The 115,343-nt window shown below is 68.5% G+C and carries 92 protein-coding genes; 49 read left to right on the top strand and 43 right to left on the bottom strand.

What is annotated here, in order from left to right; all coding sequences use genetic code 11:
• Positions 1-115 precede the first annotated feature (115 nt).
• The gene (locus DIE21_RS12045) at positions 116-1,687 is read right to left on the bottom strand and encodes a sigma-70 family RNA polymerase sigma factor (RefSeq protein ID WP_124497922.1); all 1,572 of its coding nucleotides are present in this window, start codon (positions 1,685-1,687) and stop codon (positions 116-118) included.
• Between the two features lie 308 nt (positions 1,688-1,995).
• Between DIE21_RS12045 and DIE21_RS12050 the strand changes: the two genes are divergently transcribed.
• Entirely contained in the window at positions 1,996-2,415 is a 420-nt protein-coding gene (locus DIE21_RS12050) for a hypothetical protein (protein ID WP_124497923.1), read from the top strand.
• A gap of 33 nt (positions 2,416-2,448) precedes the next feature.
• Positions 2,449-3,267 carry an SH3 domain-containing protein gene (locus DIE21_RS12055; protein WP_124497924.1) on the top strand — a complete coding sequence of 273 codons (819 nt, stop codon included), beginning with the start codon at positions 2,449-2,451 and terminating at the stop codon, positions 3,265-3,267.
• A 98-nt stretch (positions 3,268-3,365) separates the two neighbouring features.
• Here the strand turns inward: DIE21_RS12055 and ilvD are convergent, their stop codons facing one another.
• From ilvD to DIE21_RS12075, 4 genes are all read right to left on the bottom strand, one after another.
• On the bottom strand, positions 3,366-5,225 hold the full coding sequence (gene ilvD, locus DIE21_RS12060; RefSeq protein ID WP_124497925.1) for a dihydroxy-acid dehydratase: 1,860 nt from the start codon (positions 5,223-5,225) through the stop codon (positions 3,366-3,368).
• Positions 5,226-5,506: 281 nt separating this feature from the next.
• Positions 5,507-6,529, bottom strand: coding sequence for an Ldh family oxidoreductase (locus DIE21_RS12065; RefSeq protein ID WP_124497926.1), 1,023 nt, complete (start codon positions 6,527-6,529; stop codon positions 5,507-5,509).
• On the bottom strand, positions 6,522-8,114 hold the full coding sequence (locus DIE21_RS12070; protein WP_124497927.1) for an aldehyde dehydrogenase (NADP(+)): 1,593 nt from the start codon (positions 8,112-8,114) through the stop codon (positions 6,522-6,524). Before DIE21_RS12070 ends, DIE21_RS12065 begins: the two co-directional genes overlap by 8 nt.
• A gap of 70 nt (positions 8,115-8,184) precedes the next feature.
• Positions 8,185-9,810: an APC family permease gene (locus DIE21_RS12075; protein WP_124497928.1), complete on the bottom strand. Its 1,626-nt coding sequence runs from the start codon at positions 9,808-9,810 to the stop codon at positions 8,185-8,187.
• A gap of 604 nt (positions 9,811-10,414) precedes the next feature.
• Between DIE21_RS12075 and DIE21_RS12080 the strand changes: the two genes are divergently transcribed.
• The 4 genes from DIE21_RS12080 (at position 10,415) to DIE21_RS12095 (ending at position 14,098) form a co-directional block, all read left to right on the top strand.
• On the top strand, positions 10,415-11,347 hold the full coding sequence (locus DIE21_RS12080; RefSeq protein ID WP_124498050.1) for a 4-hydroxyproline epimerase: 933 nt from the start codon (positions 10,415-10,417) through the stop codon (positions 11,345-11,347).
• On the top strand, positions 11,344-12,471 hold the full coding sequence (locus DIE21_RS12085) for an FAD-binding oxidoreductase (protein ID WP_124497929.1): 1,128 nt from the start codon (positions 11,344-11,346) through the stop codon (positions 12,469-12,471). Before DIE21_RS12080 ends, DIE21_RS12085 begins: the two co-directional genes overlap by 4 nt.
• Positions 12,472-12,599: 128 nt before the next feature.
• Positions 12,600-12,833, top strand: a complete 234-nt coding sequence (locus DIE21_RS12090) for a 2Fe-2S iron-sulfur cluster-binding protein (protein WP_011658575.1) — start codon at positions 12,600-12,602, stop codon at positions 12,831-12,833.
• Positions 12,830-14,098, top strand: a complete 1,269-nt coding sequence (locus tag DIE21_RS12095; RefSeq protein ID WP_124497930.1) for an FAD/NAD(P)-binding oxidoreductase — start codon at positions 12,830-12,832, stop codon at positions 14,096-14,098. The genes DIE21_RS12090 and DIE21_RS12095 overlap by 4 nt, the downstream gene beginning before the upstream one ends.
• A gap of 46 nt (positions 14,099-14,144) precedes the next feature.
• On the opposite strand, the gene DIE21_RS12100 is transcribed toward DIE21_RS12095, so the two are convergent.
• Complete coding sequence (locus DIE21_RS12100) at positions 14,145-15,089, bottom strand: LysR family transcriptional regulator (RefSeq protein WP_124497931.1); 945 nt, start codon at positions 15,087-15,089, stop codon at positions 14,145-14,147.
• Between the two features lie 164 nt (positions 15,090-15,253).
• Between DIE21_RS12100 and gtdA the strand changes: the two genes are divergently transcribed.
• From gtdA to DIE21_RS12140, 8 genes are all read left to right on the top strand, one after another.
• Positions 15,254-16,300: a gentisate 1,2-dioxygenase gene (gene gtdA, locus DIE21_RS12105; RefSeq protein WP_124497932.1), complete on the top strand. Its 1,047-nt coding sequence runs from the start codon at positions 15,254-15,256 to the stop codon at positions 16,298-16,300.
• 99 nt (positions 16,301-16,399) lie between these two features.
• Complete coding sequence (locus DIE21_RS12110; protein WP_124497933.1) at positions 16,400-17,098, top strand: fumarylacetoacetate hydrolase family protein; 699 nt, start codon at positions 16,400-16,402, stop codon at positions 17,096-17,098.
• Between the two features lie 25 nt (positions 17,099-17,123).
• Positions 17,124-17,765 carry a maleylacetoacetate isomerase gene (gene maiA, locus DIE21_RS12115; protein ID WP_124497934.1) on the top strand — a complete coding sequence of 214 codons (642 nt, stop codon included), beginning with the start codon at positions 17,124-17,126 and terminating at the stop codon, positions 17,763-17,765.
• A gap of 19 nt (positions 17,766-17,784) precedes the next feature.
• Positions 17,785-18,993, top strand: coding sequence for a 3-hydroxybenzoate 6-monooxygenase (locus DIE21_RS12120; RefSeq protein WP_124497935.1), 1,209 nt, complete (start codon positions 17,785-17,787; stop codon positions 18,991-18,993).
• A gap of 76 nt (positions 18,994-19,069) precedes the next feature.
• On the top strand, positions 19,070-20,431 hold the full coding sequence (locus DIE21_RS12125) for an aromatic acid/H+ symport family MFS transporter (protein ID WP_124497936.1): 1,362 nt from the start codon (positions 19,070-19,072) through the stop codon (positions 20,429-20,431).
• Between the two features lie 119 nt (positions 20,432-20,550).
• Entirely contained in the window at positions 20,551-20,901 is a 351-nt protein-coding gene (locus DIE21_RS12130) for a helix-turn-helix transcriptional regulator (RefSeq protein ID WP_124497937.1), read from the top strand.
• Positions 20,891-21,325, top strand: a complete 435-nt coding sequence (locus tag DIE21_RS12135) for a YeeE/YedE family protein (protein ID WP_124497938.1) — start codon at positions 20,891-20,893, stop codon at positions 21,323-21,325. The genes DIE21_RS12130 and DIE21_RS12135 overlap by 11 nt, the downstream gene beginning before the upstream one ends.
• Before the next feature lies 1 nt (position 21,326).
• Positions 21,327-21,749 (top strand): DUF6691 family protein, encoded by a 423-nt coding sequence (locus DIE21_RS12140; RefSeq protein ID WP_124497939.1) that lies wholly within the window; start codon positions 21,327-21,329, stop codon positions 21,747-21,749.
• 143 nt (positions 21,750-21,892) lie between these two features.
• On the opposite strand, the gene DIE21_RS12145 is transcribed toward DIE21_RS12140, so the two are convergent.
• Positions 21,893-22,243, bottom strand: a complete 351-nt coding sequence (locus tag DIE21_RS12145; protein WP_124497940.1) for a hypothetical protein — start codon at positions 22,241-22,243, stop codon at positions 21,893-21,895.
• Between the two features lie 203 nt (positions 22,244-22,446).
• On the opposite strand from DIE21_RS12145, the gene DIE21_RS12150 reads away from it, so the two are divergent.
• Complete coding sequence (locus DIE21_RS12150; protein ID WP_185642762.1) at positions 22,447-23,931, top strand: PLP-dependent aminotransferase family protein; 1,485 nt, start codon at positions 22,447-22,449, stop codon at positions 23,929-23,931.
• Between the two features lie 144 nt (positions 23,932-24,075).
• Here the strand turns inward: DIE21_RS12150 and DIE21_RS12155 are convergent, their stop codons facing one another.
• From DIE21_RS12155 to DIE21_RS12165, 3 genes are all read right to left on the bottom strand, one after another.
• Positions 24,076-24,351 carry a hypothetical protein gene (locus DIE21_RS12155; protein ID WP_124497941.1) on the bottom strand — a complete coding sequence of 92 codons (276 nt, stop codon included), beginning with the start codon at positions 24,349-24,351 and terminating at the stop codon, positions 24,076-24,078.
• Between the two features lie 97 nt (positions 24,352-24,448).
• A complete protein-coding gene (locus tag DIE21_RS12160) occupies positions 24,449-25,795 on the bottom strand; it encodes a cytochrome-c peroxidase (protein ID WP_260432449.1) in 1,347 nt (448 codons plus the stop codon).
• A 170-nt stretch (positions 25,796-25,965) separates the two neighbouring features.
• Positions 25,966-27,429 (bottom strand): metallophosphoesterase, encoded by a 1,464-nt coding sequence (locus DIE21_RS12165; RefSeq protein ID WP_124497943.1) that lies wholly within the window; start codon positions 27,427-27,429, stop codon positions 25,966-25,968.
• A gap of 179 nt (positions 27,430-27,608) precedes the next feature.
• Here DIE21_RS12165 and DIE21_RS12170 point away from each other — a divergent pair, with 179 nt between their 5' ends.
• Positions 27,609-28,457 (top strand): class I SAM-dependent methyltransferase, encoded by an 849-nt coding sequence (locus DIE21_RS12170; RefSeq protein ID WP_124497944.1) that lies wholly within the window; start codon positions 27,609-27,611, stop codon positions 28,455-28,457.
• An 87-nt stretch (positions 28,458-28,544) separates the two neighbouring features.
• Here the strand turns inward: DIE21_RS12170 and DIE21_RS12175 are convergent, their stop codons facing one another.
• From DIE21_RS12175 to DIE21_RS12195, 5 genes are all read right to left on the bottom strand, one after another.
• Positions 28,545-28,862, bottom strand: coding sequence for a hypothetical protein (locus DIE21_RS12175; RefSeq protein ID WP_124497945.1), 318 nt, complete (start codon positions 28,860-28,862; stop codon positions 28,545-28,547).
• A 58-nt stretch (positions 28,863-28,920) separates the two neighbouring features.
• On the bottom strand, positions 28,921-30,942 hold the full coding sequence (locus DIE21_RS12180; protein ID WP_124497946.1) for a BCCT family transporter: 2,022 nt from the start codon (positions 30,940-30,942) through the stop codon (positions 28,921-28,923).
• A 282-nt stretch (positions 30,943-31,224) separates the two neighbouring features.
• Positions 31,225-32,412: a porin gene (locus tag DIE21_RS12185; RefSeq protein ID WP_124497947.1), complete on the bottom strand. Its 1,188-nt coding sequence runs from the start codon at positions 32,410-32,412 to the stop codon at positions 31,225-31,227.
• Positions 32,413-32,532: 120 nt separating this feature from the next.
• Positions 32,533-34,953 (bottom strand): glycoside hydrolase family 31 protein, encoded by a 2,421-nt coding sequence (locus tag DIE21_RS12190; RefSeq protein WP_124497948.1) that lies wholly within the window; start codon positions 34,951-34,953, stop codon positions 32,533-32,535.
• Between the two features lie 27 nt (positions 34,954-34,980).
• Complete coding sequence (locus DIE21_RS12195; protein ID WP_124497949.1) at positions 34,981-36,252, bottom strand: MFS transporter; 1,272 nt, start codon at positions 36,250-36,252, stop codon at positions 34,981-34,983.
• Between the two features lie 445 nt (positions 36,253-36,697).
• On the opposite strand from DIE21_RS12195, the gene DIE21_RS12200 reads away from it, so the two are divergent.
• From DIE21_RS12200 to DIE21_RS12240, 9 genes are all read left to right on the top strand, one after another.
• A complete protein-coding gene (locus DIE21_RS12200) occupies positions 36,698-37,648 on the top strand; it encodes a MurR/RpiR family transcriptional regulator (protein ID WP_124497950.1) in 951 nt (316 codons plus the stop codon).
• Positions 37,645-38,634 (top strand): isoaspartyl peptidase/L-asparaginase family protein, encoded by a 990-nt coding sequence (locus DIE21_RS12205; RefSeq protein WP_124497951.1) that lies wholly within the window; start codon positions 37,645-37,647, stop codon positions 38,632-38,634. The genes DIE21_RS12200 and DIE21_RS12205 overlap by 4 nt, the downstream gene beginning before the upstream one ends.
• Before the next feature lie 27 nt (positions 38,635-38,661).
• Positions 38,662-40,593: a dipeptide ABC transporter ATP-binding protein gene (locus tag DIE21_RS12210; protein ID WP_124497952.1), complete on the top strand. Its 1,932-nt coding sequence runs from the start codon at positions 38,662-38,664 to the stop codon at positions 40,591-40,593.
• Between the two features lie 129 nt (positions 40,594-40,722).
• Entirely contained in the window at positions 40,723-42,285 is a 1,563-nt protein-coding gene (gene gsiB / locus DIE21_RS12215; protein ID WP_124497953.1) for a glutathione ABC transporter substrate-binding protein GsiB, read from the top strand.
• Positions 42,286-42,352: 67 nt separating this feature from the next.
• A complete protein-coding gene (gsiC, locus tag DIE21_RS12220; protein ID WP_124497954.1) occupies positions 42,353-43,273 on the top strand; it encodes a glutathione ABC transporter permease GsiC in 921 nt (306 codons plus the stop codon).
• A gap of 7 nt (positions 43,274-43,280) precedes the next feature.
• Positions 43,281-44,174 (top strand): glutathione ABC transporter permease GsiD, encoded by an 894-nt coding sequence (gsiD, locus tag DIE21_RS12225; protein ID WP_124497955.1) that lies wholly within the window; start codon positions 43,281-43,283, stop codon positions 44,172-44,174.
• Positions 44,174-45,256: a P1 family peptidase gene (locus DIE21_RS12230; protein WP_124497956.1), complete on the top strand. Its 1,083-nt coding sequence runs from the start codon at positions 44,174-44,176 to the stop codon at positions 45,254-45,256. The genes gsiD and DIE21_RS12230 overlap by 1 nt, the downstream gene beginning before the upstream one ends.
• Complete coding sequence (locus DIE21_RS12235) at positions 45,253-46,080, top strand: M55 family metallopeptidase (RefSeq protein ID WP_124497957.1); 828 nt, start codon at positions 45,253-45,255, stop codon at positions 46,078-46,080. Before DIE21_RS12230 ends, DIE21_RS12235 begins: the two co-directional genes overlap by 4 nt.
• Positions 46,081-46,100: 20 nt before the next feature.
• Positions 46,101-46,880, top strand: a complete 780-nt coding sequence (locus DIE21_RS12240; RefSeq protein ID WP_124497958.1) for a helix-turn-helix domain-containing protein — start codon at positions 46,101-46,103, stop codon at positions 46,878-46,880.
• A gap of 472 nt (positions 46,881-47,352) precedes the next feature.
• Here DIE21_RS12240 and pcaG read toward each other — a convergent pair whose 3' ends face one another.
• The 3 genes from pcaG to DIE21_RS12255 form a co-directional block, all read right to left on the bottom strand.
• A complete protein-coding gene (gene pcaG, locus DIE21_RS12245; RefSeq protein ID WP_124497959.1) occupies positions 47,353-47,946 on the bottom strand; it encodes a protocatechuate 3,4-dioxygenase subunit alpha in 594 nt (197 codons plus the stop codon).
• A 3-nt stretch (positions 47,947-47,949) separates the two neighbouring features.
• Positions 47,950-48,657, bottom strand: a complete 708-nt coding sequence (gene pcaH, locus DIE21_RS12250) for a protocatechuate 3,4-dioxygenase subunit beta (protein ID WP_006489685.1) — start codon at positions 48,655-48,657, stop codon at positions 47,950-47,952.
• Between the two features lie 292 nt (positions 48,658-48,949).
• A complete protein-coding gene (locus DIE21_RS12255; protein WP_124497960.1) occupies positions 48,950-49,513 on the bottom strand; it encodes a YiiX/YebB-like N1pC/P60 family cysteine hydrolase in 564 nt (187 codons plus the stop codon).
• Positions 49,514-49,633: 120 nt separating this feature from the next.
• On the opposite strand from DIE21_RS12255, the gene DIE21_RS12260 reads away from it, so the two are divergent.
• From DIE21_RS12260 to DIE21_RS12275, 4 genes are all read left to right on the top strand, one after another.
• Positions 49,634-50,371, top strand: coding sequence for a helix-turn-helix domain-containing protein (locus DIE21_RS12260; RefSeq protein ID WP_124497961.1), 738 nt, complete (start codon positions 49,634-49,636; stop codon positions 50,369-50,371).
• A gap of 77 nt (positions 50,372-50,448) precedes the next feature.
• Positions 50,449-51,435 carry a pca operon transcription factor PcaQ gene (pcaQ, locus tag DIE21_RS12265; protein WP_124497962.1) on the top strand — a complete coding sequence of 329 codons (987 nt, stop codon included), beginning with the start codon at positions 50,449-50,451 and terminating at the stop codon, positions 51,433-51,435.
• Positions 51,436-51,569: 134 nt separating this feature from the next.
• Positions 51,570-51,929 (top strand): type II toxin-antitoxin system RelE/ParE family toxin, encoded by a 360-nt coding sequence (locus DIE21_RS12270; RefSeq protein WP_124497963.1) that lies wholly within the window; start codon positions 51,570-51,572, stop codon positions 51,927-51,929.
• 70 nt (positions 51,930-51,999) lie between these two features.
• The gene (locus tag DIE21_RS12275) at positions 52,000-52,296 is read left to right on the top strand and encodes an XRE family transcriptional regulator (RefSeq protein ID WP_124497964.1); all 297 of its coding nucleotides are present in this window, start codon (positions 52,000-52,002) and stop codon (positions 52,294-52,296) included.
• A 96-nt stretch (positions 52,297-52,392) separates the two neighbouring features.
• Here the strand turns inward: DIE21_RS12275 and DIE21_RS12280 are convergent, their stop codons facing one another.
• The 3 genes from DIE21_RS12280 to DIE21_RS12290 form a co-directional block, all read right to left on the bottom strand.
• Positions 52,393-53,667, bottom strand: a complete 1,275-nt coding sequence (locus tag DIE21_RS12280; protein ID WP_124497965.1) for an APC family permease — start codon at positions 53,665-53,667, stop codon at positions 52,393-52,395.
• A gap of 131 nt (positions 53,668-53,798) precedes the next feature.
• On the bottom strand, positions 53,799-58,301 hold the full coding sequence (locus DIE21_RS12285) for a DEAD/DEAH box helicase (RefSeq protein WP_124497966.1): 4,503 nt from the start codon (positions 58,299-58,301) through the stop codon (positions 53,799-53,801).
• A 271-nt stretch (positions 58,302-58,572) separates the two neighbouring features.
• Complete coding sequence (locus tag DIE21_RS12290; RefSeq protein ID WP_124497967.1) at positions 58,573-59,097, bottom strand: metal-dependent hydrolase; 525 nt, start codon at positions 59,095-59,097, stop codon at positions 58,573-58,575.
• 401 nt (positions 59,098-59,498) lie between these two features.
• Here DIE21_RS12290 and ggt point away from each other — a divergent pair, with 401 nt between their 5' ends.
• Complete coding sequence (gene ggt / locus DIE21_RS12295) at positions 59,499-61,220, top strand: gamma-glutamyltransferase (protein WP_124497968.1); 1,722 nt, start codon at positions 59,499-59,501, stop codon at positions 61,218-61,220.
• 117 nt (positions 61,221-61,337) lie between these two features.
• On the opposite strand, the gene DIE21_RS12300 is transcribed toward ggt, so the two are convergent.
• On the bottom strand, positions 61,338-62,261 hold the full coding sequence (locus DIE21_RS12300; protein ID WP_124498052.1) for an alpha/beta fold hydrolase: 924 nt from the start codon (positions 62,259-62,261) through the stop codon (positions 61,338-61,340).
• Positions 62,262-62,588: 327 nt separating this feature from the next.
• Here DIE21_RS12300 and DIE21_RS12305 point away from each other — a divergent pair, with 327 nt between their 5' ends.
• Together DIE21_RS12305 and ppk2 are read left to right on the top strand one after the other, a co-directional pair.
• Positions 62,589-63,038 (top strand): helix-turn-helix domain-containing protein, encoded by a 450-nt coding sequence (locus tag DIE21_RS12305; protein ID WP_124497969.1) that lies wholly within the window; start codon positions 62,589-62,591, stop codon positions 63,036-63,038.
• A 131-nt stretch (positions 63,039-63,169) separates the two neighbouring features.
• Complete coding sequence (ppk2, locus tag DIE21_RS12310) at positions 63,170-64,120, top strand: polyphosphate kinase 2 (protein ID WP_124497970.1); 951 nt, start codon at positions 63,170-63,172, stop codon at positions 64,118-64,120.
• 61 nt (positions 64,121-64,181) lie between these two features.
• On the opposite strand, the gene DIE21_RS12315 is transcribed toward ppk2, so the two are convergent.
• The 3 genes from DIE21_RS12315 to DIE21_RS12325 form a co-directional block, all read right to left on the bottom strand.
• A complete protein-coding gene (locus DIE21_RS12315) occupies positions 64,182-64,469 on the bottom strand; it encodes an H-NS family nucleoid-associated regulatory protein (RefSeq protein WP_124497971.1) in 288 nt (95 codons plus the stop codon).
• A gap of 206 nt (positions 64,470-64,675) precedes the next feature.
• Positions 64,676-65,263: a YigZ family protein gene (locus tag DIE21_RS12320; protein ID WP_124497972.1), complete on the bottom strand. Its 588-nt coding sequence runs from the start codon at positions 65,261-65,263 to the stop codon at positions 64,676-64,678.
• Between the two features lie 281 nt (positions 65,264-65,544).
• Complete coding sequence (locus DIE21_RS12325; protein WP_124497973.1) at positions 65,545-66,402, bottom strand: LysR family transcriptional regulator; 858 nt, start codon at positions 66,400-66,402, stop codon at positions 65,545-65,547.
• 139 nt (positions 66,403-66,541) lie between these two features.
• Here DIE21_RS12325 and DIE21_RS12330 point away from each other — a divergent pair, with 139 nt between their 5' ends.
• Positions 66,542-67,117, top strand: a complete 576-nt coding sequence (locus DIE21_RS12330; RefSeq protein WP_260426662.1) for a DUF4865 family protein — start codon at positions 66,542-66,544, stop codon at positions 67,115-67,117.
• A gap of 193 nt (positions 67,118-67,310) precedes the next feature.
• Here DIE21_RS12330 and DIE21_RS12335 read toward each other — a convergent pair whose 3' ends face one another.
• Positions 67,311-69,512, bottom strand: a complete 2,202-nt coding sequence (locus tag DIE21_RS12335) for a glycoside hydrolase family 3 C-terminal domain-containing protein (protein WP_124497975.1) — start codon at positions 69,510-69,512, stop codon at positions 67,311-67,313.
• A gap of 502 nt (positions 69,513-70,014) precedes the next feature.
• Positions 70,015-71,274 (bottom strand): oligosaccharide flippase family protein, encoded by a 1,260-nt coding sequence (locus DIE21_RS12340; protein WP_124497976.1) that lies wholly within the window; start codon positions 71,272-71,274, stop codon positions 70,015-70,017.
• Between the two features lie 536 nt (positions 71,275-71,810).
• On the opposite strand from DIE21_RS12340, the gene DIE21_RS12345 reads away from it, so the two are divergent.
• On the top strand, positions 71,811-73,667 hold the full coding sequence (locus DIE21_RS12345) for a serine aminopeptidase domain-containing protein (protein WP_124497977.1): 1,857 nt from the start codon (positions 71,811-71,813) through the stop codon (positions 73,665-73,667).
• 160 nt (positions 73,668-73,827) lie between these two features.
• On the opposite strand, the gene DIE21_RS12350 is transcribed toward DIE21_RS12345, so the two are convergent.
• Positions 73,828-74,247 carry a hypothetical protein gene (locus tag DIE21_RS12350; protein WP_185640635.1) on the bottom strand — a complete coding sequence of 140 codons (420 nt, stop codon included), beginning with the start codon at positions 74,245-74,247 and terminating at the stop codon, positions 73,828-73,830.
• Between the two features lie 127 nt (positions 74,248-74,374).
• Here DIE21_RS12350 and DIE21_RS12355 point away from each other — a divergent pair, with 127 nt between their 5' ends.
• The 4 genes from DIE21_RS12355 (at position 74,375) to DIE21_RS12370 (ending at position 80,596) form a co-directional block, all read left to right on the top strand.
• A complete protein-coding gene (locus DIE21_RS12355) occupies positions 74,375-75,601 on the top strand; it encodes a polysaccharide biosynthesis/export family protein (protein WP_124497978.1) in 1,227 nt (408 codons plus the stop codon).
• A gap of 58 nt (positions 75,602-75,659) precedes the next feature.
• Entirely contained in the window at positions 75,660-77,933 is a 2,274-nt protein-coding gene (locus tag DIE21_RS12360; RefSeq protein WP_124497979.1) for a polysaccharide biosynthesis tyrosine autokinase, read from the top strand.
• A complete protein-coding gene (locus DIE21_RS12365; RefSeq protein ID WP_124497980.1) occupies positions 77,930-79,339 on the top strand; it encodes an oligosaccharide repeat unit polymerase in 1,410 nt (469 codons plus the stop codon). The genes DIE21_RS12360 and DIE21_RS12365 overlap by 4 nt, the downstream gene beginning before the upstream one ends.
• Before the next feature lie 87 nt (positions 79,340-79,426).
• Positions 79,427-80,596: an acyltransferase gene (locus DIE21_RS12370; RefSeq protein WP_124497981.1), complete on the top strand. Its 1,170-nt coding sequence runs from the start codon at positions 79,427-79,429 to the stop codon at positions 80,594-80,596.
• Between the two features lie 145 nt (positions 80,597-80,741).
• On the opposite strand, the gene DIE21_RS12375 is transcribed toward DIE21_RS12370, so the two are convergent.
• The 3 genes from DIE21_RS12375 to DIE21_RS12385 all read right to left on the bottom strand — a co-directional run bounded on the left by DIE21_RS12375 (position 80,742) and on the right by DIE21_RS12385 (position 84,507).
• Positions 80,742-81,821 carry a glycosyltransferase family 1 protein gene (locus tag DIE21_RS12375; protein ID WP_124497982.1) on the bottom strand — a complete coding sequence of 360 codons (1,080 nt, stop codon included), beginning with the start codon at positions 81,819-81,821 and terminating at the stop codon, positions 80,742-80,744.
• 27 nt (positions 81,822-81,848) lie between these two features.
• Positions 81,849-82,997, bottom strand: coding sequence for a glycosyltransferase (locus tag DIE21_RS12380; protein ID WP_124498053.1), 1,149 nt, complete (start codon positions 82,995-82,997; stop codon positions 81,849-81,851).
• A gap of 460 nt (positions 82,998-83,457) precedes the next feature.
• Positions 83,458-84,507, bottom strand: coding sequence for a glycosyltransferase family 2 protein (locus DIE21_RS12385; RefSeq protein ID WP_124497983.1), 1,050 nt, complete (start codon positions 84,505-84,507; stop codon positions 83,458-83,460).
• 429 nt (positions 84,508-84,936) lie between these two features.
• On the opposite strand from DIE21_RS12385, the gene DIE21_RS12390 reads away from it, so the two are divergent.
• Positions 84,937-86,226 (top strand): nitrous oxide reductase family maturation protein NosD, encoded by a 1,290-nt coding sequence (locus DIE21_RS12390; protein ID WP_124498054.1) that lies wholly within the window; start codon positions 84,937-84,939, stop codon positions 86,224-86,226.
• 68 nt (positions 86,227-86,294) lie between these two features.
• Here DIE21_RS12390 and DIE21_RS12395 read toward each other — a convergent pair whose 3' ends face one another.
• A complete protein-coding gene (locus tag DIE21_RS12395) occupies positions 86,295-87,911 on the bottom strand; it encodes a mannose-1-phosphate guanylyltransferase/mannose-6-phosphate isomerase (protein ID WP_124497984.1) in 1,617 nt (538 codons plus the stop codon).
• The gene (locus tag DIE21_RS12400) at positions 87,908-88,492 is read right to left on the bottom strand and encodes a drug:proton antiporter (RefSeq protein ID WP_124498055.1); all 585 of its coding nucleotides are present in this window, start codon (positions 88,490-88,492) and stop codon (positions 87,908-87,910) included. The genes DIE21_RS12395 and DIE21_RS12400 overlap by 4 nt, the downstream gene beginning before the upstream one ends.
• A 1,273-nt stretch (positions 88,493-89,765) precedes the next feature.
• On the opposite strand from DIE21_RS12400, the gene DIE21_RS12405 reads away from it, so the two are divergent.
• Complete coding sequence (locus DIE21_RS12405; protein ID WP_185642763.1) at positions 89,766-91,157, top strand: sigma-54 dependent transcriptional regulator; 1,392 nt, start codon at positions 89,766-89,768, stop codon at positions 91,155-91,157.
• Between the two features lie 45 nt (positions 91,158-91,202).
• Here the strand turns inward: DIE21_RS12405 and DIE21_RS12410 are convergent, their stop codons facing one another.
• From DIE21_RS12410 to DIE21_RS12435, 6 genes are all read right to left on the bottom strand, one after another.
• Positions 91,203-93,677: a glycosyl hydrolase 2 galactose-binding domain-containing protein gene (locus tag DIE21_RS12410; protein ID WP_124497985.1), complete on the bottom strand. Its 2,475-nt coding sequence runs from the start codon at positions 93,675-93,677 to the stop codon at positions 91,203-91,205.
• Positions 93,674-94,729 (bottom strand): DUF1839 family protein, encoded by a 1,056-nt coding sequence (locus DIE21_RS12415; protein ID WP_124497986.1) that lies wholly within the window; start codon positions 94,727-94,729, stop codon positions 93,674-93,676. The genes DIE21_RS12410 and DIE21_RS12415 overlap by 4 nt, the downstream gene beginning before the upstream one ends.
• The gene (locus DIE21_RS12420) at positions 94,726-95,706 is read right to left on the bottom strand and encodes an amino acid--[acyl-carrier-protein] ligase (protein WP_124497987.1); all 981 of its coding nucleotides are present in this window, start codon (positions 95,704-95,706) and stop codon (positions 94,726-94,728) included. The genes DIE21_RS12415 and DIE21_RS12420 overlap by 4 nt, the downstream gene beginning before the upstream one ends.
• The gene (locus tag DIE21_RS12425; RefSeq protein WP_124497988.1) at positions 95,703-96,899 is read right to left on the bottom strand and encodes an acyl-CoA dehydrogenase family protein; all 1,197 of its coding nucleotides are present in this window, start codon (positions 96,897-96,899) and stop codon (positions 95,703-95,705) included. The genes DIE21_RS12420 and DIE21_RS12425 overlap by 4 nt, the downstream gene beginning before the upstream one ends.
• Positions 96,896-97,147 (bottom strand): acyl carrier protein, encoded by a 252-nt coding sequence (locus tag DIE21_RS12430; protein WP_057928325.1) that lies wholly within the window; start codon positions 97,145-97,147, stop codon positions 96,896-96,898. Before DIE21_RS12430 ends, DIE21_RS12425 begins: the two co-directional genes overlap by 4 nt.
• Before the next feature lie 170 nt (positions 97,148-97,317).
• On the bottom strand, positions 97,318-98,100 hold the full coding sequence (locus tag DIE21_RS12435) for a Crp/Fnr family transcriptional regulator (RefSeq protein WP_185642764.1): 783 nt from the start codon (positions 98,098-98,100) through the stop codon (positions 97,318-97,320).
• A gap of 918 nt (positions 98,101-99,018) precedes the next feature.
• On the opposite strand from DIE21_RS12435, the gene DIE21_RS12440 reads away from it, so the two are divergent.
• Positions 99,019-99,801 carry a Crp/Fnr family transcriptional regulator gene (locus DIE21_RS12440; RefSeq protein WP_124497990.1) on the top strand — a complete coding sequence of 261 codons (783 nt, stop codon included), beginning with the start codon at positions 99,019-99,021 and terminating at the stop codon, positions 99,799-99,801.
• Positions 99,802-99,833: 32 nt separating this feature from the next.
• Entirely contained in the window at positions 99,834-101,219 is a 1,386-nt protein-coding gene (locus tag DIE21_RS12445) for an undecaprenyl-phosphate glucose phosphotransferase (protein ID WP_124498057.1), read from the top strand.
• 82 nt (positions 101,220-101,301) lie between these two features.
• On the opposite strand, the gene DIE21_RS37190 is transcribed toward DIE21_RS12445, so the two are convergent.
• Positions 101,302-101,475, bottom strand: a complete 174-nt coding sequence (locus tag DIE21_RS37190; RefSeq protein ID WP_185640638.1) for a hypothetical protein — start codon at positions 101,473-101,475, stop codon at positions 101,302-101,304.
• Between the two features lie 340 nt (positions 101,476-101,815).
• Between DIE21_RS37190 and DIE21_RS38150 the strand changes: the two genes are divergently transcribed.
• Entirely contained in the window at positions 101,816-102,208 is a 393-nt protein-coding gene (locus tag DIE21_RS38150) for a TraR/DksA family transcriptional regulator (RefSeq protein ID WP_124497991.1), read from the top strand.
• Between the two features lie 167 nt (positions 102,209-102,375).
• Positions 102,376-104,133, top strand: coding sequence for a DNA polymerase/3'-5' exonuclease PolX (polX, locus tag DIE21_RS12455; protein ID WP_124497992.1), 1,758 nt, complete (start codon positions 102,376-102,378; stop codon positions 104,131-104,133).
• A gap of 28 nt (positions 104,134-104,161) precedes the next feature.
• Here the strand turns inward: polX and ald are convergent, their stop codons facing one another.
• A complete protein-coding gene (ald, locus tag DIE21_RS12460) occupies positions 104,162-105,277 on the bottom strand; it encodes an alanine dehydrogenase (protein ID WP_124497993.1) in 1,116 nt (371 codons plus the stop codon).
• Between the two features lie 358 nt (positions 105,278-105,635).
• On the opposite strand from ald, the gene DIE21_RS12465 reads away from it, so the two are divergent.
• The 5 genes from DIE21_RS12465 to DIE21_RS12490 all read left to right on the top strand — a co-directional run bounded on the left by DIE21_RS12465 (position 105,636) and on the right by DIE21_RS12490 (position 112,559).
• Positions 105,636-106,052 (top strand): DUF3995 domain-containing protein, encoded by a 417-nt coding sequence (locus tag DIE21_RS12465; protein ID WP_124497994.1) that lies wholly within the window; start codon positions 105,636-105,638, stop codon positions 106,050-106,052.
• Positions 106,053-106,699: 647 nt separating this feature from the next.
• Positions 106,700-107,440: a gluconate 2-dehydrogenase subunit 3 family protein gene (locus tag DIE21_RS12475; protein WP_124497995.1), complete on the top strand. Its 741-nt coding sequence runs from the start codon at positions 106,700-106,702 to the stop codon at positions 107,438-107,440.
• A complete protein-coding gene (locus DIE21_RS12480) occupies positions 107,440-109,218 on the top strand; it encodes a GMC family oxidoreductase (RefSeq protein ID WP_124497996.1) in 1,779 nt (592 codons plus the stop codon). The genes DIE21_RS12475 and DIE21_RS12480 overlap by 1 nt, the downstream gene beginning before the upstream one ends.
• The gene (locus DIE21_RS12485) at positions 109,215-110,633 is read left to right on the top strand and encodes a cytochrome c (RefSeq protein ID WP_124497997.1); all 1,419 of its coding nucleotides are present in this window, start codon (positions 109,215-109,217) and stop codon (positions 110,631-110,633) included. The genes DIE21_RS12480 and DIE21_RS12485 overlap by 4 nt, the downstream gene beginning before the upstream one ends.
• Positions 110,634-110,843: 210 nt before the next feature.
• Positions 110,844-112,559, top strand: a complete 1,716-nt coding sequence (locus tag DIE21_RS12490; protein ID WP_124497998.1) for a cation:proton antiporter — start codon at positions 110,844-110,846, stop codon at positions 112,557-112,559.
• 147 nt (positions 112,560-112,706) lie between these two features.
• Here the strand turns inward: DIE21_RS12490 and DIE21_RS12495 are convergent, their stop codons facing one another.
• A complete protein-coding gene (locus tag DIE21_RS12495; protein WP_124497999.1) occupies positions 112,707-114,602 on the bottom strand; it encodes a penicillin-binding protein 2 in 1,896 nt (631 codons plus the stop codon).
• Positions 114,603-114,977: 375 nt separating this feature from the next.
• Positions 114,978-115,325: a DUF3564 family protein gene (locus DIE21_RS12500; protein ID WP_124498000.1), complete on the bottom strand. Its 348-nt coding sequence runs from the start codon at positions 115,323-115,325 to the stop codon at positions 114,978-114,980.
• Positions 115,326-115,343 lie beyond the last annotated feature (18 nt).

Below are 115,343 nucleotides of genomic sequence, written 5' to 3' on the forward strand. Positions count from 1 at the left end.
AAAATTTACACGCATAGCCACTAAAAAAATTTTATTGTCTTAATTACAAATCTTTCCACTGGCGGACCCGGGCCGCGCGCGTTCGTGCGGGGCTGCAGCACGAACGCGCGACCGGTTACGCGTCGAGGAATGATTGCGCGCCCTCGGCCTCCGCGGCCGTGCGCAGCGTGGCGAGCGCGCGCTTCTCGATCTGCCGCACGCGTTCGCGCGACATGCCGGCGTCCTGCGCGATCGCGTCATAGGTATCGGGCTCGGCGCCGCCGAGGCCGAACCGCCGGCGCAGCACGTCGGCCTCGGCCGGCGTGACCGACTGCAGCAGCGATGTCACGCATTCGCGCATGCGCGTGTCCGCCAGTTGCTCGAACGGGCTCGCGGATGCCTGGTCCTCGATCAGGTCGACGAGGCTGGTGTCCGCGTCGGGCAGCGGCGTGTCGAGCGACAGCGGCTCGGCCGGCAGCGCGCGCACCGCGCGCAGCTTGTCCTCGGCGAGCCCGGTCTCGGCCGCGAGTTCGGCTGGCGTCGCGCGGCGGCCCGTGCGCTGGCGGAAGCGCAGCGCATGCCGCTGCACGCGCTGGTGCTGGTCGCCGACGTGCACGGGCACGCGGATCGTGCGCGAGCGGTCAGCCACCGCGCGCGCGACCGCCTGCCGGATCCACCAGGTCGCGTAAGTCGAGAACTTGAAGCCGCGCCGGTATTCGAACTTCTCGATCGCGCGCATCAGGCCGAGGCAGCCATCCTGTACGAGGTCGGGCAGGTCGACGCCGCGGTTCATGTACTTGCGCGCGATCGACAGTACGAGCCGCAGGTTCGCCTCCAGCATCGCGCGCGTACCGTCGCGCACCTTCTGCTGGCCGTCGCTCAGCGCGGCGCCGAGCGCTCGCCGCGCGACCGTGTCGAAGCAAGCGGCATCGGTGCAGGTGGTGACGTCCGTCGCGGCGTCGACCGTCGCGGCGGCGAGCGTGCGCACGACGCGGCTCGCGTCGTCGACGGCCGGTGCAACCCAGGCGAGCGAGCCCAGCAGCGCGGCCAGGCGGTTGCGCGCGTCGCGGTATTCGGCCGAGCGGCAGCCGTGCGCGTGCAATGCGTCGCGCACGGCCGCAACCGCGTCCTGCAGCGTGTCGTAGCGCGCGGGTGGCGGCGTGTCGCCTTCGCCGCCGCCGATGTCGTCGCCTTTGTGGTCGGCCTCGTCGGCCTCGCCGGTTGCACCGATTGCGCCATGCCGCGCGAGCAGGGCATCGACGGCCGCCGGACAGCCGGCGAGCGCGTGCAGGATCTGATGGCGGCCCGTTTCGATTTCGCGGGCGAGCACGATTTCGTCCTCGCGCTTGAGCAGCGGCACCGCATGGATGCGGCGCATGTAGAGCGCGAGCGGATCCGTCGATGCGCTGGTGCCGCGAGCGAGATCGCCGAGCAGCGCGCGGCCTTCGTCGAGCGCGTCGCGATCGACGTCGACCGGTGCGGCACCCGCGAACGGCGCCGGGGCGGCCGGCTCGTCGAGCACGGCGATGCCGATGTCCGCGAGTGCGGCGCGCACGACGTCCAGCGCGTCGGGGCTGTCGCTTTCCGGCGGCAGCGCGTCGACGAGGTCGGCGTGCGTCAGATAACCCTGTTCGCCGGCAAGCGCCAGCAACTGGATGATCGGATCGAGGGGCGTGTCCGCCCGAAGCGTGGGGCGTGGCGTAGTCATGTCGATGGCGGCGTGAGCCGCGTTCCTGTCTGGGCGGGCCGAGGCCCGCGGGTTTCAGGCCGCCGGGGGCCGCGAACACCCGTCCGCGCCGGCCAGCCTGACTCGATATTCAAGTTGAGGGCATTTGCGTCAACTTCAACGCCGGCGCGGCTGATGCACGCGCATGCGGCATGCCCGCGCAGTGCTGCCCCGCATTCGATGCCCGGAAACAAAAAGTAACCGATCAAACCCGCAGAAATATGCAGGGGACGTAAGCTAGAGTCAGGCGCGCGCCACGCGGCGACGCGCGGATTCCCGCGGAGCATGAAATGAACCCGATTCCCGCCGCGAGGCCTGCCGTCATGGCGCTGGCCATGCTCGCGCTGAGCGGCTGCTATTACACGGGCCCCTACGGCTATGCGCCATATTACGCACCCGTGCCCGCCATGGTGTCGCAGCGCGAGATCCCGGTGGCGCCGGCAAACGCCGGACCGGTCGTCCCGTCGACACCCGCGGCGCCGGCCGTGCCGCCGCCGGCGGACGATTACGCCGACGCATCGGCCCCGGTGTATGTCGCGCCGGCCTACGTCCCTTATCCGGCCTACTATCCCGCGTACTACCCGGGCTGGTACGGGCCGCCCGTCACGATCGGCCTCGGCTTCCGGGGGTATTGGGGCGGCGGATATCGGGGCGGGTACTGGCACCGTCCATGGGGCGGCGGACATTGGGGCGGCGGCCATCGACACTGACCGACGCGCGGCGGCACCGCGCGGGAGAGCAACATGAGCAACACGATCATCCGAAGTCTGTGCGTCGTCCTGTTCGGCATCGCCGCGGTGCCGGGCCTCGCCGGCGCGCAAAGCAGCGCTTACACGAACTCGGCGGCCGAACTCTACGCGGGGCCGGCGCCCGACTATCCGGTCGTCGCGCAGCTCCCGCCCGGCACCGCGGTCGATGTGTTCGGCTGCCTGAGCGACTACGCGTGGTGCGACGTCGCGCTGCCGGGCGTGCGCGGCTGGATCGACGCGGAGCAGCTCGACTATCCGTACCAGGGCAGTTACGTGCCGTTGCTCGAATACGGCGCGATCATCGGCGTGCCGATCACCGGCTTCGCGATTGGCGCGTACTGGGATCGCTATTACCGCCACCGGCCGTGGTATCACGATCGCGATCGCTGGGAGCGTCGAGTGGAGCCGCGCGTCGGCCCCGGCGGGATGCCGCCCGCCTACGGGCGCCCGCAGCCGGGCGGCCCGATCCAGCGCGCACCGGGCGGGGCGCCGCCGCCCGCGCAACATGACGCGCGGCCGTCGGCCACGCGCGGCGGCTGGAACGGCCCGAACCGCATGCCGGCGCCGCAGGCCGCACCGGCACCCGCGCCGATGCCTGGCGCGGGCGGCAATGTCCGGCCGCCGGCTGCCGTGGAGCGTCCGGCGCCCGCGCAGGGCGGCGCGGTGACCCGAATGATGCCGCCGCAGGCGAATCCGGGCGGCGGCGGTTACGGGAGCCGTCCGCAAGGCGGCGGAAATAACGGGGGAGGCCACGGCGGCGGTGGCGGCGGCGGTGGCGGTGACGATCGTCGGCACGACGAGTTTCGTCGCTGAGCGCGCGACGGTCCGGCCTGCCATCGACAAAAAAGCCGCTCCGAAGAGCGGCTTCCGGATCAGGCGGGCGGGCCGTTCGCGCGGCCCGCCGCCCGGCGTCAGTCGTCGAGCAGCGACAGGTCGCGCACGGCGCCCTTGTCGGCCGACATCACCAGCTTCGCATAGGCCTTCAGCGCCGCGGACACCTTGCGCGGACGCGGTTGCGCCGGCTTCCAGCCCTTCGCGTTCTGCTCTTCGCGGCGACGCGCGAGTTCCTCGTCCGACACCAGCACGTCGATCGTGCGGTTCGGGATGTCGATGCGGATCCTGTCGCCGTCGCGCACGAGGCCGATCGCGCCGCCCGCTGCCGCTTCCGGCGAGCAGTGACCGATCGACAGGCCCGACGTGCCGCCCGAGAAGCGGCCGTCGGTCAGCAGCGCGCATGCCTTGCCGAGGCCCTTCGACTTGATGTAGCTCGTCGGGTACAGCATTTCCTGCATGCCCGGGCCGCCCTTCGGGCCTTCGTAGCGCACGATCACCACGTCGCCGGCCTTGACCTTGTCGTTCAGGATGTTCTCGACCGCTTCGTCCTGCGACTCGGTCACGTGGGCCGAGCCCTCGAACACGAGGATGCTTTCATCGACGCCGGCCGTCTTCACCACGCAGCCGTCGAGCGCGATGTTGCCGGTCAGCACGGCGAGGCCGCCTTCCTTCGAGAACGCATGTTCGTACGAGCGGATGCAGCCTTCGGCGCGATCGAGGTCGAGGCTCGGCCAGCGTGTGTCCTGACTGAACGCGACCTGTGTCGGGATTCCGGCCGGGCCGGCCAGGTAGAACGTGCGGACTGCCGCGTCCTCGGTGCGGACGATGTCCCACTGGTCGAGCGCATCCTTCAGCGTCGGCGCGTGCACGGTCGGCACGTCGGTGTGCAGCTTGCCGGCGCGGTCGAGCTCGCCGAGGATCGCCATGATGCCGCCCGCGCGGTGCACGTCCTCGATGTGGTACTTGTTCGTGTTCGGCGCGACCTTGCACAGCTGCGGCACGATGCGCGACAGGCGATCGATGTCCTTCATCGTGAAGTCGATGCCGGCTTCCTGCGCGATCGCCAGCAGGTGCAGGATCGTGTTGGTCGAACCGCCCATCGCGATGTCGAGCGTCATGGCGTTCTCGAACGCCTTGAAGCCCACCGAGCGCGGCAGCGCGCGCATGTCGTCCTGCTCGTAGTGCTCGCGGGTCAGCTCGACGATGCGGCGGCCGGCGCGCTTGAACAACTGCTCGCGATCGGCGTGCGTCGCGACGACCGTGCCGTTGCCGGGCAGCGACAGGCCGAGCGCTTCGGTCAGGCAGTTCATCGAGTTCGCGGTGAACATGCCCGAGCACGAACCGCAGGTCGGGCAGGCCGAGCGTTCGACTTCGGCGACGTCGGCATCCGAATACGACTGGTCGGCCGCGATCACCATCGCGTCGACGAGGTCGAGCTTCTTCAGTTCGACGGTCTTGGTGACCGGGTTCGCGAGACGCGTCTTGCCGGCTTCCATCGGGCCGCCCGACACGAAGATCACCGGAATGTTGAGGCGCATCGCGGCCATCAGCATCCCCGGCGTGATCTTGTCGCAGTTCGAGATGCACACCATCGCGTCCGCGCAATGCGCGTTCACCATGTATTCGACCGAGTCGGCGATGATGTCGCGGCTCGGCAGTGAATACAGCATGCCGTCATGGCCCATCGCGATGCCGTCGTCGACTGCGATCGTGTTGAATTCCTTCGCGACGCCGCCGGCGGCCTCGATCTCGCGCGCGACGAGCTGGCCGAGATCCTTCAGGTGCACGTGCCCGGGCACGAATTGCGTGAACGAGTTGACGACCGCGATGATCGGCTTCGAGAAATCGTCGTCTTTCATGCCGGTGGCGCGCCACAGCGAGCGCGCACCTGCCATGTTGCGGCCGGCGGTGGAGGTTTTGGAACGGTATGTGGGCATTGTGATGGCTGAAGAAATATCGCGGAAAAGGGTGGAGGCACGGGAATAAAGGCCTCTCGCGCGCCCGTGCGAACAACCTCTTGAGCTGCGCCCTGGGCAAACTGGGCGATTATCCCACAGCCGTCGGGCCCGCGGCGCCCGCGGGAGCGGGCGAGGGGGGGCGGGCGGTGCGCCGGGCAGCGCACGTGGAAGGCGGGCGCAGGACCTCGCCGGGCGAACCGGGCGGCGGTGCATCGCCCGACCTGCCGGCGATGACGCCGCGCCCGTTCCGCAATGGCACGTCAGTCGAGCAGCGTCAGGATTTCGTCGTACAGCGCCTTCGGAATCCGCACGCCGTGCGCGAGGCTGCGCGCGCGGGCGTCGAAGCGCCGCTGCGACGGCAGCCGCGCGCCTTGCCCGGTGATCGACGCGAACATCCGCTCGCCGCGCGCGAGGCCCGCGTCGAGTGCGTCGCCGAGGAACACCTTCGGGTCGAACGCGATCACGAGCTCGCCATGGCACGGCGTCGCGCCGACGCCTTCGTCGAAGTCCATCGACTCCTGGCTCGTCATGTCGCCGATCAGCGCGCCGCCGAGCAGCTCGACCATCGCCGCGAGCGCCGAGCCCTTGTGGCCGCCGAAGGTGCGCATCGCCCCCTGCAGCGCGGCCTTCGGATCGGTGGTCGGCCGGCCGTCGGCATCGATCGCCCAGTGCGGCGGGATCGCCTTGCCCTGTTTCGCGTGCAGCTCGATGTCGCCGCGCGCGATCGCGCTGGTCGCGAAGTCGAACACGAACGGCACGCCGTCCGGGCGCGGCCACGCGAACGCGATCGGGTTGGTGCCGAACACCGGTTCGCGGCCGCCTTCCGGCGCGACCCAGCTGTGGCTCGGGTTCATCGCGATGCCGGCCAGCCCCGCGGCGGCGATCGCCTCGACCTCGGGCCACAGCGCCGAGAAGTGATAGCAGTGGTTGATCGCCATCGCGGCGATCCCGTGCTGCTTCGCCATCTCGACGAGCACCGGCAGGCCGGTCTCGAAGCTCAGCAGCGAGAAGCCGCGATGCGCGTCGACCGCGACGATCGACGACGACAGCCGGCGCAGCGTCGGCACGGCCTGCGGATCGACCTTGCCCTTCTTCAGCGAGCGCACGCACACGAGCAGCCGGTACACGCCGTGCGAGTGGCACTCGTCGCGCTGGCCCTGCGTGATCACGCGGGCGATCGCCTGCGCGTGCGCAGCGGACATCCCGTGGTGCGTCAGCACGCGCAACGCGAGCGCGTGCACCTCATCGAGCGACAGGACGACTTCGGCAAGCGGCTCAGTCATCGCGCGCTTCCCGCGGCGCGGGCACGCCGTCGATGCGTTGCGGCACGTTCAGCGGGTTGCCGTCGCGGATGGCGTCGGGCAGCAGCGCGTCCGGCACGTCCTGGTACGACACGGGGCGCAGGAAGCGCTCGATCGCGCGTGCGCCGACCGACGTCGTGCGCGTGTCGGACGTGGCCGGGAACGGGCCGCCGTGCACCATCGCATGACCGACCTCGACGCCGGTGCCGAAGCCGTTGACGAGAATGCGGCCGGCCTTGCGCTCCAGTGTCGGGCGCAGCGCGGCGAACAGCGCGGCGTCACCGTCGGCGAGATGCGCGGCGATCGTCAGCTGGCCTTCGAGGGACTTCAGCACGCGATGCAGCGTGTCGGCGTCCGGGCAGCGCACGATCAGCGACGCGGGGCCGAACACTTCGTCACGCAGTTCGGCGTGCGCGATGAACGCGTCCGCCGACGTCGCGAACAGCGCCGCGCGCGCCTGGTAGCGGCTGCCTTCCACGCCTTGCGCCAGCAGCTCGACCGCGTCGTGTGCGCGCAGGGTGGCCACGCCTTGCGCATAGCTCGCGTGGATGTGCGGCGTGAGCATCGTCTGCGCGGGAGTCGCTTGCACGACGGTGGCCGCCGCGGCTTCGAACGCGCGCAGCGCGGGGCCGTCTACCGCGAGCACGAGGCCCGGGTTCGTGCAGAACTGGCCGGCGCCGAGCGCGAGCGAGGCGACGAACTGCGGCGCGATCGTGTCGCGGCGCGCGTCGAGCGCGGCGGGGAACAGCAGCACCGGGTTGATCGAGCTCATTTCCGCATAGACCGGAATCGGCTCGTGGCGCGCGGCCGCGATGTGCATCAGCGCGACGCCGCCGCGGCGCGAGCCGGTGAAGCCGACGGCCTTGATGCGCGGATCGGCGACGAGCGCCTGGCCGATGTCGCGCGACGCGTCGAACAGCAGCGAGAACACGCCGGCCGGCAGCCCGCATTCGCGCACGGCCTGCTGGATCGCGCGGCCGACGAGCTCGGACGTGCCCGGGTGCGCGGAGTGCGCCTTGACGATCACCGGGCAGCCGGCCGCGAGTGCCGATGCGGTATCGCCGCCCGCGACCGAGAACGCGAGCGGGAAGTTGGATGCGCCGAACACGGCGACCGGCCCGATCGCGACGTTGCGCAGGCGCAGGTCGACGCGCGGCACCGGCTTGCGCTCCGGGCGGGCCGGATCGATGCGCGCATCGACGTAACCACCGTCGCGCACGAGCGACGCGAACAGCGCGAGCTGGCCGACCGTGCGGCCGCGTTCGCCTTCGATGCGTGCGCGCGGCAGGCCCGTTTCGGTGACGCAGCGCTCGATGAGGTCGTCGCCGAGCGCCATGATGTGGCGGCCGATCGCGTCGAGAAACGCGGCGCGTTGCTCGGGACGCGTTTCGCGGTACGTATCGAATGCTTCGTCGGCGAGCGCGCAGGCCGTTTCCAGGTCGCGCAGGCTCGCGCCGCCGAACGCGGGTTCGAGCGGTTCGCCGGTCGCGGCGGCGATCGCGTGGAGGGTGCCGTTCTGTCCGGCGACGGCCGACTGGCCGATCAGGAGCTGACCTGTGAGTTGCATGGTTTTCCTCGGAAAATGCGGGGCCGGGCGGGGTGCGCCCGGCCGGAGTGGGAAGGGGAAAGCGGGCGCGTCAGCCTTCGTCGTCCTCGAGCTGCAGCTTGTCGGAACGGATGCCGGTGTGGGCGCCCCAGTAGTAGATGACGAGCGCGACGGCCGCGACGACGACCGTGTCGTACGGATGCGCGAGCTGGCCCGTGCCGCCGAAGCCGCCGAAGTACGACAGCACGATCATGGCCGCGTAGAACGCGATCAGCCACGCGGACGAACGCACCTGCTCGGCGATGCTCAGATGCGCGGTCGGCACCCAGCGGCGGCAGGCGAGATAGATCACGAACATCACGATCTGCAGGCCGAGCAGCCAGGACACCGTGTCCCAGCCCGACCAGTAGACGATCAGCGCGGCGATCACGAACGACGCGGGGCCGGTGATGCCGAACGCCACCGCGCGGAACGGCCGCGGCAGGTCGGGGGCGGTGCGGCGCAGCGCGGCGACCGACACGGGCGCGACCGCATAGCTCAGCACGAGCGCGGCCGACACGATGTTGATCAGCGCTTCCCACGACGGAAACGGCATCGTCCAGAAGATCGCGAGGCCGAACGTGAGCCACAGGCCCGCGCGCGGGATGCCCGACGCTTCGTCGACGCGCGTGAACACCTTGAAGAACGTGCCCGTCTTCGCCCAGCCGTAGACGACGCGCGGCGTCGCGTTCATGTAGATGTTGCCGCAGCCGCTCGGCGAGATCATCGCGTCGGCGACGACCATCACCGCGAGCCAGCCCACGCCGAGCGCGAGCGCGATGTCGCGGTACGGCAGCGAGAACGCCTTGCTGACGTCATGCCAGCCGGCGGCGAGCATGTCGGTCGGGATGCTGCCGATGAACGCGAGCTGCAGCAGCACGTAGATCAGCGTCGACAGCAGGATCGACAGGATCAGTGCGATCGGGATCGTGCGCTGCGGATTGCGCACCTCGCTCGCGACCGACACGATCGGCGTGAGGCCGAGGTACGCGAAGATGATGCCGCCGGCCGACACGGCCATCTCGATGCCCGGCATGCCGAACGGCGCGAAGCCGTGCACGGTCAGGTTGGCCGGCTTGAAGAACGTGAACAGCACCGCGATCACCGACAGCGGCACGATGAACTTGAAGATGCTGATGACGTTGTTCGCCTTCGCGAACGTCTTCACGCTCGAGTAGTTCAGGCAAAAAAAGAAGCACAGCAGCGCGGCCTGCACGAGCCAGCCGAGCGTCGTCGGGTCGCTCGAGCCGGCCTTGGTGAGGCCGGGGAACCACGCGGCCGCGTACTGGCGCGCGGCGACCACCTCGATCGCGATCAGGCTCGAGAACGCGATCAGCGTGATGAAGCCCATCAGGTAGCCGAGCAGCGGGCCGTGCGAGAACACCGGGTAGCGGACCACGCCGCCCGCGCGCGGCAGCGCGGCGCCGAGCTCGCAGTAGACGATGCCGAGCAGCAGCACCGCGAAGCCGCCGAGCAGCCACGAGAAGATGCCGGCCGGGCCGGCGATCGTCGACACGTGACTCGCGGCGAACAGCCACCCCGAACCGAAGATCGCACCGAGGCCGATGAATGTCAGGTCGGTCAGCGACAGCTGTTTCTTGAACTTGCCGTGACCGCCGTCGGCGGGCACGGAACGGGAAAGCGGGACGGACGGGTGTGTGTTGCCTTGGCCTGGCATGGGTTTGTCTCCTGGGAAATATCGGGGCAGGGGCGGCTTGCGCCGCGCTCCGACGGAGCAGCGGCGCAGCACCTGCGGGCCGGCGTGCGACCGGTTCGAACGACCGGGGCGGGCCGAGGGCCGTTCATGCGCAGCGCGGGCTGACGTTGCAGCGAACGGGCCCGTGCGGGCCATGCCGGACCGGAACTGGCGATGCGACGGGGGGAGCCGTTGCACCGCCGGGGGAAAATCGGTCAGCGGTTCGCCCGGTTCCGTGCGGCGCGGCGCGCGGCGTCGAAAGCGATGGAAGCGCCCGGTACGAACCGGTTGCTGAGGGCGGGGAAAACTCCGGTCCGCTGGATGGCGTTTCGGCTCACTGCAATCTCCTGCTTCGTATCGGCCGACGACAGGGGCATCGACGTGCAACCAGTATCGCCGTGCAAACACCCATCACGCTTGAGTCGTATCGCGGAGCAGAATGACGAAATCGGCACAGTGGCCGGAAGGGCCGCGCGAGGGGTTCCGCACTATGCCGATTTCGTCGCCGTCCTCATCGAAAAGCCACAAGCGGACGGACGCGCGACGGAGGAAGCTATGCTCCTTTCCCCACTTCGGACGGCTCATGATGAAGCGCATCCAGATCATCGATTCGCACACGGGCGGCGAACCCACGCGGCTCGTCGTGTCCGGCTTCCCCTCGCTCGGCAACGGCACGATGGCCGAGCGCCGCGACGTGCTCGCGCGCGAGCACGATCGCTACCGCACCGCGTGCATTCTCGAGCCGCGCGGCAGCGATGTGCTGGTCGGCGCGCTGCTGTGCGAACCGGTGTCGCCGGAGGCCGCGGCCGGCGTGATCTTCTTCAACAACAGCGGTTACCTCGGGATGTGCGGGCACGGCACGATCGGCGTCGTGCGCACGCTGCATCACATGGGCCGCATCGCGCCGGGCGTGCACCGGATCGAAACGCCGGTCGGCACCGTCGAGGCGACGCTGCACGACGACCTGTCGGTCAGCGTGCGCAATGTGCTCGCGTACCGCCATGCGAAGGGCGTCGCCGTCGACGTGCCGGGTTACGGCCCCGTGAAGGGCGACATCGCGTGGGGCGGCAACTGGTTCTTCCTGGTCAGCGATCACGGCCAGCGCGTGGCCGGCGACAACGTCGCGGCACTGACCGCCTATTCGTCCGCGGTGCGCGCGGGGCTCGAGCGCGCCGGCATCACGGGCGCGAACGGCGGCGAGATCGACCATATCGAACTGTTCGCGGACGATCCCGAGCACGACAGCCGCAGCTTCGTGCTGTGCCCGGGCCATGCGTACGACCGTTCGCCGTGCGGCACCGGCACCAGCGCGAAGCTCGCGTGCCTAGCGGCCGACGGCAAGCTCGAACCGGGCGTCGTGTGGCGGCAGGCGAGCGTGATCGGCAGCGTGTTCCAGGCGAGCTATGCGCAGGCCGACGGCGGCGTCGTGCCGACGATCCGCGGCAGCGCGCACCTGAGCGCGGAAGCGACCTTGCTGATCGAGGAAGACGATCCGTTCGGCTGGGGCATCGTGTCGTGAGCGAGACCAGCACCGACGTCGTCGTGATCGGCGCCGGCATCGTCGGCGCGGCATGCGCGCATGAACTCGCGCGGCGCGGGCTGCGCGTGCTCGTCGTCGACGACGCGAGCGGTGGCGCGACCGGCGCCGGCATGGGGCACCTCGTCGCGATGGACGACAACGCGGCCGAGCTCGCGCTGAGCCATTACTCGATCGAACTGTGGCGTGCGCTCGCCGGCGAGATGCCGGAAGGCTGCGCGTACCGCAACTGCGGCACGCTGTGGCTCGCCGCCGATGCCCACGAGATGGATCTCGCGCGCGCCAAGCAGGCGACGCTCGCCGCGCACGGCGTGGCGGGCGAGCTGATCGACGCGGCAACGCTCGCGCGGCTGGAGCCGATGCTGCGCGCGGGCCTTGGCGGCGCGCTGAAGATCCCCGGCGACGCGATTCTCTATGCGCCCGTCGCCGCGAGCTGGCTGTTGCAGCGCGCGCCGGGCATCACGTTGCGCCGCGACCGCGCGGTGGCGGTCGACGGCCCGAGCGTGACGCTCGCGAGCGGCGACACGCTGCGCGCGGAACGCGTCGTCGTCGCGAACGGCGTCGCCGCGCGCACGCTGTTGCCCGAATTGCCGCTGCGCCCGAAGAAGGGCCACCTGCTGATCACCGACCGCTACCCGGGCCAGGTGTCGCACCAGCTCGTCGAGCTCGGTTATGCGGCGAGCGCGCATGCGAGCGACGGCACGTCGGTCGCATTCAACGTGCAGCCGCGGCCGACCGGCCAGCTGCTGATCGGCTCGTCGCGCCAGTTCGACACCGAGGACGCGCGCATCGAGCCGCCGGTGCTCGCGCGCATGCTGCGCCGCGCGGCCGGCTACCTGCCGGAGCTGGCGGAGCTGAACGGGATTCGCGCCTGGACGGGCTTCCGGTCCGCGAGCCCGGACGGCCTGCCGCTGCTCGGCGAGCATCCGGCGCGGCCGGGCGTGTGGCTCGCGGTCGGGCACGAAGGGCTCGGCGTGACGACCGCGCCGGGCAGTGCGCGGCTCCTCGCCGCGCTGATGACCGGCGAGCGGCCGCCCATCGACATCGAACCGTATTTGCCGGGACGTTTCCTGACGACGTCCCCCGTAGCCGGAGCGCTGACATGAAACGACCCCCACGCTCACTTCGTTCGCTGTCGACCGGAGTCGGTGCTTCAGCACTTACTCCGGTCCCATGCAAGGCTCCCCCCGCGGGGGGCTGTCAGCCCCCTTGGGGCGGCCCGGCGGAGGCTGACATGATCATTCATCTGGACGGCCGCGCGCTGACGGTGGCCGACGGTGCGACCGTCGCGGCCGCCGTCGCGGCGAGCGGCGACGACACGACGCGCGTGTCGTGCACGGGTGCGGCGCGTGCGCCGTTTTGCGGTATGGGCATCTGTCAGGAGTGCAGGATGACGATCGACGGGCGCCGCCGTCTGGCTTGCCAGACGCTGTGCCGCGACGGGATGCGGGTGGAGCGCACGCGATGAAACAGCAACGACTGAGCGTCGACGTCGCGATCGTCGGCGCGGGCCCGGCCGGGCTGTCGGCCGCGCGGGCCGCCGCACGAAGCGGCGCCACGGTCGCGATCGTCGACGACAACCCGCGCGCGGGCGGGCAGATCTGGCGCCAGGCGGCTCACGCCACGCCGGTGCCGGCCGCGGCGGAACGCCTTGCCGTGCTGCGGCAGCCGAACGTCACGCATCTCGCGGCCACGCGCATCGTCGCCGAAACGCAGCCCGGCACGCTGCTGCTCGAGGACGACGCGCGCGGCTTCCTGCTCGAATTCCGCACGCTGATCCTGTGCTGCGGCGCGCGCGAGCTGCTGCTGCCGTTCCCGGGCTGGACGCTGCCGGGCGTCACCGGCGCGGGCGGCCTGCAGGCGCTGATCAAGTACGGCCTCGACGTGCGCGGGCAGCGCACGGTGATCGCCGGCAGCGGCCCGCTGCTGCTCGCGAGCGCCGCGACAGCCCGCCAGGCCGGCGCGCAGGTGTCGCACGTGCTCGAACAGGCTGCGTGGAGCGACGTCGCCGGTTTCGGCGCGGGGCTGTGGCGCTGGCCGTCGAAACTCGCGCAGGCCGCGAAGCTCGTCACGGCCGCCTACCGGCCCAATGCATACGTCGTCGAAGCGTTCGGCGACAAGCGGCTCGAACGCGTGCGGATCCGGCAGGGCGAGCGCGAGTTCGACGTCGACTGCGACCGGCTCGCGTGCGGCTTCGGCCTCGTGCCGAACACCGTGCTGCCGAGCCATCTCGGCTGCCGGATCGAGAACGGCGCGGTCGCGGTCGACGCGCACCAGCGCACGAGCCGCGACGGCTATTTCGCGGCGGGCGAGTGCACGGGTGTCGGCGGTAGCGAACTGGCGATGATCGAAGGCGAGATCGCCGGCTGCGCGGCCACCGGGCAGACGGCGCCGTTGGCCGCGCTGGTCGCGCGACGCGCGCACTGGCAGGCGTTCGCGGACGCGGTGCGCGAGCGCTTCGCGATCCGCGAGCCGATCCGCCGGCTCGCACGGCCCGATACGCTGCTGTGCCGTTGCGAGGACGTGCGCTTCGACGCGGTCGCGCCGGCGCCGGGCTGGACGGCCGCGAAGCTGCAGACGCGCTGCGGGATGGGCGCGTGCCAGGGCCGCGTGTGCGGGGCGGCCGCGCAGGCGCTGTTCGGCTGGACGCCGCCGGTGCCGCGCACGCCGCTCGTGCCCGCGCGGGTCGGCACGCTGATGCTGGACGACACGGCGACCTGCGACGGCGCCTGACGCGTCACGGTGAAGCGGCGCGGTTCGCGCCGGGCCGCTTCGCCACTCACTCCACCTTCACTTTCTCCCATCCGCCCACCTGCGGCGCCGCACAGGCACGCAGGCACTCGATCGCGGCGGCCACGGCCGCGCGATTCGCGCTGTCCGGGTGCCAGTACATCGACACCGCGCCCTGGCCCTCGAGCTGCATCGGCAGGATGCGGATCGCGTTCAATTGCTCGAAACGCCGCGCGGCACGATGCGACGCGACGCCCAGCAGGTCGGTGTTGTTCAGCAGCGTGAGGTTCAGGATCGACGAATTCGATTCGACGCAGTGCGGCGGCTGCACGCGGCCGGCGGCCGTCAGCGCGACCTGCAGCGCGTTGTGCACGGGCGTGCCGGGCGGCCAGACGATCCACGAGCAGGCCAGCACCTCGTCCCAGCCGACGGATGCCGTGCCGACGAGCGGGTGATCGGGGCGCGCGACGAACACCACCGGATCGACATACAGCGCTTCGGCGTGCAGGTGAGGATCGACGGACGCGGACCCGGAGCGGCCGACGACGATGTCCAGCTCGCCGCGCGCGAGCTGCGGCATCAGCTGGTTCATCGTGCTCTCGGCAAGCCGCACCTGCGCGCGCGGCATTCGCTTCAGCAGCTGCGACACCGCGAGCGGCACCGTATCGGCCGCCGCGACGCCCGACGTGCCGATCGTGACCAGGCCGCTGCCGCCTTCGCGCAGCGCGGCCATGTCGTCGCGCGCGACGTCGAGCTGCGCCTCCACGCGGCGCGCGTGCTCGATCAGCGCGTCGCCGTAGGCCGTCGGCCGCAAACCGCGCGCGTGCCGCTCGAACAGCGGCAGTCCCACGTCCTCTTCCAGCTCCTTCAGCCATTTCGACAGCGCGGGCTGTGTGGTCGCGAGCGCCGCCGCCGACTGGCTCAGGTTGCCCGTGCTGGCCAGGCTCAGCAGCACCTGCAGGTGTCGCAATCGCAGCCTGTGGGTCCAGTCCATCGTGCACTCCGTATCGGAAGGTATATCAAAAATTATATGGATTAGATGATTTCGTCATTTTACCGGGTATGTCTGCGTCGACTATAAATGCGCTAACGGACTGCGGCACGCGGTCCCCGACCCGACACAGCGCCGACCGCGATCGGCCGCCTCAAGGAGACATCATGACCAGCCGACACCCGGATACGTCGCGCGCCGACTACTACGCACGGATCGCCGAACAGCGCCTCGCGCCGTTGTGGGAATCGCTGCACAACCTCGTGCCGAAAACCCCGCAGCCGGCCGCGCAGGCCGCGATCTGGAAGTACGCGCAGGTGCGCGACCTGGTGCTGCAGGCCGGCGGCGTGATCAGCGCGGAAGAAGCCGTGCGCCGCGTGCTGGTGCTGGAGAACCCGGGGCTGCCCGGCAAGTCGAGCATGACGCCGACCCTGTACGCGGGCCTGCAGCTGATCCTGCCGGGCGAGATCGCCCCGAGCCACCGGCATACGCAGTCGGCGCTGCGCTTCATCGTCGAAGGCAAGGGCGCGTGGACCGCGGTGAACGGCGAGCGCACGACGATGCATCCGGGCGACTTCATCATCACGCCGTCGTGGGCGTGGCACGACCACGGCAATCCGTCCGTGGAAGACGGCGGCGAGCCGGTCGTGTGGCTCGACGGGCTCGACATTCCGTTGGTCGCGAACCTCGATGCGGGCTTCGCGGAGAACCATTCGGAAGCCGAGCAGCCCGTCAGCCGCGCGGAAGGCGACAGCTACGCGCGCTTCGGCCACAACATGGTGCCGGTGCGGCATCGCGCGAGCGACCCGACGTCGCCGGTGTTCAGCTATCCGTATGCACGCACCCGCGAGGCGCTCGACGCGCTGTACCGCAACGGCGAACTCGACGCGTGGGACGGCGTGAAGCTGCGCTACGTGAACCCCGCGACGGGCGGCTGGCCGATGCCGACGATCGCGACCTTCATGCAGTTCCTGCCCGCCGGCTTCGACGGCCGCACCTATCGCAGCACCGACGCGACGATCTACTGCGTCGTCGAAGGCAGCGGCACGGCGCACATCGGCGGCGACGCGTTCGCGTTCGAGCCGCACGACATCTTCGTCGCGCCGTCGTGGGTGCCGGTGCGGTTGTCGGCATCGTCCGACAGCGTGCTGTTCAGCTATTCCGACCGGCCCGTGCTGTCCGCGCTGAACCTGCTGCGCGAAGCGCGCGACTGACGCGGCCGTTTTTCCCGATCCTTCCGATCCGTTCGATTCGTCCGATGCGCCGCCGAGGCGGCGCGCGTTCCTTCATTCATGCCTACGCTGGAGCCGTTCATGACTTACGTTTTCCCGCCCGAAGCGCCGGTGGCGCTTTCCGTCGCCGGTAGCGACGCCCGCTTCGCGGTTCGCCGCGTGTATTGCGTCGGCCGCAACTACGCGGCCCATGCGCGCGAAATGGGCTTCGATCCCGATCGCGAACCGCCGTTCTTCTTCTGCAAGCCGGCCGATTCGGTCGTGCCGGTCGCGTACGGCGAAACGCTCGATCTCGCGTATCCGTCGCAGACGCAGAACTACCACTACGAAGCCGAGCTCGTCGCGGTGATCGGCAAGGGCGGGGCGGACATCCCGCTCGAGCGCGCGCTCGAGCACGTGTGGGGCTATGCGGTCGGCCTCGACATGACGCGCCGCGACCTGCAGATGAAGATGCGCGAGATGGGCCGGCCGTGGGAAATCGGCAAGGCGTTCGACCGTTCCGCGCCGATCGGCCCCGTGCATCCGGCGAGTGAAGTCGGTCATGTCGAGCAGGCCGGCGTGTGGCTGACCGTCAACGGCGCGACGAAGCAGAAGAGCGACGTGTCGCACCTGATCTGGTCGGTCGCGGAAACGGTCGCCGACCTGTCGAGGTTCTTCCGCCTCGAACCGGGCGACGTGATCTTCACCGGCACGCCGGAAGGCGTCGGCGCGGTGGTCAAGGGCGACGTGATGAAGGTCGGCGTCGAGCGCCTCGGTGAACTGACCGTGCGCGTGGTCTGACGCATCTTCCTCGAAAGGCGACATCGTGCAACTGCATGGCTTCTTCAACAGTTCGACATCCTACCGGGTGCGCATCGCGCTCGCGCTGAAAGGACTGCCGTACGACACGCTGCCCGTGAACATCCGCACGGGCGAGCACCGCGAGGCCGGCTACGTCGCGCGGGTGAATCCGTCGGCGTCGGTGCCGGCGCTGGTCGACGGCGATTTCCGTCTTGGCCAGTCGCTCGCGATCATCGACTACCTCGACCAGATTCATCCGGCGCCGCGGCTGATTCCGCTGGAACCGCATCTGCGCGCGCGCGTGCTGGAACTTGCGACGCTGATCGCGTGCGACATCCATCCGGTCAACAACCTGCGCGTGCTGCGCTACCTCGACAGCGCACTGCAGGTCACGCCGCAGCAAAAGAGTGCGTGGTACCGGCACTGGGTCGCGGAAGGCATGGCCGGCGTCGAGCGCTTGCTCGCGCGCGCGGACACGGGCCCGTGGTGTTTCGGCGATGCGCCGACGCTCGCCGACGTGTGCCTCGTGCCGCAGGTCGCGAACGCGCTGCGGATGGATTGCGACCTGAGCGCCTATCCGCGCAGTCTCGCGGTTTATGAACACGCGCGGCGCGAGCCGGCGTTCGACGCGGCGCAGCCGCAGCGGCAACCGGACTACGTCGCGTAACACGAAGCAGGAGACAGACATGGGCGAGACACACAACACAGGCCGGCGCGTACTCGTGATCGGCGGCGGCATCGGCGGACTCGCGGCGGCGCTGGCCCTCGCGCGCCAGGGCATTCGCGTGAAGCTGCTCGAGCAGGCCGCGCAAATCGGCGAGATCGGCGCGGGCATCCAGCTTGCCGCGAACGCGTTCAACGCGCTCGACGCGCTGGGTGTCGGCGAGGCCGCGCGCGGCCGCGCGGTGTTCACCGACCGGCTGCAGTTGATGGATGCGGTTGATGCGCGGGAAGTCGCGTGCATCGATACGGGTGCCGCGTATCGCGAACGCTTCGGCAACCCGTATGCGGTGATCCATCGCGCGGACATCCACCTGTCGATCTACGAGGCGGTCAAGGATCATCCGCTGATCGAATTCCGGACCAGCACGCAGGTGTGCGGGTTCGAGCAGGACGACACCGGCGTGACCGTGATCGACCAGCATGGCGAGCGTTATCGCGCCGACGCGGTGATCGGTTGCGACGGCGTGAAGTCCGCGATCCGGCAGGCGCTGATCGGCGACGCGCATCGCGTGACGGGGCACGTCGTATACCGCGCGGTCGTCGACGTCGACAACATGCCGAAGGATCTGCAGATCAACGCGCCGGTCGTCTGGGCCGGCCCGCATTGCCATCTCGTCCACTATCCGCTGCGCGGCGGACGGCAATACAACCTCGTCGTCACGTTCCACAGCCGCGAGCAGGAAACCTGGGGCGTGCGCGAGGGCAGCAAGGAGGAAGTGCTGTCGTACTTCGACGGCATTCATCCGCTGCCGAAGCAGATGCTCGACCGGCCGACGTCGTGGAAGCGCTGGGCGACCGCCGATCGCGACCCGGTCGAGCGCTGGAGCGCGGGCCGCGCGACGGTGCTCGGCGACGCCGCGCATCCGATGACGCAGTACATCGCGCAGGGCGCGTGCCAGGCGCTCGAGGATGCGGTGACGCTCGGCGCGGCCGTCGCGCGGACCGGCGGCGATTTCGAGGCCGCGTTTGCGCTGTACGAGCGCGTGCGGATTCCACGCACCGCGCGCGTGCTGTATTCGGCGCGCGAGATGGGGCGGATCTATCACGCAAAGGGCGTCGAGCGGCAGGTGCGCAACGCGCTGTGGGTCGGACGCACGCAGGCGCAGTTCTACGATGCGCTCGACTGGCTGCACGGCTGGCGTGCGGAGGATTGCCTGAAGTCCGTCGCTTGACGCGTTTCAGCCCGAATCCGGCGGCGCGCATTCCAACGACATCGCGCGCGACCGCCTTCATGGAGGAGACACCATCATGACCGATACGCTGTCCATCGACGTCAGCGAATGGATCGACCGGCATCGCGTTGCGCCGTTTCAGGCCGCGATCGTCGCGCTGTGCTTCCTGATCGTCGCGATCGACGGTTTCGACACGGCATCGATCGGGTTCATCGCGCCCGTCATTCGCACGGAATGGGGCCTGTCGCCCGCGCAGCTCGCGCCGGTATTCGGCGCGGGGCTCGCCGGGCTGATGGCCGGCGCACTCGTGTTCGGGCCGTTCGGCGACCGGTTCGGCCGCAAGCGCCTGCTGCTCGCCTGTGTCGCGTGCTTCGGCATCGCGAGTGCCGCGTCGGCGAGCGCGGGCAGCCTGACCGAGCTGATCGCGTGGCGCTTCGTGACGGGCCTCGGGCTCGGCGGCGCGATGCCGAACGCGATCACGCTGACGTCCGAGTATTGCCCCGCGCGGCGGCGCTCGCTGCTCGTGACGACGATGTTCTGCGGCTTCACGATCGGCTCCGCGCTCGGCGGGCTCGCGGCCGCGTCGCTGATCGAGCGCGACGGCTGGCGAGCGGTGCTCGTCGGCGGCGGTGCCGCGCCGCTGCTGCTCCTGCCGGTGCTCGCGTGGCGGCTGCCGGAATCGGTGCGCTACCTCGTCAACACCGGCGCGGCGCGCGAGCGGATCGCGGCGATGCTCGCGCGTATCGCACCGGACCCGCATCTCGCGCACGCGTCGTTCATCGCACCGAGCGGCAAGCCGGCCGGGTCGCCGCTCGGCAGCCTGTTCGGCGCCGATCTGCTGCGCGGCACGCTGCTGCTGTGGCTCACGTTCTTCATGAGCCTGCTCGTCATCTACCTGCTGTCGAGCTGGCTGCCGACGCTGTTGCGCACGACCGGCGCGACGCTGCAGACGGCCGCGCGAGTGACCGCGATGTTCCAGGTCGGCGGCACGCTCGGCGCGATCGTGCTCGGGGGGCTGATGGACCGCTTCGATCCGCACCGCGTGCTTGCCTGCAGCTATGCGGCGGCGGGCGTGTTCGTCGCGGCGATCGGCGTGCTGGCCGCGTCGCCGGCCGGTGCCGCGCTGGCCGTGTTCGCGGCCGGCTTCTGCGTGTCGGGCTCGCAGGTCGGCGCGAACGCGCTGTCGGCCGCGTTCTATCCGACCGAATGCCGGACCACGGGCGTGAGCTGGGCGAACGGGATCGGCCGCGGCGGATCGGTCGTCGGCTCGATGGCGGGCGGGGCGATGCTCGCGATGGGGCTGCCGCTGCCGACCGCGTTCGCATGCGTCGCGGCGCCGTGCGTGATCGCGGGAATCGCGGTGCTGGCGCTCGGCGCGGTGCGGGCCGGCGCGAAGCGGGCCGCGGCGGCCGATGCGATTGCCGGAGAACAGGCGTAGGGGTGCACGGCAGGGCGGTGTTGATGGCGCCTTCCGGGTGATGGCACAGGATGATGGCGCGAATCCATGATATATAAATTGATATAATATGGATTTGTTAATCGTCTGCCGCCTTCGTCATGAAAGCCCATCCTTCCGCCGGGCCGCCCGAGCCCGACCAGATGCGCGCAGCCGCCGAATCGGCATGCGCGCTGCTCAAGGCACTGTCCAATCCCGACCGGCTGCTGCTTCTGTGCGAACTGTCGCAGGGCGAACGCTGCGTGAGCGATCTCGAGGCGCGGCTGGATATCCGTCAGCCGACGCTGTCGCAGCAGCTCGGCGTGTTGCGGGACAACGCACTCGTCCGCACGCGCCGCGAAGGCAAGAACATCCACTATTCGCTCGACAGCCCGGCCGCGATCGCGGTGATGGGCGTGTTGTACGAACAGTTCTGCGGCCCGGCCGCGAAGGGGAAGCGCCATGCAGCTTGATTCGCTTCATTTCACGCCGGGGTTGTCGCTTGCCGGCGGCGTGCTGATCGGGCTTGCCGCCGCGTGGCTCGTGGCGTTCAACGGGAGAATCGCCGGGATCAGCGGCATCGTCGGCGGCCTGTTCACGGCCGGTGGCGCGGAGCGCGACTGGCGTGCCGCGTTCGTCGCCGGGCTGGTTGCCGCGCCGCTGATGATGCGCATCGCCGGTGCCGCCGTGACGCCGCAGGTCGATGCAGGATGGGGCGAGTTACTGGCGGCCGGCCTGCTGGTCGGGATCGGCACGCGCTATGCGGGCGGATGCACGAGCGGTCACGGGGTCTGCGGGCTGTCGCGCGGTGCGACGCGCTCGATCGTCGCGACGGCGGTGTTCATGGTCGCGGGCTTCGCGACGGTATTCGTGCGGCGACACGTGCTCGGAGGCTGACATGCAGGCAGGATTCGCGTTTCTGGCGGGGTTGCTGTTCGGCGTCGGTCTCATCGTGTCGGGGATGGCCAACCCGCAGAAGGTGCTCGGTTTTCTCGACCTGGCAGGCCGTTGGGATCCGTCGCTCGCGTTCGTGATGGCCGGCGCGATCGGCATCGCCGTATTCGCGTTCGCATGGGCGAAGCGCCGCACGCGCTCGTGGCTCGGTCTGCCGATCCAGTGGCCGGCAGCACGGACGATCACCGTGCGGCTCGTCGCCGGGAGTGCCGTATTCGGCATCGGCTGGGGGCTCGCCGGGTTCTGCCCGGGGCCGGCGCTCGTGTCGATCGGTCTTGGGTCGGTCAAGGGCATCGTGTTCGTCGTCGCGATGCTGGCCGGGATGGCGTCGTTCGAATGGATCGAGCGTTCGCGGAAGGTGCGGTAGCAGGATGGGCGGCGGCGGCCGGAGCTGCCGGCCCGGGTGAACCGGTCCCGCGCGATGAGGACGCGGGACACGATCGCGCTCGCTGCCGGGTGGGGCGACACGGTGGTCGCATGACGATACCGGCGACGGCGCGAGCCGGCGCGTCACGACTGCTCGCGTACATGCCGCTCGCCGAACAACTGCGCGGACACCCGGTGCAGCCACGCGCGCCACGCGGCGAACATGCCCGCCCGGGCGGCGGGTACCGCAAGGGCCGCGTCGACCGGCCCGGCACCGCTGGCAGTCAATGCCACGTGACCGGCCGTCTCGATCGTCAGGCATTCGCCTTCGTCGAGCACGCGGCGGACGTATTGCGGCGCATCAGGCAGCCAGTCGAGCCCGCCGTGGCGCAACGTGACCGCGAGCGCGCCGTCGAGCACGATGACCTGGCTGCCCTTGTCGAACCACGCAAAGTGGCTTTGCCCGGCGTCGAGCCGGATGTCTTGCGTTCGCATGGCGAGTCCTTTTCCCGGTTGCGCAGCCCCGCGATGGCGGGGCGACGGCGTGCAATCAGGTTAGGGAAACGCGCGCGGGCGGGACAGATTCAGGGGACGGGAATCTGTTGCGGTACAGGCGGCGATTTCGACTCGCTGTATCGGTGGGTTTTCCCCGAATCTGTATCTGGCGTGCGCCAGGGCGTGCGGGCACGATCACCCGCATGACGCCCATCACCGCCCCGTCCCGCATGCCTTTGCCGATGGCCGGCGAGCCGCTGTACGAACGTCTCGCCGAGCATTACCGCCGCATCATCGCGGCCGGCACGCTGTCGCCCGGCGACCGGATGCCGTCCGTGCGCGCGTTCATGGCGCAGCACGGCGTGAGCCTGTCGACCGCGATCCAGGCGTTCCGGCGGCTGGAGGATACGGGCTGGTGCGAAGCAAGGCCGCGCTCGGGCTACTTCGTGCGGCGCCGCGCGGCCGCCACGCTCGACACGCTGCCGGAAAGCGACGGGCCGCCGCTGAGCGTCGAGCCGCCGTTCGCGGGGCTGCACGAACGCGTGTCGCGTGTGATCGATCGCGCGAACGCGAAACCCGATGCGCTGAACCTCGGCGGTGCGTCCGCGCTGGCGACGCTGTATCCGGCCGAGCGCCTGCAGGCGCTGGCGATCCGGCTGCTGCGGCGCAGGCCGACGCTGCTCACCGACGCGGGACCGGTCGGCGGGTCGCCTGAATTCCGGCAGACGATGGCCAAGCGCGCGCTGTCGTACGGCGTGACCGTATCGCCGGACGACGTGATGTCGACGAGCGGCGGCGTCGATGCCGTGAATCTCGCGTTGCGCGCGGTGGCACGCCCCGGCGACACGATCGCGATCGAATCGCCGGCCTTTTTCGGCTTGATCCAGTTGCTCGAAAGCCTCGGCCTGCGCGCACTCGAGATTCCGGCCAGCCCGACGGCCGGGCTGTCGCTCGAAGCGCTCGACGTGGCGCTGACCGCGTACCCGGACATTCGGGCCGTGGTCGTCGTGCCGAACCTGCAGAACCCGCTCGGCAGCGTGATGCCCGACGAACGCAAGGCCGCATTGGTCGCACTGTGCTCGCGCCGCGGCGTGGCCGTGATCGAGGATGAGCCGTATCGCGAACTCGTCGAAGCGCCGCACGCGGTGAAGCCCGTGAAGGCATGGGACCGCGACGGCACGGTGATCTACTGCCCGTCGTTCAACAAGGTCCTGGCGCCCGGGATGCGGCTCGGCTGGATGAGCGCGGGCCGCTGGCACGCGCGCGTGAAGATGCTCAAGTTCGCGCACAGCCGGCACAACGCCGCGTTGCTGCAGGCCGTCGCGGCCGAATTCGTCGGCTCGGGCGCGTTCGATCGCCACCTGCACCGGTTTCGCGAACAGCTTCGCGTGCAGCGCGATGTGACGATCGATGCGATCGCGCGCCATTTTCCGGCCGGCACGCGGATGAACCGGCCGCCCGGCGGCATGCTGCTGTGGATCGCGCTGCCGGACGGCGTGCATTCCGAAGCATTGTTCGATGCAGCGCTGGCATGCGGGGTAAGGATCGCGCCAGGCTCGATCTTCTCGAATTCCGATCGCTTCGATGCCTATATCCGGCTTGCGTGCACGCGGGTGTTCGACTCGGCCCATGAAGCGGCCATCGAAACGCTCGGCCAGCTGATACGCGACGCGGCGGCCGCTGCGTAAGCGGGGCGGGTATCGGCCGGGCGGGCGCGTTGACGGCCGGGCTTGGCTGTCGCGACGGCGGCACGGGCCGGCCGAACCGGCACGCCGCGCTCACCCCGGCCGGCCGCCGCGCGGCGACGCGCCGGCGATACGATTTCGGCGATTTCATCGGCCGACCGCATGCGCGGCGAGGTGCTGACGGATCAGCGACAGGTAGCGATCGCCGACCGAGAAGTCGCGTGCGGCACGCGGCCGCTCCGCCTGGCGCAGCGTGGCCGGCGCGCTCATGCCCAGATACCGGCATACCGCCGACGGAAAGGGCTTGCGCGTATGCCCGAGCTGGCGCGCCGCGCGCTCGACGCGGGCGTCGCCGACCTGCGCACGCAGCCATGCCAGTATTTGGCGATCGGTGTCGTTGACGATACGGACCAGATGTTCCATCGCGCACCTCACTGTTCATAAATACAGTACTGTAAATATAACCAGTATGCGAGGCGGCCGCAAGCGGGCGCGCATGCGCCTGGCCGTTCGGCCAGGGTCAGCGTGCCGGCGCGGCGGTCCGGACGACCGGCGGGCCGGCGATCCGGGCGGCACGTGCCGCGGGAGCCGCGGGTGCGGCGGGCGTGACGAGATTCGCGTAGCGTGCGTCGGTCAGCGTGCCGAGGAACGCGACGATGTCGTCGATTTCCGCGTCGGTCAGCGCGGGCGGCGTGCCCGGCCGGCGGTTCATCGGCGTCGAATTGACGTTGATGTTGCCGCGATACGCGGCCGGCACGTCGTCGAACGTTCTGGCGCCGTGATACCAGTAGCCCGGGTCGGTCGAGCGCGTGTTGTAGAACGCGACCGCGTCGCGCAGCGTCGTGAACACGCCATTGTGCATGAACGTCTGCTTGACCGCGACGTTGCGCAGCCCCGGCGTGCGCAGGTAGCCGCACCACTGCGTCGGCTCGGGCCAGCGCAGCCGCGTTGCCGTGTCGCACAGGCCGTTGTCGAAATGGCGCGGATCGCGGTTCGCGGGCAGCGCACGGTTGCGCGGCACCGCGATCGCGTCGTAGCCGAAATCGGTGAAGAGCGAGCGCTCGGGCCGGCTCGACGTCTCCGACAGCGTATGGCAGCTCATGCAGTTGCCCTTGTCGGGATTGCGGAACAGCGCCAGGCCGCGCATCTCGGCCGGCGCGAGCGGCTTGCGCGTGCGCAGGAAGGCGTCGAAGCGCGACGTGAACGGCGCCATGTCGTCGCTCTGCAGATAGGCCTCCACGGCGGAGCCCAGCGCGCGCACCAGTTGCTCGGGATCGCGCCGCACCGATGCGCCGAAGCGCGCGGCCAGATCGCCGGCCAGTTCGGTGTCGTCGACCTTGCGCAGCAGCGCGGCCGGCGACCGGTTGTTCATCTCGTTCGGATCGAACAACGGCCCGCGGATCTGTTCGGCGAGCGTGTCCGCGCGGCCGTCGCTGAAGAGGCCGCCGAACGGCGACGGCGCGGGCGCGTCGTCGTCCTGGTAGAAGTGGCGGCGCGGCACGTAGCGCACGTAGAGCAGCGACGGCGCGTTGCGCTGGCTGAAGCGCCCGTGGCGGCTGCCTTCCGGCACGCCCGGCCCCGCGAGCGAAGCCGCCGACAGCGTCGGCGCGAAGGCGCGCGCCGGATCGTGGCAGCCCGCGCACGACATGCCGCGCGGCTCGGACAGCCGCGGATCGAAGAAGATCCGGCGGCCGAGCGCGACGAGCGTCGGGTCGGGCGCGAAATGGGCAGTCGCCGCGTCGACCTTGCCGGTCACCTGCGGCGTGCCGTTGCCGATCGTGCCGACGACGCGCGCCGGCGGCGCGCCGGGCAGCAGGGTCGTGTCGGACGGTGCGGCGTGGGCTGCGAGCGCCACACCGGTGAACACGGCGGCGGCAAGTACGCGTACCGTCCGGCCGGTGCCGGCGACCGGCACCGACGCGCAAACCGAACGCTCGGCGCAAGTCGCGGACGAAACCGGCCGCCTCCGCGATCCGGCCATCCGTCGCCGGCGGCCGATCGAACCCGTCAAACCGTCATGCAGTCGAACTTCGTCGCTCACGGCGTGATGAACCCCGTCTTGTCGCATGCGAGCGTCGTGCCCGACTGGTCGCACGACGCGAGCAGCTTGCCCGCCGCCGAATACGCATGGAACACCCAGCCCGTCGCCGGCGCCGCGCGTCGCTCCATGATCAGGAAGCCGAAGCTGTTGTTGTGCGACAGCCGCTCGATAACGGCGCCCGGCGCGGGCGTCAGGCCGGCCGGGAACGGATCGGGCAGCGCGACGTCGAGGTTGTCGCCGCCGTTGCCGGACACGATCGTCGCCGGATGTCCGGACGAGAAATTGATCGCCTGGAAGTCGTGCACGTGCCCGTGCAGCGCGACGTGGATGCCGGGCGGGTAATACGCCTGCGCGTTCAGGCTCGACATCACCGACTGCAGCGCGAGGTTGCCCGGCGCCGGCGTGCTGCCGGCGATCGGCGCGAACGCGAGGATCGGATGGTGGTTCGTGAAGATCGTCGTCGTCATGCCGGCCTTCGAGGCGAGCGACGCGACCGTCTGGAACTGCTTCTGGTAGATGCGGAATTGCGCATCGGTCGTCTTCAGCGGATTGCGGCCGACCTTCGCGGTATCGAACACGATCACCTGCGTGCCGCCGCCGAGCGATACGGCATAGGGATCCGAGTAGTTCGCGTCGTTGTCGTTGGCCGGATCGTCGCACGAACGGGCCGCCGCATACGGCCGCGGATCGAGGAAGCGGTACCAGCCCTGGCCGGCCCGCGCGCATTCCTCGTGGTTGCCGCGCACGAGCACCCACGGCGCCTTCGCGAACAGCGGCGCGGCCGGGCGGAACAGGTCGGCCTGCCACGTGTCCCAGCCGTAGCCCCACGGGCTGTCCTTGCAGCCGGCGATGTCGGGCGGGCATGCATTCTCGCGGTAGTGATAGTCGCCGACGTGCAGCACGAGGTCCGGCGACAGCTTCGCGACGCTCGCCGCGATCGTGCCGAACGGCCAGACCGTCGCGTCGTTGCACGCCTGCCATGCGTTGTCGGCCTTCTTCATCCGGCAGCCGGTGTCGGCGATGATCGCGATGCGCTGCGGCTGCGCTTTCGGCAGCGGCAGTGCGCGGCCCGCGACGCTCGCCGTCTGCGCATCGGCCGGCAGCGTCGTTTCGCAGACGGACACCGGGAAGCTCGACGGTTTCGAGTCGGCCGGGTCGCTGGCGGTCGTCCGTTGCGCGACGGTCGCGGCGCCGGCGCGCAGCGTCATGCGCGACAACTTGCCGTCGACGGACAGTTGCGGACACAGCGGATCGCTCGCGGACGCGGGCCGGTAGTTCGTGATCACGCGCGCGATCGCCTGGTTCGCATCGCCGATCTCGACCCACGCGGCCTCGACGTTGATCGCGGCACTGGCCGGGTCGGCAGGCGTATCGATGTGATTCGAACACGCGGACAGCGCCGCGAGGGCAACAAGCGGAGCGCAGCGCACGAACAGCGCGCACGAGAGGAATCGTCGCATGGGAGGCACCGTGGGAAAGCCGTCAACGATACGCAACACGAATGTAAGAAATGTGAAAAGCGCGGGACGGCAGGCGCTCGACGCACGTTCGTATCGCGGTCGCGGCCTTGACCTCAAGCCGGCTTGAAGCAGCATAGTCCGGATCACGGTCAACGACGTGGACAAAAGGAGAATCGACGATGAAAGACAACCGGGCAAACGAAGCGCAGTCTGCGCTGTGGAACGGTCGGTCGGGGCTTGCGTGGGTCGACGCGCAGCGTTCGCTCGACCGGATGTTCGAGCCGTTCGAGACACGGCTCGCGGACGCGGCGGTGGCGGCGTCCGCCCGCAGTGTGCTCGACGTCGGTTGCGGCACGGGCGCGGTGACCCTCGCGATTGCACGGCGGCTTGGCGCGCACGTGCACTGTACGGGTGTCGACATCTCGGCGCGGATGATCGCCGCCGCACGGGCACGCGCCGCACGCGGCGGCGCTGACGTCGGCTTCGTGCAGGCCGACGCGCAGACCCAGGCGTTCGCGCCTGGCCGGTTCGACCTGATCGTGTCGCGTTTCGGCGTGATGTTCTTCGACGATCCGGTTCGCGCGTTCGCGAACCTGCGGCGTGCGGCGCGCGCGAACGCGCAATTGCGATTCGTCGCATGGCGCGGCGCGGGCGAAAATCCGTTCATGACGACGGCCGAGCGCGCCGCGGCGCCATTGCTGCCGAACCTGCCGGCGCGGCAGCCCGGCGCGCCGGGGCAATTCGCGTTCGGCGACCGGCAGCGGATCGCGTCGGTGTTGTCGGACAGCGGCTGGGCCGAGATCGCGATCGAGGCGATCGACACGGCATGTGCGTTGCCGGCGTCCGCGCTCGACGACTATATCGCGCGGCTGGGCCCGGTCGGGCTCGCGCTTCAGCACGCGGACGACGCGACGCGGCGTCGAGTGATCGAGACGGTTCGCGCCGAGTACGACGGCTACCTGCAGGGCGCGGACGTGCGCTTCGACGCCGCGTGCTGGCTCGTCACCGCGCGTGCGCCGTCTGCATGACGCATCGGGAGAAGGGCGGCGGCGCGACGTTCGGCACGCGCGTTGTCGTTTGCGCGTGACCAGGCCGCGCCGTGCGAAGGGCGTGTATCAGCCGCGCCTCGCGCGCAACATCAGCCATGCGCAGCCGGCCGCAACGAGCGCGAGCCCGAGCCCGAGCAGCACCGCCTCGACGCCGAGCGCGAAACCCGGCGGCATTTCGCCGCTGTTCGGCACCGGCGACAGGTTCGCGGTTATCGCGATGGCGCCACCGGCCAGCAGCGCGATGCAGATGATCCAGTAGACCTTGCCGCGCGGCGCGGCGGTGCGAATGCGCCATAGCGCGAGGCCGACGCCGCCGAGGTACAGCACCGCGAGCGTGGCGAGTGCGACGACGTCGCCGGTGCGGTCGTTCAGGAGGGCGTTCATCGTGCGGCTCCGTCGGGTGCCGCGCGCTGGCTCGACGCGATGAACGCGACGGTCTCGTTCATTCGGCCTCCGTTGCGTGCCCTGGCGCGCGGCTCAGCAGATGCGTGCGCTGGTCGGCCGCGAGCGAGACGTAGCGTTCGTATTGACGCAGCACGTCGGCGATCAGTTCGTCGCCGCGCAGGTATTCGACGTCGTAACCGAGCCGGCCATCCTCGAAGAACGTGACGATGCCGTACACGTGCGGACGCGCCGCTTCCGGCTCGGCCGCCTCGCGTACGAGGAACGCGGCCGCGGATTTCGCCGTCACGCGCGCGCCGTAGACGAAGTCGCGGTGTTCCGCGGTCGGCACGGTCAGCCGCACCGCGTATTCGCTGTCGCGCTGCACGTGCGCGTCGACGCCGCCCGCACGCAACTCGTCGGCGACTTTGCGCAGCGCGGGCTCGACGGTATCCGCGACGAACTGGCGTGCGTCGGCCTCGGTCGTTTGCCGCAGGATGTGCGTCAGGCGATGACGCCAGTGCTGGCCGGTCCAGAAGCTCGTCGCGGGCGCGACGTCCTGCGAATAGTGCACACGATCGGCCGCGAGCCCGCGCCACAGCCCGTAGCACAGCGCGAGCATGATCAAGGCAACCGGCAATGCGGCGATCAACGTCATCGCCTGCAGCGCGCCGAGCCCGCCCGCGACCAGCAGCACGGCCGCGGTCACACCCAGCAGCGCAGCCCAGAACAGCCGCTGCCAGACCGGCGAATGCGCGGCGCCGCGCGTCGCGATCTGGTCGATCACGAATGCGCCCGAATCGGCGGACGTGACGAAGAACACCGCGATCAGCACGATCGCGACGATCGACAGCAACTGCGGCAGCGGCAGGAAATCGAAGAAACGGAACAGCAACGCATCGACATTGCTCGCCGTTTGCGCGAGCGCACCGGCCGCGCCGTGCGTGTCGAGCCAGATCGCGCTGTTGCCGAACACCGTCATCCACACGAGATTGAATGCGGTCGGCACGAGCAACACGCCGATCACGAACTGTCGGATCGTGCGGCCGCGCGAGATCCGCGCGATGAACATGCCGACGAATGGCGACCACGATATCCACCACGCCCAGTAGAGGATCGTCCAGCCGCCGAACCAGCCTTCCTCGCGCGGCGGGGCGTACGCATAGGTGCGGAACGACAGGTCGACGAGATTCGACAGGTACTGGCCGATGTTGTCGCCGAGCGCGCGCAGCAGGAACGACGTCGGGCCCGCGACGACCACGAATGCGAGCAGCAGGAACGCCAGCAGCAGGTTCAGCTCGGACAGCCGCCGCACGCCCTTGTCGAGGCCGCTCGCGGCCGATGCGCCGGCCAGGATCACGACGATCACGACGAGCCCGATACGGAACGCGTTCCCGCTCGTATCCCAGCCGGCGACCCCATGCAGGCCCGCGCTCAACTGCATCACGCCATAGCCGAGCGTCGTCGCGATGCCCGCGACCGTGCCGACCAGCGCGAACGCGTCGACCGTGTGGCCGATCCAGCCGTTCACGCGCTCGCGCAGCACCGGATACAGCCCGGAGCGCAGTGTCAGCGGCAGGTTGTAGCGGAAGCCGAAGTACGCGAGCACGAGCCCCATCAGCCCGTAGATCGCCCACGCATGGAAGCCCCAGTGGACGAAGGTCATCAGCATCGCCTCGCGCGCGGCGGCAGGCGTGCCGGGGTCGACGGTCGGCGGCTTCAGGAAGTGCTGCATCGGCTCGCCGACGCCGAAGTACATGAGGCCGATCCCCATGCCTGCCGCGAACAGCATGGCCGTCCACGACAGGAAGCTGAACTCGGGCTCGGCGTCGTCCGGGCCGAGCCGGATGTGGCCGAAGTCGCTCGCCGCGATCAGCACGAGAAACACGAGGAAGGTGGTGACGGCGAGCACGTAGAACCAGTCGAAACGCGCGACGACCCATTGCTGGCCGGAGGAGAACAGCGCACCGGCTTCGTTCGGGTGCAGCGCGCACACGATGAGCAGGGCGCCGATGACCGCGAGCGCGGGCAGCACGACCTGCGGCTTGAACGTCGTGCGGGGCGAGGGACGGGATTCTGGCATGGCAGGCATCCAGTTGTGGGCGCAACGAGGCGCGACGCCGCCCGGCGCGCACGTCGCGCGTCGGACCCTGATACGGCGTGCGTCGAGTGTACCGCGGTGTCAGGACTGCAAGAAGGGGCATGCAGCAGGGATCAACCTGACGAATTGTAAGGTATCGGGGCGATCGCGAAAACCCGCACGCTGCGTGCAGCGTGCGAAAGGAAGAGGGCGAGGAACGGAAACCGGCCCCGGACGATGCGGATCGTCCGGGGCCGGAAGCGGGCGATGCGCGGCCGTGAAGGTTCAGAATGTCACGGCGATACCGGCCATGCCGACGAACTGGCCGTGCGTCGTCGACGGCGTGAGCTGCTGCGAATCGCCGACGATCGGCGCCGCGTCGACGATGTGGCCGGCGCCCTGCGCGCCGAGCGTCTGTCCGCTCGAATGCGTGTATGCCTGCAGCGCATAGAGCGTCGTGCGCTTCGACAGGCTGTACGACTCCTTCAGCGAATACTGCTGGTAGCGGGCCGCGTTCGACACGCCGTTCGCCTTCGACGCGAGCGTGTACGCGAACGCGCCGGCCACCGAGAACGTCGGCGTGAAGCGGTACGCGGCGAGCGCGCCGTAGGTGTTGAACACGGCCGTGTCCGTGAACGCGGAACCGTTGCCGGGCAGGTACTTCACGTTCGAGTAGTTGACGCCCAGCGTCAGGTCGCCGAGCGTGTAGTTGCCGGCGGCCGCGACCTGCTCGACGGCCTTCGCGGTCAGGTAGCCCTGGTTCAGCACGGACACCGCGAAGCTGCCCGATGCCGCGGTCGCCGGGTTCAGGAAACCCGCCGACGAACCCGAGCTGTTGACGCGCAGGTAGCCGGCCGCGATTCCGACCGGCCCGTTCGCATAGCGCAGCGCGGCGCTGAACGTGTTGCCCTTGCCGGTCGCGCCGGCAATGCCGCCGAACGCGTACATCGCGCTCGCGGTCAGTCCGGAGAAGGTCGGCGACGTGTATGTGACCGAGTTGTTCACGCGGATCGTCGTGTCGAGGCCGTCGATGTCGCCCGGATGCGCGCCTGTCGCACCGGTCAGCCAGCTGCTCGACGCGTACGGGCCGACCAGCAGGAAGTAAGGTGTGTACTGGCGGCCGGCAGTCACCGTGCCGTAGTGATCGTTGCGCAGCCCGACGTATGCCTGGCGATTGAAGATCGTGCCGGCGGCCGCTTGCGCGCCGGTGTTGAGGTTGAAGCCGGATTGAAGGTCGAAGATCGCGTGCGTGCCGCCGCCGAGATCCTCGTCGCCGCGCAGCCCGAACTTCGACGCATACAGGTTGCCGTCGCGCATGTAGATGTTCGAGTGGCCCTGCTGGTTGTTCACGTACGCGAGCGAATCGTCGACCACGCCGTACAGCGTCACGCTACTCTGCGCATGGGCGGCGCAAGCGCCGAGTGTCGCGCCCGAAATAATCAGGATTGCATAACGGTGATGCGATGCTTTCATTGTCGATCTCCAAGTCTCTTCAAGGGAGCGGGAGGCTGAATGGCCTCCTCTTTGGTGGACGGGCAGGCCGCATGTCCGGCCCGCCCGATCAGGGAGCGGTGTCTGCGCGGCGGTGCGCGGTCAGTCGACGAGCGCCACGACGATGCGGCGCCACGCGCCGTCCCGCGCATCGTGTTCGACGCGCGCGCCGCGCACCGCCAGCGCACCTTGCAGCGACGCCGGCAGCAGAAGCTCGACGCGCTCGGCGGGGCGGGCCATGCGGCCGTCCCAGCGGACCGACACGCCGAGTTCGCCAGATGCCTGGCGTCCGGCCTCGATGCGCCACAGCCCGTACTCGCCGTCGCGCCACGCTTCCGTTTCGCCGTCGTCCTCGACGCATTCGCCGTACGCGACACCGTCCTCGCTGCGCGGCGCGACGATGAAGCCGCGCGTGTCGGCGCGTGCGCCGAAGCGTTGCTCGGCGACGTTCAGCGGCAGCACACGGCCTTCGCGCAACAACATCACCGGCGTGTCGAGCGGCGCGGGCAGCGTCACGCTCGCGCCACCGTCGAACGACTGCGCGCTCGCGCAGCACATCCAGCGCGCGCCGGACGGCAGGTAGACCGTGCGCTCCGTGCGGCCCGGGTCGACGACCGGCGCGACCAGCAGCGCGTCGCCGAGCATCATGTCGTCGCACGCGTCGTAGCAGCGCGCGTCGCCGGGGAAGTCGCCGAAGGTCGGCCGCAGCACCGGTTCGTAGCGCGTGGTCGACAGCCACAGCAGGTGATAGAGATACGGCAGCAGCCGGTAGCGCTGCTTGATCAGCGACGCGATCTGCGCGGTGATCTCCGGATACATCCACGGTTCGTTGACGGTGCCGTCGTCATTCCACGAATGGATGCTGAAGCGCGGCATGAAGATGCCGAACTGCACCCAGCGCAGCAGCAGCTCTGGCGACGGCGCGGGGCCGGAGAAGCCGCCGATGTCGTGACCGATATTCGACACGCCCGACAACGCGAGCCCGAGGCCCATCTTCAGGTTGTAGCGCAGCGTTTCCCACGACGTGTAGTTGTCGCCGGACCAGGTCTGCACGTAGCGCTGCATGCCGGCGCCGCCCGAGCGTGACACGAGGAACGGCCGCCGCGCCGGCGCATGCGCGCGCTGCGCTTCGCGCGACGCGCGCATCATCAGCATCGTCTGCAGCACCTTCGCCTCGCGCGCGGGGAACGGCTCACCGAAGCCGTGTGCGATCGCGTCGGGCGACCAGATCTCGTATTCGTTGTTGTCGTTCCAGGTCGATTCGATTCCGTAGTCGAGCAGTGCCGACGTGACCTGCTCGCGCCACCAGCGGTACGCATCCGGCTGCGTGAAGTCGAGATACGCGCCGACCTCGTCCCAGAACTGCACCCACGCCGGCTCCCCGGACGCCGAGCGGATCAGCAGCCCGCGCCGCGCGGCGTCGTCGAACGCCGGGTGGTCGCGCAGCAGGCACGGCTTGATGTTCGCGCACAGGCGGATGCCGTGGTCGCGGTAGTGCTTGACGAAACCCTTCGCGTCGGGAAACTTGTCGCGGTTCCAGTTGAACACGTAGCGCTTCGCGCCGATCGACGTATAGCCCGACGACAGGTGGAACGAATCGCACAGGATGTCGTGCGCGTCGCACTGCTCGACGAACTGGTTCATCTGCCGCTGCGCGTCCGGCGCATCGGTGTAGCTCATCGTCGAGCCCGAATAGCCGAGCCCCCATTTCGGGGTGCGCGCCGGACGCCCGGTGAGCCACGTGAAGCGCCGCGCGGCCGTGAGCGGCGTGTCGGGCGACGCGATGAAGTAATAGTCGAGATCGCCGTGCTCGGCGACGAAGTAGCGGTACGGCCCGTGGTAGTTGTCGAGTTCGCGGCCCATGTCGAATGCGCAATCCGACAGCGTGTCGTAGAACAGCCCGAAGCCCTGGCACGCGTCGGGCGACCAGGTCACGTAGAACGGGATGTGCTTGTAGAGCGGGTCGGTGTGCTTCGCGCTGTAGCCCATCGCGTCGATGTTGCGCATCTCGAAGCGCGCGCCGGTGCGGTCGAGGGCGCCCGCGCGTTCGCCGAGACCGAACACCTGGTCGCCGCGCTCGCGTGCGACGTAGTGATAGGCGCGGTCGTCCCACCAGCCGAAGTTGTACGCCTGCGTCGCGCGGTCGGCGAGCACGACGCGCCACGCGCCGTCGGCGCCGCGCATCGACCACGTGCAATGGCCGCCTTGTCGGTTCACGGCGAGTCGGACCCGGGCGGTTTCAATGCGCACGCTGCTGTCGTCTTCGACGAAGTCGTAGGCCGGCAGCGCGAAGCCGCTCAGGTCGAGGCGGTCGCGCCCTTCGAGCGGCACGTCGTCGAGGCCCGGTGCGATCGTCCACGTGCGCGGATTGCGCGGCAGCGCGTCGGGCAGCACGCGCACACGCACGATGTCGTCCTCGAGCACGAAGATCTCGAGGGTCGCGCCCGCGCCGGACGCGAGCAGCACACGGTTCGCCTGCCGGTCGGCGACGCGGAACACGGGCGGATGAAGAAGCGAAGTCATGAAGGCGATTCCTGGTGAGAACGGATGTCAGGCGTGCTGCGCGAGCAGGCGTTCCTGCTTCGACTGCCCACGGATCAGCACCGCGAGCAGCGTGACGCCGATGATGTCGAACAGGCCGAGGCACGCGAACAGCGGCGCGTAGCCGATCTTGTCGGCGAGCGCGCCGACCAGCAGCGAGAAGCCGAGCCCGCCGATCCACGCGGCCATTCCCGCGAAGCCGCTGGCCGTGCCGACTTCCTCGGGATCGAACACGTCGGCCGACAGCGTGTTGACGAGCGCGGAGATCATCTGGTGCGCGAAGCCGCCGACGCAGAACAGCGCAATGGCGGTGTACGGTGACGACACGAGCCCGATCATCGCCGGCCCGAGCATCAGCACCGCGCCGAGCGCGACGCCGGCGACGCGCGACCACACGAGCGGCAGCTTGAACCGGTTCGCGAGGTAGGGCGACAGGTAGCCGCCCGCGATACCGCCGAGGTCGGCCGCGAGAAACGGCATCCACGCGAAGACGGCAATCTGTGCAAGCGCCATGTGGCGCTCGGTGGCGAGGTACAGCGGGATCCAGAAGCTGAAGGTCTGCCACGCGGGTTCCGCGAAGAAGCGCGGCAGCGCGATCGCCCAGAAGCGGCGCGCGGTGACGACGTCGCGAATCCGGCGCTTCGACACGGCCGGCATCGTGGTCTGGCCGTCGCGGATCAGCGTGCGCTCCTGCGACGTGATGCGCGGATGGTCGGCCGGCGACCGGTACTGCGTGTACCACAGCGCGGCCCATGCGAAGCCGAGCGCACCGGTGACCATGAATGCGGATTGCCAGCCGAACCGCATCGAGATGAACACGACGAGCGGCGGCGCGATCGCGGCGCCGAGCGACGTGCCCGCGTTGAAGTAGCCGACCGCGACGGATTTCTCGCGATCCGGAAACCATTCGGCGACGGCCTTCATCCCCGATGGAATCGCGGCGGCCTCGAACAGCCCGAGCAGGCCGCGCAGGACGCCGAGCGACAGCCAGCCCGATGCGAAGCCGTGCGCGACGCCGACCACCGACCACAGCATCGCGAACAGTGCGAATCCGAGCCGCAGCCCGATCAGGTCGACGACGAACCCGCACACCGGCTGCATGATCGTGTAGCCGATCTGGAACGCGCCCACGATGTACGAGTACTGCTGCGTCGAGATCGCGAATACCTGCTTGAGCTCCGGTGCGAGCACCGCGAGGGAATTTCGCGCGAGGTAGTTGAGGATCGTGCCGAGACATACGAGCACGATGATCCACCAGCGCAACGCCTTGACTGTTTTCACTGCTGTCTCCTGATCCATGCAAGCCGCCCGTCCGGGACGTCTTGCCCTGTCTTATTTGTACGATGTCCGATCTTGGTGGACGCCGATCCGCCTGATTTTTGCCGAAACAGCCGCATTCGATCGAACATTTCGCTGCGGCTGAAAGCCTATGTTATCTGACGACTGATCATTTTCGAACATCCTATGTTCGAATTCGAATCCGGTCAACGTGAATCTGCATTCGAACGAACGTTCTCGGGGTTTTCCCGGCAGATGGGCGGACAAGGGTGGCCGCGACATACGGAGCCTGCGTGCCGAACGCCGGCGGATCGGGGTGGGCGGCCGTCGTACGACCGGCCCGGCCGGACGGACACGGCAGGATCGTGACAACCCTGATGAAAATTTATTTTTTTCCGGTCGATAGATTGTGTAAATTGATTTTCATCCACCTTGCAAAACCTTTCGCATGACGCCTCTCGTTCCGCACGATGTCAGTCAGGACGAATCCTCGATCGCGGCGCGCATCGCGTCGGCCATGCCGCGGATGACGCCGATCCACCGCCGGATGGGCGAGTTCGTGCTCGCGAATCCGTTTCGCGCGGCGACGATGCGGATCGACGAGCTCGCGCAGGCGGTGAATGCGTCGATCGCGACCGCGAACCGCTTCGCGAAGGCGCTCGGCTTCGACGGCTATCCGTCGATGCGCGCGGCGCTCGTGCGCGGCTTCGAGGCGACGCTCGGTCCCGTCGAGCGGCTGCGATCCGCGCAGGAGCAAGAGCAGGAGCAGGGCGTGCGCGGCGCCGCGTGGATCGACGCGGTATTCGACCAGGCCGTCGCGAACATCGAGAACACGCGCGCGCAGCTGGACGCGGCCGATGTCGAGGCGGCCGTCGAGGCGATCGTCGGCGCGCGGCGCGTGCTGATCCTCGGCGCCGGTTCGAGCGCGTTTCTCACCGGGCTGATGGAACATGGATTGTCGGTGTGTCACGACAACGTGCAGTCGCTCGCGCTGCTCGGCGGCCCTTCGCATGCGGCGCGGCGCCTGTATACGGCCGACTCGCGCGATCTCGTGATCGCGCTCGCGTTTCCGCGCTACGTGAAGGACACGATCGAGCTGGCTCGCCGCGCGGCGGCGCGCGGCGCACGCGTGCTCGGCATTTCCGACGGGCCCGGTTCGCCGCTTGCGCCGATCGCGTCGCTGAATCTGTACGTGAAGGCCGAACGGCGTTTCGCGGCCACGTCGGAAGCGGCCGTGCTGACGATGATCGAGGCGCTGATCGACGCGGTCGCGCTGCGCACGCACCGCTCCGCGAAGTCCGCCGCCGAAATGACCGAATTCCTGTTGCCATGGCTGATCCAGCCGCAAGCGGCGCTGCCGGCCGCCAACCCTTCTTCCTCCGGGCCGAAAAAATCATGACTTCACCCGCGATCGTCGCGATTCACGGCGGTGCAGGCACGATCCTGCGCGATGCGATGGATACCGACACCGAACGCCAGTACCGCGCCGAGCTCACCGCGATCCTGCAGGCCGCGCAACAGGTGCTCGCCGACGGCGGCAGCGCGCTCGACGCCGTCACCGTCGCCGTGCGGATGCTCGAGGACTGTCCGCTGTTCAACGCCGGGCGCGGCGCCGTCTATACGGCGCAAGGCAAGCACGAACTCGATGCGGCGGTGATGGACGGCGCGACGCTCGCGGCCGGCGCGATCTGCTGCGCGACCCGCGTGCGCAATCCGGTCCTCGCCGCACGGCGCGTGATGGAGGCGAGCGAGCACGTGCTGTTCGCCGGCGCGGGCGCCGACGCGTTCGCGGCCGCGCAGGGCCTCGAACTCGCCGAGCCCGGCTACTTCGATACCGAAGCGCGCCATGCGCAGTGGATCAAGGCGCGCGCGGCGGTGGCCGGCACGATGCTCGATCACGATGCCGCGACCTTCGCGTTCGGCGCCGGACAGGCGGCCGAGCCGCTCGATCCCGATCGCAAGCACGGCACGGTCGGCGCGGTCGCATGCGACCTCGACGGCCATGTCGCGGCGGCGACGTCGACCGGCGGCATCACGAACAAGCAGCCCGGACGCGTCGGCGATTCGCCGATCATCGGTGCCGGCTGCTACGCGGACGACGCGACCTGCGCGGTATCCGCGACGGGCACCGGCGAGATGTTCATCCGGCTCGCGACCGCGCACGACGTGGCCGCGCAGATCGCGTATCGCGGCGCATCGCTCGCCGACGCCGCGCACGACGCCGTGATGAACAAGCTGGCGCGCCTGGCCGGGCGCGGCGGGATCATCGCGGTCGATGGGCACGGCAACGTCGCGATGCCGTTCAACACGGAAGGGATGTATCGCGGCTACGCGCGCGTCGGCGAGACGCCCGTGGTCGGCATCTATCGCGACGATGCGGCCTGATTCCGGATCGCACGAGGAGACCTTCGCATGACTTCGAGCCGAACCCCGTCCGCGCTGGTGCTGCCGGAGCAGCGCGTCATCGCGGTCGACGACCTGTCGGTCATGTTCCGTCGCGAAACCGCGACGTTCGATGCGGTGCGCAACGTGTCGTTTCACGTCGATCGCGGCGAGACGCTCGCGATCGTCGGCGAGTCGGGCTCCGGCAAATCGGTGACGTCGCTCGCGCTGATGCGGCTCGTCGAGCACGGCGGCGGCGAGATCACGAGCGGCCGGATCGCGTTGCGGCGCCGAGGCGGTGCGATCGTCGATCTTGCACAGGCGAGCGCGGCGACGATGCGCGGTATCCGCGGCGCGGACATCGCGATGATCTTCCAGGAGCCGATGACGTCGCTGAACCCGGTGTTTACGGTCGGCGACCAGATCAGCGAGGCAATCGCGCTGCACCAGTCGAAGAGCGCGCCCGAGGCGCGCGCGGAAGCGTTGCGGCTGCTCGATCTCGTGCGCATCCCGGAGGCGCGCCGCGTGTTCGTGCGCTATCCGCACCAGTTGTCCGGCGGGATGCGCCAGCGCGTGATGATCGCGATGGCGCTGTCGTGCCGGCCCGCGCTCCTGATCGCCGACGAGCCGACGACCGCGCTCGACGTGACGATCCAGGCGCAGATCCTGCAACTGATCCGCGGCCTGCAGGACGAGATGAACATGGGCGTGATCTTCATCACGCACGACATGGGCGTGGTCGCCGAAGTGGCCGACCGCGTGCTCGTGATGTATCGCGGAGAGAAGGTCGAGGAGGGCGAGTCCGAGCGCATCTTCGCGACGCCCGCGCACCGCTACACGCGGGCGCTGCTGGCGGCCGTGCCGCGGCTCGGCTCGATGCAGGGCACCGATATTCCCGAGAAATTCCCGCTGCTGAAGGTGGACGGCGCGAGTGGCGCCGCGCCGGCGCCTGCCGCGAACGATGCGAACGATGCGAGCGATGCGGCCGCAGTCCCCGCCGCCGGGCAGCCGCACGTCGATCCGGCCGCGCCGCCGATCCTGCGCGTGCGCGATCTCGTCACGCGGTTTCCGGTGAAGAGCGGCGTGTTCGGCCGCGTGTCGCAGTACGTGCATGCGGTCGAGCGCGTGAGCTTCGAGCTGCGCGCGGGCGAGACGCTCGCGCTCGTCGGCGAATCGGGCTGCGGCAAGTCGACCACCGGGCGTTCGCTGCTGCGCCTCGTCGAATCGCAGAGCGGCTCGATCGAATTCGACGGCCGCGACATCAGCGCACTGAAGGGCGCGGACCTGCAGGCGCTGCGCCGGAACATCCAGTTCATTTTCCAGGATCCGTTCGCGTCGCTGAATCCGCGCCTGACCGTCGGCTTCTCGATCATGGAGCCGCTGCTCGTGCACGGCGTCGCGAGCGGCCGCGACGCGCAGGCGCGCGTCGACTGGCTGCTCGACAAGGTCGGCCTGCCGCCGGAGGCCGCGCGCCGCTATCCGCACGAATTCTCGGGCGGCCAGCGCCAGCGGATCGCCATCGCACGCGCGCTCGCGCTGAACCCGAAGGTCGTGATCGCCGATGAATCGGTGTCCGCGCTCGACGTGTCGGTGCAGGCACAGATCGTGAACCTGATGCTCGACCTGCAGCGCGAGCTCGGCGTCGCGTACCTGTTCATCTCGCACGACATGGCGGTCGTCGAGCGCATCAGCCATCGCGTCGCGGTGATGTATCTCGGCCAGATCGTCGAGATCGGCCCGCGCCGCGCGGTGTTCGAGGCACCGCAGCATCCGTACACGAAGAAGCTGATGAGCGCGGTGCCGGTGGCCGACCCCGCGCGCCGGCATGCGCCGCGCCAGCTCGCGGCGGACGAGATTCCGAGCCCGATCCGCGCGGCCGGCGACGATCCGCTCGTCGCGCCGCTCGTCGCGGTCGGCCCCGATCATTACGTCGCAACGCATCGCGTCGGCGGCGCGTATTGATTGCACGGGGAGTCGCATATGGACCGCAGCTGCGCACGCGCCAGGCAACGGCGTCATTTTCCCGAGCGGACGCAGTCACGCCGCGATTTCCACCATGCGTTACCGAATCATCCACAGGAGCCAGACAAAATGAACAAGCCGCATTCGTTCCCGATGTTCCGTCCGCGCGCGTTCCTCGTTGCGGGGGCCGGCGCGCTCGCGCTGTCGGTCGCGGTGCCCGCGTTCGCGCAGCAGAACGTCGTGGTCGCCGTGTACTCGACGTTCACGACGATGGACCCGTACGACGCGAACGATACGGTTTCGCAGGCCGTGGTCAAGTCGTTCTACGAAGGGCTGTTCGGCTTCGACAAGGACATGAAGCTCGTCAACGTGCTCGCGACGAGCTATGAAGCCAGCCCCGACGCGAAGACCTACACGGTCAAGCTGCGCCCGGGCGTGAAGTTCCAGGACGGCACCGACTTCAACGCCGCCGCGGTGAAGGCGAACTTCGACCGTGTAACGGATCCGGCGAACAAGCTGAAGCGTTACGGCCTGTTCCGCGTGATCGAGAAGACCGAGGTGGTCGATCCGATGACGGTGAAGTTCACGCTGCGCGAGCCGTTCTCCGCGTTCATCAACACGCTTGCGCACCCGTCGGCGGTGATGATTTCGCCGGCCGCGCTGAAGAAGTGGGGGCACGACGTGTCGCTGCATCCGGTCGGCACGGGCCCGTTCGAGTTCGTCGAATGGAAGCAGACCGACGACATGAAGGTGAAGAAGTTTGCCGGCTACTGGAAGAAGGGCTATCCGAAGGTCGATTCGATCGACTGGAAGCCGGTGGTCGACAACAACACGCGTGCCGCGCTGCTCAAGACCGGCGAGGCGGATTTCGCGTTTACGATTCCGTTCGAGCAGGCGGCCGACCTGAAGAGCAATCCGAAGGTCGAGCTGATCGAGCGGCCGTCGATCATCCAGCGCTACATCTCGCTGAACACGCAGAAGAAGCCGTTCGACAATCCGAAGGTGCGTGAAGCGCTGAACTACGCGGTCAACAAGGAAGCGCTCGCGAAGGTCGTGTTCGCCGGCTATGCGACCCCGCAGACGGGTGTCGCGCCGGTCGGCGTCGAATATGCGACGAAGCTCGGCCCCTGGCCGTACGATCCGGCGAAGGCGCGCGCGCTGCTGAAGGAGGCCGGCTATCCGAACGGCTTCGAATCGACGCTCTGGTCCGCGTACAACCATTCGACGGCGCAGAAGCTGATCCAGTTCGTCCAGCAGCAGCTCGCTCAGGTCGGCGTGAAGGTGCAGGTGCAGGCGCTCGAGGCCGGCGAGCGGGTCGCGAAGGTCGAGAGCGCGCAGGATCCGGCGACGGCACCGGTGCGGATGTACTACAGCGGCTGGTCGGCGTCGACGGGCGAGGCGAACTGGGCGCTGTCGCCGTTGCTCGCGTCGACGTCCGCGCCGCCGAAGCTCTACAACACCGCGTACTACAAGAACGGTACCGTCGACGACGATCTCGCGAAGGCGCTCGAGACGACCGACAACACGAAGAAGGCCGCCCTGTACGCCGACGCGCAGAAGCAGGTGTGGGCCGACGCGCCGTGGATTTTCCTGGTGCAGGAGAAGATCGTCTATGCGCGCAGCAAGCGCCTGCACGGCATGTACGTGATGCCGGACGGTTCGTTCAACTTCGACGAAATTTCGGTGAAATGACGACGGTTCGCCCGCTGTGCGGCGCCGGCGGCGCAAGCTGCCGGCGCGCTGATTCGATCGGTGCCCCATGCTGAATTTCCTCGTCAAACGCCTGTTCGGCCTGCTGCCCACGCTCGCGATCGTCGCGGTGCTGGTATTCCTGTTCGTGCACCTGCTGCCGGGCGACCCGGCGCGGCTCGCGGCGGGCCCCGAAGCCGACGACGCGACGGTCGCGCTGGTGCGTGCCGATCTCGGGCTCGACCGGCCGCTGCCCGCGCAGTTCGCGAACTTCTTCGTGAAGATCGCGCACGGCGATTTCGGCACGTCGACGCGCAGCAAGCGGCCGGTGTCGACCGAGATCGGCGAGCGCTTCATGCCGACGCTGCTGCTGACGCTCGTCAGCATGGTGTGGGCGACGGTGTTCGGGATGGCGATCGGGATCGCGTCGGCGGTGTGGCGCAACCGCTGGCCCGACCGCCTCGGGATGACGATCGCGGTGTCGGGCATCTCGTTTCCGGCATTCGCGCTCGGCATGCTGCTGATGGAAATCTTCTCGGTGAAGCTCGGCTGGCTGCCCGTCGTGCCGGACGGCACGTGGAAGAGCTATGTGCTGCCGTCGCTGACGCTCGGCGCCGCCGTCGCGGCGGTGATGGCGCGCTTCACGCGCGCGTCGTTCGTCGAGGTGCTCAACGAGGACTACGTGCGCACCGCGCGCGCGAAGGGCGTGCACGAGCCGCTGGTCGTGCTCAAGCACTGCCTGCGCAACGCGATGATCCCGGTCGTCACGATGATGGGGCTGCAGTTCGGCTTCCTGCTCGGCGGCTCGATCGTCGTCGAGGCCGTGTTCAACTGGCCGGGGCTCGGGCGCCTGCTGGTCGATGCGGTGACGATGCGCGACTACCCGGTGATCCAGGCGATCGTGCTGCTGTTCTCGCTCGAATTCATCCTGATCAACCTGACCGTCGACGTGCTGTACGCGGTCATCAACCCGACCATCCGGTTCAAGTGAGGCGCGCATGAACGCGACTGTCCAGCCCGCGGCGCCGGCCGCATCGACCGCGATCCGCACGCCGTGGCGTGAGTTCTGGCGCAAGTTCCGCAAGCAGACCGTCGCGCTCGTCGCGGGCGGCTTCGTGCTGGCGCTCGTCGTGCTGGCGTTCGCCGGCCCGCACATCGTGCCGTTCGATCCGGAAAACTATTTCGACTACGAAGCGCTGAACGCGGGGCCGTCGGCCGTGCACTGGTTCGGCGTCGACTCGCTCGGCCGCGACATCTTCAGCCGGATCGTCACCGGCACGCGCATCTCGCTCGCGGCCGGCTTCTTCTCGGTCGCGCTCGGCGCGCTCATCGGCACGTTCTTCGGGCTGCTCGCCGGCTACTACGAAGGCTGGTGGGACCGCATCACGATGCGCGTGGCCGACGTGCTGTTCGCGTTCCCGGGGATCCTGCTCGCGATCGGCGTGGTCGCGATCCTCGGCAACGGGATGATCAACGTGATCTGCGCGGTCGCGATCTTCAGCATCCCGGCGTTCGCGCGGCTCGTGCGCGGCAACACGCTGATGCTCAAGCACATGACCTACGTGGAGGCCGCACGCAGCATCGGTGCGTCCGACTGGACGATCATCATGCGGCACATCCTGCCGGGCACCGTGTCGTCCGTCGTCGTCTACTTCACGATGCGGATCGGCACGTCGATCATCACGGCCGCGAGCCTGTCGTTCCTCGGGCTCGGCGCGCAGCCGCCGACGCCGGAGTGGGGCGCGATGCTCAACGAGGCGCGCGCGGACATGGTGACCGCGCCGCACGTCGCGATCTTCCCGAGCCTCGCGATCTTCCTGACCGTGCTCGCGTTCAACCTGCTCGGCGACGGGCTGCGCGACGCGCTCGACCCGAAGCTGGAGCGCCGCTGATGGGTGCAGTCCCCATGTGGGCCGCGACGCTGCCGGCCGGGCCGCGCGGCACGATCGCCGACGTGCCGGGCGTCACGGTCGGCCATGCGACGCTCGATGCCGGTGACGTGCAGACGGGCGTGACCGTCGTGAAGCCGCACCCGGGCGACCTGTACCGCAGCAAGGTGCCGGCCGGCGCGGCCGTGATCAACGGTTTCGGCAAGAGCACCGGGCTCGTGCAGGTCGATGAGCTCGGCACGCTCGAGACGCCGATCGCGCTCACCAACACGTTCGCAGTCGGCGCGGTCGCTCAGGCACAGATCCGCGCCGCGATCGCGCAGAATCCGCGGATCGGCCGGGACTGGCCGACCGTCAACCCGCTCGTGTTCGAGTGCAACGACGGCTATCTGAACGATATCCAGGCGTTCGCAGTGACGGCCGCGCATTACGACGACGCGTGCCGCACGGCGGCGCGCGACTTCGCGCGCGGCGCGGTGGGCGCCGGGCGCGGGATGTCGTGTTTCGACCTGAAGGGCGGGATCGGCTCCGCGTCGCGCGTGGCCGTTGCGGCCGGCCGGCCGTATACGGTCGGCGCGCTCGTGCTCGCGAATTTCGGCAGGCTGTCGATGCTGACGCTCGGCGGTGTGCCGCTCGGGCGCATCGTCGCGCAGCGGCGTGCCGCTGCAGCCGCGCACGCGGCGCCGCCCGAGCAAGGCTCGATCATCCTGCTGCTCGCGACCGATGCGCCGCTCGACGCGCGGCAACTGTCGCGGCTCGCCCGCCGCGCGGGCGCGGGCCTGGCCCGCACCGGCTCGGTCTACGGGCACGGCAGCGGCGACATCGCGCTCGCCTTTTCCACCGCGTATACGATCGCGCACGATGCGTCGAGCGTCGCGCTGCCGGCCCTCGTGGCCGATGCGGCGCTCGATCCGCTGTTCATGGCCGCGGCCGAGAGCGTCGAGCAGGCGATCGCCGACGCGCTGCTGCAGGCCGTGACCGTGGCCGGGCGCGACGGCCACGTGCGGCAATCGCTGCGCGATGCGGTGCCCGATCTCGAACGCCTGTTCAACGACGACAACGAAGGACGTCATCCCCCGTCATGAAGATCCTGATCTCGACCGACATCGAAGGCGTCGCCGGCGTGTTTGCCACCGAGCAGACGCGTGCCGGCAATCCGGAATACGAACGCGCGCGCCGCTGGATGACCGCCGAGGCGAACGCGGCGCTCGAAGGCGCGTTCGCGGGCGGCGCGCAGACCGTCTGGGTCAACGACTCGCACGGCGGCTTTCGCAATCTGCTGCCCGACGGGCTCGATGCGCGTGCGCGCGTCGTGCTCGGCAAGCCGCGCACGCTCGGGATGATGGCGGGCCTCGAACAGCGGCCCGATCTCGTGTTCATGATCGGCTTTCACGCGAAATCGCAGACGCGCGGCGTGCTCGCGCACACCATCAACAGCTTCGCGTTCACGCAGGTGTGGCTGAACGGCGTCGAGCTCGGCGAGGCCGGGCTGTATGGCGCGCTGGCGCGCGAATACGGCGCGCACGTCGCGCTGGCGTCGGGCGACGACGTGTTCGCCGAGGAAACCCGGCCGCTGTTTCCGGACGCGCGGTTCGAGACGGTCAAGACGGCCGGCGGCGCATCGAGCGGCGATACGCTCACACCGGCCGCGTCCTGCGCGCGCATCGCGACCGCCGCACGCGAAACGGTCGCGCATGCGCTGTCGTCAGGCTGGCGCGCGAGCGCGCATCGGCCCGCGCCGGCCGCGTGCACGCTGCGCGTGCAAACGGCCGCGCTCGCCGATTTGTTCTGCGTGCTGCCGTCGCTCGAGCGGGTCGATGCGGTGACGCTGCGCTTCGACGGGCCGTCGGTCGAGCACGTCGTGCGCACGCTGAACAGCCTGTCGGCCATGTCGTTCATGCTGCGGTGATTCATGATGGAATTCGGGCCTTGAGAAATACGCTGCCAGATCCCTACGAACACATTGCGCGCAGCGTCGTCGTGACCGCCAACGACTACGCGGCGGGCACGACGTTTGCGGAGCACGCGCACGGGCGCGGGCAGTTCGCGTGCGCGTCGCGCGGCACGATCAGCGTGTCGACGCCGCATGGCCGCTGGCTGGTGCCGCCGCAGCGCGCGTGCTGGGTGCCGGCCGGCGTTCGCCACGAAATGACGATGACCGGGCCGGTCACGATGCTCAACACGTTCGTGTCGGACGACGCGGCCCAGGCCGCCGGGCTGCCGGACCAGTGCGGCGTATACGGCGTGTCGCCGCTGCTGCGGCAACTGATCGACGATGCGATCGACCTGCCGGCGATGTACGACGTCGACGGCCGGGCGGGCAAGCTGATGGCGCTGCTGGTCGCGGAAATCGCGACGATGCCGCGGCTGTCGCTGCACGCGCCGCTGCCCGCCGACGCGCGCCTCGCGAGGATCTGCCGGCATCTGTTCGCGTCGCCGTCGATCGCGGCCGATCTCGACCAGGTGGCGACCGATGCGGGCGTGAGCCGGCGCACGTTTACGCGGCTGTTCCGCGCGCAGACCGGCGTGAGTTTCGCCGCGTGGCGTCAGCAGGTCTGCATGCTCGCGGCGATTGCGCGCCTGAGCGACGGGCAGCCGGTGACGCGGGTCGCGCTCGATCTCGGCTATGCGAGCGCGAGCGCCTTTACGTCGGCGTTTCGCCGCATCCTCGGCGATACGCCGAGCCGGTATCTGGAGGTTCGCCGCTAGGTAGCCGGGACGGACGCGGCGGCGGGTACCGCGCCGGCCGGGCCGCTCTTGCGCGAACGAAAAAAACGCGCCTGCCAGGATTCGGCCAGACGCGCTTAAAGGCACTCGGTCAGAAAAAATGCGCGACCGGCCAGCGGGGCCGTGTTCGCGCATGGATTCGTGAAATTGTTGCCTATTCCGATTCAATCCCGTCGGTGCGTTGAGGATAGCAAAGCATACGCCGCGTAACGCGCAAACGATATCGCGTGTGCGCAACGATTCATGTGCTGTCGCAGCAAGCGTTTCAATCGCGTGTTCGGTACCGGGGGCGGAAGCCGTCGACCATGGGCGTCGGCGATTCCGACAGGGCGTGCTGCGGGCCAGCATCGAATGTTGGCGCCCGAAAACGAAAGCCGCCGCGCGACGCGATGCCTGTCGGTATCGCGCCACGCGGCGGTCCGCCGCGAGCAGCCGGCCTGCGCCGGCTCGCGCGTCACAGGTCGAAGAACACGGTTTCGTCCGGCCCCTGCATGCGGATGTCGAAGCGGTACACGACGGGTCGGCCCGGCTGCGCGTCGCGCTTCGCGACGAGCGTCGCACGGCGTTCGGCCGGTACCAGGTTCAGCACCGGATCGGCCGCGTTCGCCGCGGCTTCGTCGTCGAAATACACGCGGGTGAACGCGTGGGTCAGGATGCCGCGCATCATCACGGTCACGTTGATGTGCGGTGCCTCGTCGGTGGCGATGCGGCCCGGCTTCACCGTCGGGACGACGAAGCGATGCTGCGCATCGGTGCCCGTGCCGACGCGTGCGAAGCCCGTGAAGCCGGATTTCGCGATGTCGTCGCGCGACGCGGGATAGCGGCCCGCGCCGTCCACCTGCGTGAATTCGAGCACCGCGTCGCCGACGACGTTGCCGTCACCGTCGAACACCTGACCGACCAGCAGCACGTGCTCGCCTTCGGCGTCCGGCGAGGCGATCGACGGCGTGAACAGGCTCTTCAGGTCGTAGTCGTATTGCTGCGGGCACAGGCCGTATGCGAAGTACGGGCCGACCGTCTGCGAAGGGGTTTGCTTCAGCGTCGTCATGGTTCAGCGCTCCATCGGGGTAGCGTCGCGGCCGCGCAGCACGATGTCGAATTCGTAGCCGAGCGCATAGCCTTCTTCGGTGATGTCCATCGAGAAGCGCGAGATCAGGCGGTCGCGCGCCGCTTCCGGCGTGCCCTGGAAGATCGGGTCGTACGCGAGCAGCGGATCGCCGGGGAAGTACATCTGCGTGACGAGGCGCGAGCCGAAGTAGTCGCCGAACAGCGAGAAGTGAATGTGATTCGGGCGCCACGCGTTCGGATGGTTGCCCCACGGATAGGCGCCGGGCTTGATCGTCAGGAAGCGGTAGCGGCCTTCGTCGTCGGTCAGGCAGCGGCCCGCGCCGAGGAAGTTCGGGTCGAGCGGCGCGTCGTGCTGGTCGACCTTGTGCACGTAGCGGCCGGCCGCGTTCGCCTGCCATACCTCGACGAGCGTGTTGCGCACGGGCTTGCCGCCTTCGTCAAGCACGCGGCCGGTGACGACCATGCGCTCGCCGAGCGGCTCGCCGTTCTTCACGGCGTTCTTCGTCAGGTCATGGTCGAGCGCGCCGAGATCCTCGGCGCCGTAGACGGGCGCGTACTGGTCGCGCAGCTTTTCCTTCAACGGGATCAGCGGGCGGGTCGGGCCACGCTTCACCGACGAACGGTACTCGGGGTGGACATACGCGGGATGCGACGGCCAGTCGCGCGGCGTGAGGATCGTGGGGGAATCCATCGGGCGTCTCCTGTTAGGTATTTCGCGAAGTGGATGGCAAGACTTTAGCCAATCCGGAAAGTTATGCAAAATGACCTTTTTTCGCGAATCGCATAACCATTCGTTATGTTCGGCGACGCCAATGAAAATCCGCCGGACAGGTGGCCTATCCGGCGGAAAAAGCGATCGGGCTTCGCGTCGTCGGTGACGACTCCGTGCACAGCCCTCCAGCCAGCCCGTCGCTGCTTTTTCTTGTTTCGTTGTTGTTATCCGGTCTCCCCGGGCGCGCCCATTCGTCGTTCGTCCTTCGCGGTTACGGTCGGGCGGGATCGAAGACGATCCCGTCGAATTCGAGCGACAGCGTTCCGCTTCGCAGCAGCGCGGCTGGCGTCGTCGCGCACTCGGCGCCGAGCACGTCGCTCACGTAGTTCGCGCAGAACCCGCGCTGCGACAGCAGGCTGAAGCGGCTGCCTAGCAGCGCGTCGATCCGCTGTTCGGCCAGCGCGTGCACGTCGCGCTGCGCGTCGGCAGTCGGGGCGGCGACGCGGCGCGCCAGTGCGATGCGTCCGCCGTCGGCGCGGGCGACGAAGCGCGACAGCGGCGTGAGCTTCGTGCGCGCAAAGGCGGGCTCGGCGATCAACGGCTCGTTGCCCGACGTATCGACGACGATGCCGAAGCGATCGGCCCAGGCGCCTGCGCTGCCTGCCGCGTCGCGGGACGCGCCGGCCGGTACGCGGATGAACACGAGGTCCCCGACGTGCACGCCGGCGGCCAGCGTGCGCACCGTGGCGAGCGGCAGCGTGCGATCCGTGTCGCGGGCGTCGCGCGGCGCGGCGGGATGCGGGTCGAAGGCGGTGGTGTCGGTTCGGGTGCTCATCGCGGCTCCGTCGGTGAGTGACAGGACGGAGCGGATTATGCAGACAAGTACCCAATAGTGCTTGTATGGATGCTGGAGTAGCCTAATATCCGACCTCGAGCATCATTTTTCGATACCAACATGACCGAGACCGCCCAACTGATCGAAACGCTGAAGCGCCAGCTGAAGGCGCAGGGCATGACCTACCGCGACGTCGCGCGTGCGCTCGACGTGTCCGAGACGAGCGTGAAGCGGCTGTTCGCGAGCGGCCGCTTCACGCTGGAGCGCGTCGCGGAGATCGCGCAGCTGCTCGGCTATACGCTCGCCGAGCTGGTGCAGGAGGCGTCGGCATCCGCGCCGCGATTGCGCGTGCTGACCGAACAGCAGGAGGCGCTGCTCGTGTCGGACGAGAAGCTGCTGCTCGTCGCCGTCTGCGCGGTCAACTACTGGACCGTGCAGGACATCGTGTCGGCCTACTGCCTGACGCAGGCCGAGTGCGTGAAATACCTGTTGATGCTCGACCGGATGAACGTGATCGCGCTGCTGCCGGGCGACCGCATCCGCGTGCGCGTCGCGCGCGATTTCGACTGGCTGCCGGGCGGGCCGATCCGCCGATACTTCCATGCGCACGTGCTCGACGACTTTCTCGGCAGCCGCTTCGACGGCCCGGGCGAGACGATGACGTTCTCGCAGGGGATGCTGACCGATGCGGCCGCCGCGGAACTCGAGCAGGAACTGCGGCGGCTGAGCAGCAAGGCGGCGGCGCTGCACGCGGAGTCGTCGTCCGCGCCGCTCGGGCAGAAGCGCGGCACGGGCCTGCTGATCGCGAAGCGGATCTGGGAGCCGACCGGATTCCACGCGCTGCGGCGCCATGCGTGATGCTGCGCCGAATGCTTGGGACTTTCCGGAAAGTTATGCAAAATGACACAACATTGCCACTCGCATAACCGCCCGTTATGAATAACCGTATCGCCGACGGCCGCGTCAAATTCCGGCACCTGCAGTGTTTTCTCGCGGTTGCGCAGCTGGGCGGCGTGCAGAAGGCGGCGGAAAGCCTGTCGATCACACAGCCGGCCGTGTCGAAGACGATCGCCGAACTGGAGTCGATCCTCGGTGTGAAGCTGTTCGAACGCGGGCGGCACGGCGCGCAGCCGACCCGAGAAGCGCAATTGTTCATCCCGCATGCGAACGCGTGCGTGCTGGCGCTGCGGCAGGGCGTCGGGCTGCTCGCACGCGAGGGCGGCGCGGCCGCGGCGACACTCGAGATCGGCATGCTGCCGACGGTTGCGGCATCGCTCGCGCCCGCGCTGATGAAGGCGCTGACCGCACGCTGGCCGCGCATCGTCGTGCGGATCGCGACGGCCGCGAATGCCGAACTGCTGGAGCGGCTGAAGGCGGGGGCGATCGAATGCGCGATCGGGCGTTTGTCGGAGCCGGAGCGGATGATCGGGCTGGCGTTCGAGCAGCTGTATAACGAGCCGCTCGTCGCAGTCGTGCGCGCGGGGCATCCGCTGCTCGCGAGCGCCGCGCCGGCCGTCGAACTCGCGCGCTATCCGGTCGTGCTGCCGCCGTTCGGCACGCTGATCCGCCAGTCGGCCGAGCAACTGCTCGGCGCATGCGGCGCGCCGCCGCTGGATTCGTTCATCGAGGTGCTGTCGGTGTCGGTCGCGCGCGCGCTCGCGCTCGAGAACGACGCGGTCTGGTTCGTGCCGCTCTATGCGGCCGAATACGACCTGTCGGCCGGTGCGCTCGCGCGCCTGCCGCTGCCGTCCGCGGGCACCGACGAGCCGGTCGGGCTCGTGCTGCGCACCGATGCGCAACCGTCGCCCGTCGCGCGGACGCTGATCGACGCCGTGCGCGACATCGCGCAGGCGCGGTTCGGCGATGCGCGAGCGCATCGCGCGCCGCCCGGCGCGCGCAAGCCTGCTCGCCGCGAGCGTTGAGACGCCGTGCAGGGCCGGGCCACGTGGCGTCCGGCTGCCGTTCCTTCACCGCCATTCGTCGGCCGTTCGGTCAGTAGCGGGTCTCGTCGTGCTTGGCATAGCGTATCGTTTTTGGTACGCTGGATGACACGACGATGGCGAGACAGCAGATTCAGATCACGCTCGGCGTGCGGTTCTTCCGCACCGCGCGTGGCAACGAGCCGGTGCGCGAATGGCTCAAGGCGCTCGGGCAGATCGAGCGCCGGGTGATCGGCGAAGAGATCAAGACCGTTCAACTGGGCTGGCCGCTCGGCATGCCGCTGGTCCGGAAGATGTCGAACGATCTGTGGGAAATCCGCGTGATGTTGCCGCGGCGAAGCGCGCGCGTGCTGTTCACGGCCGTCGGCGACACGATGGTGCTGCTGCACGCGTTCTTCAAGCAGTCGCAGGCCACGCCGTCCGACGATCTCGACGTGACCGTCGCGCGGCTGAAAGCGCTGACGCGCGCCATCTGAATTCCCCGGTTGCGCCGGCACATGCGGTTCGCCGCCGTGCCGGCCGGCCACGCCATGCACTGGAGTACCCATGACGACCACGAACAACCCGCATATCGGCAGCGACTTCGACACCTTCCTCGAGGAGGAAGGCCAGCTCGAAGCGGCCACCGCCACCGCGATCAAGCGCGTGATCGCGTGGCAGATCGGGCAGGAAATGAAGGCGCAGCACATCACGAAAACCGCGATGGCCGCGCGGATGAAAACCAGCCGTGCCGCGCTCAACCGGCTGCTCGACGAAACCGACACGAGCCTCACGCTCGCGACGCTTGCGAGCGCGGCCACCGCACTCGGCAAGCGGCTCAGCTTCGAGCTGGTGCCGGCCTGACGCGCCCGGCGAAACGGTGCGCGGCCGGTTGGCGGCGGGCTGGCGCAACGCGGCGAGCGGGCGCATGTTCGTCCGCTCGCGGGCATCGGCGCACGATCATGTGCGCTGCCCGGCCAGCCGCAGGTAAAGCAACGCGCCGCCCGCGAGCAGCAGCGGGCACAGGAAATACCATCCCGTCGTCAGGAACAACCCGGCGACGGCGACCAGCGAAATCCACGCGCAGCGATACGCGATGCCGCCGCGCGGCAGCAGTTTCAGCGCGGCGGCCGCGCCGAGCCCGTACACCATCACGAAGCAACCGGACGTGACCAGCACCAGCGGCTTGGGTCCGACGTCCGTGATCGTCGTCGCGGCCAGCGCGATGGCCGCGAGCACCGCAATCACGCCGAGGCTGCGGCGCGGCACGCCGCCGACCTGACTGCCTTGCGCGAGCCACGCGGGCAACGCGCCGTCGCGCCCGAGCGCCGCGCCGAGTTTGGCCGCACCCGCGAAATACGCGTTCATCGTGCCGAGCGTGAGCAGCAACGCGGCAGCGGCGGCCAGCACCTGCGCATGGCCGCCGATGCCGCCCGCGATCAGCTCCGCGAGCGGCGCGCCCGAGGTTCCCGCGGACGGCCCGAGCACCGTCACGCTCGCGGCGGCGACCGCCAGATAGAGGAACCCGACCACCACGACCGTGATGCCGGCCGAGCGCGGCATGTCGTGCGCGGGCCGGCGGAATTCGGCGGCGAGGTGCGTGATCGCTTCCCAGCCCGCGAAGCTCCACACGAGCAGCGCCGCAGCCTGGCCGACCGCGAGCCAGCCGTGCGGCGCGAACGGGTGCAGGTTCGCCGTGCGCGCATGGGGCGCGGACGCGAGCACGGCCGCCAGCAGCAGCGTCACGAGCAGCGCCGACAGCACGAGCTGCATGCGGCCCGACACCGTGACGCCGAACGCATTCGCGGCCGATACCGTGGCGATCAATGCGGCGGCCGTGACGATGACCGTCGTATGCCCGCCGCCCGTGACGGCCGCGACGTACGCGCCGCCGAACATCGCGGCGGCCGGCGCGCCGGCCGGCACCGCGAAATAGAAACACCAGCCGACGATCGCCGCGGCCTTCGGTCCGAATGCGCGTCGCGCGTAGGTCGATACGCCGCCCGCGTCCGGGTAGCGCGCGCCAAGTGCGGCGAAGGTGGCCGCGAGCGGCGCCGACAGCACGACGAGCGCGGCCCACGCGAGCAGCGACGCAGGCCCCGCGACCTCGGCGGCGAGCGCAGGCAACGCAATGACGCCGGTGCCGAGCACCGCGCCGATATACAGCGCGGCGCCCTGGAAAATCGTCAGAGAACCCGCGTGATGAACGGCGGGCGAATCGGCGTGCGAGGACATGAAAGGCAGTCTCCGGAAGGCTTGTTCTGGGCGCGGTCGGCCGCGCGATGAATCGTTCGATGCTACCCGAACGGGTGCGTCGATGCCGCGCGGCGTTCAGTAGTCCGCGACGTGCCGCGTGTCAGCCGATGTCAGTAGCGGCGTGCGAGGCGCAGGCGCGCATCCTCGCGCGCGGCGGGCGGCAGGTCGGGTGCATAGTGGAACGCGCCCGACACGAGCGACGCGACGGGCACGCCGTCGCGGAACAGCACGCGATTGCCGGCCAGCGCGGGCACCTTGTCGCCGGGCAGCAGGGTGCCGGCAAGGTTCAGCGGGTCGGCACCCGTCACGCACACATACTGGCCGTCACCCGGTTGGCGACGCAGTTCGCGCAGGATCGGGATCGCTTCCGGCAGCGCGAACTGCTCGCCCGCGAGCCCCGCGACGAAGCGTCCGCCTCGAATTTCGCCACGCGCTTCGAGCCGCTGCAGCACGCGCACGAGTTCGCGCCAGCTCGGCAGCCAGTCGGCCTCGCGTTCGAGCAGGCGCCAGAACACGACGCCATAGCGGCGCAGCAGCGTCCAGGCGACGTGTTCGAGCGCGGCGGGATCGGTCGCGGGCACACCGCGCTTCGGTGCCGGCGTTGGCGCGTCGTCCGGTGCCGAAACGCGTTGCACGAGCGCCCAGCGGCCTGCATCGTCCATCCCGCCGATCAGTGCGCCGCCGCGCCGCGTGCGCGGCCCGTGCGTCGCGTGGCGCTTGACCGCCGGTTTCAGCAGCGCACGCAGTCCGGCGAAGCTGTCCGCATTCACGAGGCCGGCCGAGACGAGTTCGCCGAGCGCCTGTTCGAGTTCGACGGGCAGCAGGTGCAGTTCGTCGAGCAGTGCATCGAAGAACATCGCGCCATGTGCGGCGAGTGCGTCACGCACCTGCGTCGCACGCGCCGACAGCGCCGGTTGCGCGTCCGGGTCGCGCAGCGCCTGCCATGCACCGAGGTGGCGGCGCGGCAGCAGCACGACCGGCGTGGTTTTCACGGGCGTGCCGGCCGCGCGGGCCGGCGCGCCGATGCGGGTCCAGACGAGCTTGCCCGAGCGGCACAGCTCGTCGAGGCCGCCGGCCGTGTAGTCGGTGAGCCGCGCGGGCAGCAGTGCGTCTTCCCACGCGCTCGCCGCGGCTTCGTAGCCTTCGAGCTGTTCGACGACGGCCGCGAGCGCGTCGCGGCCCGAGCCGCGCGTGTCGGGCGTCAGGTGCTGCCAGTGGAACAGGAAGTGCATGAAATCGGCGCGCTCGACCGGTTCGATCTCGCGGCGCAGCCGCTTGACCGTATAGCGATGAATGCGCGCGAGCAGGTGGCGTTCGCACCATTCGTCGGCTGTCGCGCCCGGCGTGAAGCGGCCGCGCATCACGTAGCCTTCGCGCTCGAGTGCCGCGAGCGCCGTCGCGATCGTCGCGGGCGGCAGGCCGAGCGGCTGCGCGATGGCGTCGAGCGTCAGCGGTCCGAAGCCGGTGAGCCGCGCACGGATCACATCGACGCGTGCGGCGTCGGCTTCCCACGGCTGTGCGCATGCGGCCGGCACCTTCAGCGCGGGTGCGACGCGTGCGCCGGGATGGAGCGCGCGTATGCAGACCAGCCGTTCGACCGGCACCCACAGCGCGGCGCCGTCCGGCGTGACGAGCTGGGTCGCGCGGCGGCGTTCGGCCAGTTCCGCGAGCTGGTCGGCCCAGCCTTCGTGCGCATGTGCTTCGCCGTCGGCGACGCAGGCGAGCGTGAGCAGTGCGTCGTGCATTTCGTCGGCATCGCGCACCAGCGGCCATGCTTCGTCGCGCACCGCGTCGATTGCGTCGGCGTCGAGCGCGCCGAGATCGTCGGCCGATTCGGGATCGCTCCAGCGGCGCGACTGCACGGCCTGCGTGCGGCGCTCCTCGAGCGGCGCGTCGTCGAGGAACGCATAGGGTTTCGCGTTGAGGATCTCGGCCGCGAGCGGCGACGGCGCGGGCAGGTCGCGTGCGATCAGCTCGATCGCGCCGCTTTCGATCCGGCGCAGCAGCGCGAGCCAGCCGTCGGTATCCATCGCGTCGTGCAGGCAGTCGTCGAGCGTCTGGTCGACGAGCGGATGGTGCGGGATCTCGCGTTCGCCGACGATGTTCTCGAGGCATGCCACCTGATCGGGGAACACGGTCGCGAGCAGGTCCTCGCTTTTCATCCGCTGCAACTGCGGCGCGGTGCGCCGGCCGCCGGTGAAGCGCGGCAGCGCGAGCGCGGTCGTCGCGTTCCAGCGCCAGCGCACGCCGAACATCGGCGCGTCGAGCAGGGCCTGGACCAGCACGTGCTCGGCGCTGGCCGAGCGCAGGTAACGCCACACTTCGTCGAGCGCGAAGCTGTGCGCGAGCGACAGCGAAAGAATGATCGCGTCGTCGGTCGCGGCGGCCTGCAGCTCGAAGTTGAAACTGCGGCAGAAGCGCTTGCGCAGCGCGAGCCCCCATGCGCGGTTGATGCGGCTGCCGAACGGCGAATGAATCACCAGTTGCGTGCCGCCCGATTCGTCGAAGAAGCGCTCCATCACGAGCGTGTCCTGCGTCGGCAGCGCGCCGAGCGCCGCGCGCGTGCGCGCGAGGTAGTCGGCGATCTGGCGGGCCGCGTCGGGCGACAGGTGGAGATCGTCGGCGAGCCAGCGCAGTGCCGGCGCGAGACGGCTTTCGGACGGGGCGATCGCGGTGCCGACGGGCTCGCTTCGCGAATCGGTCGCGATGTCGGCCTCGACCGCCTTGCCGGCTTTGCCGCGCGTGCCCGTCTTGCCGGCCGCGTCGCCGCCTGCGCGCTTCGGCCCACCGGCATCCGCATGCCGATCGCCTTCGGCGAACAGCCCGTCGAGCCGCGCGCGCAGCCGGCCGACCGCCGCCGACAGCTCGTCGCTGCGCGCGGGCGCCTCGCCGAGCCAGAACGGAATGCTCGGCGACTGGCCTTGCGCGTCCTCGACGCGCACACGGCCCGTTTCCACGCGAATGATCCGGTATGACTGGTTGCCGAGCTGGAACACGTCGCCGGCCAGGCTCTCGATCGCGAAATCCTCGTTGACGGTGCCGACCTGGATGCCCTGCGGTTCGAGCAGTACCGCGTAGTCGGCCATGTCGGGAATCGTGCCGCCCGACGTCGTCGCGGTCATCATCGCGTTGCGGCGCCCGCGCACCGTGCCGCCGACCACGTCGCGATGCAGATACGCGCCGCGCACGCCGCGGCGGCTCGTGAAGCCTTCGGCGAGCATCTTCATCACGTCGTCGAAGCGTTCGCGCGACAGGCGTGCGTACGGCGCCGCCTGCGTGAAGCTCGCGTACAGCGCGTCCTCGTGCCATTGCGCACAGGCGACCTCGGCGACGATCTGCTGCGCGAGCACGTCGAGCGGCGCCTCGGGAATCCGCAACGCGTCGAGCTCGCCGCGTTGCACGCAGTCGAGCAGCGCCGCGCATTCGATCAGCTCGTCGCGCGACAGCGGGAACAGGCGGCCCTTCGGCACGCCGCCGACGTGGTGCCCCGAGCGGCCGACGCGCTGCAGGAACGGCGCGATCCCGCGCGGCGAACCGACCTGGCACACCAGGTCGACGTCGCCGATGTCGATGCCGAGTTCGAGCGACGCGGTCGCGACGAGCAGCTTCAGGTCGCCGCGCTTGAGCCGCTGTTCCGCGTCGAACCGGTGTTCCTTCGCGAGACTGCCGTGGTGCGCGGCGATCGCGTCCTTGCCGAGGCGGTCGGCGAGATGGCGCGCCATGCGCTCCGCGGTGCGCCGCGTGTTCACGAACACGAGCGTCGTACGATGCGCGGCCGCGAGTGCGGCGATCCGGTCGTACACCTGTTCCCACACGTCGGTCGCCATCACGGGTTCGAGCGGCACGTTCGGCAGCTCGAGCGCGAGGTCGCGTTCGCGCGTATGACCGGTGTCGACGATCGTGCAGTCGCGCGGCGCATCGGCCGGGCCGCCGACCAGGAAGCGCGCGACCGCGTCGATCGGCTTCTGCGTGGCCGACAATCCGATGCGCGGCAACGCGCGGCCCGTCAACGCATCGAGGCGTTCGAGCGACAGCGCGAGGTGGCTGCCGCGTTTGGACGACGCAAGCGCGTGGATCTCGTCGACGATCACCGAGCGCACGCTCGACAGCATCTGCCGTCCCGACGTCGAGGACAGCAGCACGTACAGCGACTCGGGCGTCGTCACGAGAATGTGCGGCGCGCGCTTGCGCAGCGCCGCGCGTTCGGCCTGCGTGGTGTCGCCGGTGCGCACGGCGGTGCGGATCGCCGGCACCGGCAGCCCGAGTTGCGCGAGCGACTCGGCAATGCCGGCGAGCGGCGCGTCGAGGTTCACGTGGATGTCGTTCGACAGCGCCTTCAGCGGCGACACATAGACGACGAGCGTCGCGTCGGGCAGCGCGCCGTCGTGCGCGAGCGCATCGCGCACGAGGTCGTCGAGCGCGCACAGGAACGCGGTGAGCGTCTTGCCGGAGCCGGTCGGCGCGGCGACGAGCGTCGACCGGCCGGCCTTGATGTGCGGCCACGCGAGCGCCTGCGCGCCGGTCGGGGCGGCGAACGCGCGGCGGAACCACGCGGCGACGGCCGGGTGGAACACGTCGAGCGCGGTGGCGGGGCGGGTGGCGGTGACGTCCATCGGAGCGTTGAAATGGGGTGCGAGCGCACGGGCGGCCGCGCGCGAATCGTCAGTGTGCCAGACGTCGCGGATGCATGCCGGGCGCCGCGGGCAGGGAGCACGCACGCGGCGGAGAGGCAGATGAGGCGCGGTGCCGGCGTTTCAACAGGCAATAGGTGCGCGCGTGCGGGCCGGCACCTGTTGGGTCACGGGTGGCCGGCCTTGCGGAAGGGGAAAGCGGCGGTCGAGGTGCGCCGGGCGGATGCAGGGCGCGATCCGTGCCTACACGTGACTACACGCGGTGCAGCCAGCCGAGCCAGTGTTCGAGGAACGGCGCGCGCGTCCACAGCGACTGCGCGAGCCACAGCGTGCCGCCCCATGCGGCGGCCACGACGATCAGGTCGCAATGTCCGCTGTTCCACAGGTTCAGCGAGTGGCGCCGCCAGATCCACGGCACGCCGAGCGGATTCGGCCAGTCGGCGAGCAGGTGCATCACGCCGCCGCACGCGAAACCGAACAGCGGCGCGGCCCACAGCGGATGCGGATGATGCGTGAGCCCGCGCCATCCGAGCGCGAGCAGCGCGATCCAGCCGATGCCCCAGTGCGTGACGGTGCGGTGCGTGATCCACAGGCGGCGCTTGCGGGTCCACCACGCGACTTCGAGCCAGTCGGGCGCGGTGCCGCCCGCGACGCCGGCCGCGAACGCGGCGAGCAGGCCCGCGTGCCAGGGGCCGGTCGCGCCGGTTTGCGCGACGAGGACGGCGGCGGCGGCGCCGGCCGCGAAGCCGGACGCGTGATGCGCATTGTGTGATGCCATAGGAAACGAGACGAGAAAACGTGAAGCGGCGGCAAACGAGCGCGAACGATCGGGCGCGAAAGCGGGGCGCTATCTTCTCAGATCGGCCCGCGCAGCGGGCGGTTCGATCGCGGTTTTTTTGCATGCGGCGGAGCCGCGCAAGTGGCGCGTGCCGTGATTTTCCGATTGCGGGCCGTGCCTCGCATGGGTCGCATGCAATTTCGACCGATCCGCGTGTCCGCCTTTGCACCGGCGCGTGACCCACCGCACACGATTCGAGGAGATTCGTAGTGTGGTGCGTGATTTTCGATCGATTGCCCCACGTCACTACGAAACCGGCATATGGCCCACCGTGAGCCAGCGGATATAAGCGGATCAGGGGCTTTTTTCGGCCCGCTGGAGATCCACATGGGAGACATGCAATGACGACGCTGAATCGCTTCAAATCATCCGCCGCCGTGCTCGCGACGGTGGCCGGCATCGGCTTCCTGCCGAACGCGCCGGCTTATGCGAAGGGGCCGCAGCCGGCGGTCCTGACGAGCTCGGCGGTTGCGGTGGCCGACAAGTACAGCGCGGACGCCGCGGAGCGGATCTTCAAGGAAGGCGGCAACGCGATCGACGCGGCCGTCGCGATCGCCTTCACGCTCGCCGTCACGTATCCGGAAGCCGGCAACATCGGCGGTGGCGGTTTCATGACGATCTACAAGGACGGCAAGCCGTACTTCATCGACTACCGCGAACGCGCGCCGCTCGCCGCGACGAAGGACATGTACCTCGACAAGGACGGCAACGTCGTCGAGGGCATGAGCCTGTACGGCCCGCGCGCGGCTGGCGTGCCGGGCACGGTCGCGGGCATGTGGGAAGCGCAGAAGCGCTTCGGCAAGCTGAAGTGGAAGCAGGTGCTCGCGCCGGCGATCCACTATGCGCGCGACGGCTTCGTCGTCGACGAACAGCTCGCGCAGCGCGGCGTCGACGCGTCGAAGGAGTTCGGCGGCAAGACCAACTTCGACAAGTACTTCTCCACGATGAAGGCCGGGTCGAACTTCAAGCAGCCCGATCTCGCCGACGTGCTCGTGCGGATTGCGAACGACGGCGCGAACGGCTTCTACAAGGGCAAGACGGCCCAGCTGATCGCCGCGTCGATGAAGACCGGCGACGGCAACGGGCTGATCACGACCGAGGATCTCGCGCAATACCGCGCGGTGTGGCGCCAGCCGGTGCAGGCGAAGTGGAACGGCTATGACGTGATCACCGCGCCGCCGCCGAGCTCGGGCGGCATCGGCCTCGTGCAGCTGCTCAAGATGAAGGCGGACCTGAAGCAGGACTTCGAGGGCGTGAAGCTCAACTCGCCGCAATACATCCACCTTGTCGCCGAAATCGAGAAGCGCGTGTTCGCCGATCGCGCGCAGTATCTCGGCGATCCGGACTTCTACAAGGTGCCGGTCGCGCAACTGACCAATGACGCGTATATCGCGAAGCGCGCGGCCGAAGTGAGCCCGACGCAGATCGCCGACACGAAGAGCGTGCAGCCGGGCCTCGGCACGTCGATGCCCGAGAAGGCCGAAACGACGCACTTCTCGGTCGTCGACAAGTGGGGCAACGCGGTGTCGAACACGTACACGATCAACGGCTATTTCGGTTCGGGCGTGATCGCCGACGGCACCGGCATCGTGCTGAACGACGAGATGGACGACTTCTCCGCGAAGCCGGGCGTTGCGAACATGTTCGGCGTGGTCGGCAGCGATGCGAACGCGATCGAGCCGAAGAAGCGTCCGCTGTCGTCGATGTCGCCGACGATCATGACGAAGGACGGCAAGGTGTCGCTCGTGATCGGCACGCCGGGCGGCTCGCGGATCTTCACGTCGATCTTCCAGGTGATCAACAACATCTACGACTTCAGGATGCCGTTGAAGGAGGCCGTCGGCGCGATGCGCTTCCACCATCAGCTGCTGCCGCCGAACACGATCTTCTGGGAGCCGTACCACCCGATCGAAGGCGAGCTCGCGAAGCAGATCGAGGCGCGCGGCTACACGTTGAAGGGACAGGACTTCAGCGGCGACATCCAGGTGATCAAGGTCGACGGCAGGACGCCGGAGGCGATGGCCGATCCGCGCGGGCGCGGGGTGACGCGGATCATTCGGTGACGCAGGGCGGCGCATGCGCGTTCGCGACAGCGGCCGCGCATGCGGTTCCCCGGCCCGGTATTTGCCCGGTCCCGGTCGGGGAATCGCACCGCAGCGCTCACGCGCGCGATGCAACGCTCAGGCGGTGGCCCGGATGAATCCGGCGATCCGGCTCGCAACCGCATCGGGCGCATCCTCGAAGCAATAGTGCCCGACGTCGGCCAGCCGATCGACGGGTGCCGACGGAAACAGCGCGGTGAACAGCGGCAGGAAATGTTGGGCGCCGAGTGTTCGATCGGCGTCTCCCCAGATCGCGAGCGCGGGCTTGTCGCGTATCGCGCGTATCGCCGCCGCATCGGGTTTCTCGAACCGGTGTGCGCCGTCGGCAAATCCCCGAGCCCATCCGATCGCGCCGATACAGTCGGCCGGCCGCGCAAACGGTGCGCCGTACGCGGCGAGCCACGCATCCGTGACGATCGCATGATTCTCGAAGCCGTTCAGCTTCAGCGTGCTCAGGATGTTGAAACCGAGCTGGCCGAGCACCGTTTCGAGCGAACCGTCCGTGGCCGCGCGCATGATCCACTGGAACCACGGCGCGTCGCGACCGTTCGCGGCCAGGCGTTCGACGAGGTCGGGCTGGCCGAACGGCGTCGGTCCGTTCGCCGACACGATGCGCCGGATGCGGTCCGGATGACGGGCGGCAAGGCCCATGCCGACCGGGCCGCCGAAGTCGTGCATCACCAGCGTCACGCGGTCGAGGTCGAGCGCGAGGACGAAGCGCTCCAGGTTGTCGATATGGTCCTGCAACCAGTAGCTGCGGTCCTGCGGCGTCGCGCTTTTGCCGAATCCCATGTGATCGGGCACGACGACCCGGCATGTCGGGCTCAGTGCCGCGATCAGGTGGCGGAACAGGTAACCCCAGGTAGGTTCGCCGTGCAGGCACAGAACGGTCTCGCCGTCGCGCGGGCCTTCGTCCGCGTAGTGCATCCGGAAACCGGACGTGTCGTCGAAACGCGGGGCGAATGGAAAGGTGCCGTCGAACGTGGCATCGGACGCAATCATCGAGCGCTCCTTCGTATGGTCGGGGAGGATGGTTTCAACTTGAAACCAGGTGGAGCGTAAGTCGGGAGATGGCAAGCTGCAACCGAATGGATAATCAGGACGCGCTCGAATACCTCGGCGACCGGAGGTCATCGGGTCAGGAAGAGTAGGGAATTCAGCGGGTTTTCGCATCGATATGCGTGAACGGGAAAACCAGTCACGAGGACGAGTCCCGTATCGTTCGCGCCTCTCGAACAGTGGGCGCGGGCCGATTGATTTTCGATATTGTTGGTTTTATATTGAAACCATTCATTGTCAATGGCGCGATCCGCCGTTCGACCCGCATCGATGACCAGACGAACCACCCACGAAGATTCCCCTTGCGGCGTTGCCCGCCCGCTGGACGCGATTGGCGACTGGTGGTCGCTGCTGATCGTGCGCGACGCCTTCGACGGGCGGCGCCGCTTCGGCGAATTCCGGACGAGCCTCGGTCTGGCGAAGAACATTCTCGCGGCGCGTTTGCGCAACCTCGTCGCACACGGAATCATGGACGTGGTGCCGGCCGCGGACGGCGGCGCGCATCACGAGTACGTGCTGACCGAGAAGGGGCGCGGCCTGTTTCCGGTGCTCGTCGCGCTGCGGCAGTGGGGCGAGGATTTCTGCTTCGAACCGGACGAGGCACACGTGCTCCTCGTCGACCGGAAGAAGGGCCTGCCCGTCAGGAAGCTGGAGCTTCGCTCGCAGGACGGGCGCATGCTCGGGCCGGAGGACACGGTCGTGCTGCCGCCGTCCGGCTGATGCACTGCGATCGGGCGTGCGTCGCCGCCTTTCGCTTCCGAGGGGCGGATCGGCCCCTTTTTCATCAATTTGACGCGCAACACTGGGATAATGGCGGAGTTTGGCTGCGTCAACTGAAGGAAGGAGGCCCCATGGGCGATAACGATACCCGCACCGAGACCGACAACTTCACCGATACGGCATCGCTCGAGTCGCGCCAGCGCCGTTTCGAGGAGGACCTCGTCGACGCGTACGACGAGGAGCTCGAAATGGAGCTCGACGACCGCCGCTTCGACGACGACGAGGATCTGCTGTTCTCGCCGGAGCGCCGCGAAGCGCGCAAGCAGTATTTCCGCGAGCTGTTCCGGCTGCAGGGCGAACTCGTGAAGCTGCAGGACTGGGTCGTGAGCACGGGGCACCGGCTCGTCGTGATTTTCGAAGGCCGCGACGCGGCAGGCAAGGGCGGCGCGATCAAGCGCATCACGCAGCGCCTGAACCCGCGCGTGTGCCGCGTGGCGGCGCTGCCGGCGCCGAGCAACCGCGAGCGCACGCAGTGGTATTTCCAGCGCTATGTCGCGCATCTGCCGGCCGGCGGCGAGATCGTGCTGTTCGATCGCAGCTGGTACAACCGCGCAGGCGTCGAGCGCGTGATGAATTTCTGTACCGACGACGAATACGAGGAGTTTTTCCGCTCGGTGCCCGAGTTCGAGAAGATGCTGGTGCGCAGCGGGATCCAGATCGTCAAGTACTGGTTTTCGATCACCGATCACGAGCAGGAAGTGCGGTTCCAGAGCCGGATCGAGGATCCGCTGAAGCAGTGGAAGCTGAGCCCGATGGACCTCGAGAGCCGCCGCCGCTGGGAAGCCTATACGGCCGCGAAGGAAGAAATGCTGCAGCGCACGCATATTCCGGATGCGCCGTGGTGGGTCGTGCAGGCGGTCGACAAGAAGCGCGCGCGCCTGAACTGCATCCACCATCTGCTGACCCAGGTGCCGTATCACGAGGTGCCGCGCCCGACGATCGATTTGCCGCAGCGCGAGCATCACGAGGACTACATTCGCCGTCCGGTGCCGGACACCATGATCGTGCCGGACACTTATTGAGCGCGAGCGGTGCGGGCCGACCGGAGCGGTCACGGGGGCGCGCGGTGCAACGCGGCGCGCCTCACTCCCGGATCAGGAACGCGGCACGGTCGCGGCCGGCGATCCAGGCGGGTGCGCGGCCGCGTCCGCTCCACGTCGCGCCCGTCGCCGGGTCGCGATATTTCGCACCGACCGTGAACAGCTTCGCGCGATCGTTGTAACCCTGCCCGAATATTTCCCGCGCGGTCAGCGCATAGTTCGTCACGAGCCGGCGCACCCGAACGAGTGCCGCGTCGCGTTCACGGCGACGTGCCGCCTGGATGCGTCGATCGAGTTCCGCAAGCTGGGCTTGCAGTTTTTGCAGTTGCATGCGTCCGATATCCCCGTAGCTTGATTCTGATTGCTTGCGACGCGCGATGGGCTGCGTGTCTGCATGCCCGGCCAGCCGTTTGCGAAACGCCGCACCGGGAATGCAGGAGATTAAATTTCGGTGCGCGGTTTTTCTATCGGACGTATCTGAATTTTCGCGGGGTCGTCGCGAATCTGTGACGCGGAGGCAGTGCGGCCGGCCGTTCGTCACAGGTCAGGGAAGCCCGAGCGCCCCTGCGTCAGGTCGAACAGCTCGGCTTTCGCCGCCGCTTCGGCCGTTTCCGGCAGCTTGATCACGAGCCGCACCGTCATCCCGTACGCACTGTCCACCAGCTCGTAACCCGCCTGCTCGATCCAGCGGCGCACGCGCGCTTCGTCCGGATAGCCGATTTCGATTGCGAAGCGCGTGTGGCGAATGCGTTCGACGCGCTCGGCGTCGAGCAGCGCGGAGGCGATCGCATCCGTATAGGCGCGCACCAGGCCGCCCGCGCCGAGCTTCACGCCGCCGTAGTAGCGGACGACCGCGCCGAGCACACCGTCGAGATCGTGATGACGCAGCACTTCGAGGATCGGCCGGCCGGCGGTGCCCGACGGCTCGCCGTCGTCCGACATGCCGGATTGGCCGCCCGCGAGCAGCGCCCAGCAGACGTGGGTGGCCGTCGGGTGCTCGGCGCGCAGGCGCTGCAGCGCCTGCATCGCGGCGTCGCGGTCTTCAACCGGAATCGCGTGCGCGATGAAGCGGCTCTTGCGGATTTCGAGTTCGGTCGTGCGGGAAGCGGATAGGGTGTAAGTCACGTTGATCGTTGTCGGCATGCACGGAGCATGCAGTGGGTTGCCCGCATGGCGGGCGCGTTCTGTCTCGGCCGGGGCGAATGCGCTGCGCGGTTCGGCGTCCGCATGCCGGTCGCGCGGCCGGCCGATGAACGGGGCGGCCGCGCGGTGGCGTGTGACGAAGGATACCCCGAGCGGGCGGGGCGATGGCGAACCCGCCCGCGACGCACGCCGGTATCGTGCCGGGTTCGGTACTGCGGCGCAGACCGGCGACGATGCCGCGTTCGCGATTCGCCGCGTGCCTTTTACCGCCTCCCGACCGACGACCGGAGCGCCGCCCCCAGCGTGCGCATTGCCTGTCTTGCGTGCGCATCGGTCCGGTTCGTGTACAGCACGACGTCGCGGGCCGGCAGCGGCGGCAATCCATACTGCGTACCGACGTTGACGGTGCCCGATGGTGCGACGCGATGCCCGAGCGCCGCGACGGCCAGCCCGGCCGATACCGCCGCGCCGATCGTCGCGACGCCGCCACCGACGAACACTTCCGTCCACGCGACACCGGCTTCGTCGAGCGCGCCGACAGCCATGCGCCGCACGCTGCACGGTTCTGCCTGCGTGGCGAGCCGCAGCGGTTGCGGCGGATGGTACTCGAAATCGGCCGCGGCCATCCAGCCGAACGATTCCGACAGGATCGTCTCGCCGTCGAGGCGCCGGCTGTCGTGCTGCAGGACGACAGCGGCATCGAGTTGGCCTCGATCGAATGCGTCGAGCACGTCGCGCGACGCCGCGACCCGAATTTCCAGCACGAGGCCGGGTTCCGCGTCGTTCATGCGCCGCAGCAGCATCGGCAGATCCGCGCCGACGACATGGTGGCTGACGCCGATGACCAGCCGCCGCTGGCCCGTGCCGAACGCGCCGACCGCGCCCTGGTGAGCCGCGACCAGGGCGCGGGCCGGTTCGAGGAACGCGGCGCCGTCGGCCGACAGGCGCACCTGGCGCGGCGTGCGCTCGAGCAACCGGCGGCCGAGCGCGTCTTCGAGCCGCTTGATTTTCAGGCTCACCGCGGACTGCGTCGTGTCGATCGCCTCGGCGGCGCGCGTAAAACTCCTGAGGTCGGCGGTCAGCACGAACGCATGCACGGCGTCGATGTCGAGCGTCTTCATCGCGCATTCCTCCATTTTGAAAACGAATCATTGAAATATTCTGCCATCGCCTTTTCAAATGATTCAAGGCCTTCTACGCTGTGTCCAGCCGTTCCGAAATCCGCCCGATTCATGCCGTTTCTTTCGCCAGGAGGCGCCCATGCTGACCGCGTATTACATGCACCGCCTGCCGGCGGACTACGACCTCGACATCATTCGCGATCGCGTGCGCGAGCGCGGCGGGCGCTGGGACGACACGCCCGAACTGCTGTTCAAGGGTTTCCTGCTGCGCGAGGCCGGCCGCTACGGTGCGACGGAAAACGGCTATGCGTCGTTCTATCTGTGGCGCTCCGACCGGGCGTTCGCCGAATTCGTCGCGGACGGCCGCTTCCGGGGCGTGACGGACAGTTTCGGACGGCCGCCGGTCGAGGTCCGGGTTGCGCTCGATGCGCGCAAGGGGTGCGCAGCGACGGCGCGCTTCGTTCGTCTCGAGGCCGTCGACATCGCGGCGGATGCCGATCTCGACGCCGCGCTCGCGCGGGAGATCGCACACAATCGCGAAACGGCGGGACGGCCGGGTGTCGTCGCGGCGGCCGTCAGCGTCGATCCGGCGCGCTGGAGGCTGACGCGGGCGCTCGTCTCGGAGCATGAGCCGGACGACGACGGCGCGGGCACGGTGTATCAGGTGCTGCATTTCGCGCGGCCGTTGCTGGACACGCTGGAAGGGAGCGCGTGACGATGCGGTTGCCCGCGGGCCTCGCGGTCGCCGCGCATCTGGCGGGCCTGGCGGCGGGGATCGTCGGGATCGCCGCGCTCGCGACGCTGCTGGCGCTGTTGCTCCGGTAGCCGGCACAGGTGGCCGGGGAAAGGGGCCCCTGCACGGACACCGGAAGCGCCGCACGCGGCGCTTCCGGTCACGCCATCGTCGGTCAGCTACCCTGCAGCCGGATATCCCGCGACGACGCACCGACATACACGGTCCCGCCCGGCACCATGCGCCAGCCGTTGCGCGACGTATCCCACACGCTCTGCATCCGCGCCGACACGGTCACGCGCACATGCCGTGCCTCGCCCGGGTTCAGCCGGATCTTTTCCCAGCCGACCAGCCGCTTCGGCGGTTCGTCCTTGTACGGCACGCCGAGATAGACCTGCGGCGTTTCCGCGCCGGCGACACGGCCGTCGTTGCGCACGGTAAACGCGACACTCAGCGAGCCGTCCCGCTGCCGCGACACCGACAGCCCCGAATACGCGAAGTGCGTGTACGACAGCCCGTAGCCGAATTCGAACATCGGCTGGATGTTGCGCGCGTCGTACCAGCGATACCCCATGTTCAGCTTCTCCGCGTAGACGGGATCGTTCTCGAATGCGCCGCCTTGCCCCCACGTCGGCGTGTCCTGGTCGCGTGCCGGGAACGTGACGGGCAGCTTGCCGGACGGATTGACCGCGCCGAACAGCACGTTCGCGATCGCCTTGCCGCCGCCTTCGCCCGGATACCACGCCTCGACGATCGCCGACACGTTGTCCTTCCACGGCATCAGCACCGGATTGCCGCTCTGGACGACGACGATCGTGTGCGGGTTGGCGCGCGCGACCGCTTCGACGAGCGCGTCCTGGTTCGACGGATTCGCGAGGCTCAGGCTTTGCAGATCGCCGAAATCCTCGCCGGCCGGCTGCGCGACCACGACGATCGCGACGTCCGAGCGGCCCGCGAGCGCGGCGGCCTGGTCGATTTCCTGCTGCGTGTACGCGCGGAACGGCGACTGCTGGTCGCTGTTGCCGGCGAACGTAACCTGCGCCGCCGGCGCGAGCGCGCGGATCGCCGCGACGATCGGCACGTCGACCTTGAGCCACGGATTGCGCCACCAGCTGCAGCCCGTCGACGACCCGAACGTCAGGCCGCCGCAGCCCACGAACGAACCGGTGACCGGAGCGCGCGTGTTGCCCGAGCCGCCGCCCGACAGCACGGCTGCATCGGCGTGGCCGCCGATCACGGCGATGCGCGACAGTGCGGACGCCGCCAGCGGCAACTGGTTGCCGTCGTTCTTCAGCAGCACGATCGACTGCTCGGCGACGCCCTGCGCGAACCGGTTCGCGGCCGCGAAATCGATCGTGCCGCCGCCCTTGGCCGGATCGTCCATCACGCCGACGCGGATCATCACGGCCAGCTTGCGGCGCACCATGTCGTCGAGGCGAGCGGTCGACACGGAGCCGTTCGCGATCGCCTGCTTGACGGCGGCCGGCGTCAGGTAGACGGAGGGGCCGACGTCCTCTTCCTCGTCGAGCCCGGCGTTGATCGCGGCGGCGGTGCTGTGCGTCGCACCCCAGTCCGACTGCACCTGGCCCTGGAAACCCCATTCGTTCTTCAGCACGTCGTTCAGCAGATGGGTGTTCTCGCACGCATACGTGCCGTTCAGGCGGTTGTAGCTGCACATCACGCTGCCGGGCTGACCGCGCTTCGCGGCGATCTCGAACGGCAGCAGGTAGAGCTCGCGCAGCGTACGCTCGTCGATCTGCGTGTTGCCGCCCATCCGGCCATGCTCCTGTTCGTTGCCGGCATAGTGCTTGATGGTCGCGATGACCTTCTGGCGTTGCGTGGCGAGCGTGCGCTCGGCGAGCAGGTCGCCGGCGAGCAGCGGATCCTCGCCGAGATACTCGAACAGCCGGCCGCCGCGCGGCTCGCGCGCGAGATTGGTGCCGCCGCCGAGCCCCATGCCGAACCCTTGCGCGCGCAACTGGATCGCGACCTGCTTGCCGTAGTCGTACGACAGGTGGCGATCCCAGCTCGCGGCGACGGCGATCGTCGCGGGGAACGTCGTACTGGCCTGCGACGTGCTGCCTGAACCGGTTGCCGAGTCGACCATGTCGAGATCGGGAATACCGAGGCGCGGCAGGCCCTGGATGTAGCCGGCACCGCCGCCCGGCACCTTTGACATTTCGTATTGCGAATGAATGAACTGCAGTTTTTCGTCGAGCGTCATCTTGCGCACGAGGAGGTCGGCGCGTCGCTGCGCGGCGGACGACGCGAACGCGTCGGCGGCGTCGCCCCGTGAATCGAAATCGACATTGCCCGCATAGGCGCTGGTGCAGAGGGCCGCTGCCAGCACGGCGGCCGGCCAGAGTTTGTCCCGCATGTTGTTCTCCATGATCGTATTGCCGGTTGTTCGGATGATGTCTGGAGCTGCGCTCGTCCGGTGGATTCGCACCGGACGCATTCGGCTGGCGATGCAGGGTGGTTGCGCGTCGGCATGCCAGGCCAGGCGGGGAATCGTTACGGCCGGTTGGGCTCGATCGCACAACGCGGGCGGCGACGCGGACCGCCCGACACTGCCGAATCGGATGTAGCGATTCTCTGCAGCGACCAATCGTACGAATGTAGTTTGACTACGGCATCGGTGTTTCTACCGATACGTACGATCTTTTTTCAACACGATTGCGCGACGCGGGAAAAAGACGGTCATCGTTCCCGATGGGGCGTGCGCGGCGGAGTAAGAAGTACCTGCGTGCGGGCGTTCAGAGGGGGAACACGGCGAAGAGGCGTGGCCTGTACGATGCGGTTCGTTGCACGCGCATCGAACGGCACACACCGTCGGATTCCGGCTGCCTCGTGAGCAGCCGGGCAGCACGGGCGCTGCGCTAGCCGCGCCGCGCGACGGGACTGCCGGGCAGCGGGATCCCGGCGCGATAGACGACGGTCGCGAGCGCCGCGGCGACCGCGGCCTCGGCCGTCAGCACGGCGGCGGCGGCGCCCAATTCGGCGAAGTACTTCGCGAGCACGGGCACCAGCACGAGGTTCAGAATGCCCGACGACATCAGGATCCGCGTGAATGCCGACTTCATCCCGAGCGGCAGCATCGTCTGCACGCCGAACAGGTCGGTCATGCCGGCCATGAAGGGGATGAAGGCCATCCAGCGCAGCACCTGGACCGTCGGTTCGTACGAAGGGCCGTACAGGATGCGCACGGCGAGCGGCGCGCCGAAGAAGATCGCGAACGAGATGCCGAGCACCATCGCGACCTGCACGACGAACAGCTTGCGCAGGAACGAGAACGCGTCGTTGCGCGCGTGCCGCATCAGGTAGCTGATGCGTGGATAGGTGGCGGCCTTCAGCGGCTGGAGCATGCTGAGCGCCGCGCGGATCAGCTTGTCGCCGGCGGCGAAGTAGCCGGCCGCGACGTTGCCCGATACGAAGCCAAGCAGCACGGTGTTGGTCGATGCATAGAACGCGATCGACGTCGACGCGAGAAACACCTGCCAGCCGCCTTTCAGCGATTCGGCGATGTCGGCGAGGCCGACGCGCACGAAGTCGATTTCCCGATGGACATACAGATAGGCGGCCAGCGCGACCGCGGACAGCGTCGGGACGGCGGCGTTGACGATCATCGCGCGGTCGATGTCCGCCGGGCTGTGCACGAGCGCGAACATCGCGGGCAGGCTCAGGATGCGGCCGACGAACAGGATCACGCTCAGCGCGCGCAGTTTCTCCATGCCCTGGAAATACCAGCCTGGCGTGAACGCCACGCCGGCCACCATCCCGAAACCGATCAGCAGCAGGTCGCGGTCCTCGCCGAAGCGCTCGACCAGGCAGGTCAGCGCGACCAGCACGATGAAGCAGATCACCGCGATGCCGATCTGTGCGTACAGCGTCGCCCAGAAGATGCGAGAGCGTTCGGCGCGGTTGTCGCGGGCGAGCGCGATGCGCGGCGTGGCAGTCAGGTCGAAGCTGTAGCTCGTGCAGTTGGTGAGGTAGGCGATGACCGCGAGCGAGAACGCGAGTTGCCCATAGCCTTCCGGCCCCAGTGCGTGCGTCAGCAGCGGTGCGATCAGCAGCGGCACCGCGTACATCGAAATCTGCAACGTCAGCAGCAGCAGGAAGTTCTTCTTGAGGTTTGACATTCGCTCGGTCGGCGCCGTGGGTGTCGCATGGCGGCCGGGTGCGGGCCGCCGTGCGCTCGCGCGGCCGGTCGGCGCTGACCCGGCTGCGTGGGTTCGCGGCCCGTTCCGGCGGGCGCCGGCTTCGTCCGGCGATGCCGGGCACGGCCACATCGTATGGCGGTGATGATACGGGCCGCGCAAGACGATTGTGTTCGCGAGCCTACCGTTCGCGGATTCCGTGCGCCGGTGCGGCGCGAATGGCGGCACGGCGCGCATCGTTGTATCGCCGCAGTGATGAATGCATTTGTAAGCTGGCGCACCGAAGGACGCTCGGGCCGGGTGCTCTAATCGAGCGCACTGTTTTGGCCCAAGGCCGCAAGGGCTCGACGACGGGCTCAGGCCGGCAACCACTGTTGCCCGGGCAACGGGAGCAGGACGACGCATGGCGAAGGGCGAGCGGGTCGCGCAGTCGCACGATCGCGGAATCGCCGGTTTCGGTGGCGCCGCGGGGACACGTGTCCGCATCCGATAACAAATACCGATCCGAGGAGTACCGATTGAAGCCGATAACGTTCGGCAGCTGCGTGGGGTGGCTGCACGAAGGACAGACGACACACGGCGTGATCCTGTGCGAATCGCTGGGGCACGAGGCTTCGTGGACGCACAAGCTCATGCGGGCGATCGCGGAGCGGCTGGCCCGCGACGGCGTCACCGTATTGCGATTCAGCTATCCGTGCACCGGTGACTCGGCGGGCGACGATCGCGACGCCGATCGGCATGCCGCGTGCATCGCCAGCATTCACGACGCGATCGGCCTGTTGCGCGACCAAGCCGGTGTTACCGCGCTGACACTCGTCGGGATTCGCGCGGGTGCGCTGTTCGCGATGCTGGCCGCCGCGGGCATGGGGCCGCGCCCGTCGCCGCGCGTCGATGCGCTGGTGGCGCTCGCACCGGTCGTGCGTGGCCGAGCTTACCTGCGCGAGCTGTCGTTCGTGCATCGCCAATGGCTCGACACCACATCGCCCGCAATCCGCGCCGCGCATCGCGACGAACCGTGCATGAACGTGCTCGGGCATCGCCTTCCCGCGGATTTCGTCGATGCGCTGAAGGCGGTCGATCTGTGCGACGTCGTGCGCGATGCGCCGACGTTGCCCGGCGCGATGCTGCTGATCCAGCCCGATCAGGGCGACGGGTCCGCATTGCGCGACGCGTTGCTCGCGCGCGGTGTGGACGTGGCGAGCGATCCGTTTCCCGAATGGACGACGACGATGCTGGACGGTACGCGCTCGCGCTTGCCGCTCGCGGCCATCGACACGCTCGCGAGCTGGATCGCCGGACGCGCACCGCGTACACCGGCCGGTGGCGACACCGCGTCGCGAGCTGACCCGGCATGGAATGGTGAATCGGCCGTCGCGCTTGACATGAACGACATGACCGAGCAGGTCGTCGCGGTCGGTCCGGACCGGCTGGTCGGCGTGCTGTGCCGGCCGGCCGATACGCGGCCGGCGAATCCGGTCGGCCCGGCGGTCGTGATCGCGAACACGTCGACGAATCCGCGCAGCGGCGAAGGACGCTTCAGCGTGCGGCTCGCACGCACGCTGGCACGCGCCGGCGTGACGACGTTGCGGATCGACGTGCATGGCGTCGGCGATAGCGGGCCCGCCGCGCTCGACGACCAGTCGGACGTCGTGTATTCGACGCAGTCGAGCGACGACGTGGCCGCTGCCGCGGACTGGCTGCGCGCGCTCGGCCATCCGGAAGTGGCCGCGGCCGGCATTTGTTCGGGCGCCTACGCGGCGTTGCATGCGGCAGTGAAGACACCGTCGCTCGGCGGCGTGATCGCGATCAATCTCGCACGCTTCGTGTGGCCGGCCGGGCTCACGCTCGAAGCGGTGCAGAAGCAGCGGAACAACTCCGTGCGCGGCTACTGGCTGTCGGTGCGCGACTGGCAGAAGTGGAAGCGCCTCGTGCGGGAGCGGCGCGACCTGCGTCCGATCGTGCGGGCGGTGGCAGCGAATGCGATCGCGCGGATCAGCGTGCCGGCCAGGGAGATCGCCACGCGCGTCGGCTGGAAGCCGCGCAGCGGCACGCCACGCGGCGTGATGCATGAGCTTGCGCAGCGCAATGTCTGGACGACGCTGGTGTACGGCGCGCTCGATCCCGGCATCGACGACGTCCGGCGTCACTTCGGCGCAATCGAGCACGCGTTCCGGCGCTCGCGTCACGTGCGCCTGCATCTCGAGCCGCAGGTCGACCACGCGGTGTACGGCGCGGTGGGCACGGACATCGTGATCGATCTGTGCATGCAGGCGCTGGGGCGCGACTCGGCCTGGCCGGTCGCGCGCGTCGTCGATCCGGCCGCGCCGGATGCGGCCGCGCGACCGTACGCGAAGGTGTCGGTCGGCCGGTCGTGATGCGTGCGCGTCGCACGCGTCGGTGCTTCGGGGTGCGATCCCCGCTTCGTACGAAGATCGGCGTTCGGTGGGGTCGCTCACAGACGCGCCGCTCGCCGTGGTGTCCAATCCCGTATCGGTGCATGTGCGGTCCCGCCATGGCATGACCGGCCGGGATGCGTCAGTCCGGATCGCCCGGCTGCGCATAGGGCGACTTCGCGTAGGGCGAGGTGTACAGCGAGCCGGTGTGCCAGACGTCTTCCGTGGCCGCATCGACCACTTGCGGGCGGTGCGGACGCATCGGCACGAGCGGCCGGCGCAGCGCGCCGCGGGCGCGCGAATCGGGCGATGCGACGGTGCTCGCGGCGGGAAGCGCAGCGGCAGGTGTCGCGACGTCGGATGCAGCGGCGACAGGCGCCGCGGCCGCGCTGCCCGTCGCGGCTTGCGCCGAACGCTGGAGCGGCACCGGTGCGGGCAGCGTCGACGACGCGAGGACCGGCGCATCGGCCGGCGTGGTGGGCAAAGTCTGCGCGCCGGCGGCACCGGCAATGCCGGCCGTAACGATGCAGACGAGTGACGAAAGCGACGCAGAGCAGTTCATGACGAATCGTACGGAGTGACGTGCGGTGAAGAGGGAGGCGCGGCACCGCCATGCGAGCCGCGCCGGCAAGCGTAATGCCGGAACTCGCCGCGTTCGGCGGGTTACCGCACAGTTTTGGAAGGGCACGATGTCAATCACCACGCAACCGGAATCGACGCTCGGGACGCCACGGCCACGCACGGCGGGCATCCGGCGCGCGCCGTGGCTGTCGCGCATGGCGATCGTGGCGGCCGCGTGCGCGCTGAGTGCATGTGCGCTGTCGCCGGGCATGACTTACCGGGCGCCTGCCGAGCGCGACGCGAATGCGCGCGTGAGCGCCGACGCATCGGGCTCGGGCGGCCTCGACGGCGTGCAGAACGTGGCGAGCGAGGATCTGATCGAGATCACGCCGGCGTTCGTCGCGCAGCAGCATGCGGGCCAGCGGGCCAACGTCGACGCGGAAATCCGCCCGTTGTTCGGCAAGCCGAAGCCGTACGCGATCGGCCCCGGCGACGTGCTCGGCATCGTCGTGTGGGACCACCCCGAATTGAACCTGCCGACGACGCAGACGACGGGCGGTGGCGACGGCGTCGGTGCCAGCTCGGTCGCGACGGGCTACACGGTCGACGCGAACGGCAACGTGCAGTTCGCGTATGCGGGCCTCGTGCATGTCGCCGGGCTGACCGAGGCGCAGGCGCGCGCGCTGCTGACGAAGCGGCTCGGCGAATACGTGCGCAAGCCGCAGATCGCGCTGCGCGTGCAGACCTACCGCAGCAAGCGCGTGTATCTCGACGGCGAAGTGCGCACGCCGGGCCTGCAGATCGTCAACGACATGCCGATGACGCTGCCCGAGGCGATCGACCGCGCGGGCGGCTTCACCCCGACGGCCGACCGCTCGCAGGTATCGGTGACGCGCGGCGACAGGACCGTGAACGTGAGCCTGCCCGCGCTGATCGCCGCCGGCGTGAACCCGTCGAACATCCTGCTGCGCGACGGCGATCTGGTGCGCGTGCGCGCGGCGAGCGACGCGAAGGTGTTCGTGCTCGGCGAAGTGTCGCGGCCCGCGACGCTGACGCTGACCGACGGCCGGATGAGCCTCGGCGAAGCACTCGGCGACACCGGCGGCGCGAGCCAGTACACGTCGGACGCGCACCAGGTGTTCGTCGTGCGCCGCGGCCCGGACAACCGCCCGCGGGTGTACCACCTCGACGGCAGCTCGCCGGCGTCGTTCGCGCTGGCCGACCAGTTTCCGCTCGAGCGCCGCGACGTCGTGTTCGTCGATGCGTCGTCGCTGGTGCGCTGGAGCCGCGTCGTCAACCTGCTGATTCCGTCGTCCGCGCAGGGTGCGCTGACGGCGAAGGCCATCTCGCCGTGACGCTCGTGGCGGATTTCGTGATCGCGACCGCGCGTCGCGCCATACGGGACTTTGCTGTATGACTTCTTCGACCCTGCCCGACCCGCACAGCGGGCTCGCCCTGCGGCCATCCTATCCGGTGCGCCGCTACTGGGGCATGCTGTACGGCGGCCGACGCCTGATCCTTTGCACGACGCTCGCGGGTGCGCTCGTCGGCGCCGTGTATGCGCTGTGCGCGGCCCCCGTCTACCGGACCGACATCCTGTTCCAGGTCGAGCAAAGCCCGACCGACACGAAATCGACGTCGCCGCCCGGCGATCCGTCGTCGGTGTTCGACCTGAAGACGGACGCATCGACCGAGATCGAGGTGCTGAAATCCCGCGCGGTGCTCGACCGCGCGATCGACAACACCAACCTGGCGGTCGACGCGCGGCCGCATTACCTGCCGCTGATCGGCTGGCGGTTCGTGAACGCGGCCGACGGGCTGTCGTCGCCGTTGCCGGGCGGCTACGTGCACGGCACCGAGCGCATCGACGTGCCGACCTTCGACGTGCCGAAGCGACTGCTCGGCAAGCGGTTCGCGTTGACGGTCGGCGACGACGGCGCCTACACGCTGCAGCGTACCGGCTGGTTCGGCCGGAAGGGGCCGGCATGGCAGGGCCGCATCGGGCAGCCGCTGCATGTCGAGACGCCGCAGGGGCCGCTCGACATATTCGTGCGCGATGTGGCCGGCAAGCCCGGCGCACGCTTCGACCTGACGCGCTACAGCGACGAGGAAGCGACGGTCTGGCTGCAGAAGAACGCGCTGATCTCGGAGCGCGGCAAGCAGTCGAACATGATCGGCGTGACGCTCGACGGCATCGATCCCGTGCACGACAGCCGCGTGCTGAACGCGATCGGCGACGCCTACCTGGCGCAGAACACGCAGCGCAAGTCCGAGGCGGCCGACAAGCTGATCCGTTTCATGGATACCCAGCTGCCGCAGCTGAAGGCGCAACTGGAAAAGGCGGAAAGCCGCTTCAACGCATTTCGTGCATCGCATGGCACCGTCAATACGAGTGACGAGGCGCTGGCGTTGCGCCAGCAGTCGGTCGACATCGAGACGCGCGTGCAGACGCTGCAGCAGCGGCGCGAGGAATTGCTGACGCGCTTCATGCCGAAGCATCCGGCCCTGGTGGCCGTCGATGCGCAGCTGGCCGACGCGCAGCGTTCGCTCGACACGACACGCAAGCAGATCCAGCGGTTGCCGACCGTCGAACAGGGCGTGCTGCAGCTGCAGCGCGATGTGGCCGTCGATACCGCGCTGTACACGAACCTGCTCAACACGCGCCAGCAGATGATCCTCGCGCGGGCCAGCAAGACCGGCACCGTGCGGATCGTCGACACGGCGAAGATCGCAGAGCAGCCGGTCGGGCCGCATCGCGGGGTCGCGGTGATCGGGTTGCTGATGGCGGGCCTGCTCGCGGGCGCGGCGATCGTGATCGTCCGGCAGCGTGTCGTCGGCACGATCGGCGACGCGGAGGAAATCGCATGGACGACGGGGCTGCCCGTGTTCGCGACGGTGCCGCACAGCCCGAGCGCGGCGCAAGCGGCGTTGCGTCCGAAGTCCGGCCGGCGCGGCTCGTCCGCGGCGATGCCGCCGGTCGCCGCGCAGGACGCGGCGCTCGAAAGCCTGCGAAATTTCCGCGCGGCACTGCAACTGTCGATGGCGGACGCGTCGAATCCCGTCGTGCTGATCTCGGGGCCGACGACGGGCGTGGGCAAGTCGTTCGTCGCTGCGAATATCGCAGCGCTCGTCGGCGCGGCGAAACGGCGGGTCCTGCTGATCGATGCCGACCTGCGCAAGGGTTCGCTGCACGAGCGGTTCCGCCATGGCCGTGCGCCAGGTCTGTCGGACGTGGTGGCAGGCACCCACCGGCTCGACGAGGCGATCAGGCGCGGCGTCGTGCCGGGCCTCGATTTCATCGCGATGGGCAGCATCGTGCCGGACCCGGGCGAACTGCTGCTGCAGCCTGCGCTCGCCGAACTGGTCGAGCAGGTCGCATCGCGCTACGACATGGTCGTGATCGACGGCCCGCCGTTGCTGCCGGTGGCCGACGCGCTGGTGCTCGGCCGCCTCGCGGGAACCGTGTTCCTCGTCGCGCGCAGCGGTGTGACGACGCTGACCGAACTCGATGAAAGCGCGCGACGGCTCGAACACGCGCATATCGACGTGCGCGGCGTGGTCCTGAACGATTACAAGGGCGCGCCCGGACGGTACGACTACGGCTATGCGGATACGAACACGCATCAGGCCGCGTCCGGATATACGGGGGTGATGGCGTCGCGGCAACGGGTGGGACGCGCGTCATGAACCGCCGAGCGGGCAGGGCGGGGTCCGGGGCGCGGCAGGCCCCCGCGACGCTGCGCAGGACGGCGCGCGTGTGCGGGGCCGCGGGGGGGTATACGGGCCACTGGTGGGAAGATCCGGCACGGCTCGTGCTGATGTTCATCCTGCCGTTGTACGGCTTGCTGTCGCTCAGCCTGCTGGGCGACCAGAAGTCGATTGCGCGGATCTATTTCGACGGCGACTACGCGTTCGTCGGCGCGCTGTTCCTGATGGTGGTGATGGCGGCGGCATGGCTCGCGACGACCGAAGCGCAGACGCGGCGGGGGCCGCCGCCCGCCGCGGTCGAGCTGTCGCCTCGCGTGCTCGATTTCGTGTTCGCGCTTGCGCTGTTCGGCTATGCCCTGTTGCTGAGCGGCATCGTCACGCATCCTGCACTGCTGGTCGCGTTCGTCCGGGGTGAAGCGAATGCATACGACATGCTTGATCTGAAAGGGCGCGTCACGGGCCTCAGCACGTTCACGCAGGCGACCGCACCGTACGTTGTACTGTATTTCTATGTGTTCAGGACACCGGTAAAGGGACTGAATCGCTACAAGATCTACTTCGCCGTGCTCGCGGTGCTGACCCTGCTGCGCAGCTTCATCTTCGCCGAGCGGCTTGCGCTGATCGAAATGGTGATGCCGCTTGCGCTCATGGTCGTGCGGTTCCGGCTCGGCGGCAGGTATTCGCGGTTGTTGACACTCGGTCCGTATGCGGCGATCCCGTTGCTGTTCGGTCTGTTCATCGCGAACGAGTACAACCGGTCGTGGGAAGCCTATTACGTCAACATCTACGACAACCTGTTCGATTTCGCGCTCGAGCGTCTCGGCCTGTACTACTCGACGTCGTTGAACAACGGCGCGGGAATCCTGAGCGTGCTGGGCTGGGGCCACGGCCACCCGATGTTCACGTTCGACTGGCTGCTGCGCTTCCCGATCATCGGTGCGACGTTGCAGCCGTGGCTCGACTCGGGCGACAGCATCAACCTGTTCCTGAACAGCTACGCCGATCCGGAGTTCAACAATCCGTCGGGAATTTTCGTCCACTTTTACGAGTGGGGCTGGTTCGGCCTGTTCGATGCACTCGTGCTCGGCTGGGTGGTCGGTCGCAGCTATGCGGGCTGGCGGAGCGGGAACGGGTTCTGGTGCTGCGTCCATGCGGTGCTGTTCGTGTCGGTCATGGAAATCATGCGAACCCCGAACCTGTTCAGCGGACGGAATTTCGTGCCGGTCGTCCTGCTGATCGGCGTATTCCACTGGTTCACAAAGGATCGGGCACGCGCTGCGCCCGATGCCGCCGGCGCCGGCGCCGGCTCCGATGGAGATGGACGCGGACGCGCCGTCGCGCGTGAGAATCGGGCCACGGACATTGATCCGGTGTTGTCGCGATAACAGCAAGGGTCGAGCGGTACGGGACATGCGACCCCTTCGTAGATTGCCGGGTCCCAAAACCAATATTTCCCGGAGCCACTACTTGTCATGGCCACTCACAAGCAGAAGTTTGGAATCTTGGACGGATTGCGCGGTGTTGCAGCAATCAGCGTGATGTTCATGCATTTCCTTCAGGATCTGCCGATTCCGATACTGCAGAGTGCGTATCTTTCGGTAGACGTCTTTTTCATGCTGAGTGGATTCATCCTGACGTACTCTTACGGCGAAAGACTGCGTCAGGCGTCCTGGCGGGGCGAGTATCTGAAGCGGCGAGTGATACGCCTGTATCCGATGATATGCATCGGGCTCACGATCGGGTTCGTGAGCCTCGTCGTCATGCGCATTCATTCGTCAGCGGCATTTTCGTTGGGTAACCTGGCGGCAGCCACCGGTCAGAACTATTTTCTCGTTCCGTATCTCGGTCGTTTTTCGGTGTCGGGCTTTGTCGGTGCGGCGAATCACAGCTTGCCGGCGGTCAACGACCCGGGGGTGTTTCCTCTGAATCCGCCCGCCTGGTCGTTGTGCTTCGAATTGTTCGCCAGTGTTGTCCTGATCGCGGCAATCAGGATGACAGCGCAGAACCTGCTGAGGCTGGCGTACGCATGTCTCGGTGCGTTCGTCGTGTATGGATGGCTCGTGGGGCTCGACAACGGCAAGTTGACCGTCATCCTGAATCAGGGCTGGTCGGCCGACAATTTCATCGGCGGATGCTTCAGGGTCGGCTACGGGTTCTTGCTGGGCGTTGCGATCGGGAAGATGCATGATGCCAATCTGCCGGCGAGGCCGCACTGGTTTGTCGCCGGACTCGTCAGGAACGACTGCATGCTGTTTGTCGCTTTCCTGCTGGTCGTCCTGTTTCCGACGTCGATCAGGGGAATTTACGCGCTGGCAGTGCTGTTGTTCGTCGCACCTGTGCTGGTTTATCGGGGCGCCATGCTGGCTCCGAGCGGCAAGTTGACCGCACGGATCAGTTCGTTCCTAGGCTGGATCTCGTACCCACTCTATTGCGTGCATTACCCGATCGGAAGGCTGGTGTTCGCGTATGCACCGCATGGCGACATCTACGTCGTCAGAACGGCGATGCTTGCCGCGTGCCTTTCGATCGTGTCCGCCGCCGTCCTCGCGAAATTCGTCGAGGAGCCGATCAGGTCGTATCTCGGCAAACGCCTGTTTGGAACTCAACGGGCCGCGACCGGCAGCCCGGTCAACGTCGCGTAATTGCCAGGATTTGCCGAGTGTGCCAGCCAGCGGCGGCGCGCATGCGGGTGGACTGCACGAGGCGCGATCCGGACGCCGGGCCGCGCATGAGGGCAGGGCGTGTCGATCCGCTCGTCTCCCGGTGACGACACGCGGAGAGATTGCCCTACAGCGTCTCGAAGATTGCCTTCATCATCTCGGCACTTCGGCTCCAGCGATATTTTTCCGCGTGCAGGCTTCCCTTGCGTTTGAGCTCGGCCCTGAGGTCCGCGGAATCGAGCAGGCTCCGCAATTTCAGCGCGATGTCATCCTGCGAATACGGATCGCAGTACAGCGCCGCATCGGCACAGACTTCCGGCAGTGCGGCCGAGTGGCCGACGACCGCCGGACAGCCATGGCGCATCGCCTCGAGAGGCGGTATGCCGAAGCCTTCGTAAATCGACGGGTAAAGGAAGCACGCCGCGTTCTGGTACAGCGCCTTCAGTTGCTCGTCGCTGATGTACCCGACGTACTTGATGTTCGGTTCCACTGCGCAGACCGTGTCCTGCTTGCCGAACACCGTGGTGTTCTGCATGCCGACGATGACGAGATCCACCGACGGATCGTCGATCTGCCGGAACGCCGCGATCAGCCGGTCGAAGTTCTTGGTGGGGTTCATGCTGCTGACCGCGAGCACGAACCGGTCCGGCGTCAGCGCATGCTTGTCGAGCACGCTCGCGTCCGATTCCAGGACATCGAGATGATCCGCACCAAGCGGCACGACGCTGATCTTTTCCGCGGAAACGCTGCAGTGATGCGCGAGGCGATCCCGCGAGAAACAGGAGTTGGTCAGCACGCAAACGGAGGTTCGCGCCAGGATCCAGAACATGATCCGGTACCACGCCCGAAACGGCCGGGAGAAATGCGCGGGCGTGTCGAACACCGCCGCGTCGTGCATGTAGATGATCTGGTTGCCGATGAAAATGGATGCTGAATTGCCGAGATTGACGATGCGGCCGCGGCGCGCGAATAGCGGGAGGACCAGCTGCTCCCAGACCACACCCTTGTAAAAGCCGACCTTGACCGTCTTCGCTCCGTTTACCTCAACGCCGGGCTGCGGCGGCACCAGCACGGTCACCGGCTCCTGCGGCTGAAACTTGATCAGTGCGGCGATCAGCTCGCGCGCGACGCGTTGCACGCCGGTCGTCTTCTGCGTGGTGAATCGGCCGTTGTATACGAGTTGCTTTGGTTTCTTGAAAGCGATCATGTCAGTAAGGGGAAGTCGAAATCGAGGTCAGGCCTTGACGTGATCCGGGGCAACGGGCTTGAAGTCGCGCGTGTCGACACGCGGCTCGTCGGCGTCGAGTCCGTAAAGAGCGTTCCAATGCCGGAAGATCGCGCTCATCGAAAACCGCTGAATCGCCCGTTGCCGGGCAGCTGCGCCCATGTGCTCGCGAAGCTGATGGTCGTCGCGGAGCATGGTCAGATACGCGGCCATCTCGTCGGCGTTCGACGCGATGTAGCCGGTCACGCCGTGAATCACGACGTCGCGATTGCCGACGACGTCCGTCACCACGGCCGGGACGCCGGCAACCTGCGCTTCGATCAGCGCGACCGGCATGCCTTCCCAGCGGGAAGTCTGGACGTAGATGTCCAGTCCCGACGTAAGCGCGAGCGCACGTACGCGGGTTACCCAGCCGCTGCAGACGACGGCCCGGCGCTGGTCGAGGTCCGGAATCTCGGCGGCGTTGCCGCCGATCCAGAGAAACTCGACGTCCGCGCCGTGCAGCTTGTCGGAGAGGCGCACGAATGCCTCGTGATTCTTCTGGAACGACGCCCGACCACTCATTCCGATGACGACTTTGCGATCGTCGCGTGTTTGGCGCGGCGGGATCTCCGCCACGTTGACGCCGTTTTCCACCAGTACCGCCGATTTCGCCCCGATCTTTTTCCGGATCTCCGCGAGTTCGCTGCCCGAGCACGCAACGATGGTTCCGCCGATGCGCGCCGCGATGCGTTCGAAGCTCAGATACGCGTACTGCTTCATGCGCGACACGTCGCAACGCAGGAACGAGAGCCCGTGCGGCGAGTAGAGGACCGTTGCATTCGGGGCGGCGATTCGCGCAGCGACCCGGCCCAGCACGCCGGCCTTCGACGAGTGCAGATGAATCGCGGTCGGCCTGCAGTCGCGCAGGTTCCGGACCAACGCACGCAAGCTCCGCAGATCCTGTTTGACGCTCACCTCGCGCGCCATGTCGACGTAGACGAGCTTCACGTCGGGCCGGAACAGCGTGGAAAAATCGGTCGGCGTTTCCGGTCGGATCGCGTGCAGTACCGTCACGTCGACGCCGGTTGCCGCAGCATGGTTGGCGAGATGGCTCAGCATCGAAAGCACGCCGCCACCAAACGCTTCGGCAATATGAACGATCTTTTCTTTGGTCATCTTTGGGTCCAGCGATCCGATCCCGCCTGTCATCGCCCATCGCGACGATGGGTCGCTGGTGAATCGTGCGGTCGCGTCGTCATGTTCATTGAACTATGCATTCCTAATTGATGAACGCATGCCGGTCTTGACCATTGGATCCCGCTGTCGAGTTCGCGTGTGCGAACCGGACGAGGTGGCCGCTCGATTCACGCCGGTGCGATATCGGGTCGACGTTGCCGAAGGGCACGAGCACGATGCGGCGCGACGAATCGATGCGGCATGTCGCATGCCGGTTCGATTCGTCGGAACATCATGGGTCGCCGTTCGACTAGGGCGACTGGAGACGAGGCAACGGCGAAGTCCGGTCAGTGCGCGTGAATCCACTGGTCCGGATCATTGTGCTGCGCATGCAGGATCCACTGGGTGCGATGGCTTACCGAAGAAGCGATTCGGCGCCGGAAGTCACGGCCCGACGACGCTATCGCGTGCCGACGCGCTGCCCGGACGACTTGCGCACGCGCGCGAGCGGATTGGAGATATAGCGGATCGCACGATTGCTGAGCGTCGACGACGGCAGCAGGCAGGCGAGCGACAGCCCGGCGACGGCCACTTTCTTCGCAGGACGCCAGAACGGATTGCGCAGCACGGTATGCCAGTAGCGTCCGGATTCGCACAGGAACCAGCGCCAGCGCCGCACGAGCGGTGCGTGATACAGCGTGCTGGCGAAGCGGGCCTTCTCGATCGCGAAGTCGAGCGGCGCGATCGGCAACGCTTCGTGCAGCCGCGTGCCGGCGAGCATGCGCAGCGTCGACCAACGGCGTTCGGCCTTCAGCGCGCCCGTCGCGGCGTCTTCCGAATTGGTGAGGGCCAGGGCCGGCGGGTCGCCGGCCGGATGTGCATCCGACTGCTGATGCACGCGATACCCGCCGAGCGTTGCGTCGATCATGCGCACGGCGCCGAGCAACGCGATCCCGTAAATCGCGTAGAAATCGGCGCCGTGCAGGTTGTCGGGGGTGACGGGCACTGGAAAGATGCGCTTCAATGCATCGACCCGGTACGCGTTGCCGGACGCGGGCGGCGATGGGTACAGCCAGCCCGCGCGCAACAGGCGGCCGCAATCGGTGTCGACGGCCGATTGCGGCACGCTCGCGCCGGTCATCGCACCGTCCCGCGCGATCACGTCGAGCCGGAAGTGGACCTTCACGAAGTCGCCGGACGCGAACGCGGCCAGCACGCGCGCCGCGGCGTCTGCATAGAGCAGGTCGTCCGCGTCGAGCAGGATCACGTAGCGCGTCGCGACATGCTCGAGCGCGCGGTTGTACGCGGCGACCTGGCCGCGATTTTCCTGGAACACCGCCGTGACGCGCTCGCCATACGCGCGAATGATGTCGCGCGAAGCGTCGGTGGAACCGTCGTCGACGACCAGCACGCGTACCCCGGGCGCGGTCTGCGCGAGCGCCGAATCGATCGCGTCGCGCAGGTATGCGCCGTGGTTGTAGTTGCAGATGGCGATGGTCAGGTCGGTCATGAACGGGTTCTGGATGAGCGAAGAGCGGACGGTCCGGAGGCCCGGTGCGCGCGGTGCCCGAGCGCACCGCACGTCGGGGCCGCGACGCGGGATCGGGTGCGACCGGTGCCTTCAGGCGATGCCGGAGCGCGGCCGCGTCGCATGGTGGCCATGATACGCGTGGCCATTCGGCACTCGGTTCGCGAGCCTACCGTTCGGCGATATCCCGCATGGAAGTGAGACGAATCGCCGACCGGCACGCGGGATCGTGCAGCGCAGGCAGGATGCATTGGTCTGTTGACGCACCGACACCCACCGGATCGAATGATCCAATCGAGCGTATCGCGTCGTCCGCTTCCGCGGTGTCGCGGGTGGGAAACCCGGCCGGCACGCGGCGATTCGCGGGCGCAGGCCGACGCGCGTGACGTCATTCCAGGGAAACGATTCGATATGCGTAGATCGCAATGCCTGTTCCGCGCGTGCGCGGTGATCGCCGGCATCTGCATGGCAGGCGGGCTGGCGTGGCCGGAGGGTGCCGCGGCAGCATCCGGTGCGCGTGCGCCCGGCGCGCTTCATGCGAATGTGCCGGACGCGTACGTGCGTCCCGCCGCGGACGCGTCCGATCAGGCCGACATGCTGCAACATGCGCTGGACGCGTTGCAGCCGGGCCAGCGACTGGTATTCGCGCCGGGGCGGTACGTGGTCGGCCGTTCGCTGGTCGTGCGGCAGCCGGATGTGGTGTTGTCAGGCTACGGCGCGACGCTGATCGCGACCACCCCGGACGACCAGACGATCGAGATGCGCGGCATCGGTACGACGCTCGCCGGCTTCCGGCTCGCGGGCACCGGCACGACGCGTCTCACGACGCCGGCGTCGACGAAGGTCGAAGTGACGGGGCGCGGTGTGCAGGTGCTCGACAACGTGATCGACGGCGGCGCCGGCGCCGGCGTGTTCGTGTTCGGCGGCTCGGCCGTCGCGATCGTCGGCAACGAGGTGCTGTCGACGCTGGCGGACGGCATTCACATGACGCACGGCTCGCACGACGTGCTCGTTCAGGGCAATGTCGTGCGCGGCACGGGCGACGACATGATCGCCGTCGTGAGCTACCGGTCCGAGGGCGTGCTGACACGCAACGTGCTGATTACCGGCAATTCGCTGGAAGGCAATCCATGGGGACGAGGCATCACGGTGGTCGGCGGCGCGGACGTCACCATCTCGAACAACATCGTGCGCAACGTGCAGGTCAGCTCCGGGATTCTCGTCGCCCAGGAGGACAGCAACGGGACCTACGGAGCGTCCGACATCCGCATCGAGAACAACGTGATCGCGGATATCCAGACCGCGACGGGGCGGACCGATTCGCGTCCGCTCACGCAGCAGGCAGCGATCGAGATCAGCACATGGTCGGGTTCGGTGGCACGCGTGACCGTAATCGGCAACCGCGTGTCGCATGCGCGATTCGACGGCATTCGCTTGTGGGGGAACGTATCCGGCGTGCGGCTCACGGATAACGCGTTGTCGGGCATCGGGGGCATGCCGGTGCGGGTCGGCCCCGGCAAGGAATGCGCGAGCGGCGGGCCGTCACGGCCATCGGCGGCCCAGGCGAAAGGGGCGACGTGTGCGGCGGCGTATCGGTCGACGGCGACCGGGGCCGATGCGGCCGGCGCGGATTCGTCTTTGCTGCCGCGCGTGCGGGACGCCGTCAGGCAGGCGCGCTGGTCGCAGGGAGGCATCGATTGACCCGGTGCCGGATAGGCCGCGCGGCGAGCGCGAAATGCGGCGAGCGCGCCGGCGCGATCCGTACACACCTATCGAACGGCGTCGCGTTCGGCCGCTTCCTCCTGCGGTTCGCCCGGCTCGCCCGATGAGCGCGGTGCAAGCGGCGTCAGCTGTGCTGCCGCCGGCCTCGGTCGCGACTGCGCGGTCTCGGCGACCGGCCGTCCATACTGATCGTCGAACCGCACGATATCGTCCTCGCCGAGATACTCGCCCGACTGCACCTCGATGATCTCGAGCGGAATCCGGCCGGGATTCTCGAGACGGTGGACCTCGCCGACGGCGATGTAGGTCGATTCGTTTTCGCTGAGCAGGAAGGTCTCGTCGCCGCGCGTGACCTTCGCGGTGCCGCGCACGACGATCCAGTGTTCGGCGCGGTGATAGTGCATCTGCAGCGACAGCCGTTTGCCGGGTTCGACGACGATCCGCTTCACCTGGAACCGCTCGCCGAGATCGATCGAATCGTAGTGCCCCCACGGCCGCTGCACCTTGCGGTGCTCGCTCGCCTGCGGGCGCCGCTCGGTCTTCAGGCGCGCGACGATGTTCTTCACACGCTGCACGTCGTGCTTGTTCGCGACCAGCACCGCGTCGGGCGTCTCGATCACCACGACGTCCTTCATTCCGACGCACGCAATCAGCCGGCCTTCCGAGCGCACGAGACTGTTCTGCGTGCCCTCGAACATGATCGGGCCGCGCGCGACGTTACCCTGATCGTCCTTCGGCATGATTTCCCAGATCGCATCCCAGGTGCCGACGTCCGACCAGCCTGCCGAAAGCGGCACCACGATGCCTTCGATGCCGAGTTCGGGGTTCTCCGCGAGGCGTTCCATCACCGCGCAGTCGATCGAGTCGGACGGGCAGGCGTCGAAGGCCGCCGCGTCGATTCGAAAGAACGGATCCTCGGCGATGCCCGCGCGCCAAGCCGCGTCGCAGGCCGCATGGATGTCGGGCGCGAGCGCGCGGATCGCCTGCAGCCAGGTCGAGGCACGCGTGACGAAAATCCCGCTGTTCCACCAGTAGTCGCCCGAATGCAGGTAGCGCTCGGCGAGCGCGGCGTTCGGCTTCTCGACGAAGCGCCCGATCGTGTAGCCGCCTTGTCCGCCAAGGCGACCGGTGCGCGGTTCGCCCACCTGGATATAGCCGTAGCCGGTTTCCGCGCGGCGCGGCAGCACGCCGAGCGTGACGATCGCGCCTTCCTGCGCGTAGCGTGCCGCGCGCCCGATCGCTTCCTGGAATGCGCCGACGTCGCCGATCACGTGATCGGCCGGCATGACCGCGAGGACGGGATCGTCGGCGAGCACACTGGCGTCGAGCGCCGCGAGCGTCAGCGCAGGCGCCGTATTGCGCGCGGCCGGTTCGAGCAGGATGCGCGCGGGCGCCGCGCGCCCGAGCACCTGCACGGCGCTCATGATGCGATGCTGTTCGCCGCATACCAGCAGCAGCGTGTCGCCGAGCGACGCGTTCGCGATGCCGTTCAGGCGGCGCGCGGTCGCCGACAGCGGCGACTCGTTCGAGGTCAGCTCGATCAGTTGCTTCGGATACTGCTCGCGCGACAGCGGCCAGAGCCGCGTGCCCGAACCGCCGGCGAGAATGACGGGCAGGATGCAGGGCAGATCGGGTTCGGGAACCGGGCGAAGGGTGGTGGTCATCGATTGGCTCCGGTATCGGCGGACAGCCGGTTATGAGCACGGCCGTCGATGCGCGCGTCCTCGTTTCGCGACCGCGATGCCGAGACGGTCCGCGACAGCAGCTGACGCAGCGCGCCGGCGCTGCGGTCCACCGGCCGCACGAGACCGACGAACGGTGCACCCTGTTCGAGATAGGGTCCGTAGGCCTTGCGGAATCCGAAGCGTTTGTAGAATGCCTGGCGCTGGGCAGGAACGTGCGTGCGCACCGCCACGTCGGGCCATGCGGCCTGAGCGGCCGTGATCGCGCGCTGCATCAGCTGCTCGAGGGTGGAGTCGTCGCGACATGCCTCGCGCGTGAGCACCTTGTCGATCACGACGTCCGGATCCGCGTCGTCGCCGGGCAGCACGCGCGCATAGGCGACGACTTCGGTCGTGTCGCCCGTGCGCATGCGCGCGAACACGTGCAGCGCGTGCGCATCCTTGCCGTCGATGTCGAGATGCGTGTGCGCATCCTCGACCACCAGCACCGCGTTGCGCGAACGCAGGATTGCATAGAGATCGACGGCGCTCAGATGTTCGAATTCACAACAATGCCATTCCATGATGCGGTCCTCGTGTGAAGCCTTCAGCAAGCCGAGCCGCACGAACGCGTTCGTGCGGTGCGGCGCGGCGATGTCCATGATGCGGATGCGGCGCGCGCCGGTCTGTTCGAAAGCGTACTCACACACCCGCTTCGCGCGGGCCCGGCGCGGGCTGTGCGACGCGGCCGCATGCCGCGAGCGGGGCAATGTGCGGTAGCACACACTGACCGTCGGGAGGCTTTTCCATAATTGAACCGTCGCGACGGCCTGCTGCGAAACCCGCAGCACCGGCCGTCGGCATCGAACGCGCTTGAAGAACCGAGGGGCTGTACTTGAATATTGCGATCGTTCACGACGGGCAGGTCGTGCTTCGCGGTGCCTGGCGCACGCACTTCATTCGGACACCGTCGTTCCGGCACGCGCATACTTGCATTGGTGCGTCGGCAACGACAGCGCGTACGTACCGTGCGCGGGGGGCATGCTGCATTGCGGCGGGAGGCGGACAACGCGGCCGCTTTCGCGGCGATCGGCGATGCTTCGCCACTGCGCGGAATCCGTGATCGGCCGGCCCGGCCAGGCGCGGCGACGCCTGGGCGCGGGGCAGTACGGCCGGACGCTTCGTTACGACGTTGTAACGAACGCGCGCGGCTCGCCTGCGTTCGATGTGTCATGCTGGTGTCGCACGAGGCTCGCGATTACCGACGCAGGAAATACGCTGTGCGGATTTTTCATGCGATTTCGGCGCGAATCGCGAGCAATGGGCGGCACCGATCTTGCAGAAAAGTAGTATTTGCCACTGATTGACGGGAATGGTCGTAGATAATCAAATCTGAGTCGCTAAACGCGTGCCGCGCCGGCGGGCGGCAGCGTAACCGGCTGAATCGATGTTTATCGTTTGGTAACAAGGCCATCTCGATACGGGGTGTAAATTCAGGAGCGGACGAAATGAGGCAGCCATTCCGAACGCGGGTTGGCAGCCATCCGGTTCAGCATCGAGCGCGGCTGTCGTGTACGACGCGACGCACATGCGGACGGAATTCCCGTTTGCCGACGTGCCCCGCCTGACGGCGCGTCGCATCAAAGCCGGAACGTCGTGGCTCCCGCAGCCGCGCGTTCCCTTCGAGTTCGATGACAACGAGGCCGGATGACATCCGGCTCGACCTCCGGGGGCTCTCGCCGTGTGCAGTTTCGATCTTCGCCAAAGCTGCGGAAACGCAGCGCGGACCGGCGGCCATGCGCCGCCGCCCGCAGCGCACGCGAACGGTTCGCGGAGTGGAGAAAGTGATGGTTCGTTATGAATATGCCAATAACGCGCGATAAGAGCGCCGGCGGGGGGAAGAATACCGGGCAGCGTCCCCTGATTTACTGGACCGAGTCGCCGTCCGTCATGCTTCGCAAGGAACTCGCGCGACGCGACTGGAAAGTGACGATCGTCGCGCAGGCAAGCGATCTGCGCGACACCTCCGGCGAAGTCACCTGTGGCATCCTCGACCTGAGCGGCGGCCATGCCGACGCGATCGGCAGCATCGCGTCCACCTGCGCGTCGATGCGCGACGTCGTGTGGGTCGCGCTCGTCGAGACCGGTCAGACCGCCTCCCCGAACGTGCGTGCGCTATTGCGCGACTATTGCTTCGACTACATCACGTTGCCCGCGTCGCATCAGCGCGTCGCCGATACGGTCGGCCATGCGTACGGGATGGAATGCCTGTTCGCGCGCGATCGCGAACGCCTCGAATCGCAGGAGAACGGCATCGTCGGCACCTGCAGCGCGATGCTGCGGCTGTTCGATACGGTGCGGCGTTTCGCGCGCACGGACGCACCGGTGTTCGTGTTCGGCGAGACGGGAACCGGCAAGGAACTGACGGCCGTCGCGATCCATCGTCATTCGGAACGGCGCAACGGCCCGTTCGTCGCGGTCAACTGCGGAGCGATCCCGTCACACCTGCTGCAATCGGAACTCTTCGGCTACGAGCGCGGCGCGTTTACCGGCGCGAACGCGCGCAAGATCGGCTATGTCGAAGCCGCGAACGGCGGCACGCTGCTGCTCGATGAAATCGGCGACCTGCCACACGAGAGCCAGGCGAGCCTGCTGCGCTTCCTGCAGGAGCGCGCGATTCACCGGCTCGGCGGCAGCGATCCGGTGCCGGTCGACGTGCGGATCGTCTCCGCGACGCACGTCGACCTGCGCGAAGCGATGGAAGAGGGGCGGTTTCGCGCGGATCTGTTCCATCGCCTTTGCGTGATGCGCATCGACCAGCCGCCGCTGCGTGCGCGCGGCAAGGACATCGAATTGCTCGCGCATCACATGCTCGAACGCTTTCGCGGCGACGCGCGCCATCGCGTGCGCGGCTTCTCGACGGATGCGATCACGGCGCTCTACAAGCACGACTGGCCGGGCAATGTCCGCGAACTGATCAACCGTGTGCGGCGCGCGGTCGTGATGACCGAAGGGCGCCTGATCACCGCGCAGGATCTCGAGCTCGAATACTGTCTCGACGCCGCGTCGCCGTCCGTCGCCGACATCCGCAAGTCGATCGAGCGCGAAGCGATCGAAACCGCGCTGCTGCGCACCCGCGGACGCGTCGCCGCTTCCGCGCGCGAGCTCGGCGTGTCGCGGGCGACGCTCTATCGCTGGATGGAAGCGTACGGAATCGAGCGGCCGCGCGGCACGGGATCGTCGGACTGACGTGCGCGGCGCGGCCGCGCGACCGCAGGTTCGGCCCCGCTCGTGTCAGCCGGCCGGCGCCGCGCGCACGGTTCGCGCGGCATTGACCGCGCGGATCTCGACGCTCGGCGGCACGCCGGCGGTCCGATGGCCGCCGGTATCGTCGAGCGGCACGAGCGCGACGCGTGCCGGCGTGCCGGGCGCGAGATCGAACCAGTCGTCGCACGGCACGAAGCCCGGCGCGTCGATCTGCACGTGACGTGCGACGTGGCGCGTGTCGATGTCGACGTGCCACGTGTCATCGGTGCGCGACACGCATGCCTCGATGCCGGGCTCGCGGCGTGCGAACACGGCCGGATGCGTGCGGGACGGGAAGTAGAAGGCCTGCGACAGCAGCGTGCCGTCGTCGGCGCGCAGCGTCGCGACGACGGTGTCGTGCTCGCAGGGGCCGAAGCGATACGCATAGGTCCAGTCGAAGAAGCGGCCGAGCAATTCGGCCGAGCCGAGCCGCACCGTGTCGTGCGCGGCAATCCGGACGGGCCCGCCGGCGCGTGCGACCGGCGTGCGGCCGTCGCGCAGCGCGACCAGCTCGACGGCCGCCGGCAGCGGCGCCGGCCGCTCGTTGATCACGTGCACGTCGAGGCCGTTCAGCCCTTCGTCGACGAGCAGGACCTGCACCGGCTGAAGCACCTGGCGCAGCGCATACCACGCCGATTTCGGCCGATGCGTCGCATCGAGCAGGCCCCATCCGGCGCCCGCCATCACGTCCTGGAACTGCCAGACGAGCGCTCCCGCGCAGCGCGAGCCGGTGCGCCGCCATTCGGAAAACGTGTCCCGCATCAGGTCCGCGATCGCCGCGCGCGACAGCTCGAAGTAGCGCGACGGATCCTCGCGCCGCAAGCGATCGGGCACCACGTCGTACAGCGTCTGCAGATAGTGATCGCGAATATCGTCGAAATCCCACGATGTGCCGGGGTCGCGCGGCACGGCCGCCTTCCAGCGCGGCTCATGAACGCCCGGCCAGCCGAGGCTCGCGAGCATCGCATCGCATGGCACGTTCGCGAACGCGAGGCATTCGCTCGCGAAGCGCACGTCGGCGCGACGCGCGTCGTCGAGCGGGCGCAGGTATGCACCGACACCGTAGTAGTGCGACACGCGCTCGCGCGGCATGAACGGCAGCGCGCCGCCGTCGGGCGAGTCGGGGACGTAAAGCGCGTCGGGCCGCCGTGCCGCCGCATGGCCGGCGAGGCGCTCGGCGCTCAGTTCGAGGAAGCGTTGTTTCGGCCCGAGGCCCGACATCGTGGCCTGCTGCGCGATCTCGCTGCCGCCGCACAGCACCGCGAGCGACGGCGACGCGCGGTGGCGCGTGAGAAACTGTTCGGCTTCGCGATCGACGGCCTGCGCGAACGCGCGATCGTCGAGCGCGTAGTCGAAGTTCGCGAACATGAGGTCCTGCCAGACCAGCAGCCCGAGCCGGTCGCACCACGCGTGGAATGCGTCGGCCTCGTAGGTCATCGTGCCGCCGATGCGAATCATGTTGAAACCGGCGTCGCGCGCGAGCCCGAGCAAATGGCCATAGGTCGCGTCGTCCGCGTGCAGCGCGAGCGGCGCGGCGCTGCTCCAGCATGCGCCGCGCGCGAACACGCGCACGCCGTTCACACGCAGCCCGAACCCGTTGCCGTCGTCGCCCGCGTCCTGCTCGATCGTGCGGAAGCCCGTCGCGCCGAGCGGCATTCGTTCGGCGCCGATATGCAGCGCGACGTCGTAGAGCACCGGTTCGCCGTGCGTGTGTGGCCACCAGCGGCGCACGTCGGGCACCGCGACAGTTGCATGCAGCCGATCGGCGCCGCGGCGCTCGAGCGTCGCGTGATGTTCGCCGCACGACAGCCGGGCCGCGAACGCGTCGGGCAGCGGCGCGGCGAACGCGAGGTCCGCATCGAGCCAGCCGGTGTCGCCGTCGATGCGCGCATGCAGGTCGCAATGGACGAGAATCGGGCCGTCGGCCGGATCGAGCACGTCGACGGGCCGCCATGGTCCGGTCGGCACGCAGCGCGGAAACCAGCCGGGCATGTGCCCGAGCAGCGACGTCCGAACGGTGCGCAGCGTCGCCGGTTCGGCCAGTCGCGTGCGCCAGCGTGCACGGCGCGGTGCGCGTGCATCGCGCAGGTGCGGCGCGAGGGCGTGGAAGCAGAGGGTGAGCCGGTGCGTGCCGTCGAGCGGCACGGGCACGTCGTGCGCGACGAACATGCTGTCCGAGCGGAGGATCGGCGTGTCGTCGAGCCATGCTTCGGCGAGCGTCGCGAGCCCGTGAAAGCGCAGTATGCGCGGCCCGTGCCCGCGCAGTTCGACGCGATACCAGTGGTCGCGCTCGTCGAGCGATGCCGTATCGTCCGGCTGGCCGGCCAGCGCCAGCGCTTGGGCGACCGTGCCGGGGACAGGGGCGGCGATCCAGCCGTCGGCGGGGAGTTCGAGCGGCCCGCGCACGGCGCCCGCGGCCGTCGCGAGCATCGACCACGCAAGCGCCGTGCTCGCGCGTGTCACCGCATCACCGGCACGGCGGCCGCGTCGATGCGAACGGGCACCGCATGCTGCAACGGCAGGGCGATCTGCCGCGCGCAGTCGATCAGGTCGGTGTAAGCCGCTTCGATCGCGTCCAGCGTCGCGTCGCCGCGTTCTTCCTTGCCGCGCGCGCAGGCCCGCGCGAGCCGGAATTCCAGCACCATCGCCTCGGATGCAATGCGGTCGCAGGCGGCGCGAATCTCCGCGAACGGCCCGACGCAGCCGCTTGCCTGCAGCCAGCGCGCGTAATGGCCGAACAGTTCGAAGTTCGCGCCGAGTTGCCGCACCGAATTGAACGAGTAGGCATGGAAGCGTTCGAGCGGCGCATCGGCGAGCGACTTTGCGTCGCTCTGCAAGCGGCGCCGGAACGCCGAGACCGGATTGACGACCGGCAGGCGGTGCAAGTGGCGCTGCAGCGACGCGAGCGACACGTCGCGCAGCGTGCGCTCGTCGAGCGGCGCGAAACGCCGCTTCGCGCATTCGACGTACGGCGGCAGCGACATCGGCGAGCAGTCGCCGACGAGGCCGTTGTAGTCGAAATCCTCGGCCACGTAATAGCCGCTGTTGTGGAAGTAGCCGATCTGACGGCGCGTGCGATCGATCGAGTCGATGCCGATCGTCGTCTTCGTATGCTGCGTGCGGTAGCTGCTGCCGCGCGTGTCGGGCAGGAACCACGCGTCGACCTCGACGATCATCAGGTGACCGCGCGCGACTTGCGTCTCGATGTGCTGGTCGAGCGGTTCGTAGATCGAGTGCTCCTGCACGACGATGCCGTAGAGCCGCTCCAGCTCGTCGTGCGGAAACTTGAAGAACGTGAACTGGTCGCCCTCGAAATCGAGCGCGATCGTAAACGGCAGCGCCGCGTACGGATTGAGACCCCACCACCGGAGCACCTCGAGCCACATGTCGACGTAGCAGTTGGTCTGTTTCCAGACCATCTCGTGACTGTGCAGCGGGTGCGGCCGGTAGTGGCGTGCGCGGTGGCGCACGTCCTCGAACGACGCGTCCTCGCCGTCGCGGGACACGAATTTCATCGCGTCCCCCACAGCACGTCGCGGACTTCAACCGGCCATGCGTCGAGGTCGAAGCCGTGATGACGGAACAGCGCGAGCGTCAGCCGCTCGAGACCGAAGCCGACGCAACCCGTGTGCGCGACGTCGCCCGTTGCGGTGCGGATGTCCCACAGCAGCCCGAAGTGATCCATGTGATAGTTGAAGCTCAGGCATGCGGTCTGGCGGTCGTCGTGCTCGATCGGGATCAGCAGCTCGAACTTCAGGTTCTGCTCGCGCTGGCTGTTCGCGACGATCTTGCCGCCGCGCCCGAAGAACGGATCGTTGGCGAGATCGATCGCGTTCGGCAGGCGCAGCGCCTCGATCATCCGCGTGCCGCGCTCCATCCACGTCGCGCGGAACGCGACGATCTGCTCGGGCGTGCCGATCCGGATGTACTCGCGCATCCGGAACAGCTGCATGCGGGTCGGGTCGAGCGACGGCTCGTGGCGGAAGCAGTACGAGAACACGTCGACGATGCGGCCGTCGTCGGGCAGCGCACCCGCGCGCGCGACGACCGGATAGACCGGGTAGCAGGCGGCCGGCGTCATGACGACGTAGGTCGGCTTCTGGTCTTCGGTCCAGTCCTCGCCGCGATCGAGGCACTGCAACAGGCGCTGGTGCCGTCGTTCGTCGCCGCGGAACGCATGCACGCTGCCCGCGAGTTGCGGGAAGCTCTTCATGTATTCGCTGCGCTCGAATTCGGTGCGGCTCATCGCCGGCGGAAAGCGCAGCACTTCGGCCTGCTGGTCGGCGCCGAGACGCGTGACGAAGGCGTCGAGCGCTTCGACGACGCGCTCGAACCGCTCGCTGCGGCCGAACAGGCCCTGGATGCCGGTCGACACGAGCAGGCCCGCATCGATCAACTCGTCGCGCAGCGGATTGACGCCTGCGCGGTCGAGCGGCGCGTCGGACGGAGTGGCAGCGGAAGCGGCGGAGGGCACGGAGAGGCGGTCGTTCACGAATGTTTCTCCAGCGTCGCGGGACGCAGTGCGAGCAGCAGGCTCGAGGTATTGGCGGCAATGCGGTCGTTGCTGATCATCAGCGGCGCCGCGTGCAGGTCGCGAAGGTGGCGGCCGATGCTGAACGGCGTGCCGTGCTTGTAGCCGGCCATCCCGCAGATCATCATTGCCTGTTGCACGACCTCGAGAGCCGTCGACGACACATAGGTCTTCAGCGTGTTGATCTCGGCGGCCCAGGCCATGCCGCCCGACCACGAGCGGGTAGACGCGCTTGAATAGAGGCGCAGCACGTTGTCGACGCGCGCCTGCATCGCCTGCATCAGCGCAAGCGATTCGGCGATGCGCCGCGACGCGGGCGACGGAGCGCCGTCGGTCTGGCGCGCCTGCGCGCGGAAGAACTGGTGCGCGCGATGGAACGCGTCGCCGGCCACCCCGATCCATACCGCCGCCCACAGGATGTGCGAAACCGGCACCATCGTCTGCTCGGCGATCTGCGCGAAGGGCACGGGCAGGCATTGGACGGTCGCGCCCTGTGCGTCGAGCATGAATCCGTTGCTGCACGTGCCGCGCATGCCGAGCGTGTCCCATTCGCCGCGGCGCGTGAGCGTATAGCCGTCGCGCAGCAGCGTGACGAGCACCTGTTCGGACGCCGGCGCGTCGGCATCGCGCCGCGCGGTCGCGAGGATGCCGTCCGCGTAATCGCCGTACGAGATCGTCGGCGCGGATTTGTGCAGCCGGAATTCGCCGCCGCTGGTCTCGAGCGCGCACTGGCTCGCGCGCAGGTTGCCGCCGACGCCGTCCTCCGACGTCGCCGACGCGAGCAGCCATTGATGGCGCACGAGCTGCTGGAGGAACAGCTTGTGCCAGCCCTGGTCGGCCGCGTGGTTGGCGATACAGGCGACCTGGATCTGGTGCATCGCGAACACCATCGCCGACGATGCGCAGGCCTGGCCGAGGATCGAGCATGCCGATGCGATGTCGGCCAACGACGCGCCCGCACCGCCGAGCTGGGTGGGGACCATCGCGCTCAACAGGCGGCGTGCGCGCATGGCCTCGATCGCCTCGACGGGGCAGCGCGCGTCACGATCGACGGCGTCCGCGTGCTGGGCGGCGATTTGCGCGACCGCATGCGCGGCCTCGTCGAGCCGGCGTGCTTCGTCGTCGGCCGCGAGTTCCGGAAGCAGCGCGCTCATGCCGAATGCTCGGAGCGTTGCAGGGTCGCGATCGTGTCCGCGAGTGCGTCGATGCTGCGGAACAGATTGCGGTTGAGCATCTCGTCGGGAATCTCGATGTTGAACTGCTTCTCGATCGCGAGCATCAACTGGATCGTGTCGAGCGAGGAGAGGCCCGCTTCGTAGAGGTCGTCCCCGTCACCGATCGAATCGATCGCGGCTTCGAGGTGGGCGACGTGCTTGAGGATGGTTCTGATGTCGTTTTTCACGTGCTGCTCCGGCGTGCGTGTGGTGTCGTCCGCACGGGCGGACGCGCGCAGCGCGCTGGCATCCCCCCGGCAGTCCGGCATCAGTAGACCATTCGCACGCACGGCGTTCTGTTCGCCACCCTACAATCGGCTGACTCGGATCGCACGCGTCAGCCGACATGCCGTTCGCATCACGCGCGCGCCGCGGCCGCCACGCCCGAGTCGGCCGACAGGATGCGCCTTATCTCGTCGCGCACGATCGCGCGGCAGCCGCACGACAGTTTCTCGAGGCCGGCCAGATCGGCGAGCACGATCGAACTCCGGTACTGGCGGATCAGGCCGAGCTTCTGGATCTCCCCGGCTGCGTCCGTGACCGTCTCGCGCCGCACGCCGAGCATCTGCGCGAGCATGCTGTGGGTGACCTGGATCTCGATGCTGCGCGTCCGGTCGTACGCGAGCAGGAACCATCTGCATAACTGATGTTTGAGTACATGATGGCGGCTGCAGAACGTGATCTGCGATACCTGGGCCATCAGCAGCCGCACGCAGACGAACACGAGATGGCGGATCACCGGCGACGCGTCGAACGCGGCGGCGAAGATTCGCCGGTCGAGCCGGTAGACGAAGCCGTCGCGGCATGCGACGGCGCGGCACGGCATCCGGCCGCTGCCGCCGATCACGTCGTCGCACACGACGCTCTCGCTGCCGATTTCAGCAACTTCGAGCGTCATGCCGCCGGACGACACGTATTGCAGCGAAATCGCCGTCGTGACGGGCAGATAGACCGCGGCGAGCATTTCACCGGGCTCGCACAACACCTGGCCCGATTTCAGGTGAACGAGTTGAAGGTTGGCAATCAGCGTGGCGCGTTCGTCGCGGTCGAGGGCCGCGAGAAACCGGTTGGCGTCGAAGCTGTGGGAAAGCTCGATCATGCCGTTCGCGTGGGCGATGGCGTCATTGGCCTGGTGAGTCACGGCGCATCCTCGTAGGGGGGCGATCGCACATCGCGCGGCGGCATCCACGGGGATTTGGCACGCGCGTGCGGACTTGTGTTCGTCGGAATTCGAATTCCGATGGCGGGAAAAGGCTAGCACGCAACTGAATTCGATAAATTGCGTATTACGTAATTTCACAAAGTTTGACGATTCAGCGTAAATTAAATCGTTATATGGATTTGAAGTTTCTGTTTTCGTGAGCTAATCGCCTTGAGACGGATTGATGGATGGGGCGTGAATTGGTGTTGATCGTGAATTAATCCGGTGAGCGGCGCGAATCGTACAATGAAAAATCATGGATGCATTGAACATTATTTGACAATCGATGATTGTTTTTAATTTTTCGTCAATGAAATCATGGTCTTATCTGCGATTTGTGTGATGTATTACAAATCCGTTAATTGGTGGATCGATTCAAGATTGAGACAGTTTCAAACGGCCAGTAGGGGCGCGGTGCTCTGCCCGGGTGTCGCGATGAGACATCGCGGAAACAATTGAAAACACGCCGTAAGTATTTGAACGATAAGCTCCCGCGCGCCGCTGCCGGCGCTACTGCGTGCACCGTGGTCATTGATCAGTCGAATCGCGTGTTGTGTCCGCGACGGCGGTGGGTGTCCGGAAATGAGACGCTTTTTGCGACTTGTTGCCGGCTATTCGGGCGTTCTAAATCGCGAGTCATTTATATATTAAGGATGGAGCGGGTATTGGCACGTAAATCGCTTATTCGGACGGGCGTGTCGAGACGGGACTGCCGATTCGATCCGGCGGCGCGAAGCCGCAGGTCGATTGGATCGAGGGTTGTGGGCCGCAACCCGTGCCGCCGTCCGGGCGCGCATCGCGATAACGAGTTCCGCTGGCGCGGCTGCATGCGGCGCGGACGATAAAAGGGATACAGACATGCTTCATCTTCACTCGAGCTTCTCGGCGAATGCCATTCTTGATGCCCTCCCGGAGGACAGCATCCGTGCCATTGCACCGCACCTCGAGCTGGTCAGGATCAAGGCCGGCATGCTCGACCGGGTCGGGGAACCGATGCGCCACCTGCATTTCCCGACGACCGCCATGATGTCGGTGCAGCACCTGATGGAGGACGGGGCGATGGTCGAGATCGCGGTGGTCGGCCGCGAAGGCGTGGTCGGCCTGGCGACGCTCGTCGGCGGCACCGCGGTGTCGAACCGCGTCGAAGTCCGCATCGGCGGGATGGCCTATCGCGTGCCGACCTGCGTGATGCGCTCGGAATTCGAACGTTCGCCGGCGACGTATCGCCTGCTGCTGAACTACTGTCAGGCGACGATGGCGCAGATTTCGCGCAGCGCACTGTGCAACCGGCATCATTCGGTCAGCGAGCAATTGAGCCGCTGGCTGCTGCTCGCGCACGACCGGATCGACGGCGATGAACTGGCCGTCACGCAGCAGACGATCGCGAACATGCTCGGCGTGCGTCGCGAAGGCGTGACGGAGGCGGCCGGCAATCTGCAGGAGGCCGGGTTGATCCGGCAGCGTCGTGGCCGCATCACCGTGCTCGACCGCGATGGCCTGGAGCGTCAGGCATGCGAGTGCTACGAGCTGATTCGCGCGGACTATCGCCGGCTGCTCGGCTCGCGAGCCGGCGCGCGATCGCTGCCGGTGCGGCCGCGCATGCAGGACATGCACGGCGGATTCCCCGTGCACGGTGCGTGACGATGCATGCGAGGGCGGGTGGAATGAATGCGATGCGGCGTGCCGCGATCGCCACGGCCGATGTTGCGCTCGTGCTGGCGGGGACCCTCGCCGCACAAGCTGCGATGGGGCTTGCGTGGCGTGATCTGTCGGATGCGCAGCGCGGCGCGATTGCATTGCTGTGCGTGCTGACCGTCGCGCTGTTGCCGCGCACCGTGCGCGTGCCGCGCGTCGCGGCGTCACCGCATGGCAGCGGCGCCGTGCTGACGCGCACGGTGCTTGCCGTCGTGTGCGCGGGCACGCTGACGCTGGTCGGCACGATGTGGATCATGAACCGCGGCGGCACCGTCACGACGCGCTGGATCGCGCGGACGGTGCTGTCCGGTGACGCGGCGCTGCTGCTCGGCAGGCTGGCGCTATGCGCGCTGGCGATGAAGCGCGGCGATCCGCGCGCGCGGCAGCGGCGGGTCGCGGTCGTCGGCGCGACCGCTTATGGACGCGTGGCGATCGAGCGAATGCAGCTCGAGCCGGCCGGACCGTTCGCGGCGGCCTGCGTGTTCGACGACGATGCGCCGGCCGCGGCGGACGGGATCGGCGGCGTGCCGGTGATCGACGAATGGGGCGCGCTGCGGCGCATGATCCGCGCCGGCGAGATCGACGAAGTGTGGCTCACGCTGCCGATGTCGCACGAGTCGCGCATCCAGCGCATCGTGCGCGAACTGCGCGACGAGTTCGTCGAACTGCGGCTGTTGCCGGACGTGCGGCAGATGGCAGTCGTCGAGCGTTCCGCGACCGATGTGCTCGGCATGCCGGCCATCAACCTCGCGACCACGCCGCGCTCCGCGCCGGAATGGTGGGCAAAGTTCGCGTTCGACCGGCTGTTCGCGGTCGCCGTGCTGATCCCGTTGCTGCCGCTGCTCGCGGTGCTGGCGATCGCGGTGAAGGTGTCGTCGCCGGGGCCCGTATTGTTCAGGCAGCGCCGCAAGGGGGCCGACGGGCGCGAATTCCATATCCTCAAGTTCCGGACGATGCGCGTGCATCGCGCACAGCCCGGTGTCGTGCGGCAGGCCTCGCGCAACGATGCGCGCATCACGCCGGTCGGCGCGTTCCTGCGGCGCACGTCGCTCGACGAGCTGCCGCAATTCTTCAACGTGCTGTTCGGCCAGATGTCGGTGGTCGGCCCGCGTCCGCACGCGATCGAACACGATGACTTCTACCGGCAACTGATCGACTGCTACATGTATCGCTATCGCGTGCGGCCGGGGATCACCGGATGGGCGCAGGTTAACGGCTATCGCGGCGAGACGCGCAAGGTCGAGGCGATGGCCGCACGCGTGAAGTTCGACCTGTTCTACATGCAGAACTGGAGCTTCTGGTTCGACATGCAGATCATCATGATGACGGTCGTGCGCGGCTTCGTCGGACGCAATGCGTTTTAATGAAGAGGATTGCGAAGTATTCCGGGTAAGATTTCTCGCCCTCGATGCGACGTGCACTTCGACCGCGAACCACAAGCCGAACTCAGCTGTCCGCCGGCGGCTGCCCGGCCGCCGGCAACGCAGCGGGCGAGACAGCGGGGTGGGTGTCGGGTGCGGCTTGCGCGCTCGACGGCTGGATGGCGTGCTGGATCGTCGGCACGACCATCGTCGGGAACAGGGCCGCAAGGGCCACCCAGATGACGACGCCGAACAACATGACGTTCTCCCGGAAAGCCGCGGGTTCGCCGCGCATGCTTTCAATCTATGACGCAACTTTTTTCAGGGGATTGATCGACCTCAAGGCCGCTGCGTCTGACGAATGCGGCCGCGCAGGTTTTCGCGTCGGTCCCCGGTTTTCGCGCGCACGGCGGGTGCTGAAGCCGGCCAACACATGCGTGTGCATTGAGGTTATGCTGCGTCGAATGCGTCCGGCGCTTCGTGCGGCCGGGCGCGTATCCGGGCGCGGCGAGCCAGGCATGCCGGCCCGCCGTGCACCGGCGCGACAACCGCGCGCCGCATGCCTCATTGCGCGGAACCCGGAAAAAGGAGAGACGGCGATGGCGCTCGACCAAGAGCAACGGCAGACGCTGCAGCGGCGGCTGACCGAGAGCGAGCAGGCGTTGCGGGCGGATATCCGGACGACCGAGGACCAGCGCGCTTCGGAGTCCTATGCCGAACTCGCCGGCGCGGCGCCTGACGAGGGCGACGAGGCGAATGCCGATCTGTTCGTCGACATGGATCATGCATTGATCGGGCTGAAGCTGGCCGAGTTGCGCGCGATCGGGCGCGCGCAGCAGCGCATGCGCGACGGCAGCTACGGCGAGTGCATCGATTGCGATGCGCCGGTCGGCTACGAGCGCCTGCTCGCGCGGCCGGCCGCCGAGCGCTGCACGCATTGCCAGTCGGTGTACGAGCGTCGCTACGCGACGCCGCCGCGCGCATCGCTCTGACGTCGGGGCCGGGGGCGCGCAACCCGCGGGGCCCGCGCAGCGCGACACGGACAATCGGCGCAGGATGACCAACGTGCGCCCGCCGCCGTCGACATGCGGCGCCGGGCGGGCAGACGCCTGCGCGCCAGCGCATGGCGCCATCCACGTGGAAGGGAGCCACGCCGATCATGCCGATCCACAATGCCCAGTGCGCGGCCGTGTTCGCGGAAATCGCCGACATGCTCGAGATCCAGGGCGCGAATCCGTTCCGGATACGCGCCTATCGCAACGCGGCGCGTACGATTGCCGACTACGGGCGCGACATTCCGGCGATGATCGCGAACGGCGGCGATCCGGGCCAGATTCCATCGATCGGCGCCGATCTCGCGGCGAAGCTGCGCGAGATCGCCGCGACCGGCACCTGCGAACTGCAGCAAACGCTGCGCCATGCATTGCCGGGCGCGATCGTCGAACTGCTCGACGTGCCGGGGCTCGGCGCGAAACGCGTGAAGGCACTGCATGACGCATTGCACGTCGACTCGCTCGAACAGCTGCGCGCCGAAGCAAAGAGCGGGCACGTGCGCGCGCTGCCGGGCTTCGGCGCGAAGACCGAAGCGCATCTGCTCGACGCGATCGACGACCGCCTGCAACGCGAGCCGCAGCGCTTCCTGCTGCCCGATGCCGCGCAATCGCTGACGCCGCTGCTCGAGCGGCTGCGCAAGGTGGCCGGCGTGGGCGAAGCGGTGCCGGCCGGTAGTTTTCGCCGCTGCCGCGAGACGGTCGGCGATCTCGACATCCTCGTGACCGCGCGCGATCCGGCCGCGGTGGCCGACGCATTCGTCGGCTGCAGCGAAGTCGCGCGCGTGCTCGCGAACGGCAAGACGCGTTCGAGCGTCGTGCTCGGCAACGGGCTGCAGGTCGACCTGCGCGTCGTCGACGCCGACGCGTTCGGCGCGGCGCTCGTCTATTTCACGGGATCGAAGGCGCACAACATCGCGCTGCGCCGGATCGCGCAGGCCGGCGGGCTGAAGATCAACGAATACGGCGTGTTCCGCGGCGACGAGCGCATCGCGGGCGCGACGGAGGCCTCCGTCTACGAGGCGATCGGCCTTCACTGGGTGCCGCCCGAACTGCGCGAGGACCGTGGCGAGATCGATGCGTCGCGCGGCGGCACGCTGCCGGCGCTGGTCGAACGCAAGCACGTTCATGGCGACCTGCACGCGCATGCCGACGCGTTGGCCGGGCGCGACGGCCTGCGTGCGATGGCGGACGCGGCCCGTGCGCGCGGGCTCGCCTATCTGGCCGTCACGGACCGCGCGCAGGATGCCGGCGGCGGCCGCGCCGACTGCGGCTGGCTCGTGCGGCAGATCGACGAGATCGACCGCCTCAACGCGTCGTTCGATGACTTCGTGCTGCTGAAGGGCGTCGAGGCCGGCATTCGCGGGGACGGCAGCCTCGATGTGCCCGACGACGTGCTCGGTCGGCTCGACCTCGTCGTCGGCGCGGTGCGCGACGGCTTCGACCTGCCGTGCGACGCGCAGACCGAGCGGATCCTGCGCGCGATCGATCATCCGTATTTCACGATCCTCGCGCATCCGACCGGCCGGCTGCTCGGCGAACGCGACGCATGCGAACTCGACGTGCCGCGCGTGCTCGCCGCGGCCGCCGCGCGCCACTGCTTCGTCGAACTCGACGGCGACCCGCGGCGGCTCGATCTGCCGGACGTGTGGTGTCGCGAGGCGGCGAAAGCCGGCGTCGCGGTCGCGATCGGCTCGGACGCGCGGTGCGCGGACGATCTCGACAACCTCGGATACGGTATCGGCCAGGCGCGGCGCGGCTGGCTCACCCGGCACGACGTGCTCAACACGCGCACGCTCGCGCAACTGCGGCCGCTGCTGGCGCGCACGATGGGTGCGAGCGCCGCGTCGAAGCGCGGCCGCCCGTAGGGTGAGTGACGGCGCGCGTGCGCGACGGTCAGGCCAGCACGTCTTCCGCCGGGACGTACGGCAGGCCGAGCGCGAGCGCGACGGCCTCGTACGTGATGTGGCCGTCGCATACGTTCAGGCCCGCGCGCAGATGCGGGTCGTCGGTCATCGCGCGTTTCCAGCCTTTGTCGGCGAGTGCGAGCGCATGGCCGAGCGTCGCGTTGTTCAGCGCGAACGTCGACGTGCGCGCGACCGCGCCCGGCATGTTGGCGACGCAGTAGTGCACGACGCCGTCGACGACGAAGGTCGGCTGCGCATGCGTCGTTGCATGCGATGTCTCGAAGCAGCCGCCCTGGTCGATCGCGACGTCGACGACGACGGCGCCCGTGCGCATCGTCGCGATCATGTCGCGCGTGACGAGCCGCGGCGCCGACGCGCCCGGCACCAGCACCGCGCCGATCACGACGTCGGCGTCGCGCACGGCTTCGTCGATCGTGTGGGCATTCGAGCAGACGGTCGTGATCCGGTTCGCGAAGACCAGGTCGAGCTGGCGCAGCCGGCCCACATTCGTGTCGAGCACGGTGACGCGCGCACCGAGGCCGACCGCCATCTGCAGCGCACCGGTGCCCACCACGCCCGCGCCGAGCACCACGACGTGCGCGGCCGGCACGCCGGGCACGCCGGCCATCAGCACGCCGCGGCCGCCGCGCGGGCTTTCGAGATGCGTTGCCGCGACCTGGATCGACATGCGTCCGGCGACCTCGCTCATCGGCGCGAGCAGCGGCAGCCCGCCGCCTGCGCCCGTCACGGTTTCGTACGCGATGCAGACCGCGCCGGACTTCACGAGCGCGGTCGCCTGCTCGGGATCGGGCGCGAGATGCAGGTACGTATAAAGGATCTGCCCGCGCCGCAGCATCGCGCACTCGGCGGCTTGCGGTTCCTTGACCTTGATGATCATGTCGGCACGCGCGAAGAGGTCGCGCACGTCGTCGCACAGCGCCGCGCCGGCGGCCGTGTAGTCGTTGTCGAGCAGGCCGATCGCGGTGCCCGCGCCGCGCTGCACGAGCACGGCGTGGCCGTGCCGCGTGAGTTCGCGTGCGCCGGCCGGCGTCAGGCCGACGCGGTATTCATGGTTCTTGATCTCTTTCGGCACACCGATCAGCATGAGTCGCCTCCATGGGTATTCGTCATTGTTGTCGTGCCCGAGCGCGCCGCGGTCGTCCGACCGTCCGACCGCGCGTGCCGGCGAACGGCACGTGTGCGACGGTTCCGCATGCACGGTTCGAGTGCCGTATTGGAATAAGAGGGTAGCGGTGCCCGGAGGGAAGTCAAGCGGTGGCCCGGCGCGACGGTGCGCGCGCTGCACCGCAACACGCGGCGCGGCGCATTGCGACCGGACGTCGCAATGCACGCGGCGCGTGGTTTGGGTATCGTCTTGCGTGGTGCGGAACGGGGCCGCACGCCGGAATCCTTCCGGCCGGATCACGACACAACGACACGATGAGACAAGGAACCTTACCGACATGACGGGCGCGTATTTCAGCGTGCCGACGCTTTGCGCGATCGCACTCGTGCACGTCTACTGGGCGTTCGGCGGACGGCTCGGCAAGCGAGCGGCCATTCCGGAACAGGACGGCGTGCCGCTGCTGCGGCCGACCGCGCTCGGCACGTTCGCCATCGCGGTGGCGTTGCTGGCCGGCGCATGGGCGGTGGCGTCGCGCGCGGGCTGGCTGTGGCCGAACCTGTATCCCGGCGCGATCGCGTTCGCGGTCGTTACGCTCGCATTGATCTTCGCGGTGCGCGCGGTCGGTGATTTCCGCTACGTCGGCTTCTTCAAGCGGATCCGCGGGTCGCGTTTCGCGCGGATGGACAGCCTGTATTACTCGCCGCTGTGCGCGGCGCTCGCGTTGTCGATCGCGTCGATGCTGTGGCCGTGGTGAGGGCCGGGCCGGTCGGGACGGCCATTTTGCAGCGAGCGGATCTGTAACGTGCGTCGCGGCGCCGCGGCGGAAAGCGACGACCGGCGCGGGCGACGTCATTCCCCCAAGAAACGACAGGCGCCGATCGGGCGAACCCCGCGCGTGCGTTCAGGTGCCGTGGCGCTCAACAACATGACCGCGCCCACGTATCTCGCGCATTTGGGAAACCGGTTTCCTCATTATTGCGGTTTTCGATGTAATGAATTGCATTGAACCTTTTGGAAATGGAACCGGTTCCATTTATAATTCGCGGCACGTGTCGCCAGGCCCGTCATGAGGGTCGTGCACGTTGCGCTTGCCGTCGTCAGGCGGGGCGTCCAGGTTGAACAGGGCCATGGCGATGAAGGGGCAGATGCGGGCGGTAAGCCGGTATTTGTCCGACCATCAGACCCGCGAAGAGGTCGACCCGCGCGGCGCGCCGGAACCCGCGCGCGTGCGGCTGCATGACGGCGCCGCCGCGCGGTGCGCGGCCGGCATCCGCATCGAGGTTGTTCGCAACACCGCAAGAACAGGGCGGCCGGCCGCGCGCGGCATGGCTGCCGCGTCGGGCATGCCGCATGTGGAATGCGCGTTCCCGAACCACGCTCCCCAACGATCAACATCCGACCATGTCCACGCCACCCGACAAACCCAATTCGCGTCGCCGTTTCCTGCGCACGTCGGTCGCGCTCGTGCCGATCGCGTCGGTCGCCGGTTGCGACCTGCGCGTGTCGTCATCGTCCGCGACCACGGCCGGCAACGTATCCGCCGCGCCGGCCGGCGCCGAACGCGCGCCGTACAAGCCGACCTTCTTCGATGCGAAGGAGTGGGCGTTCGTCCAGGCCGCCGTCGACCGGCTGATCCCGGCCGACGCCGAAGGCCCCGGCGCGCTCGAATCCGGCGTGCCCGAATTCATCGACCGCCAGATGGAAACCCCGTACGCGCACGGCGCGACGTGGTACATGCAGGGGCCGTTCCAGCAGGGCGTGCCCGAGCTCGGCTATCAGCTCAAGCTCGTGCCGCGCGACATCTACCGGCTCGGCATCGCGGCGGTCAACCGCTATTGCGAAAAGGCCCACCGCAAGGCGTTCGCCGAGCTCGACGCGGTGACCCGCGATACCGTGCTCGGCGCACTGGAGAAAGGCGGCGCGCAGATCGACGACGTGCCGTCCACCGTGTTCTTCGGCCAGTTGCTGCAGAACACGCGCGAAGGCTACTTCTGCGATCCGGTGCATGGCGGCAATCACGACATGGCCGCGTGGCAGATGATCGGCTTTCCGGGCGCGCGCGCCGACTTCATGGATTTCGTCAACCAGAACGGCAAGCCCTACCCGTACGGCCCGGTTTCGATCAACGGGGAGCGCACCTGATGGCCGCGGAAAAGAAGCCGCACGTCGATGCGGTGATCGTCGGCTTCGGCTGGACCGGCGCGATTCTCGCGAAGGAACTGACCGAAGCGGGCCTGAACGTCGTCGCGCTCGAGCGCGGCGAGTATCGCGACACCTATCCGGACGGCGCGTATCCGAACACGATCGACGAGCTGACCTACAACGTTCGCAAGAAGCTGTTCCTCGACCTGTCGAAGACGACCGTGTCGATCCGCCACGGCGTGCAGGACACCGCGCTGCCGTACCGGCAGCTCGCCGCGTTCCTGCCGGGCGAGGGCGTCGGCGGCGCGGGGCTGCACTGGTCGGGCGTGCACTTCCGGATCACGCCGGAGGAGCTGCGCCTGCGCAGCCACTACGAAGAGCGCTACGGCAAGAAGTTCATCCCCGCGGGGATGACGATCCAGGACACGGGCGTCAGCTACGACGAGCTCGAGCCGTATTTCGACTTCGCCGAGAAGGTGTTCGGCACGTCGGGGCAGGCGTACAAGGTCGGCGGCAAGGTGGTCGGCGACGGCAACGTGTTCGACGCGAACCGCAGCGACAACTTCCCGCTGCCCGCGCAGCTCAATACGTATTCGGCGCAGCGTTTCTCCGACGCGGCGAAATCGCTCGGCCTGCATCCGTACCGGCTGCCGTCGGCGAACACGTCGGGGCCGTACACGAACCCGTACGGCGTGCAGATGGGGCCGTGCAACTTCTGCGGCTACTGCAGCGGCTACGCGTGCTACATGTACTCGAAGGCGTCGCCGAACCTGAACATCCTGCCCGCGCTGAAGCAGGTGCCGAACTTCGAACTGCGCTCGAAGTGCCACGTGCTGCGCGTGGATCTCGACGACACGAAGAAGCGCGCGACGGGCGTCACCTACGTCGACCCGGCCGGCCGTGAAGTGCATCAGCCGGCCGATCTCGTGATCGTCGCCGCGTTCCAGTATCACAACGTGCACCTGCTGCTGCTGTCGGGTATCGGCAAGCCGTACGACCCGATCTCCGGCGAAGGCGTCGTCGGCCGCAATTTCGCGTACCAGAACCTGTCGACGATCAAGGCGTTCTTCGACAAGGACACGTACACGAACCCGTTCATCGGCGCGGGCGGCAACGGTGTCGCGGTGGACGACTTCAACGCGGACAACTTCGACCACGGCCCGCTCGGCTTCGTCGGCGGCTCGCCGCTGTGGGTGAACCAGGCCGGCGTGAAGCCGATCAGCGGCATCGCGACGCCGCCGGGCACGCCGCAATGGGGCGCCGCGTGGAAGAAGGCCGTGAAGGACAACTACGCGCACACGATCTCGATGGACGCGCACGGCACCAACATGTCGTACCGCGACGTGTACCTCGACCTCGATCCGACCTATCGCGACTCGTACGGCCAGCCGCTCTTGCGGATGACCTTCGACTGGAAGGACAACGACATCAGGATGGCGCAGTACGTGACCGGGCAGATGAAGAAGATCGCGGAGGCGATGGGGCCGAAGGCGATCGGCGTGTCGACGCGCGAGTTCGGCAAGCACTTCGATTCGCGCGCATACCAGACGACCCACCTGGTCGGCGGCGCGATCATGGGCACCGATCCGAAGACGAGCGTGCTGAACCGCTACCTGCAGTGCTGGGACGTGCACAACGTGTTCGTGATGGGCGCGTCGGCGCTGCCGCAGGGCATCGGCTACAACCCGACCGGGATCATCGCGGCGCTGGCCTACTGGTCGGCACGCGCGATCCGCGAGCAATACCTGAAAAATCCCGCCCCGCTGGTGACCGCATGAAGAGGACAGTGAACCACCACCACGCCGCACGCTGCCTGCCTCCGCTGCGGCGCGCGCTGGCGATCGGCACGGCATGGGCGGCGCTCGGTCTCGCCGGCCCGGCCTTCGCGCAACCGGCGGCGGCCGCGGCTTCGGGCCCGGCAGCCGCACCCGCCGTACAGTCGGCGGACGCGAACCTCGTCAAGCGCGGCGCCTACCTTGCCCGCGCGGGCGACTGCATCGCGTGCCACACGGCGAGCGGCGGCAAGCCGTTCGCGGGCGGGCTGAAGTTCGACACGCCGATCGGCGCGATCTATTCGACCAACATCACGCCGGATCCGAAGACGGGCCTCGGCGGCTGGACGCTCGACGACTTCACCCGCGCGGTGCGCGAGGGCGTCCGCAAGAACGGCGACACGATGTACCCGGCGATGCCGTACCCGTCCTACGCGCGCCTGAACGACGACGACGTGAAGGCGCTGTACGCGTACTTCATGCACGGCGTCGCGCCGGTCGAGCACGAGAACCGCGCGGTTGACATCGTGTGGCCGCTATCGATGCGCTGGCCGCTGACGTTCTGGCGCAAGCTGTTCGCGCCGGCGCCGAAGCCGTTCGATGCGGCGCCGTACACCGATCCGGTGGTCGCGCGCGGCGCGTATCTCGTGCAGGGTCTCGGCCATTGCGGCGCGTGCCACACGCCGCGCGCGGTGACGATGCAGGAGCGCGCGCTGACCGACGCGGGCGGCCTCGACTTCCTGGCCGGCGGCGCGGCGATCGACGGCTGGGTGCCGACGAGCCTGCGCGGCGAGCCGCGCACCGGGCTCGGCACGTGGAACGAGACCGAGATCGTGCAGTTCCTGAAGACCGGCCGCACGCTGCGCACGGCCGCGTTCGGCGGGATGACGGACGTGGTCGGCCACAGCATGCAGCACATGACCGACGACGACCTGAGCGCGATCGCGCGCTACCTGAAGACGCTACCGCCGCGCGTGCAGGGCGAGCAGCCGCACGTGTACGACGCTGCGGCGGCGAAGGCGCTGCGGACCGGCGACGCGAGCAAGCCGGGTGCGGCCGTCTATCGCGACAACTGCATGGCCTGCCACCGCAGCGACGGCCACGGCTACACCCGCGTGTTCCCGGCGCTCGCCGGCAATCCGGTCGTGCAGGGCGACGATCCGACGTCGCTGATCCACGTCGTGCTGGAAGGCAGCGCGCTGCAGGGTACGCATGCGGCGCCGTCGACCTTCACGATGCCGCCGTTCGGCTGGCGCCTGTCGGACCAGGAAGTCGCGGACGTGTCGAACTTCGTGCGCACGAGCTGGGGCAATACGGGCGCGGCGATCACGGCCGCGCAGGTCGCGAAGGTGCGCAAGGGCACGCCGTCGACACGGCCGGAGCCGCCGCCGGGCGCGCGGTTCCCGCAGGCGTCGCGCTGACGCTCGCGGCGGGGCGTCCGGCCCCGCCCGATCGATCCGCGTCGCGGCGCCGGCCGGCCCGCGACGCGCATGCCGCCCGACCGGGGTTGCACCCCGCCATGGCGCGCCACCGCGTGAATTTTTCGCGGGGGCGCGCCATTTTTTTTGCCTCATCCCTTATCCTTTCATTCTTGAACCTTACTAAATCGTTACAAGAATTCGGGAGGGGGGATGCCTCATGACGTCAGCCTGATTGCGTTGCTCGCGGCCGGTTTCGGTCTCGCGATGATCTTCGGTTACCTCGCGTCGCTGCTGAAAATGCCGCCGCTCGTCGGCTATCTGCTCGCCGGGATCGTGATCGGCCCCGGCACGCCCGGCTTCGTCGGCGACCTGTCGCTCGCGCAGCAGCTCGCCGAAGTCGGCGTGATGCTGCTGATGTTCGGCGTCGGCCTGCATTTTTCGCTCGGTGATCTCCTCGCGGTGCGCAAGATCGCGCTGCCGGGGGCCGTCGTCCAGATTACCGTCGCGACGCTGCTCGGCGGCGGGCTCGCGCTCGCATGGGGCTGGAGCGTCGGCGCGGCACTCGTGTTCGGGCTCGCGCTGTCGGTCGCGAGCACGGTCGTGCTGTTGCGGGCGCTCGAGGGGCGCGGGCTCGTCGAGACGGTGAACGGACGCATCGCAGTCGGCTGGCTCGTCGTCGAGGATCTCGTGATGGTGCTCGTGCTGGTGCTGCTGCCGCCCGTCGCGGGGCTGCTCGGCGGCACGCCGCCCGGCGACGTGCAGGCGGCCGGCGGCAGCGTGTGGGGCACGCTCGGCGTCACGATGCTGAAGGTCGCCGCGTTCATCGCGCTGATGCTGGTGGTCGGCAAGCGCGTGTTTCCGCGCATCCTGTGGCTCGTCGCGCGTACCGGCTCGCGCGAGTTGTTCACGCTTTGCATGATTGCCGCGGCGGTCGGCATCGCGTTCGGTGCGGCGAAGCTGTTCGACGTGTCGTTCGCGCTCGGCGCGTTCTTCGCCGGGATGATGATGCGCGAGTCGGAATTCAGCCGGCGTGCGGCAGACGAGACGCTGCCGCTGCGCGACGCGTTCTCGGTGCTGTTCTTCATTTCGGTCGGGATGCTGTTCGACCCGAAGGTGCTGCTCGCCGAGCCGCTGCACGTGATCGAGGTCGCGGCGATCGTGCTGATCGGCAAGACGCTCGCGGCGGTCGCGCTCGTGATCGCGTTCCGCTACCCGCTGAATACCGCGCTGACGGTCGGCGCGGGCCTCGCGCAGATCGGCGAGTTCTCGTTCATCCTCGCGGGGCTCGGCCGGGCGCTCGGACTGCTGTCGGCCGAGGGGCAGAGCCTGATTCTCGCGGTCGCGCTGATCTCGATCGCGATGAACACGCTGCTGTTCGCAATGATCGATCCGGCGCTCGCATGGATCCGCGAGCATTCGGCGTTCGCGCGCAAGCTCGAGGCACGCGACGATCCGCTCGCCGCGCTGCCGATGTCAACGCCGCAGACGCACTTGACCGGGCAGGTCGTGATCGTCGGCTACGGCAAGGTCGGCACGCGCATCGCGCATGAGCTGGACGAGCGCGGGATCGCATATGTCGTCGTCGAGCAGAACCGCGAGCTCGTCGAGAAGCTGCGCGCGGACGGCGTCGCGGCCGTGTCGGGCGACGCGATCGAGCCGGTCGTGCTCGTGCAGGCGCATATCGCGCGCGCCGGGATGCTGGTCGTCACGCTGCCGGACGTATTCGACGTGCGGCAGATCGTCGAGATCTCGCGCACGCTGAACCCGACGCTGGAGGTCGTGCTGTGCACGAACAGCAGCGACGAGGCCGACTTGCTGTCGAGCGAGGGCATCGGCACCGTATTCATGGGCGAGAGCGAACTCGCGCGCGGGATGACCGAGCACGTGCTCGGCAGGATGGTGAGGCCGGTGGCGGCTGCGCATTGACGGTCGCGCGGCCGGGTTCGCGCGGCTGGCGGGATGGTGCCGGCCGTCGGAACGTCGGCAGGGCGCATGCGAGGCATTCGACACGGCGAATAGCGGACCTATTCGCCGGCGGCCGCGCCCGGCAGTACCTTGGGCACCCGGCAGGCTTCAGCCTGCCGCCGCCTTCGTCTGTACGGCCGCGCCGGATTGCGCGGCCGTCTTCACCGGCGTTGCCGCCTTCTGCGCGGCCGCCGTCTTCGGTTGCACCGCGGCCTTCGGCGCCGCGACCGTCTTCTGCGATGCCGCCGCCTTGGCCGGCGCATTCGGCGTCGGCTCGACCGGCGCATCGGGCGGCACGCCGAGCAACTGCAGCGCGCCGCTCGTGACCGACGAGAACACCGGGCCGGCCACCGTGCCGCCGTAGTAGCCCTTGCCGCGCGGCTCGTCGATCATCACCGCGACGATCAGGCGCGGCTCGCTCATCGGCGCCATCCCGGCGAACAGCGCACGGTACTTGCCCTTCGCATAGGTCGCGCCGATCTGCTTGCGTGCCGTGCCGGTCTTGCCGCCGATCCGGTAGCCGTCGACGCGCGCGCGGCGCCCCGTGCCGCCTTCGCCGACCGCCGACTCGAGCATCGTGCGGATCGCCGCCGCGGTTTGCGGCGACGTCACGCGGTGGCCGCGATGGGCATCGATCGTCTGCGGGTCGGCGCCGTTCTTCAGCAGCGACACCGGATGCAGCGTGCCGTCGCCCGCATAGGCGGTATAGGTCTGCGCGATCTGCAGCAGCGACATCGACAGCCCGTAGCCATACGCCATCGTCGCTTGCTCGATCGGCCGCCAGCGCTTGTAGCCGCGCAGGCGGCCCGATGCGACACCCGGGAACGTCAGCTCCGGCGCGCGGCCGATCCCGTATTCCTGGTACTTGTTCCAGATCGTTTCGGCGGGCAGGTTCAACGCCAGCTTCGCGAGCGCGACGTTGCTCGACTTCTGCAGCGCTTGCGAGACGGTCAGCGAGCCGTGGTTCGACGTGTCGTGGATCACGGCCGGGCCGATCTTGTAGGTGCCCGGCGACGTGTTGATGATCGTGTTCGGCGTGACCTTGCGTTCGTCGATCGACAGCGCGACGACGAGCGGCTTGATCGTCGAGCCGGGCTCGAACGTGTCGATCACCGCGCGGTTGCGCAGCTGCTGGCCCGTCAGCCTGGCGCGATCGTTCGGATCGAAGGTCGGGTAGTTCGCGAGCGCGAGGATTTCGCCGTTCTGCGCGTCGAGCACGACGACGCTGCCCGCCACCGCGTTGTTCTCGATCACCGCTGCCTTGAGCTGGCTGAACGCGAGCTGCTGGATGCGCCGGTCGATCGTCAGTTCGATCGTCGCGCCGTGCTGCGCGGGGACGAGCGGGCGCGTGTCGGACACGATGCGCCCGAGACGGTCGCGGATCACCTCGCGCTGCCCGGAGGTACCCGACAGCCTTGCATTCGCCGCGAGCTCGACGCCTTCCTGGCCCTTGTCCTCGACGTTGGTGAAGCCGACCACGTGCGCGGCCGATTCGCCTTCCGGATAGAAGCGCTTCGAGTCGGCGATCTGCGTGATGCCGTCGATCTGGAGCTTGTCGAGCCGGCTCGCGGTATCGGCGTCGATCTGCCGCTTGAGCAGCACGAACGTACGGTCGTTGCGCAGCCGGCGTTTTACTTCCGCGAGCGGCATGTCGAGCAGCTTCGCGATCTGCGGGTAGTCGATTTCGGCGACCTGTTTCGGGTTCGCCCAGATTTCATAGGTCGACAGGCTGACCGCGAGCATCGCGCCGTTGCGGTCGACGATGCGCCCGCGCATCGCGTCGAGCTCGATCGTGCGCTGGTAGCGCTTCTGGCCTTCCCCGACGTAGAAATCCTGGTTCGCGACCTGCACCCAGAACGCGCGCCCGATGAGCGCGGCGAAACCGAGGGACACCATGATCACGACCAGCTTCGAGCGCCACATCGGCAGGCGTGACGCGAGCATCGGATGCTTGGTCGCGGCGGCGTACGGATCGGCGGGGTGGGTCTTCTTTTTCACGCTCATGCAAGGGCCGGGTCGGGCCGCCGGACGGCGGCTGGGTCAGTCTGAATAATGCGATTGTAATAAATGAGTAAACGTCGTGTGGGGAAAGTGTGTTTCGGCCCCTTGAAAGAGGGGCATCTTCGACCGGGCACGACCGGAAAATGCGCAAGGAAGGCCGGAACGGCGGCGCGGCATGGCTCGCTGGCGGCGAGGAAATCGGGGAGGAGAGACGGGGGTTACCGCAAGCGCGCTTCAATTACCCCGGCCCCGATTAATTTCGGGGAGCGGAAAATAAAAAGCGCCCCGAGTGAGGCGCCGTTATTGCTGAATATCGAAATGAATATCGCGGAAACCGGAATAAACCCGGAAACCGCAGAGGATTGCCGTCGGGAATACCTATCGCGCGACGGAAATGAATTCGTGGTTTTCCGACTCCGCCGTGGAACGATCGACCGCCTGCAGGCGCCACGCGCCGTCGGGGTGCTCGCCCGCGAGCACCGCGGGGCCCTGTTCGCGCTGCGTCGGGCTGAACGACAGGCCCTTCAGCTGGCACACGGCGTTTCCACTGTCGGCCGCGCAGAGGGCCATCGCGCCTTCCACGTCCCGCACCTTGCCCCAGGTCGGCAGATCGATGCCCTGGTGTGCCTCGCGTGACCACAGGCCCTCGTCGGTATCGACCCACAGCACCGCGAAGGCGTGCCGGGTTGCCGATTCGCTGCCATTAATCCGAATGGTGAGGCGCATTGGATCGTCTCCTGAAGA

Origin of the sequence: Burkholderia sp. Bp9140 (genome assembly GCF_003853425.1) — a bacterium.
Lineage (GTDB): Bacteria > Pseudomonadota > Gammaproteobacteria > Burkholderiales > Burkholderiaceae > Burkholderia.

Excerpts from the sequence above, each read along its gene's own strand:
- DIE21_RS12045 (WP_124497922.1), bottom strand. The coding sequence starts at position 1,687 with ATGACTACGCCACGCCCCACGCTTCGGGCGGACACGCCCCTCGATCCG.
- DIE21_RS12050 (WP_124497923.1), top strand. The coding sequence starts at position 1,996 with ATGAACCCGATTCCCGCCGCGAGGCCTGCCGTCATGGCGCTGGCCATG.
- DIE21_RS12055 (WP_124497924.1), top strand. The coding sequence starts at position 2,449 with ATGAGCAACACGATCATCCGAAGTCTGTGCGTCGTCCTGTTCGGCATC.
- ilvD (WP_124497925.1), bottom strand. The coding sequence starts at position 5,225 with ATGCCCACATACCGTTCCAAAACCTCCACCGCCGGCCGCAACATGGCA.
- DIE21_RS12065 (WP_124497926.1), bottom strand. The coding sequence starts at position 6,529 with ATGACTGAGCCGCTTGCCGAAGTCGTCCTGTCGCTCGATGAGGTGCAC.
- DIE21_RS12070 (WP_124497927.1), bottom strand. The coding sequence starts at position 8,114 with ATGCAACTCACAGGTCAGCTCCTGATCGGCCAGTCGGCCGTCGCCGGA.
- DIE21_RS12075 (WP_124497928.1), bottom strand. The coding sequence starts at position 9,810 with ATGCCAGGCCAAGGCAACACACACCCGTCCGTCCCGCTTTCCCGTTCC.
- DIE21_RS12080 (WP_124498050.1), top strand. The coding sequence starts at position 10,415 with ATGAAGCGCATCCAGATCATCGATTCGCACACGGGCGGCGAACCCACG.
- DIE21_RS12090 (WP_011658575.1), top strand. The coding sequence starts at position 12,600 with ATGATCATTCATCTGGACGGCCGCGCGCTGACGGTGGCCGACGGTGCG.
- DIE21_RS12095 (WP_124497930.1), top strand. The coding sequence starts at position 12,830 with ATGAAACAGCAACGACTGAGCGTCGACGTCGCGATCGTCGGCGCGGGC.
- DIE21_RS12100 (WP_124497931.1), bottom strand. The coding sequence starts at position 15,089 with ATGGACTGGACCCACAGGCTGCGATTGCGACACCTGCAGGTGCTGCTG.
- gtdA (WP_124497932.1), top strand. The coding sequence starts at position 15,254 with ATGACCAGCCGACACCCGGATACGTCGCGCGCCGACTACTACGCACGG.
- DIE21_RS12110 (WP_124497933.1), top strand. The coding sequence starts at position 16,400 with ATGACTTACGTTTTCCCGCCCGAAGCGCCGGTGGCGCTTTCCGTCGCC.
- DIE21_RS12120 (WP_124497935.1), top strand. The coding sequence starts at position 17,785 with ATGGGCGAGACACACAACACAGGCCGGCGCGTACTCGTGATCGGCGGC.
- DIE21_RS12125 (WP_124497936.1), top strand. The coding sequence starts at position 19,070 with ATGACCGATACGCTGTCCATCGACGTCAGCGAATGGATCGACCGGCAT.
- DIE21_RS12130 (WP_124497937.1), top strand. The coding sequence starts at position 20,551 with ATGAAAGCCCATCCTTCCGCCGGGCCGCCCGAGCCCGACCAGATGCGC.
- DIE21_RS12135 (WP_124497938.1), top strand. The coding sequence starts at position 20,891 with ATGCAGCTTGATTCGCTTCATTTCACGCCGGGGTTGTCGCTTGCCGGC.
- DIE21_RS12140 (WP_124497939.1), top strand. The coding sequence starts at position 21,327 with ATGCAGGCAGGATTCGCGTTTCTGGCGGGGTTGCTGTTCGGCGTCGGT.
- DIE21_RS12145 (WP_124497940.1), bottom strand. The coding sequence starts at position 22,243 with ATGCGAACGCAAGACATCCGGCTCGACGCCGGGCAAAGCCACTTTGCG.
- DIE21_RS12150 (WP_185642762.1), top strand. The coding sequence starts at position 22,447 with ATGACGCCCATCACCGCCCCGTCCCGCATGCCTTTGCCGATGGCCGGC.
- DIE21_RS12155 (WP_124497941.1), bottom strand. The coding sequence starts at position 24,351 with ATGGAACATCTGGTCCGTATCGTCAACGACACCGATCGCCAAATACTG.
- DIE21_RS12165 (WP_124497943.1), bottom strand. The coding sequence starts at position 27,429 with ATGCGACGATTCCTCTCGTGCGCGCTGTTCGTGCGCTGCGCTCCGCTT.
- DIE21_RS12170 (WP_124497944.1), top strand. The coding sequence starts at position 27,609 with ATGAAAGACAACCGGGCAAACGAAGCGCAGTCTGCGCTGTGGAACGGT.
- DIE21_RS12175 (WP_124497945.1), bottom strand. The coding sequence starts at position 28,862 with ATGAACGCCCTCCTGAACGACCGCACCGGCGACGTCGTCGCACTCGCC.
- DIE21_RS12180 (WP_124497946.1), bottom strand. The coding sequence starts at position 30,942 with ATGCCAGAATCCCGTCCCTCGCCCCGCACGACGTTCAAGCCGCAGGTC.
- DIE21_RS12185 (WP_124497947.1), bottom strand. The coding sequence starts at position 32,412 with ATGAAAGCATCGCATCACCGTTATGCAATCCTGATTATTTCGGGCGCG.
- DIE21_RS12190 (WP_124497948.1), bottom strand. The coding sequence starts at position 34,953 with ATGACTTCGCTTCTTCATCCGCCCGTGTTCCGCGTCGCCGACCGGCAG.
- DIE21_RS12200 (WP_124497950.1), top strand. The coding sequence starts at position 36,698 with ATGACGCCTCTCGTTCCGCACGATGTCAGTCAGGACGAATCCTCGATC.
- DIE21_RS12205 (WP_124497951.1), top strand. The coding sequence starts at position 37,645 with ATGACTTCACCCGCGATCGTCGCGATTCACGGCGGTGCAGGCACGATC.
- DIE21_RS12210 (WP_124497952.1), top strand. The coding sequence starts at position 38,662 with ATGACTTCGAGCCGAACCCCGTCCGCGCTGGTGCTGCCGGAGCAGCGC.
- gsiB (WP_124497953.1), top strand. The coding sequence starts at position 40,723 with ATGAACAAGCCGCATTCGTTCCCGATGTTCCGTCCGCGCGCGTTCCTC.
- gsiC (WP_124497954.1), top strand. The coding sequence starts at position 42,353 with ATGCTGAATTTCCTCGTCAAACGCCTGTTCGGCCTGCTGCCCACGCTC.
- gsiD (WP_124497955.1), top strand. The coding sequence starts at position 43,281 with ATGAACGCGACTGTCCAGCCCGCGGCGCCGGCCGCATCGACCGCGATC.
- DIE21_RS12230 (WP_124497956.1), top strand. The coding sequence starts at position 44,174 with ATGGGTGCAGTCCCCATGTGGGCCGCGACGCTGCCGGCCGGGCCGCGC.
- DIE21_RS12235 (WP_124497957.1), top strand. The coding sequence starts at position 45,253 with ATGAAGATCCTGATCTCGACCGACATCGAAGGCGTCGCCGGCGTGTTT.
- pcaG (WP_124497959.1), bottom strand. The coding sequence starts at position 47,946 with ATGACGACGCTGAAGCAAACCCCTTCGCAGACGGTCGGCCCGTACTTC.
- pcaH (WP_006489685.1), bottom strand. The coding sequence starts at position 48,657 with ATGGATTCCCCCACGATCCTCACGCCGCGCGACTGGCCGTCGCATCCC.
- DIE21_RS12255 (WP_124497960.1), bottom strand. The coding sequence starts at position 49,513 with ATGAGCACCCGAACCGACACCACCGCCTTCGACCCGCATCCCGCCGCG.
- DIE21_RS12260 (WP_124497961.1), top strand. The coding sequence starts at position 49,634 with ATGACCGAGACCGCCCAACTGATCGAAACGCTGAAGCGCCAGCTGAAG.
- pcaQ (WP_124497962.1), top strand. The coding sequence starts at position 50,449 with ATGAATAACCGTATCGCCGACGGCCGCGTCAAATTCCGGCACCTGCAG.
- DIE21_RS12270 (WP_124497963.1), top strand. The coding sequence starts at position 51,570 with ATGGCGAGACAGCAGATTCAGATCACGCTCGGCGTGCGGTTCTTCCGC.
- DIE21_RS12275 (WP_124497964.1), top strand. The coding sequence starts at position 52,000 with ATGACGACCACGAACAACCCGCATATCGGCAGCGACTTCGACACCTTC.
- DIE21_RS12280 (WP_124497965.1), bottom strand. The coding sequence starts at position 53,667 with ATGTCCTCGCACGCCGATTCGCCCGCCGTTCATCACGCGGGTTCTCTG.
- DIE21_RS12285 (WP_124497966.1), bottom strand. The coding sequence starts at position 58,301 with ATGGACGTCACCGCCACCCGCCCCGCCACCGCGCTCGACGTGTTCCAC.
- DIE21_RS12290 (WP_124497967.1), bottom strand. The coding sequence starts at position 59,097 with ATGGCATCACACAATGCGCATCACGCGTCCGGCTTCGCGGCCGGCGCC.
- ggt (WP_124497968.1), top strand. The coding sequence starts at position 59,499 with ATGACGACGCTGAATCGCTTCAAATCATCCGCCGCCGTGCTCGCGACG.
- DIE21_RS12300 (WP_124498052.1), bottom strand. The coding sequence starts at position 62,261 with ATGATTGCGTCCGATGCCACGTTCGACGGCACCTTTCCATTCGCCCCG.
- DIE21_RS12305 (WP_124497969.1), top strand. The coding sequence starts at position 62,589 with ATGACCAGACGAACCACCCACGAAGATTCCCCTTGCGGCGTTGCCCGC.
- ppk2 (WP_124497970.1), top strand. The coding sequence starts at position 63,170 with ATGGGCGATAACGATACCCGCACCGAGACCGACAACTTCACCGATACG.
- DIE21_RS12315 (WP_124497971.1), bottom strand. The coding sequence starts at position 64,469 with ATGCAACTGCAAAAACTGCAAGCCCAGCTTGCGGAACTCGATCGACGC.
- DIE21_RS12325 (WP_124497973.1), bottom strand. The coding sequence starts at position 66,402 with ATGAAGACGCTCGACATCGACGCCGTGCATGCGTTCGTGCTGACCGCC.
- DIE21_RS12330 (WP_260426662.1), top strand. The coding sequence starts at position 66,542 with ATGCTGACCGCGTATTACATGCACCGCCTGCCGGCGGACTACGACCTC.
- DIE21_RS12335 (WP_124497975.1), bottom strand. The coding sequence starts at position 69,512 with ATGCGGGACAAACTCTGGCCGGCCGCCGTGCTGGCAGCGGCCCTCTGC.
- DIE21_RS12340 (WP_124497976.1), bottom strand. The coding sequence starts at position 71,274 with ATGTCAAACCTCAAGAAGAACTTCCTGCTGCTGCTGACGTTGCAGATT.
- DIE21_RS12350 (WP_185640635.1), bottom strand. The coding sequence starts at position 74,247 with ATGAACTGCTCTGCGTCGCTTTCGTCACTCGTCTGCATCGTTACGGCC.
- DIE21_RS12355 (WP_124497978.1), top strand. The coding sequence starts at position 74,375 with ATGTCAATCACCACGCAACCGGAATCGACGCTCGGGACGCCACGGCCA.
- DIE21_RS12360 (WP_124497979.1), top strand. The coding sequence starts at position 75,660 with ATGACTTCTTCGACCCTGCCCGACCCGCACAGCGGGCTCGCCCTGCGG.
- DIE21_RS12365 (WP_124497980.1), top strand. The coding sequence starts at position 77,930 with ATGAACCGCCGAGCGGGCAGGGCGGGGTCCGGGGCGCGGCAGGCCCCC.
- DIE21_RS12370 (WP_124497981.1), top strand. The coding sequence starts at position 79,427 with ATGGCCACTCACAAGCAGAAGTTTGGAATCTTGGACGGATTGCGCGGT.
- DIE21_RS12375 (WP_124497982.1), bottom strand. The coding sequence starts at position 81,821 with ATGATCGCTTTCAAGAAACCAAAGCAACTCGTATACAACGGCCGATTC.
- DIE21_RS12380 (WP_124498053.1), bottom strand. The coding sequence starts at position 82,997 with ATGACCAAAGAAAAGATCGTTCATATTGCCGAAGCGTTTGGTGGCGGC.
- DIE21_RS12385 (WP_124497983.1), bottom strand. The coding sequence starts at position 84,507 with ATGACCGACCTGACCATCGCCATCTGCAACTACAACCACGGCGCATAC.
- DIE21_RS12390 (WP_124498054.1), top strand. The coding sequence starts at position 84,937 with ATGCGTAGATCGCAATGCCTGTTCCGCGCGTGCGCGGTGATCGCCGGC.
- DIE21_RS12395 (WP_124497984.1), bottom strand. The coding sequence starts at position 87,911 with ATGACCACCACCCTTCGCCCGGTTCCCGAACCCGATCTGCCCTGCATC.
- DIE21_RS12400 (WP_124498055.1), bottom strand. The coding sequence starts at position 88,492 with ATGGAATGGCATTGTTGTGAATTCGAACATCTGAGCGCCGTCGATCTC.
- DIE21_RS12405 (WP_185642763.1), top strand. The coding sequence starts at position 89,766 with ATGAATATGCCAATAACGCGCGATAAGAGCGCCGGCGGGGGGAAGAAT.
- DIE21_RS12415 (WP_124497986.1), bottom strand. The coding sequence starts at position 94,729 with ATGAAATTCGTGTCCCGCGACGGCGAGGACGCGTCGTTCGAGGACGTG.
- DIE21_RS12425 (WP_124497988.1), bottom strand. The coding sequence starts at position 96,899 with ATGAGCGCGCTGCTTCCGGAACTCGCGGCCGACGACGAAGCACGCCGG.
- DIE21_RS12440 (WP_124497990.1), top strand. The coding sequence starts at position 99,019 with ATGCTTCATCTTCACTCGAGCTTCTCGGCGAATGCCATTCTTGATGCC.
- DIE21_RS12445 (WP_124498057.1), top strand. The coding sequence starts at position 99,834 with ATGCGGCGTGCCGCGATCGCCACGGCCGATGTTGCGCTCGTGCTGGCG.
- DIE21_RS37190 (WP_185640638.1), bottom strand. The coding sequence starts at position 101,475 with ATGTTGTTCGGCGTCGTCATCTGGGTGGCCCTTGCGGCCCTGTTCCCG.
- DIE21_RS38150 (WP_124497991.1), top strand. The coding sequence starts at position 101,816 with ATGGCGCTCGACCAAGAGCAACGGCAGACGCTGCAGCGGCGGCTGACC.
- polX (WP_124497992.1), top strand. The coding sequence starts at position 102,376 with ATGCCGATCCACAATGCCCAGTGCGCGGCCGTGTTCGCGGAAATCGCC.
- ald (WP_124497993.1), bottom strand. The coding sequence starts at position 105,277 with ATGCTGATCGGTGTGCCGAAAGAGATCAAGAACCATGAATACCGCGTC.
- DIE21_RS12465 (WP_124497994.1), top strand. The coding sequence starts at position 105,636 with ATGACGGGCGCGTATTTCAGCGTGCCGACGCTTTGCGCGATCGCACTC.
- DIE21_RS12475 (WP_124497995.1), top strand. The coding sequence starts at position 106,700 with ATGTCCACGCCACCCGACAAACCCAATTCGCGTCGCCGTTTCCTGCGC.
- DIE21_RS12480 (WP_124497996.1), top strand. The coding sequence starts at position 107,440 with ATGGCCGCGGAAAAGAAGCCGCACGTCGATGCGGTGATCGTCGGCTTC.
- DIE21_RS12485 (WP_124497997.1), top strand. The coding sequence starts at position 109,215 with ATGAAGAGGACAGTGAACCACCACCACGCCGCACGCTGCCTGCCTCCG.
- DIE21_RS12490 (WP_124497998.1), top strand. The coding sequence starts at position 110,844 with ATGCCTCATGACGTCAGCCTGATTGCGTTGCTCGCGGCCGGTTTCGGT.
- DIE21_RS12495 (WP_124497999.1), bottom strand. The coding sequence starts at position 114,602 with ATGAGCGTGAAAAAGAAGACCCACCCCGCCGATCCGTACGCCGCCGCG.
- DIE21_RS12500 (WP_124498000.1), bottom strand. The coding sequence starts at position 115,325 with ATGCGCCTCACCATTCGGATTAATGGCAGCGAATCGGCAACCCGGCAC.